Genomic DNA, 115,343 nt, shown 5'->3' on the forward strand with positions numbered 1-115,343 from the left:
GATGCATCCGTAGCTCAGCTGGATAGAGTACTCGGCTACGAACCGAGCGGTCGGAGGTTCGAATCCTCCCGGATGCACCATCTTCTCCGAGATAACAGCGATGCTGTTGTTTCAAGGTCTGCGAATTAATCGCAAGCACCAGGGAGGATAACGTTGCTTTAGCAACGGCCCGAAGGGCGAGGCGCAGCCGAGTAATCCTCCCGGATGCACCATCTACTGTTTCTAAAAGCATTTCCCTGATGCATCCGTAGCTCAGCTGGATAGAGTACTCGGCTACGAACCGAGCGGTCGGAGGTTCGAATCCTCCCGGATGCACCATATTCTCCGAAATAATAGCGATGCTGTTGTTTCAAGGTCTGCGAGTTAATCGCAAGCACCAGGGAGGATAACGTTGCTTTAGCAACGGCCCGCAGGGCGAGGCGTAAGCCGAGTAATCCTCCCGGATGCACCATATTCTCCCCTTTTGTTTATTCCTTCGACGTTCCGTCAGCAATCACACTCTCTGTCAGCGACAAAAACCACCTTTTACGATAAAGTAATGCTTTGTTAATCGTTTAGCGAGAGCACGATGTACGCACAGTATGACGGTTTGATCTTCGACATGGATGGCACTCTCCTGGATACCGAACCCACGCATCGCCAGGCCTGGACCGATGTTCTTGGCCGTTACGGAATGCGCTTCGATTTACAGGCGATGATTGCCCTCAACGGATCTCCCACCTGGCGTATCGCACAGGCCGTGATTGAGCTAAACCAGGCCGATCTCGACCCGCACCAGCTCGCGCGTGAAAAAACCGATGCGGTAAAAGCCATACTGTTAGACACCGTGCAGCCTTTACCGCTTATTGACGTCGTTAAAGCGTGGCACGGACGTCGTCCTATGTCCGTCGGCACGGGCAGCGAGAGCGCCATTGCTGAAGCGCTGCTCAATCACCTTGGCCTGCGCCACTATTTTTCTGCCGTCGTTGCTGCCGATCATGTTAAAAATCACAAACCCGCACCGGACACCTTTCTGCTCTGCGCAGAATTAATGGGCGTCCCGCCTGCAAAATGCGTTGTGTTTGAAGATGCCGACTTTGGTATTCAGGCCGCGCGTGATGCAGGCATGGCGGCGGTGGACGTTCGCTTACTGTGAGTGACGCGCTGTCACTTGCTTCATTATTCGCCAGCAGTTTTTTAAGCTCCACCCTCTTGCCGGGGAATTCGGAAGTGGTACTGGTGGCGATGCTGTTGTCCGGCGTGAGTCAGCCCTGGTTGCTGGTCTTAATAGCAACAATGGGTAATAGCCTTGGAGGGCTGACTAACGTTATTCTTGGACGTTTCTTTCCGCTACGCGAAAAATCTCGCTGGCAGGAAAAGGCGGTGGGCTGGCTAAAACGCTATGGCGCTGCCACGCTGTTATTAAGCTGGATGCCTGTAATAGGCGATTTACTGTGTCTGCTGGCGGGATGGATGCGCATCTCCTGGGGACCGGTGCTCTTTTTTTTGTGCCTTGGCAAGGCGTTACGCTATGTTTTACTGGCATGGGTAACACTACAGGGTATGACGTGGTGGCACTAATTGGTGGAATGAATTCGCGACCTTCAATCGTCAACCATTACAATTATGCTGAGTGACAATTTTTTGACAGGCGGGAGGTCAAATTGATCCCGGACGTATCACAGGCGCTGGCCTGGCTGGAAAATCACCCACAGGCACTGAAGGGGATTCAGCGTGGGCTTGAGCGCGAAACGCTGCGCGTAAATGCGGATGGTAGCTTAGCGACAACGGGACACCCGAAGGCGTTAGGCTCGGCGCTGACACATAAATGGATCACAACCGATTTCGCCGAAGCGCTGCTGGAGTTCATTACGCCGGTAGACGGCGATATCGATCATATGCTGACGATCATGCGCGATGTGCATCGCTTCACCGCCCGCAACCTCGGCGACGAGCGCATGTGGCCGCTCAGCATGCCGTGCTATATCGAGCAGGGTCAGGACATCGAGCTGGCGCAGTACGGCACCTCGAATATTGGTCGGCTGAAAACGCTGTACCGTGAAGGCCTGAAAAATCGCTACGGCGCACTTATGCAGACCATCTCTGGCGTGCACTACAACTTCTCTCTGCCGATGGCGTTCTGGCAGGCGAAATGCGGTGAAACGGACAAAGAAGCGATCTCTGCGGGTTATTTCCGCCTGATCCGCAACTATTACCGTTTCGGCTGGGTTATTCCGTATCTGTTTGGCGCGTCTCCGGCGATCTGCTCCTCGTTCCTGCAGGGCAAACCGACCACGCTGCCGTTCGAGAAAACCGAGTGCGGAATGTATTACCTGCCGTACGCGACTTCCCTGCGCCTGAGCGATCTTGGCTATACCAATAAATCGCAAAGCAATCTCGGAATTACGTTTAACGATTTGCACGACTATGTGGCAGGCTTGAAGCGGGCCATTAAAACTCCGTCGGAAGAGTACGAAAAAATCGGCCTCGAAAAAGACGGCAAGCGCCTGCAAATCAACAGCAACGTATTGCAGATTGAAAACGAGCTGTATGCGCCAATTCGTCCGAAGCGCGTAACGCGCAGCGGGGAAACCCCATCGGATGCGCTGCAGCGCGGCGGTATTGAATACATTGAAGTGCGCTCGCTGGATATCAACCCGTTCTCACCGATTGGCGTTGACGAGCAGCAGGTTCGCTTCCTCGACCTGTTTATGGTCTGGTGCGTGCTGGCGGATGCGCCGGAAATGAGCGCCGACGAGCTGCTGTGTACCCGTACCAACTGGAATCGCGTGATTCTGGAAGGACGCAAGCCGGGCCTGACGTTAGGCATTGGCTGTGAAACGGCGCAGTTCCCGCTCGCGAAGGTAGGCAAAGATCTGTTCCAGGACCTGAAGCGCGTGGCCCAGACGCTGGACAGCGTGTACGGCGGTGAAGCTTACCAGAAGGTCTGCGACGAACTGGTCGAAAGCTTTGATAACCCGGAGCTGACGTTCTCGGCGCGTATTCTGCGTTCTATGATTGAACAGGGGATTGGTGGCACGGGGCGTTCACTCTCAGCGGAGTACCGCGAGATGCTGATGCAGGAACCGTTAGAGATCCTGAGCGAAGCAGATTTTGCGGCGGAGCGCGATGCGTCCATTGTGCGTCAGAAAGAGGTCGAAGCGGCGGATACGGAGTCGTTTGAGGCGTTTCTGGCGAAACAGGCCTGAACCAAAAGAAAAAGGCCACATCGCTGTGGCCAAAATATACATCTCTGAATTCAGGGATGATGATAACAAATGCGCGTCTTTCATATACTCAGACGCGCATTGTGTAGAAGAGTTCAGTTTATTTTAAAAAAAATCACTATCGGAGGTGACGTATGCCGTTATTAGATAGCTTTACTGTCGACCATACCCGTATGGAAGCACCTGCAGTCCGCGTGGCGAAGACCATGAACACCCCGCACGGCGACACGATCACCGTTTTCGATCTGCGCTTCTGCGTGCCAAATAAGGAAGTGATGCCGGAGAAAGGCATTCACACCCTGGAGCACCTGTTCGCCGGCTTTATGCGCGACCACCTGAACGGCAACGGCGTTGAGATCATCGATATCTCTCCGATGGGCTGCCGCACCGGTTTTTACATGAGCCTGATTGGTCAGCCAGAAGAGAAGCGCGTTGCGGATGCGTGGAAAGCGGCGATGGAAGACGTGCTGAAGGTAAAAGAGCAGAACCAGATCCCTGAGCTGAACGTGTATCAGTGCGGCACCTACCAGATGCACTCTCTGGAAGAAGCGCAGGAGATTGCCCGCCATATCATCGAACGCGACGTTCGCGTAAACAGCAACGATGAGCTGGCCCTGCCAAAAGAGAAGCTCCAGGAACTGCACATCTAGTGCACCTTTTCCCTCTCCTTCAGGGAGAGGGTAGGGTGAGGGTTGTTTAGCCCATGACCACAACCACAACCTTCTCCTTTACCCACCGCCCGCTTGTTCCGTTCGCACATGATTATGCTCACGGTGCCAGCGAGCCGTGGCATCGGCACGACTGCGCGCAGCTCCTGCATAGCCTGACGGGCGTCGTGCGCGTCGATACCGTCTCCGGCTGCTGGGTGGTGCCGCCTGGCCGCGGCGTGTGGCTACCTGCGGGTACGCAGCACGCCCTGCGCATCACCGGCAACGTTGCGGCCCGCACGCTATTTATCGATCCGCTGGCGCGCGCCGATCTCCCGGCGACCTGTCAGATCGTGCAGATCTCCCCGCTGTTGCGCGAGCTGATCCTTACCTCACTTACGCTTCCTGAATCTTACGCCCCCGGAAGCCGCGATGAACGCGTCTATGAGCTGATCCTCGACGAAATTCGCATCATGCCGATACTGCCGTTTCACCTGCCTGAACCGCAAAGCGAGGCGCTGCGCCACCTTTGCCAGCAGATTCGACAGGCCTCAGGCGAGAGCTGGAGCAGCGCACAGGCGGCGAAGCTGTTGAGCATGAGCGAACGGACGCTGAACCGCCATTTTCAGCAGCAGACCGGGTTAAGCTACAGCGAATGGGTGAGACGGGCACGGCTGCTGGAAGCACTAGTGCGGCTTGCGCAGGGCCAGCCGGTGCTGCGCGTGGCGCTGGATCTGGGGTACGGCAGCCACAGCGCGTTCACGGCAATGTTTCGCCGGGTGATGGGTATCTCACCCAGCGATTACTTTAAGAACGACTGACCGCGTTAAGCAGCGCCTGAAGCGATGCGCGCGCCACGTCGCCGTCAATGCCCACGCCCCAGCTGCTGGTACCGTCCTGGAACAGGCAGCGGATATAGGCCACCGAGCGGCTGTCGCTGCGTTCACCCAGGGTATGTTCGTGATAATCCTTAATCACAAACGGCGCGTCGACCCAGCGGCTTAAGCCGTGAGCGGCGGCGGAGAGCAGCCCGTTTCCCTGGCCCTCCAGCTGGCGCGTTCCCCCTTGCGTGGCGACGATCGCCGTCAGCCGCAGCAGGCCCTCCTTCTGGCCGTCGCTGCTGTAGGATTGCAGGGCAAACTGCGGGGCCGCTACCAGCCCGTAGCGGGTACGAAACAGCTGCCACAGCGCATTCTGCGTCATCTCTTTTCCGTGGCGATCCGTTTCCTGCTGCACGTGCTGGCTAAAATCCTGCTGCAGCGCGCGGGGCAACTTCAGGCCGTGGTTTTGCTCGATAAGCCACGCGCTGCCGCTTTTTCCTGACTGGCTGTTCACGCGGATGACTGCTTCATAGGTACAGCCGATATCCTGCGGATCGACGGGCAGGTACGGCATCTCCCAGCGCTCGCCAGGCCGGCGGGCATCGAAGCCTTTCTTGATGGCATCCTGATGCGAGCCGGAGAAGGCGGTATAGGCCAGCCGACCCGCCCACGGATGACGCGGATGGACGGGAAGCTGGTTGCAGGTTTCAACCGTTTCTACCACCCGGTGCATATCGCTGAAGTCAAGATTCGGGCTAACGCCCTGGCTGTAGAGATTCATCGCCAGCGTTACCAGGCAGACGTTGCCCGTGCGCTCGCCGTTGCCAAACAGGCATCCCTCCACGCGATCGGCTCCGGCCATCACCGCCAGCTCCGCGCTGGCGACGCCGGTCCCGCGATCGTTATGAGGATGCACGCTGATGCAGACGTCGCTGCGGCGGCTGAAGTGGCGGCAGAAATACTCGATCTGGTCGGCATAGACGTTCGGCGTACTCACTTCCACGGTGGCCGGTAAGTTGACGATCATCGGACGCGCCCCGCATGGCTGCCAGATATCCGCCACGGCTTCACAAATCTCCAGCGCAAACTCCGGCTCGGTAAAGCAGAAGGTTTCCGGCGAATACTCATACTGCCAGCGGGTGTCGGGGTTTTCTTCGCATAATTGCCGGATAAGCCGCGTGGAGCGCGTCGCCAGTTCGATTACCTGCGCCTTCTCCATGCCGAACACCAGACGGCGGAACAGCGGGGCTGTCGCATTATAGAGGTGTACGGTGGCCTGCTGAGCGCCGCGCAGGGACGCAAAGGTGCGGATGATGAGATCTTCCCGCGCCTGGGTTAACGCCTGAATGGTGACGTCATCCGGAATGCGGTTTTCTTCAATCAGCTGGCGCACAAAATTGAAGTCCGTCTGCGAGGCGGACGGAAAAGCAACCTCGATCTCCTTAAAGCCGCAGTCCAGCAGCAGCTCCCAGAACAGCAGCTTGCGCGCGCCGTCCATCGGCTCGGCCAGAGCCTGGTTACCGTCGCGCAGGTCGGTGGAGAGCCAGCGCGGCGCGCGCGTAATGCGTTGCTCCGGCCAGCGGCGGTCGGGCAGGGAAAGCGGGGGATAAGGCCGGTATTTGTCGGCGGGCGTGTTCAGCATGATGCGCTCCTGTTGTCTTTTCACTATCGTGAATCGATTTCAGGAGCGCTGCTTTATCGGAACTGACAATCGCTGTCGCGTTTTGGACAACGCGAATTAATGCGCGCCGCCGCCGCCGCTACCGGCTCCAAACGGCGGTTTGGCAAACCACACCAGCCCCAGCAGGACGATAAAGATCCCGGCCGAAATCCAGAAAATTTCGTTCGCCGAGATAATTAACCCCTGGTTGGTGATCTGCTGGGCAAGCCAGCCGGACGCCTGCTGCTCCGTCATGCCCATCCCCTCAAGCTGGCTATACATCTGCTGCGCGTTCGGGTTGAACGGGTTTACCGCTTCGGTCAGCTGGGCATGGTGCATCGATTCCCGGTTGGTCCACAGGGTAGTGGTGATCGAGGTCCCGATTGAGCCCGCCAGCGTGCGGGTAAAGTTCGACAGGCTCGATGCCGCCGCCATGCGCTCGGGCGGCAGGCCGGAAAGCGTGATGGTGGTCAGCGGCATAAAGAAGCACGCCACGGCAAAGCCCTGAATAAACTGCGGCCACGCGGAAGCGCCAAAGTCCATTCCCGGCTCGAACGTGTACGCGCGCCAGTAGAAGCACACGGCGTACATGATGAAGCTGAAGGTCACCAGCCGGCGCATATCGAGCTTATGGGCGAAGCGGCCAATAATCGGCGACAGCAGCACCGGTATTAGCCCTACCGGCGCGGACGCCAGCCCCGCCCAGGTTGCGGTATAGCCGTAAACCTCCTGCAGCAGCTGCGGCAGCAGAACGATCGCGCCGAAGTAGAGCATATAGGCGAGGCTGATACAGAGGCAGCCGATGGTGAAGTTTCGCGACTTAAACAGCGAGAGATCGACAATCGGGTTATCGTCCGTCAGCTCCCAGACAATCAGGAAGCTGATGGCAACCACGGCGACCACCGTCAGCACGATGATTTCCGTCGAGGCAAACCAGTCCAGCTCCTTACCGCGATCGAGCATGATTTGCAGGCTGCCGATGCCGACAACCAGCAGCGCCAGCCCGATGCCGTCGATCCGCCGCTGTTCGGTCCGCGTTTCGCGGCCGCGCAATGACTGAAGCGTCATCAGCACCACCAGCGCACCGATAGGCACGTTGATGAAGAAGATCCAGCCCCAGTGGTAGTTATCGCTGATATAGCCGCCGAGGATTGGCCCGCAAATTGGCGCGACAATCACCGTCATCGACCACAGCGCGAGCGCGATGGAGCGTTTGGCGGGCGGATAGTTATTCAGCAGTAAGCTTTGCGATAGCGGAATCAACGGACCGGCGACAATCCCCTGAATAACGCGGAAGAAGATCAGCATCGTCAGGCTGCTGGACATGCCGCACGCCCAGGAGGCAAGCACGAACAGGATCGTCGACCAGAGGAACAGCTTCACTTCGCCGACGCGCTTCGCCAGCCAGCCGGTAATCGGAATGGAGATGGCGTTCGCCACCCCGAACGAGGTAATAACCCAGGTCCCCTGGCTCAGGGATGAGCCAAGGTTACCGGCGATGGTTGGGATCGCCACGTTTGCGATGGTGGAGTCCAGCACCTGCATGAATGTCGCCAGCGACAGCGCAATGGTCATAATGACCAGCTGCGCCCCCTCCAGCGGTTTTTGCGGCTTTTGCTGTTGCATAACGCTCACCTTCGGATTAACCGGCGTTTGCCTTCACGATGTCATCGATCAGCTTATTGACCGGATCGAGGCTAATTTCACGGGCGTTACTTTCATAAGCCGGCGTGCTGCGCACCTGGCTTGCGAGGATCTGGCCGTCGCGGTTGGCGGTATCCACCGTCACCAGCGTGGAAAGGCCAATTCGCAGCGGATGGTCTGCCAGCTGTTTAGGATCCAGCTCGATACGCACCGGCAAGCGCTGTACCACTTTGATCCAGTTCCCGGTAGCGTTCTGCGCGGGCAGCAGGCTGAACGCGCTGCCGGTGCCCATGTCCAGACCGACCACTTTCCCGGTGTACTTCACGTCATCACCGTAGATGTCGCTGACCACGGTCGCGGTCTGGCCGATACGCATATGCGCAAGCTGGGTCTCTTTGAAGTTCGCGTCCACCCACAGATTGTTCGCCGGAACGACGGCCATCAGCGGGGTGGTGGTGCCAATCTGCGCGCCAGGCTGCACCGAGCGGCGAGAGACGTAGCCGGTCATCGGGCTGACGATTTTCGTACGCTGCAGGGCAAGCCATGCGTTGCGCACCTCGGTCGCCGCCTGTTTCACCGCTGGCTGGTTTTCCAGAGAGGTGCCCAGCACCATCGCCTGGTTGGCGTTGTACTGCTGAATCGCCACGTCCAGCTGCGCCTGAGCGCTGGCAACCGCATCGCGGGCGTGCTGCAGCTCTTCGCGGCCAATCAGGTTGGCGGTGCCGAGAGGAACGCGACGCTTAAGGTCGCTCTGCGCCTGCGCCAGTGCGGTTTTCTGCACGTCGATGTTGGCCTGAAGCTGCTTGCTGTTGATCATCAGCTGGCGGGTCTGACGAACGCTGGAGGCCAGCTGCGTCTGTGCTTTTTCAAACGCCTGCTGGGCGTCGGTCGGATCGAGCGTGACCAGCACATCGCCTTTTTTCACGAAGTCGGTGTTGTCGGCCCAGACTTTCGTCACGCTGCCCGACACCTGCGCCATGATTTGAACCTGGTTCCCTGCCACGTATGCATCGTCTGTCTCTTCAACATGACGCAATACTAAAAACCAATAGATCCCATATGCCACGGCAATAATAATAAAGAGCAAGGTCAGCAGAAGAAGGGCGCTCTTACGTTTGCCCTTCTTGTTGACCGGTTGCTGCGGGGGAGTGTTCTCCGCATTTGCGCTCATTGTTGTTCTCCACGATCTTTTTATTTTCACATCGGCTGAGCCGACCTGTTGTCAGAAAGGCCAGCAGTTTGACGTGCTGGCCTGTCAGTTTTTCTTTTCGAAATCTGGAATGTTGAGCGGATTGTCGCGTTAGCGCAGCGCCTCGAGAATGGTGCCATCTTCATCCATCTGGTCCAGACGGGTGAGCAGCTTGCGAGTAATGTGCTCAAGCTGGTCGCGCTCGGCGGTGCTGAGGGCAGACCAGAGCTGGTGCAGGCAGTTGTGCTGCGGCGGCAGCACTTCGCGCAGGAATTCGTGACCTTTTTCGGTCAGCTGCAGATGCAGGCAGCGGCGATCGTTATCGCTTTCACGGCGTTCGATCCAGCCGCGCTTTTCCAGCTCGTCAGCAATACGGGTTGCATTAGTACGGGATGAACCCAGCGCGCAGCTCAGTTCCGACGGCTGAATGCTATGATTTTCCTGAGACTCCAGCGTAATCAACGCCATAAACAACGTCTCGTTAATCCCTTGAGCTTTCAGCATTTTATTACGGTTTTCCAGCAGCTTACCCTGCATGTGCATGCACAGGCGCGTCAGCAGGATTTCCTGATACGGGAAGTCCTCATGACGACTGGCGCGGAACTTAAGCATTTGTTCAATGGGCGTAAACGAACTATCCATTTTGGGCATAACCTCATTAATTACAGCCGATATAGTAACGACGGTGACAAATAATGTAAATGAATTATTTGTGCGGTTATATCCGCCAAAAGTATGTCACCGTCAGAAAGCGCCGGGTAAATCCGTGACCCGGTGAGCACAGAAAGGGTGGGGTGGGTACCCGCGAAAGAGAGGACGTGAGGACAGGGGTCTGAGCTATTCATGCCGGTAGTAAATATGTCACCCACAGTAAAATTTCTGGGATAAATGATTACCGTTACATTAACAGATGCAGGCCCCCTTTACACCCCAGGAGGCCCAAAGCAATGTAAATCTTAGTGAATTGCGTCCTGACGGTGATACCCGCGCCACCATACCAGCAGGTTCACTGCCGCCACGATAGCGCCGATAGCGCATACGCCCGTCCAGCCCGCATGCTGCCACGCGGAGGCTGAAATCAGCGAGCCCACCGCGCCGCCGATAAAGTAGCTGGTCATGTACCCGGCGGTGAGGCGGTTACGCGCGTCCGGCTTCACGCGATAAATCACGGTCTGATTGGTGATATGCACGCCCTGCACGGTGAGGTCGAGGACCAGAATACCGACAATCAGCGCCAGCACCGAGGTATGCCCGTACCAGATCGCAGCCCAGGAGAGCAGGAGCAGCACCAGCCCTGCGGAGGTGGTCATGTGAGATTTGCCCTTGTCGGCCAGTCCTCCGGCCGGACGCGCGCCCAGTGCGCCCGCCGCGCCCGCCAGCCCGAACAGGCCAATGACCCCTTCCGAATAGTTAAACGGCGGGGCCGCGAGCAGAAACGCCATCGACGTCCACAAAATGCTGAAGTTGGCGAAGGTCAGGCACCCCAGAATAGCGCGCGTGCGCAGGAGCTTATCTCTGGTGAAGAGGCTGAAAACGGAAGCGAGGAGCTGCGCATAGTTCAGGTGATTCTCCTGCTTCACTTTCGGCAGGCCGCGCCACAGCGCCAGCGCCATGACAACCATCAGCACGCTCGCCACCCAGTAAACGGTGCGCCAGCCGCCGAGGCTCGCCAGCAGACCCGCAACGGTTCGCGCCAGCAGGATGCCCAGCAGCAGGCCGCTCATGATGGTGCCGACCACTTTGCCGCGTTTTTCCGGCGAGGCCAGCGTTGCGGCGAGGGGAACCAGAATTTGCGCCACCACGGAGAACAGCCCCGTCAGCGCGGTGCCGATAATCATCATCGTTAACGACTGGCTGCTGGCGGTGATCAGCATGCCGCCTGCCGCCAGAAGCGTCATGGAGACAATAAGCATCCGGCGCTCAAACATATCGCCAAGCGGCACCAGGAACAGCAGCCCTGCCGCATAGCCGAGCTGCGCGGCGGTGACGATAAAGCCGGCGGAGCTGGCAGAAAGATCGAAGGCGCGCGCGATGGTATCAAGCAGAGGCTGCGCGTAATAGTTGCTGGCGACAGCCAGACCCGTTGCCACGGACATTAAAAGGATAAGCGCGGGGCTAAGCCCCTGAGATGTTTTTGTCATTAGTTTCAGGAATCGTTAGTCAGGTGATTATTTTTCCGGAAACATAATAACTAATGATTGTGAATGTTGGGGGATTGTTACGTGATGGATTGTGCGGTTTAGGGGATGGTGCGGTCTGGTGCCCTCACCCTAACCCTCTCCCTTGGGAGAGGGCCGGGGTGAGGGGAAAAACTTACTTCTGCGCCTCAAGCGCCTCCTTCACCCAACCGTCAAACTGCTGCTGGTGGGCTTTGATCCAGCCATCCACGTGGTTCTTAATATCCGCTTCGGAGGATTTACCCGCGTGCATCATGGCGTTCTGAGCGTTGATGTCCGCCAGCGGCAGCTTCATCACGGAGAACAGCTTCGCCGCCGCCGGGTTTTTCTCGGCCCAGGCTTTGTTAGCCACAATATGCATGGTGTTCACCGGGAAGCCATAGTTCATGCCGTTCGGCAGTTTGGTGTCGATATCTTTCTGTTCGCCCGGCAGGGAGGAGAACGGTACCTGCAGCCACACCACGTCTTTGCCCGGCTTCAGCACGTCGCTCACCCAGTACGGGGTCCAGGTATAATAGATGACCGGTTTGCCCTCTTTAAAACGAGCGATGGTATCGGCCATCATCGCGGAGTAGTTACCGTGGCTCACGTCGACGGTCTTCGCCAGGTCAAAGGCCTTGTTCTGATGGTTGATCACCGCTTCACAGCCCCAGCCCGGTGAACAGCCCATCATGTCGGCCTTGCCGTCACCGTTGGTATCGAACAGTCTGGCGATCTTCGGATCCTTCAGCTGCTCAATGTTGGTGATGTGATACTTATCGGCGGTTTTTTTGTCGATCAGATACCCTTGCGCCGCGCCGGTCACGAAGGTGCCTTCCCGGTAGAACTTCTTGTCGCCGCCCGCGGCGGCATACATGTCGTCGTGCAGCGGCTGCCAGTTCACGGCGGTAAAGGTGGCGTCACCGGAGGCAATCGAGGTATAGCCCACGTTGTAATCCACTTCGCTGGCGGTATTTACCGTATAGCCCAGCTTCTCCAGCGCGCGGCTGACGATCTGCGTCTGGAAGCTCTCTTCCGAAATGGTGCTCTGCACCGGCTGTACGGTAATGCCTTTGCCCGGCAGCTCAGCCGCAAACGTGCTGGTGGAGACAAGGGTGGCAATCGCTGTAGCAAAAAGTACGCTCTGTCGCATCGTTGTTCCTTATTTTGTAAATGGACGGGTGAGTAACCCGACAGGGCCGGTGGTATACCAGCGACGGTTGCCGCGACTGCGTGAATCACGACCGACGGCCTGGGTCAGGCGGTCAAGAATAATGGCGAGGATCACAATCCCGACGCCGCCGACGGTTGCCAGCCCCATGTCGAGGCGGCCAATGCCGCGCAGCACCATCTGGCCCAGTCCGCCAACGGCAATCATCGAGGCGATAACCACCATAGACAGCGCCAGCATCAGCGTCTGGTTAACGCCTGCCATAATGGTCGGCATCGCCAGCGGAAGCTGAACCTTAAACAGCATCTGGCGCGGGCTGGCGCCGAAGGAGCGTGAGGCTTCGATCAGATCCGCCGGCACCTGGTTAATGCCCAGAATGGTCAGGCGAATAATCGGCGGCAGGGCGAAGATAATGGTCACCACCACGCCCGGCACGTTACCGATGCCGAAGAGCATCACGATAGGCACCAGATAAACGAACGCCGGGGTGGTCTGCATCGCATCCAGCAGCGGACGGATAATTTTCGCGGCCCGCGGGCTGCGCGCCAGCCAGATCCCCATCGGTAGCCCGATGACGATGCAGAACAGCAGGGCGGTCAGCACCAGCGCGAGGGTGATCATCGCCTGCGACCACGCGCCAATCGCGCCGATAGCGATCAGGGAAATCAGCGTGGCGACCCCCATCCCCGCGCTGCCAAACTGCCACGCGATAAGCGAGAACAGGATAATGGCCACCGGTGCAGGCATGCCCAGCATCAGCTGCTGGAAGCCGTTCAGGATGTAATCCACCGGGATGCGGATCCCCTGGAATACCGGGCGGAAGTGGGTTACCACCCAGTCGATCCCCTGCGTGACCCAGCTGTCCAGCGGGATCAGCGTTTTGTGGAACGGATCCATAATGTTGAAGTGTTCTGGCGCAGGCGCGGGTGCGCTGTTCAGCCAGTCTGCCGCGCCGCCGCCATCGGCCGGCGCTGGCGTGGAGCCCCACGCATCGGCAGATTGCGCAGCGCTGTCCGCCGCTTCAGTGGTGCCCCACGGGTTAGATTGATCGGTCATTGTTTGCCCCCTCGCGATCTAAAGCCTGCAGCAACATGCGTTTTGAGATGATGCCGACGTACTGTTGTTCCTCACCCACGACCGGCACGGCGCACGGCGCCTGGCCGACGTGAGAGAGCAGCTCGCTGAGCGGCGTTTCGGCGTCCACGGCAAGCGGAGCGTCAATTAACGCCGCATCGATTCCCTGGTTTTCGCCGAGTGCGGTTTTCAGAGAGTCGATGGAAACAACGCCGACAAATTTATTGCCGCGTTCAACCAGATAGCCGTATTCACGGTCTTCGTCCTGCAGCAGCTTAAGCGCGGAGCGCGGGCCAAAACCCGGCGTTTTACGGATAATGCCGTTCGGGGTTCGGCGGGCAATATCTTTGGCGCTGAATACCTGGCTAATATCCACGCCGCGGAAGAAGGTGCGCACATAATCATTTGCCGGGTTATTGAGAATTTCATCCGGCGTGCCGACCTGCACCACTTCACCATTTTGCATAATGGCGATACGGTCGCCAATACGCATGGCTTCATCCAGATCGTGAGAAATAAAAACAATTGTGCGCTGATGTTTGGCCTGTAATTTTACCAGCTCATCCTGCATCTCGGTACGAATTAACGGATCGAGTGCCGAGAAGGCTTCATCCATTAATAATATATCCGGATTAATGGCTAATGCGCGGGCTAATCCTACGCGCTGGCGCATACCGCCGGAAAGTTCATCCGGATACGCGTGCGCATAATTCTCCAGCCCCACCTGACGCAGCGCATCAAGGGCTTTTTCCTGACGTTCCTGAGCGGGCGTGCCGGCTAATTCCATGCCAAAGGCGGTATTATCCAGCACCGTCATATGCGGCATTAGGGCGAATGACTGAAACACCATCGCAATCTTCTTTCTGCGCACCTCGCGAAGCTCGGCGTCTGATATTCTGGCGATATCCACGCCGTCAATCAGCACCTGTCCGCGGGTGGGTTCAATCAGGCGATTGAGAAGGCGAACCATAGTGGATTTACCCGAACCGGATAATCCCATGATGACGAATATCTCGCCTTCTTCAATGGCCAGACTGGCGTCTTTAACGCCAAGCGATAGCCCGGTTTTTTCCAGAATTTGCTCTTTCGAAAGGCCTTTCTCAATATATTTGAATGCGCGCTGCGGATGCTCGCCAAATATTTTATAAAGATTTTTCACTTCTAATTTAATTGCCATGCAATAGAGAGTGTCCTGTTATTTGTTTATGTCGATATGATTACCATGGTAAATAGTTAACTGGCATTACCCTAACATACTCAGATTCTGAGACAACCCTGCACCGGCCTGAGGCCGAAATTTTGCCACAAGCGAAACGGCTGAATTTCCCATGAATAAAGGGCTGAGGGAGGTTTGAATTTTTCTGAATTTTTTGCTGCTGCATCGGGAAATTTCGCCTGAATCGGTGTGATTCAGGCGAATATGACGGGTAAATTACAGTGTAGTGCCTGGTGAAATAATGGTGTGGAAATAATGGGATTTATATTTAATTAATGAACGTTAATGCATTCATTAAAAATCCCAGTCCTCGTCTTCCGTCTCCACCGCTTTGCCCATCACGTACGACGACCCGGACCCGGAGAAGAAGTCATGGTTTTCGTCGGCGTTCGGCGACAGCGCCGCCAGGATCGCCGGGTTCACCTCCGCCATTTCCGGCGGGAACAGCGCCTCGTAGCCGAGGTTCATCAGCGCTTTATTGGCGTTGTAACAGAGGAACGCCTTCACGTCCTCTTCCCAGCCGGTTCCGGCGTAGAGTTCGTCGGTATAGCGCAGTTCGTTGTCGTACAGATCCATCAGCAAATCAAGGGCAAAACCCTTCAGCTCCTCGCGCTTCGCGTCGCTGACTTTCTCCAGCCCTTTCTGGTACTTATAGCCGATATAGTATCCGTGTACCGCTTCATCCCGAATGATGAGGCGAATCAAATCGGCGGTGTTGGTGAGCTTGCCCCGGCTCGACCAGTACATTGGCAGCCAGAAGCCAGAATAGAAAAGAAACGATTCCAGGAACACGCTGGCGATCTTCTTCTTCAGCGGCTCGTCGGCCCGATAATATTCCAGCACCAGCTCCGCCTTGCGCTGCAACGACGCGCTCTCCTCGCTCCAGGCGTAGGCTGCATCAACATCTCTGGTCTGGCACAGCGTCGAGAAAATCGAGCTGTAGGATCGGGCGTGCACTGCCTCCATGAAGCTGATATTCGACATCACCGCCTCTTCGTGCGGCGTCAGCGCATCGCTCATCAGCGCGGGCGCGCCCACGGTGTTCTGAATGGTGTCCAGCAGGGTCAGGCCGGTAAAGACGCGGATCGTCAGCTGCTGCTCGGCGGGGCTGAGGGTCTGCCACGCCGGAATATCGTTGGAAAGCGGCACCTTTTCCGGCAGCCAAAAGTTGCTGGTGAGGCGGTTCCACACCTCCAGATCTTTGTCGTCCTGAATCTTGTTCCAGTTAACGGCGCTCACGCGTGACAGTTTCATCCTTTCTCCTTACAGCGCGCAGGACACGCAGCCTTCAATTTCGGTGCCTTCCAGCGCAAGCTGGCGCAGGCGAATGTAGTACAGCGTTTTGATGCCTTTCTTCCAGGCGTAAATCTGCGCCCTGTTGATATCCCGCGTGGTGGCGGTATCCGGGAAGAACAGCGTCAGCGACAGCCCCTGATCCACGTGCTTCGTCGCCTCGGCGTAGGTATCGATGATTTTTTCCGGGCCGATTTCATACGCGTCCTGATACAGCGCAAGGTTCTCATTGGTCATAAACGGGGCGGGGTAGTAGACGCGCCCGGTTTTGCCTTCCTTACGAATTTCAATTTTCGACACGATCGGGTGAATGCTCGACGTGGCGTGGTTGATGTAAGAGATCGAGCCGGTGGGCGGCACCGCCTGCAGGTTCTGGTTGTAGATGCCGTAGCGCATCACGTCGTCACGCAGCTGCAGCCACATGTCGCGCGTCGGCAGAACGATCCCCGCACGGGCGAACAGCTCGCGCACCTTTTCGGTTTTCGGCTGCCAGTCGCCTTCCAGATACTGGCTGAAATACGCCCCGCTGGCGTAGCGCGACCGCTCAAAGCCGGCGAAACGCTGGTTGCGCTCGCGCGCCAGCATCATGGAGGTGTGCAGCGCGTGCCAGGTGACGGCGTAGAAATAGAAGTTGGTGAAATCGAGCCCTTCCGGGCTGCCGTAGGCGATGCCCTCCCGCGCCAGATAGCCGTGCAGGTTCATCTGCCCAAGGCCGATGGCGTGCGACGCGGCGTTGCCTGCCTCAATGGACGGCACGCTGCGGATGTGGCTCATGTCCGAGACCGCCGTCAGCCCGCGAACGGCGGTCTCCACCGTGCGGCCAAAATCGGGAGAATCCATGGTGTGGGCAATATTCAGCGACCCGAGGTTACAGGAGATATCTTTGCCGATGTCGGCGTAGTCCAGATTCTCGTCATAGGTGGAGGCGCTGTTGACCTGCAAAATCTCCGAACACAGGTTGCTCATGTTGATGCGCCCGGCAATCGGATTCGCGCGATTCACCGTGTCCTCGTACATGATGTACGGATAGCCGGATTCAAACTGAATTTCAGCCAGCGTCTGGAAGAAATCCCGGGCGTTGATGTATTTTTTGCGAATGCGATCGTCGGCAACCAGCTCGTCGTACAGCTCGCTTATCGCCACGTCGCCAAACGCTTTGCCGTAAATTCGCTCAACGTCATACGGCGAGAACAGCGCCATGTCGGCATTCTCTTTGGCGAGCGTAAAGGTGATATCTGGGATTACTACGCCAAGCGACAGGGTTTTGATGCGGATTTTTTCGTCGGCGTTTTCGCGTTTGGTATCCAGAAACCGCAGGATGTCCGGGTGGTGGGCGTGAAGATAAACGGCGCCAGCGCCCTGGCGCGCGCCAAGCTGGTTGGCATAAGAGAAGGCGTCTTCCAGCATCTTCATCACCGGGATCACGCCCGAGGACTGGTTTTCGATGCGCTTGATCGGCGCGCCCGCTTCACGCAGGTTCGAAAGCAAAAACGCCACGCCGCCGCCGCGCTTGGAAAGCTGCAGCGCCGAGTTCACCGCGCGGCCAATCGACTCCATATTGTCTTCAATACGCAGCAGGAAGCAGGAGACCAGCTCACCGCGCTGGGCTTTACCACCGTTGAGGAAGGTGGGCGTGGCGGGCTGGAAGCGGCCGGAGAGCATCTCTTCCGTCAGCCTTTCGGCCAGCGCTTCATCGCCCTGCGCCAGCGTCAGCGCCACCATGACCACGCGATCTTCAAAGCTTTCCAGATAGCGCTTGCCGTCGAAGGTTTTCAGGGTGTAGCTGGTGTAATACTTCCACGCGCCGAGAAACGTCTGGAAGCGAAAGCCGCTGGCGTGAGCGCGCTCAAACAGCGCCACCACGAAGGGGCGGTCGTAGCGGGTTAACACCCGCTCCTCGTAATAACCCTCTTTAACCAGATAGTCGAGACGCTCCTGCTGGCTGCCGAAGGTCACGCTGTTCGGGCGGACGTGGGCGGCGATAAAGGCGTCTACCGCCTCACGATCTTTACCAAACTGAATGCGTCCCTCACGGTCATAGAGGTTGAGCATCGCGTTCAGCGCGTGGTAATCCGGTGTCGCCTGAATCACGCGTTCTGCGGTTGTCGTTGCCAAAATTCGTTTACTCCTTTACGCACGTTCTCTACGTCCTGCTGTGTCCCCATCAGTTCAAAACGATAGAGATACGGCACGCCGCATTTTTGAGAGATGACATCCCCGGCGCGGGCAAAGGCCTCGCCGAAGTTGCGATTGCCCGCCGCGATCACGCCGCGAATCAGCCGTCGGTTATGGGGATCGTTCAGAAAGCGGATCACCTGACGGGGAACGGCTCCCGCCGTGCCGCCGCCGCCGTAGCTGGGCACCACCAGGATGTAAGGTTCGTCTACCCGAATACGCTCCCGCTCGTTCAGCGGAATGCGCACCGCAGGCAGCCCGAGGCGCTCCATAAACCGAAGCGTGTTTTCCGAGCTGCTGGAAAAGTAGACCAGCCCGCTCATGCACGCGTGGCCTGAGCGCTCAGGCGATTGATCATGTCCGGGCGAAAGCCGGACCAGCTGGTGTCACCGGCAACCACGACCGGAAGCTGACGGAAGCCCTGCGCCCGCAGGATGTCGGCCGCATCGGGCACCTGATCGAGATTGACCATCTCAAAGGCTACGCCGCGGCTCTCCATTGCACGCTTCGTGGCGTGGCACTGAACACAATCGTTACGAGTGTAAATAATAATGCTCATGATTCGTATTTCCATTTAGAATGAGAAATCGGCGCGAGTAAACGCGTCATGTCGTGTGTGTCTTGCTTAAGGAAATACTAGATGTAGTTGAGATAAGATTCAACCATACAAGATATGGGAAAATCAGATTGATGTAGCCCCAATGATGAGCACGGCGGGGAAGGGCGTGCTGCGCGGGTTTTTCAGGCTTTCAGGCAAAGAAAAGCCCCGGCGCCTAGGGCGACCGGGGCCGAAAGCTTACGCTTACTTACGCAGGCTGAGCAGGGCGCCGACAAAAATACCCACCGCCGCGACCGTGCCCAGCGTACAGAGCGGTTTCTCACGCACAAAGGTCGTGGCGCAGCTGGCCATGTCGCAGGCGGCCTGCGTGGTGCGTGAACGGCCGTTCATCCGTGCCCGCGTTTCACGCAGCAGAGACTGAGCCTTACGTTTCGCGGCATCTGCTTCATCCTTCGCATCAGAACCCCAGGATTTGAGCACCGCTTCCAGCGTGTCCGCTAATTGGCTGACATCGTTACGAATATCCTGAGTGTCGTCGTTAATATCGTTTCGGTTCGGTCTGTTAAACATACGATCCTCCATAATTTTGTGTTCCCGTTTAGTTTAGTTCAGAAATGTAATATCTGAAGCGAGTCACGGCTTATCGGGCAGTTTATGGAATATTCTGAAAGCCCTGCTAATGCTGAATACTGTAAGGTTGCCGGGCAGGAATGATAACGAGGAAGAGATATGTATTTACGACCCGATGAAGTGGCGCGCGTTCTTGAAAAAGAAGGTTTCACCATGGATGAGGTAACATCAAAAGCGTACGGATATCGCCGTGGCGAGAATTATGTTTACGTTAACCGTGAAGCACGAATGGGGCGTACCGCTCTCATTATTCACCCGACACTGAAAGACAGAAGCCTGTCATTTGCTGAGCCTGCCTCGGATATTAAAACCTGCGATCATTATCAGCAATTTCCGCTCTATTTAGGCGGCGAGACGCATGAGCATTATGGTATTCCGCACGGTTTCAGCTCGCGTATGGCGCTGGAGCGGTTCCTGAAAGGACTGTTTGGCGACGTACAGTAATTTTGCGACTGGCATGAGCCAGTCGCCTCACCTTACGCTTTCGCCTGGCTGTAGGGGCTGACCTTAAACAGGCGGCGGCAGTAGTCAAGAAAGTAGCCGTACACCGCACCCATCAGCATTGAAACCACGATATTTGAACTCACCGCGGCGGCGATTTGATGCCAGTCTGCGCCTACCGTCAGCAAAATAACCACGTACACCGGGGACTGGAACGTTACGTAAGCCAGCACGTCGGCCAGGTTTTTTATCCAGCCAGCCGGGCTAATACGCCGGGCGAAACGCATAACCGCGTCGCGATATAAGCCGTACGGCCAGGCAATCATGATATTTACCGGGATGGCGACCAGGCGCGACGAGAGAGACTGCTCAAAGGACATTCCCGACAGGAAAATTTCAATCAGCATGTTCACGACGGAACAGTAGACTACCATCGCGAAAGTATCCGCTACCGCATGGCGCAGGCGAGACTGCGGTGAGAACATGTCTGAACTCCTCGAACAGAACAAAAAAAGTGGCATTTTACCCGCGGCGCTTAGTGCTTTAGGTTGGTTTGTTTTGAGTGTATAGCGTATCTCTCTGGCTTTTAACTAACAAGTAGTGATTTATCTTTATTTCGTGGCACTTTGTCCACAAAATTCTCTAAAGATGCCTGTTTTTTGCGCGCTTCGTTATTTTCTTTCCCTTGTGCTTGTTTGTGTTTATAAAACAGATGTTTACGTTGGTTAAGGCAGCGTAAAATCCCTATGCCACGATGGCGAACAGGCTAATTTGCAGGCGGGTTTAAACAGGGCCCGTCGGTCAGAGGGAGAACGGTATATTCCGCAATAAAACGGCAGATATTTCGGGATTATATTAACCGGATATTTAAATCCATTTACAATAATGTCAAAACGCGCGGGTGGGTAGATATCAGCGCAAAAATCAATTATTCTGTTGCCTGATTTATGTTATACACACGAAGAAAGGTTTCTCATTATTATGGCTTTAACGTTACAGAATCTTAATAATATCCGCACCCTCCGGGCGCTGGCGCGTGAATTATCCCTGGATGTTCTGGAAGAAGTGCTGGAAAAATTCCGGATTGTCACTGAAGAAAAACGCAGCGAGCAGGCTGAATTAGAGCGTCAACGCGCTGAACAGCAGGATAAAATTAATGCTCTGCTGGAACTGATGAAAGCTGACGGTATTTCTCCGAGCGATCTGCTGGGCGGTGAGCTGGCTCACGCGGGTCAACCGGCTAAAAAACGTAAAGCGCGTGCGGCGAAATATCGTTTTATTGACGCTAACGGTGAAGAGAAAACGTGGACCGGTCAGGGGCGTACGCCGAAGCCAATTGCAAACGCGCTGGCAAACGGAAAAACGCTGGACGATTTCCTGATCTGAGTATCATCCGGGCGGTATATTCCGCCCGGCTATCGACCTAGCAGACGCCAAAATCACCCTCTTCGGTGTACAGAACAACGTCTGCCGCTTTCAGGTTATATTTCTCGCCCTGTTCGTTGCTGGCCTGCACGGCCACAATGCTTTCGCCATTTACCTCGAGCACCTTCAGTTTCGGACCACCCTGACGCGGTTGGACATAATCGCCGACAGAAAACATAGCACCTCCTCATCGTTATAACGATCTTCACCATAGCCCACGTCCGAAGCGGGGTACAGTCTAATCTGTCGGGTACTGCTTACGAGGTACCACGGTTCCACGGCATCACCTTCAGCAGCCGCGCCATGCCGCAAAAGCCCGTTACGCCGGCGAACAGCAGCCCGGCTCCCACGAAACCGCTCAGCAGGAAGAAGAGGCTGGAGACGCCATATCCCAGCACCACGCCGCAGAGGATCAGCAGCCCGGCGGCGATCTGCACCTGACGCATCAGCGGCAGCGGCTGGGTTTTGTCTTCAACGGTCAGCAGACCGGCCTGTTTCCAGCCCTGAATACCCCCCTCAACCACGAAGGCCTGAGCGGGCGACGCCGCCTGCGCAAGCCGTGCGGCATGGTTAGCCGTTCGGGCCCCGGACTGGCAGTGGAAGATTACCGTTTCACCAGGCGCGGCGTTTAGCCTGCCGGACAGGGAGTCCAGCGGTAAAGAGCGCGCAGCCGGAATATGCTCGCGGGCATATTCGTCGGCGTCGCGAATATCAATTAGCCTTGCGCCCTCAGCGATAAGCGCGTTTGCCTGCTGCGGCGAAATAAGAGGAAGAGACATATCAGCTCCTTACGGACAATAGAGGGATTTCAGGGTGCTTATCAGCTGGTGCACCGCATCGTTTTTGATGGAATACAGGATGCGCTGGGCTTCACGGGTGCTGTCGATAAGCCCCTCTTCACGCATGCGCGCCAGATGCTGAGAGGTGGCGGAGGGGCTTAGCCCCGTTGCGCGAGCCAGATCGCCCGCGCTGGTTCCGGGCGCGCCGCAGAGCGTGCACAGGATCAGCAGCCTGCGCGGGTTGCTCATGGCTTTCAGTAGCGTGGCGGCCTGTCCGGCGCTGGCCTGAAGTTGTTCGAGTTCAGTCATGGTTGTTTAGTATTTGCTTAATTAAGTAAATGCTAAACTAATGGCGTCCGTTAAGCCAGTGTCAAAAGCGTAAAAGAGGGTAAAAGGGTAATAAAGAGATGGCGATGACGGGTAAACTGGCTACGCTTAGAGAAGTGTCTTTTATAATTTTCAATTGGTTAGCTTGCACGGAGTCTTTATGGGTTTTTGGCGTGTTGTTTTTACGATTATTCTCCCGCCGCTGGGCGTTCTGCTTGGCAAGGGACTGGGCTGGGCGTTTATCCTGAACATCCTTCTGACCATTCTGGGTTACTTCCCGGGTCTTATCCACGCGTTCTGGGTTCAGACCAAAAGCTAAGTACGCCAGAGTAGATCACCGTAGATCCGGGTCAGCACGCCCTCCGGGCCAAACTGCTGTTTGATCCAGCGCGTGACCTGCCCGGTCGCCGCATGCTGCGTGGCGAGCAGCATGCGGGAATCCTGCCGCGGGTTATTAATCCGCCGCGTTACCAGCAGGCCGTCTTCCACCGCCTCACGCGTCATATACTCCGGTAAAAATCCAATCCCTTCCCCCAGGATCTGACACTGGCATTTGGTGTTGAAGTCCGGCACGAGAATTGCCTCCTGCCCGTGAAGCAGCCAGCCGACCTTCTTGTTGATGGTATGCGCGGTATCCTCAACCATGATGTTGGGATACAGGCGCAGCTGGCTTTCGGAAATCGGCTCCGGGGCGAAGGCCAGCGGATGCGTCGGGGCGATGGCAAATACCCAGCGGATCGCCCCAATCTCGGTGTAATCGATGCCGCCGCCGTCAAGCAGCGTATCCGGCGCGCCAATGGCGATATTGGCCTGATTATTAATGATCGAATCCCAGACGCCGTTATACACCTCGGTCGTCACCGTGATCTGGCAGGTGGGGAACTGTTTTTTCAGCACCTGAAGCAGCCTCGCGGTATGGTGCGGCGTATACAAAAGCTGATTAATGCAGATGCGCACTCTCGCCTCAATGCCCTGTGAAATGGTATCAATCCCGCGTTTGATGGCGTGGAAGTCATTCAGCAGGTCGGTGGCCTTACGGTAAAAGTAAAAGCCGGACTCTGTCAGCTCAATGCTGCGCGTGTTGCGTACAAACAGCACCACGTCCAGCCCGGTCTCCATGCGTTTAATGGTGTAACTGATGGCGGACGTCGTCACGCCAAGCTCGGCGGCGGCTTTGCTAAAGCTGCCAAAACGAGCCGCGGTGGTAAAGGCCAGCAGATTCTCTTCGGTAAAGATGGAATTCATATTACGGCTCCCGGTTACCATCAGTTTTGAACATATTTTAACAACGCCGTTACATCACATTTGAAGCCGGTCACAGTTCTGACTATTTGCGCAGGGCCGCGCCATGTAAGGCTTTTTTAGCCATAAGGATATTGCAGCCTGCGGCGCTAAAAAGCGGCAAACCATAAGAAAAAGGTTGCACAGACGCACGTTTTGGCCGGACTGTTGAATCTACCTCAACAATGAATTGCGTGTCGATGAATCATTTTTAAGCGGATTCTTTTATGAACAGGCTGTTGCTATTCTCAGGTCATCAGAGGTTAACATTGGGAGTCAGAATATGTCTGCAAACGCACTGGTGACGGAATTTCTGCTGGCGGCAGAAGAGGGCAATATCGACGCGCTAAAAGCCTGCCTGGATAATGGCGTGGATATTAACGCCACCAGCCGCCAGAAAAGAACCGCCATTATTATTGCCAGCCTTAAAAAGCATTACGCCTGTGTGGAGTTTTTAATTGCCGCCGGCGCGGATATTGATAAACAGGACCAGACCTGTTTTAACCCCTTCCTGATTAGCTGCCTGACCAATGATTTAACCCTGCTGCGCATTGTCCTTCCGGCGAATCCGGATCTTGACCGCCTGACGCGCTTCGGCGGCGTGGGCATTACGCCTGCCAGTGAAAAAGGGCATGTTGAAATCGTGCGTGAGCTGCTGGAAAAAACCGACATCAACGTCAACCACACCAATTTTGTGGGCTGGACGCCGCTGCTGGAGGCCATTGTGCTAAACGACGGCGGCGCGAAGCAGCAGGAGATTGTGAAGCTGCTGCTGGAGCACGGCGCGAACCCGCACATGACCGATAAATACGGTAAAACCCCGCTCGAACTGGCGCGGGAAAAAGGCTTCGATGCGATAGCCGATCTGCTGCTGGCGGCGGGCGCATAACGCATTCGGCCAGCCCTTTCCGGCTGGCCATTCATCACAAACGCATTTTAACCGACGTGCATTTTGCGCGACGGCGGCCCCCTTTTATCCTCAAACAGGTGAAAATAATGCCAACCAAAATCGTTATAAAAAAGAATACGTATTTCGATTCGGTTTCCTTAATGTCGGTTTCCACCAAAGCCAATAAATTGCCGGGCGTCGAGCAGGCATTTGTAGCCATGGCGACGGAAATGAACAAAGGCGTATTAAAAAATCTCGGGCTGTTAACGCCGGAATTAGCGGACGCGAAAAACGGCGACCTGATGATCGTCATTAAGGGTGAGGCGGCGAATGACGAAACGCTGGCTGAAATAGAAGCCCTGTTTACCCGCAAAGCGTCCGGCGGCTCGCATGAGGCACGCTACGCCACGGTGGCCAGCGCCAAAACCCACCGTCCTGACGCAAACCTCGCGGTCATTTCAGTGAACGGTACCTTCGCCGCCCGCGAGGCGCGCCAGGCGCTGGAAAACGATCTTAACGTGATGCTGTTTTCCGATAACGTCTCGCTCGACGACGAGCTGGCGCTGAAGCAGCTGGCGCATGAGAAAGGGCTGCTGCTGATGGGGCCGGACTGCGGCACCGCCATTATCAACGGGGCGGGGCTTTGCTTCGCCAACGCGGTGCGCCGCGGGTCGATTGGGATTGTCGGCGCCTCGGGCACCGGCAGCCAGGAGCTGAGCGTGCGCATCCACGAGTTCGGCGGCGGCGTATCGCAGCTGATCGGCACCGGCGGGCGCGACCTCAGCGAGAAGATCGGCGGCCTGATGATGCTCGACGCCATCGATATGCTGGAGGCGGACGAGGGCACGCGAGTGATTGCTCTGATCTCTAAGCCGCCAGCGCCCGCCGTGGCCGAAAAAGTGCTGGCCCGCGCGCGCGCCTGCCGCAAGCCTGTGGTTGTGTGCTTCCTCGGGCGCAGCGAACCGCGCGCCGACGAAGACGGCCTGCAGTTTGCGCGCGGCACCAAAGAGGCGGCCCTGAAGGCCGTGCTGCTCACCGGCATCAAAAAAGAGTCCCTTGACCTGCATCCGCTCAACTGGCCGCTGGTTGAAGAGGTGCGCGCCCTCCTGACGCCGCAGCAGAAGTACATTCGCGGCCTGTTCTGCGGCGGCACCCTGTGCGACGAAGCGATGTTCGCGGCGCTTGCGAAATTCGACGACGTCTGGAGCAACATCCAGCCCGATCCGGCCAGGCGCCTGAAGGACATCAGCGTCAGCCAGGCCCACACCTTCCTCGACTTTGGTGACGACGACTTCACCAACGGCAAACCGCACCCGATGATCGACCCGACCAACCGCATCAGCCGCCTGCTGCAGGAGGCGCGCGATCCGCAGGTGGGCGTCATCGTGATGGACTTCGTGCTCGGCTTTGGCGCACATGAGGATCCGGTGGGGGTGATGCTCGACGCCATCAAAGAGGCGCAGGCGATAGCGAAAGCCGATAACCGTCCGCTGGCGATCCTCGGCTACGTCCTGGGGACCGACCAGGATCCCCAGTCGCTGGCGCAGCAGTGTCAGATGCTGACCGACGCCGGCGTGATCTGGGCCAGCAGCAGCACCAATACCGGATTACTGGCTCGCGAATTTGTCTGCAAAGGGGAGAAAGCATAATGACGACCTTATTTAACCAGCCGCTGAACGTGATTAACGTGGGTATTGCAATGTTCAGCGACGATCTCAAAAAGCAGCACGTTCCCGTGACGCAGCTCGACTGGACGCCGCCGGGGCAGGGCAACATGCAGGTCGTCGGGGCGCTCGACCAGCTGGCAGAGAAACCGCTGGCGGAAAAAATTGCCGCCGCTAACAGGGTCGCGCTTGAGCGCATCATTCAGTCTCATCCGGTGCTGGTGGGCTTCGACCAGGCGATTAACGTTGTGCCTGGGATGACCCGCACCACCATCCTCCACGCCGGTCCGCCCGTCGCCTGGGAAAACATGTGCGGCGCAATGAAGGGCGCGGTCACCGGCGCGCTGGTGTTCGAAGGGCTGGCGACGGATCTGGAGGACGCCGCAAGGCTGGCGGCTTCAGGCAACATCACCTTCTCGCCGTGCCACGAGCACGACTGCGTGGGCTCCATGGCGGGCGTCACCTCCGCGTCGATGTTTATGCACATCGTTGAGAACAAAACTTACGGCAACCGGGCGTTCACCAACCTCAGCGAGCAGATGGCGAAGATCCTGCGCATGGGCGCCAACGACCAGAGCGTTATCGACCGTCTGAACTGGATGCGCGACGTGCTCGGCCCGATGCTGCGCGACGCGATGAAGATTATCGGCGAAATCGACCTGCGCCTGATGCTGGCGCAGGCGCTGCACATGGGTGACGAATGCCACAACCGCAACAACGCGGGCACCACGCTGCTGATCCAGGCGCTGACGCCGGGGCTGATCCAGGCGGGCTATCCGGTGGCGCAGCAGCGCGAGGTGTTTGAGTTTGTCGCCAGCAGCGACTACTTCTCCGGCCCGACGTGGATGGCGATGTGTAAGGCCGCGCTGGATGCCGCCCACGGCATCGAGTACAGCACCGTGGTCACCACCATGGCGCGCAACGGCTACGAGTTCGGCCTGCGCGTTTCCGGCCTGCCGGGACAGTGGTTCACCGGCCCGGCGCAGCAGGTGATTGGGCCCATGTTCGCAGGCTACAGGCCGGAAGACTCCGGTCTGGACATCGGCGACAGCGCCATCACCGAAACCTACGGCATCGGCGGCTTTGCCATGGCGACGGCGCCGGCGATCGTTGCGCTGGTGGGCGGCACGGTGGAGGAAGCCATCGACTTCTCCCGCCAGATGCGCGAAATCACCCTCGGTGAAAACCCGAACGTCACCATTCCGCTGCTGTCGTTTATGGGCATTCCGACCGCCATCGACATCACCAGAGTGGCGGGGAGCGGCATTCTGCCGGTCATCAACACCGCCATTGCCCATAAAGACGCGGGCATCGGCATGATTGGGGCGGGCATCGTTCACCCGCCGTTTAGCTGTTTTGAAAAGGCGCTGTTGACCTTCCGCGATCGCTACTTTTTATAAGGCATGCATCCATGAAAAACATGAAGCTGGAGTGGAAAAGAGGTGACTGGGCGGCATATTTCGGGTTGATGACCAACAACCTGACCAATTTGCTGACCATGATGGGGTTGCTCATTTTTGTCGTCGGCATCCCGAAGGAGATTGTTTATGGACGCATCGCGCCGGCCTTCGGGCTGGCGGTGCTGGTGGCGAGCGTGTGCTACGCGTGGTTTGGCCTGCAGATGGCGCGCGCCACCGGACGAACGGACGTCACCGCGCTGCCGTCCGGCCCGAGCGCACCCTCGATTTTTACCGTGACCTTTCTGGTTCTGATGCCCGTCTACCAGCAAACCGGCGATGCGGATTTCGCGATTCAGATTGGACTGGTGTGGTGCTTCGTGGAGGCGATGATCCTCGCGGGCGGTTCGTTCCTGGGGGAAACCATCCGCAGGATGATCCCGCGCACGGTGCTGCTGTCGTGCCTGTCCGGGCTTGGCCTGCTGCTGCTGGCGATGAACCCGATGCTTCAGGCGTTCGAGGCGCCCACCGTATCGTTCATCGTGCTGCTGCTGATCTTCATTAACTGGTTTGGTAAAAAGCCAATCTTTGCCCGCATCCCGACCGGCCTGCTGCTGCTGATTGCCGGTACGGCATTAGCGTGGATCTCCGGCCTGCAAAGCCCGGATGCCATTAAAGCGTCCATGTCATCCTTCGGCTTTAACCCGCCGGAAGTCCACGTGGACAGCTTTATGCAGGGCCTGCCGCACGCGCTGCCGTACCTGGCGTCCGCCGTACCGCTGGGGCTGGCGAACTATATCTTTGACCTGGAAAACATTGAAAGCGCCCACGCGGCGGGGGATGAGTACCCGACCCGCAAGGTGATGCTGGCAAACGGCCTGGCTTCCATGCTCGGCTGCCTGATGGGCAACCCGTTCCCGGTCACGGTCTACGTGGGTCATCCCGGCTGGAAAGCGATGGGGGCCAGCATCGGCTACACGCTGGCCTCCGGCGTGACCATGTTCATCGTGCCGCTGTTCGGGCTGGGGGCGTTTATGCTCGCCATCATCCCAATGACCGCCATCGTGCCGATTCTGGTGTTTATCGGCGTCGTCACCGCCAACCAGGTGGTGCGGGAAACGCCCAAAGTCGAGGTTCCGGTCATCTTCATCTGCCTGTTCCCGTGGATCGCCAACTGGGCGCTGACCATGATGAACAGCGTGATGGGCGCGGCGGGCACCAGCGCGGCGAAAATCGGCACCGACGTGCTGCACAGCAAAGGGATCTACTACGAGGGGCTGATGCATCTCGGCAACGGCGCGCCGCTCGCCAGCATGCTCTGGGGGTGTATCGCCATCTTCGCCATCATCAACAAACCGCTGCGCGGGGCCGTTGCTGCCGCCGGCGGGGCGCTGCTGGCGCTGTTTGGCGTGATCCACGCGCCGGTGGTGGGCTTTGCGCAGGGCAGCTCGCTGATGTTCGTCACGGCCTACCTGATGATGGGCGGCATGTTTGTGGTGAAGCATTTTCTCGACAGCCGGGAAGCGGCGAGCGCTGCGGCACCGGTTTCTGAATCCTAAAACAATGCCCCTCACCCTAACCCTCTCCCCAAAGGGGAGAGGGTGTTATCGTCCCCTCTCCCCTTTGGGGAGAGGGTTAGGGTGAGGGGAACATACCGCACCATGGTGAAGGAAAACGTATGAAAGAGCTTATGGTCGTCGCCATTGGCGGCAACAGCATCATCAAAGACAACGCCAGCCAGTCGGTTGAACATCAGGCGCAGGCGGTCAAGGCGGTGGCAGAGTCGGTGCTTGAGATGCTGGCCTCGGACTATGACATCGTGCTCACCCACGGCAACGGCCCGCAGGTGGGGCTGGATCTGCGCCGCGCCGAGATCGCCCACGAGCGGGAAGGGCTGCCGCTGACCCCGCTGGCGAACTGCGTCGCGGACACCCAGGGCGGTATTGGCTACCTGATCCAGCAGGCGCTCAACAACCGCCTGGCGGCGCGCGGGGAGCAAAAAGCGGTCACGGTCGTCACGCAGGTGGAGGTGGACAAAAACGATCCCGGCTTCACGCACCCGACAAAGCCGATCGGCGCGTTCTTCAGCGAGGCGCAGCGCGATGAACTGCAGCAGGCGCACCCGGACTGGCATTTTGTTGAGGATTCCGGCCGGGGCTATCGCCGCGTGGTGGCCTCGCCGCAGCCGCTGCGCATTGTCGAAGCCGATGCCATCAAGGCCCTCACGCAAAAAGGCTTTGTGGTGATCGGCGCGGGCGGTGGGGGCATTCCCGTGGTGCGTGGCGAACAGGGCGACTACCGGAGCGTTGACGCGGTGATTGATAAAGATCTCTCCACCGCGCTGCTGGCGCGCGAGATCCGCGCCGACGTGCTGGTGATTACTACCGGGGTTGAAAAAGTGTGCATCAACTTCGGCAAGCCGAACCAGCAGGCGCTGGACGCGGTGAGCGTGGCGCAGATGACGCGTTACAAAGAAGAGGGCCACTTCCCGGCGGGCAGCATGCTGCCCAAAATCGTCGCCTCGCTGGAATTTTTACACCACGGCGGCAGGCGCGTGATCATCACCTCGCCGGACTGCCTGCCCGCGGCGCTGCGCGGGGAAACCGGTACCCATATCGTTAACGAAGGAAGATAAGATGAGTGAAAACAAAAGCCGCCGCGAGTTTATCAGCCAGAGCGGCAAAATGGTCACCGCCTGCGCGCTGTTTGGCGCGGCCGGCTCCGTCGCGTATGCTGCCGACTCCGCAAAACCAGCCTGCGAGACCGGCAAACCGATGAACATCACCGCTAAACACTACTACCTGGACAACGTGCTGCTGGAGGCCGGGTTTAACGTCGACGGCGGCGTGGCGACGAGCACCCGCACCGAGCTGAAAACGCTGGAGATTAAGGACGGAAAAATTGTCGCCCTGCGCGATAACAACGGTCACGCGGACGCCGCGCTGCCGCACTATGACGCGGGCGGCAAGCTGATGCTCCCGGCGATGCGCGATATGCACATCCATCTGGATAAAACCTTCTACGGCGGCCCGTGGCGGTCGCTTAACCGCCCGGCGGGCACCACCATTCAGGACATGATCCGCCTTGAGCAAAAGCTGCTCCCGGAGCTACAGCCCTACACCCAGGAGCGTGCGGAGGCGCTTATCGACCTGATCCAGTCGAAAGGTTCAACCGTCGCCCGCAGCCACTGCAACATTGAGCCGGTTTCCGGCCTGAAGAACCTGGAAAATTTGCAGGCGGTGCTGGCGCGCCGCAGGCCCGGGTTTGACTGCGAGATCGTGGCGTTTCCGCAGCACGGCCTGCTGCTGTCAAACTCTGAAAAGCTGATGCGCGACGCGATGCAGGCCGGAGCGCACTACGTGGGCGGGCTCGATCCGACGAACGTCGACGGCGCGATGGAGAAATCCCTCGACCTGATGTTCCAGATTGCGCTGGACTACGACAAAGGGGTGGATATTCACCTGCACGAAACCAGCCCGGCGGGCGTGGCGGCGGTAAATTACATGGTGGAAACCGTGGAGAAAACGCCGGAACTGAAGGGCAAGCTGACCATCAGCCACGCCTTCGCGCTGGCGACGCTCAACGAGCAGCAGGTGGACGAGATCGCCACCCGCATGGCGGCGCAGCAGGTGACTATCGCCTCCACCGTGCCGATTGGCACCCTGCACATGCCGCTGAAGCAGCTGCGCGATAAGGGCGTGTTTGTCATGACCGGCACCGACAGCGTGATTGACCACTGGTCGCCGTACGGCCTGGGGGACATGCTGGAGAAAGCCAATCTGTACGCCCAGCTCTACGTTCGCCCAAATGAGCAGACGCTTTCCCGCGCGCTCGGTATCGCCACCGGCGACGTCCTGCCGCTGAACGACAAAGGCGAGCGCGTATGGCCGAAAGCGCAGGACGACGCCAGCTTTGTGCTGGTGGATGCCTCCTGTTCCGCCGAGGCCGTGGCGCGCATTTCACCGTGTACCGCGACGTTCCATAAGGGCAACCTTGTCTGGGGCGTTGTGGGTTGACGTGCATTTCTCCCTCTCCCTCTCCCTCTCCCTGTGGGAGAGGGCTGGGGTGAGGGCATCAGGCCGCACTTTGCAGGTCGGGTAAGGCGAAGCCGCCACCCGACCTACAGGTGATACCCCGACAGCCGCAGCTCCCGGTCAATCCACTCGACAAACTGCTGGATCTTCCACGCGCGTTCATGCATGTGCGGCATCACCAGATGGTGCGCGTTAATGGCGATCCCCATCTCGTCCGGCAGCACCTGCACCAGCGAACCATCCTTCAGGTGATCGGTTGCCATCATTTTGCTCTCAAGGATAAACCCCAGCCCCATGCGTGCCGCTTCAAAGCTCATATAGGAGCGGTCGAAGCTCAGGCTGAAGCTGAGCCAGGGACTGTCGATATTGTGCCAGGCAAACCATTTTTCCCAGTTAACCAGGGTGCTGGTGGACGAGATGAGCGACTGCTGCAGCAGATCGGCGGGCGTACTGAGGGGATGTTTTTCCGCGTAGTCCGGCGAGGCCAGCACCACCAGCGTGTCGTTTTTAATGGTCATCACCCGGTAAGCATCCCAGTCAGGAATGCCGTGGCGGATATCAATGTCGATATTGTCTCTGGCGAACTGCAGGTTTTCATAGGAGCAGGTGAGATTGATGGTGATATCGGGATATTCGGCGCGGAACTTGCCCAGGCGGCGCAACAGCCATGACAGCCCGAAGGTGGGCGAGGAGTGCACGCGAAGCACGGCATTATCTTTCTCTTTGACGATCCGATCGGTGGCGCGCCCGATGGCGCTCATCGCCGCCGAGACCTCCCGCAGATATTTTTCTCCCGTCGGGGTGAGCTGAACCCCTTTGCCGCTGCGGATGAACAATTTCTTGCCCATCCACGACTCCAGCGACGCGATCTGATGGCTGACCGCGGAGGGGGTGACGTTGAGCTGCTCCGCCGCCTGATGAATGCTCAATGCGTTTGCAACGGCAATGAACGCCTGCAAATTTCTGAGCGAGGGCAACGATAACGTCTGGCGATCCTGCGCGGGCATAGCCTGCTCCTGTCATGTTTAATGATAAAAAACATAACATTGAGAAGACGTGCGGGCAATTTTATGCCGATGTTATTTTTTTGAGCTGTATCGCGAATCAAATTTATCTCAGCAATAAATGAGGTTTATTGAATGGTGTTTCATTCATGAGCCGATATATTGACGTTGAACGCAAAACTAAAACGACTCACGTTGTTCGAATAATGAGGTAAGTTATGTCTCGTATAGAACAAGCTGTCCCCTACATAAATGCTAAAAAAACCAATTACCGTTTCGTTGTGCTGGCATTAATTTTTATTGTTTATGCCATTAACTATGCCGACCGAACAAATATTGGTGCGGTCCTGCCGTTTATCATTGATGAATTTCATATTAATAATTTCGAAGCCGGTGCCATCGCCAGCATGTTCTTTTTGGGATATGCCCTGAGCCAAATTCCGGCGGGCTTTTTTATCGCCAAAAAGGGTATTCGCGGCATGGTGGCGCTGTCGATATTCGGCTTCTCGGCGTTTACCTGGCTGATGGGCACGGCAACCTCGGTTCTGGGGCTGAAGTTTATTCGTCTGGGGCTGGGGTTAACGGAGGGGCCTTGCCCCGTCGGGCTGGCCTCCACCATCAATAACTGGTTTCCACCAAAGGAGAAGGCCACCGCCACCGGCGTCTACATCGCGGCCACCATGTTCGCGCCCATCCTCGTGCCGCCGCTGGCGGTGTGGATCGCCATGACCTGGGGCTGGCGCTGGGTCTTTTTCTCCTTCGCGATCCCCGGCCTGGTCATTGCCGTTGCGTGGTATCTGCTGGTGCGCACCAGGCCGTCCGAGAGCGCATTCGTGTCTAAAGCGGAGCTGGAGACCATTACCGCCGGGCAGGGGACGACGGACGCCAGACGGGAAAATATCGTGATTTCACCGAGGTTTGCGCGTCTCGATCGCCTGATTCGCGTGCGGGAATTAGCCCCGGTGAGCACGGTAAAAGGCCTGTTTACCTCGAAGAATATACTCGGCGACTGTCTGGCCTATTTCATGATGGTGAGCGTGCTGTACGGCCTGCTGACGTGGATCCCGCTCTATCTGGTGAAAGAGAAAGGCTTTACGTTTATGAGCATGGGGCTGGTCGCCAGCATGCCGTGCATCGGCGGCTTTATCGGGGCGATTTTTGGCGGTTACGTATCCGACAAACTGCTCGGCCGTCGGCGTAAGCCGACCATGATGTTTACCGCCATCAGCACCGTTTTAATGATGGTCATCATGCTGAATATTCCGCAAAGCACCGTTGCGGTTTGCGTCGGGCTATTTTTTGTGGGCCTCTGTCTGAATATCGGCTGGCCTGCTTTTACGGCCTACGGCATGGCCGTCGCGGACGGTAAAACCTATCCGATTGCCGCGTCCATTATCAATAGCGGCGGTAATCTCGGCGGATTTGTTTCCCCGATGCTGGCAGGTTATCTGCTGGATAAAACAGGCAGCTTTAATTCTGTATTTATTTATTTCGGTATTTGCGCGGCTATTGGCTTAATTATGATTATGCTGCTGGAAGAGCCGAAATAAGCCATTAAATCCCTCTTGTCAGAATGGAGTAAATATATGCTACTGAAAGATAAAGTCGCCGTCATTACCGGCGCGGCTTCCGTACGCGGTTTGGGTTTCGCCACGGCTAAAATATATGCTGAGCAGGGCGCGAAGGTGGTGATTATTGATTTAGATGCCGAAGCCAGCCGGGCAGCGGCGGCGAATCTGGGCGATGAACATCTGGGTCTTGCGGCGAACGTCAGCAATGAATTACAGGTTAACGCCGCCATTGAGCAGGTGCTGGGCAAATACGGGCGCATCGATATTCTGGTGAATAACGCCGGCATTACTCAGCCCATCAGGCTGATGGATATTAAGCGCGAAAATTACGATGCGGTGCTGGACGTGAGCCTGCGCGGCACGCTGCTGATGTCCCAGGCGGTAATCCCCACGATGCGCGCGCAGAAGTCGGGCAGCATCGTCTGCATTTCTTCGGTGTCCGCCCAGCGCGGCGGCGGCATCTTTGGCGGCCCCCACTACAGCGCCGCGAAAGCGGGGGTGCTGGGCCTGGCGAAAGCGATGGCCCGCGAGCTGGGGCCGGATAACGTGCGCGTAAACTGCATCACGCCCGGGCTTATCCAGACGGACATCACCGCAGGCAAGCTGAGCGATGAGATGAAAACGTCCATCCTGGCGGGCATTCCGCTTAACCGCCTCGGCGACGCGCAGGATATTGCCCGCGCCGCGCTCTTCCTCGGCAGCGAACTCTCGTCTTACTCCACCGGCATCACGCTCGACGTGAACGGCGGCATGCTGATCCATTAAGGAGACACGATGATGACGGATACCACAGTTCAGCAGGTTGCCGCGGCGGCCTGGCGCATTCGCCGCTACGCGCTGCGCATGGGCGAAGTGCAGGGTCAGGGCTACATCGGGCAGGCGCTGGGCTATGCCGACGTGCTGGCCACCGCGTTTGCCCACGGTATGAACCTCAGGCCGGACGAGCCGGAGTGGGAGGGTCGTGACCGCTTTCTGCTCTCCCATGGCCACTACGCCATTGCCTGTTATGCCGCGCTGATCGAAGCGGGAATTATTCCGGAAGAGGAACTCGAAACCTACGGTTCGGACGACAGCCGCCTGCCGATGTCCGGCATGGCGACCTACACGCCGGGCATGGAGATCTCCGGCGGTTCGCTGGGGCAGGGGCTAAGCATCGGCGTCGGCATGGCGCTGGGGCTGAAGCACAGGCAGAGCGCGGCATGGGTCGTTAACTCCATGTCGGACGGTGAGCTTGACGAAGGATCAACCTGGGAAGCGGCCATGTCGGCGGCGCACCATGGCCTGTCGAACCTGATCGTGCTGGTGGACATTAACCGCCAGCAGGCCGACGGCAATTCGCACGCGATCCTCGGCTTTGAGCCGCTGGAGGATAAGTGGACCTCCTTCGGCTGGTACGTGCAGCGGGTAAACGGCAACGACGTTCCTGCGCTGGTTGTGGCCTTCGATAACGCTAAGCGCTACCCGGAAAACCAGCCGCGCGTCATTTTGTGCGACACCCTGATGGGCAAGGGCGTGCCGTTCCTCGAACAGCGTGACAAGAACCATTTTATTCGCGTGGATGCTGACGAGTGGCAAAAGGCACTCGCCGTGCTGGATGCCAACAAACCTGAAGGAGTGCTGTAATGAGCCAGACTACGGAGAAAAAACCGCGTTTAACCACGTCGGCCATGATTGCCTCTATCGCGGAAGAAGGCCAGGAGACGCGCGCCGCGCCGTTTGGCCACGCGCTGGTAAAGCTGGCGGAACAGCGCCCGGAGGTGGTCGGCATGACGGCGGATCTGTCCAAATACACCGATCTGCATATCTTTGCCCAGGCCTACCCAAATCGATTCTTCCAGATGGGTATGGCAGAGCAGCTGCTGATGGGGGCGGCGGGCGGCATGGCGAAAGAGGGCTTTATTCCCTTCGCCACGACCTACGCCGTCTTCGCCACCCGCCGCGCCTACGACTTTATCCATCAGGTGATTGCCGAAGAGCACCTCAACGTGAAGATCTGCGCGGCGCTGCCGGGGCTGACCACCGGCTACGGCCCGAGCCATCAGGCAACGGAAGATATTGCGATTATGCGCGGTATTCCGGGGATGACGATTCTCGATCCCTGTGACGCGATAGACACCGAGCAGGCGGTGCCGGCGATGGCGGCGCACGATGGCCCGGTCTATATGCGCCTGCTGCGCGGTAAGGTGCCGGTGGTGCTGGATCGGTACGACTACCAGTTTAAAATAGGCAAAGCCACGCTGCTGGAAGAGGGGAGCGATGTCCTGATCATCGCCTCAGGGCTGATGACCATGCGCGCGCTGGATGCGGCGAAGCAGCTGCGTAAGGATAACGTCAGCGTGGCGGTACTGCACTCGCCCACGATTAAGCCGCTGGATGAGGAGACCATTCTGGCGCAGGCCGCGAAGCCGGGACGGCTGGTTATTGTGGCGGAAAACCACAGCAGCGTTGGCGGGCTGTGTGAGGCGGTCGCGTCGCTGTTAATGCGCAACCGCGTGAACGTGGATTTCGATACCGTCGCACTGCCGGACGCGTTCCTTGATGCGGGGGCGCTGCCAACCCTGCACGACCGCTACGGGATCTCAACCACCGCTATGGTGGAGAAAATCCGACGCAGGCTTTGATTTATCAGACGGATACGTTGTCAACGGGCGAGGGGTGTTTTACCCTCGCCCCAGTTGCGATAAAGGAGTCCGTCATGGCACAGAACATTTACGACAATCCGGCATTTTTCGAAGGCTACGCTCAGCTGCCGCGCTCGGTGCAGGGTCTGGACGGCGCGCCGGAGTGGCCCGCTCTGAAAAGTATGCTGCCGGATTTACACGGCAAATCGGTCATCGATCTCGGCTGTGGCTACGGCTGGTTCTGCCGCGCGGCGCGTGAGCTGGGTGCTTCTGCGGTAACCGGCGTTGATATCTCCGAAAAGATGCTCGCCCGCGCTGCCGGGCTGACCCACGATGGCGGGATTGTTTATCAGCGTAGCGATCTGGAATCGCTGACGCTCAACGAAAACAGCTTCGATCTGGTCTATAGCTCTCTGGCGCTGCACTATCTGCCGGAGCTGGACACCCTCTTTGCTAAGGTTCAGGGCGCGCTCAAGCCCGGCGGCAGTCTGGTCTTCTCCATGGAGCACCCGATTTATACCTGCGCCACCCGTCAGGGCTGGCTGACCGACGACAGCGGCGAGCGCTTCTGGGGCGTGAACCACTATCAGGACGAGGGCCGGCGCGTCAGCAACTGGCTTGCAGACGGGGTTATCAAGTATCACCGCACGCTGGGCACCACGCTTAACGCGCTGATTAAGGCGGGATTAACGATAGGCGAAGTCAACGAGTGGGGGCCAACGCAGGCGCAAATTGAGGCCTGGCCCGCGCTGGCTGAAGAGGCTGAACGTCCGATGCTGGTGCTGATCTCCGCCCGTAAGGCTCAGTAACCCACCTTATACACCCGCCCGGTCTGCACCCCTTCCACGCTGCGGCGGTAGGCCTGCGCCACGCTCGCGGCGGGGACGCTTTCAAAGCCCGGGAAGAATCCGTCATACGCTTCGGCGGATTCGGTCAGCACCGTCGGGCTTATCAGGTTGATGCGGATCCCGCGCGGCAGTTCGCAGGCGGCGGCGCGCACAAACCCTTCCAGGGCAGCGTTTACCGTGGCGGCATTGACCCCCTGGGCAATCGGCTCGTCCGCCACAATCCCGCTAATCAGCGTGATCGAGCCGCCCTCGTTCAGATAATGCTGGCCGGTCAGCGCCAGGCGAACCTGCCCCAGCAGCTTATCCTGCAATCCCTGACTGAAATCGCTGTCCTTCATGGTCGCGAGCGGGCCGAAGTGCACCCCTCCGCTGGCGGAGACGATGGCGTCCACCGGGCCGATACTGTCGAACAGCGCCTGCACGCTCTCCTGAGAGGTGATATCCACCTGATGCTCGCCCTGCGTGCGGCCCACGCGGATCGTCTCGTGGCGAAGGCTTAACGCTTCCGTTACGGCACGACCGACGGTACCGCTGGCTCCAATAATGACAATTTTCATAGCAGACTCCTTTTAGGTGTGAGCCTTCATTCTTTACTAAAGAAAAAGTCAGATAAACTGGGCTAAAGTTAGATGATTGCTAACCAGAGGTTCGGAATATGGATAAGCTTCGCGGCATGGAGACGTTTATCGCGGTGGTGGAAAGCGGCAGCTTCACCGGCGCGGCGGCACGGCTGGAGGTGTCGGCGGTGATGGTCGGGAAGTACATTGCGCAGCTGGAAGCGCAGCTCGGCACGCGGCTGCTGGAGCGAAATACCCGCCGCCAGAGCCTGACGGATGCCGGGCGCGTCTATTTTGAAGAGGCAAGGCGGGTGCTGGAGCAGGTCTCGGCTGCCGAAAGCGCCGTGGAGCGGCTGCGCGCCACGCCTGCCGGAACCCTGCGCGTTACGGCACCCACGTCGTTTGGCGGCTGCGTTATCGCGCCCCTGACCGCCTCGTTTCTGCAGCGTTACCCGGCGGTGCGCATCGAGCTGGATCTCACCAACCGGATGGTGGATCTGGTGGAGGAGGGGGTCGATCTGGCCATTCGCATTGGGGACATTCGCAATGACGATCTGGTGGCGAAATACCTGTGCCCCTACAGCATGGTGATTTGCGCGTCGCCGGACTATCTGGCGCGTCACGGTACGCCGCAAACGCCTGCCGATCTGGTGGATCATCTCTGCCTTTCCCACACGGTATGGACCGCGCGCAATGAATGGCGGCTGCCGGGCGTGGAAGGGGAGGTGCGCTGGAAGCGCGATGCCGTCTTAAGGTGCAACGACGGCTACGGCTTACGCATGGCGGCGCGCGCCGGGGCGGGGCTGCTGCTGCAACCGGAGGTGCTGGTGGCGGAGGAGCTGGCAAGCGGCAGGCTGGTTCGGGTGATGGAGCCGTTTACGCCCGCGCCGAGGCCGGTGCATTTACTGTGGCGTCAGGATTTGCGTCCCCTTCCGAAGCTAACGGAATTTATTGCTCATATTCTGCTAAGATTGGGCACAATATAAAAAAAGAAGGTAATCAAAGCATGTCTGCAAACAAACTCGCCAGCAGCGCGCAGGGCCTGCAATCCTCTGCCATCCGTGAATTATTAAAGCATAGCAAAATGGCGGGCGTGATTTCGCTCGGTGGCGGTATTCCCAATCCCGATCTGTTCGATCGCGAAGGGCTGAAAATCGCCGCGGATGCTGTGTTATCCCAGCATTTTGGCGAGGCGTTCCAGTATGGCCTGACGGAAGGCGTACCGGGGCTGCGCGAAGAAATTCAGCGCATCTGCGAGGGGCGCGGCATTGCCTGTAAAGCCGATGACGTGGTCATTACGTCCGGCTCACAGCAGTCCCTTGACGTGCTGGCGCGTGCGTTAATTAACCCTGGCGATACCGTTGTCGTCGAGCGTCCAACCTATCTCGCCGCGCTGCAGGTCTTTGGCCTGGCGCAGGCGAATTTTGAATCCGTTGGTACCGACGGCGACGGCATGAAGGTGGACGAGCTCGAAGCGCTGGTGGCGGCCAAAACCATCAAAGCGGTTTATATCGTGCCCACCTTCGGTAACCCTGGCGGGGTGACGCTCTCCGAAGCGCGGCGCAAGCAGCTGGTTGAATTATCGAAGCGCTATGATTTTGTGATTATCGAAGACGATCCCTACAGCGAAATTAATTACACCGACGACGTGTTCCGCCCGCTGATTGCCCATGCGAAAGATATCGGCAATGAAGATAACGTGGTGTACACCTCGACCTTCTCGAAAATTCTTGCCCCGGGTACCCGCGTGGGCTGGGTGCTGGTGCCGGAGTGGCTGAAGCGCGCGGTGGTGAACCTCAAGCAAACCACCGATCTGCACACCAGCACGCTGTCGCAGCTGATGACGTACGAGTACCTGAAAACCGGTCGTCTGGCGGGACAGATTCAGACGATCCGCGAGGCCTATCGCCAGAAGTACCAGACCTTTGCCGGCGAACTGGAGGCGGAGCTGGGCGATGTGATGACGTTCCACAAGCCGAAGGGCGGCATGTTCCTGTGGGCGAAAATGAACAACGGTATGAATACGACGAAATGGCTGGAAACAACCCTGAGCAACGGGGTGGTGTTCGTGCCGGGTGAGTTCTTCTACTGCAACGAGCCGGATCGCGCGACGCTGCGTATGTCGTTTGTCACGCCAACGGATGAACAGCTGAAAGAAGCGGTTCGACGTTTGAAAAAATCGCTGTAACAGAATGCGCATAGCGGCATCTGCCGCTATGCGCTGTTCGCCTGCTGGATGAACTTATTGCGTTGCGTGGGCAAGCGCGCGGTCAGAGGGATCGCCGCCAGTCGCCCGCGTGGCTTCATGAATGCTACAAATTTTTCCCTCGCGCAGTGCGGCAAACATATACACCTCTAGCTCCGCCTGGCGACCTTCTGGCTCGTCAGAAGACGTTACGTTTGGCCTGGCTGGCGCATCAATGCTACTGCCTCGATGACGCCAACGTTCGGTATGCTGGCAAGCCCTCTGACATACGGCCATACAGGATGGACAGGTACACTGACAGCTATAGATCCGGTTAACAATATGGCTATCGTTATACTCGGTAACAGGCCACATTCACCAGTAGCGAATCCTGCTGTGTATCTTAATGTATTTGTCAGTGGTTTATTGCCAGCGGCAACATATGGATGGATTGTTGTTCAGGTATATGGGGCGCTGAAATAATCCCGAAAAACAATTAAAAGGGACTCTATTGAGTCCCTTTTTTTAATTATAAATTGCATGTAAAGTAAAACCTACTATCATTGCTGGTATGGAAATAATCCATAATACTGCTTCTATTTTAAAACCAATAGTCAATTTTTTTGGCAAACTATTAATGTAATCATATTGCTCTTTTGTCATATCATGATTAGAAATTTTATTATATGGTAACATTAATGTTTCCATAATAAATCCGATCTTTGCAAAATATGCACCTGGCGTTGCTATTAAACTTGCCTCTTTTGCTAATGCTGCTGTTATTGGCAATCGTGAATATTTGTCAGTATAAAGCGAAACGATTTTCCTGTAGGCTATCTTATTAATAAATGAAATTATCATGATTAATAACATGCCAAACATAGAAAATGCCACTAGAAAAACAATAAAATGTGGATTGTTATTTAAAAAGTTTTTCATAAAGAATTTCCCCTCCAAAAGATTTACCTAAATCTTCAGCTCCTCCTTCAACTAGTTTAGCTGCTCCCATCGAAGCTCCAACCCCTGTAATTAAACATAGGCCAGCGCCTACTGCACCTACCTCAGAAGTTGCTATCCCCAAGATCCACATACAAGCTCCGCGGGCAGCCCATCCACTTGCACCACCAACAGCAGCACTTCCAATTTGCTTAAACCCAAATTTACTATATTCAGTAATAGCTGCTTTACGACATTCACTCTCACGCCCCTTAGAACATGCATCATAGACATTTGAAGTGTAACTTGCAAAATCTAAACCTATTCCTACATAGCCAACAGTTTTCATTATCTTCATAAGTTTGGCTGATTTTTCAATATATGACGCATATCCTTCTATGTTATCAACGCCTGTTCTATCCCAGCGGTGAATTATAGAGCTAGTTGATAAGCCTAATGCTCTTTTAATACTCTGATATTCACCTAAATTTAACTGTGCTTTGGAAAATTTAGTTAAAACCAGATCTAGTTGTTTGAACAATCTTGCTCGTTGACCAAAAAACTCTTGACCTGAAATAACACCGTTATTGCGGTTGTAAGTATTTTTATATAAATCCTCAATTTCTACTAAAATTCTTTTGATTTCTTCGTAATAACTTTTTCCTATTTCACTGATATAGCCTAATCCATCGCCAGCTTTACCTAAATTATCGGCAAAAAGCTGATATGAAAATGCATCTACAGCCCCTCTATTATCATGCAATAACTTTGCTTCCTGAACAGTCAAAGGTTCTAATGCAGCATCAATTCTGTCTCTTGCTCGCTGTAGCGTCTCAACCTGTTCTGGTTCCTGCTTTTCAGGATCGACCACGATTAATATTGAGCCAGGCTTTTTCTTCATTTCTGGATTCAGTTGAGAATAGAGTTCTCGTGCTCCCGCTGGCGGCGTAGTGAAAAGATACGGTTCATAAGATGAGGGAGTCGCGCCATAGGGCAGTACGCAAAACCCTGCGTCTGCGGGTTCACGCTCCTCCTGCCGTACTGTAGGCGCTTCAGCAGGTTCTGTAACTGGGGCAACAGGTTTTGGTGCTGGTGATGATTTTGAGTGTACCGGGGAAGTGAGCCGGGTAGCACTCACAGAACTTTTAATAGCTTCAGATTCAAATCCGTAAATGCAATCACTAAAAGAGTTTATAAAATAGCATTTGCAGGGACACGTTCCCTTGCTATGTGCAGTTCCGGCTGCCTGAACACCATATATAAAATAATTGGGGATACCTCCTGCGATATGATAAACTTTTTTATCCGCACCACAAATATACTTATCACCCTTCCGTGCCACCATGATCCCTTCCAATCCTTCATGGTATTTCCTCCAGAGAGGCTCTAACATTTGTTCTTGTTTATTTGTATTTCTGTTATATAAATCAACAACACGTCCAAGGACCCATAATTTATGTTGGCATATATATTGATGGATGGTTTTATCTTCCTGAAAAAAATACATGCGTGATTCATCTCCTTTCATTAAAAGCTGAGCGTCACACATTTCCATTATTTAATAATGTGGTAACGATCACACTAACAATAAAAAAAGCTTGGATTTTTTCATTAAAATTCAGGCCATAAATTGGTGTTCCATTAATAATCATCACGCAAATGATTCAGAGAGATTTTTGGTTCTCGACTATCTTTTCAATTTCTCTAAGCCCGTCAACTGATAATAATAAACTTATAGCCCTTACCCATTTTTCAGTTGTTTCGCGTTTCTCAATGAGATAATCATATTAATAATAATGTTCTTTACTGATTTTTTTTGTTTACATACTGGTTTACAATGTCACGTTCATTTTCAGTAAAATGCAGCATGCCAGACAGAGTTTTAAATGTACGGCGTAAATCTCGCATCGTGAATGGTTTGTCAAAATGCCTTCTGGTAAAATCCTTCATATGCTTCTTCCATGCATTACTATTAAGGACAACTGTTGGCTTTTCAATACTGATAACGGAACTTCCCTTAATTTTTGTTGTATATCTTCAGTTGTTCTTCATAGTTAACATTAGGAAACAAGTAATCACTTTCTGGATATCGCGACGCTTGTTCGTCCAGAATTTGTTTCGCTTTGTCACATACAAATATAATTGTTCCGAACCCTGTTTTTGAGAGTTCTTTAGCCAGAACAATTTTATTTTGTTCCAGGTTAAACCTGCTTTTTTGTAAGTGACATAACTCAGATGGACGCTGCCCACATGTATAGATACCCAGCTCAATTAAAGCATGCACATCCGTTGGTAGTACGTATTTTTCATTTGCAAGTAGGGTTAACAAATTTTGCAATTCTTTAAAATCGAGATAACGCTCTCCGGGTGTTCCCGCTTTGAAATTATGAACATTCCGGACAGGATTTTGAGAAATCTGAAACTGCATCCCGTTAGAAACTGAATCGTTCATGGGATCGTTATCAGCTACAACACCCTACTCATACAGCGCATGAAATTTATTTCTTACTTCCTTTGCTCTGAACATAAAATCTTGCTTTGTCCAGTGCTGTATGCAGCGTGTGATCTGCACAGATGTAATTTCATTTGCTATTTCGTCGCCAGTAAACAGCTTTAGTTTGATTAACTGTTCTAAGGGTGCGCCATACCTGCCAGTTCAGCATAACGTTGTGTCGCCTGTTCGAGCATGAAATGAGGCCAGTCTCCCAGGGTTTTAAACTTACGTTTGCCGCCAGCCTGAAAACGATAAACGAAAGATTTACGTCCTGAAGGGAAAATTTTGATACCTAACCGTCCGGCTCCCCTTGTACCGTCGTCACGGAAAACATAGTAAGCTGAATTTTTTGCGCGTAGTCCGCCGATCGCACTATCATTTAACCGTATCGTTGCTTTCTCCTTTTGCATAAGTGGTGCATACAATTTGCATAACAGCGGGTGTTGTTGTGGGTACTGTTACGTTGAAATCGTATGCATTCACTTGGAATTGCACAACTGTTAAATTAACTTGTTAATCATTAACTTATAATGATTTTGCGATTAAATTATGGTCGGTGATTTTGAATATTCCTCTCCCACAGGGAGAGGGAGCGTAGCCGCCACCCGGTGTTTGACTACCGCTCTCTCAGCGCCTCCTTCGCCCTGTTAAACGGCTTAATCAGATAGTCCAGCACCGTTTTCTCCCCGGTCTTGATATCTACCGTCGCGATCATCCCCGGCACAATTGAGAAGTGCCTGCCGGCTTTGTTCACCAGATAATCCTGGCTGGTACGAATAAACACCCGATAATAGAACACCTCCGGCTTGGCTTCGTCCTGAATGGTGTCCGGCGAAATGGTCTCCACCACCCCGTGCAGCCCGCCGTAAATGGCGTAATCGTAGGCGGTGATCTTCACCAGCGCCTCCTGATTTGGATGGATAAAGGCGATATCGCGCGGCGAAAGGCGGGTTTCAATCAGCAGGTGATCGTCCACCGGCACAATCTCCATCAGCTCGCCGTTGGGCGGGATCACGCCGCCGATGGTGGTGACCTTGATGTTTTTCACGATCCCGCGCACCGGGGATTTCACCGTCAGGCGGGTGACGGAATCCTCGCGGCCTTTCAGGATCGCCGACACCATATCCACCTCGGCGTTGGCCTTCGACAGCGCTTCCCGGGCCTGCACGTAATACTGGGAACGCACGTCGGTGAGCTTCAGCTCCAGGTCGCTTTTCTGGCGCTGCAGGCGCAGCACTTCCACGTGGCTGGCGGCCCCGGTTTTCACCAGCCGCTGGGTGATTGCCAGTTCCTTATTGGCGAGCGCCAGGGCGGAGCGCAGCTCACGCTGCGTGTCCTCCAGCTGCGCGCGCCGCGAGTTGTAGAGCCGCGTTTCGGCGGCGGTCAGGTCGGTCCATTTCTCCAGCGAAGGCGGGAACTTCAGCGGCAGATCGTTCACCTCAGCGTACAGACGGGCGCTGGAGGCCAGCGACGCGCGGTAGCGCGCCGCGCTTTCGCCAACGTTAGATTCCGAGCGGGTTGGATCAAGCCGCGCCAGCACCTGTCCGGCCTGCACCTGATCGCCTTCGTGCACGTTCAGCTCGGTGAGGATCCCCCCGTCCAGGGACTGCAGCACCTGCTCGCGCGAGCTGGGGATCACTTTACCGGTCCCGGTTGAGACTTCGTCCAGCACCCCAAACCACGCCCAGACGCCCAGCACCACAAACATCAGCAGGGAGAAAAAAACAATGCGCCGGGCGCCGGTATAACCGCTTTCGGAGTCGAGCGCGTTATCCAGATCGTCCACCGCGGCAACGTCACGCTGACTGATTTTCATTTTTCCACTCCCGTCCGGTTGCCTGCTGCTGTTGCTGCATTCGGCTGTTGTTCAGCGCCTGCGCTTTTGGCGCATCCATTACCAGCATCCCGTCTTTGAGCACCACCACGCGCTCTACCAGATCCAGCACCGGCACGCGGTGGGTTGCAACCACCAGCGTGCGGTTGCCGAGCCAGGCTCCGAGACGCTGAATAAACTCCCGCTCGGTGTGTTCATCCAGGGAGGCGGTCGGTTCATCCATCAGCACGATATTCGGATCGCGCAGCAGCATTCGCGCCAGCAGAATGGACTGCCGCTGCCCGCCGGACAGCCCCACGCCGTTCTCCATAATCGGGTAATCCAGCCCCTTCGGCAGCTTCTGCACAAAGCTGGCCGCGCCGCACATCTCCAGCACCTCGAAGATCTCTTCATCGGTGGCGCGGGGCATCCCGAGCGTGATGTTCTCGCGCAGGGTGCCGTAAAACAGCCGCGCGTTCTGGGTCATAAAGCCGACGTTTCGCCGCACGTCCGCCACGTCCAGATGCGGCAGGCTGAGGTTATCCAGCCGCAGCTCGCCGCCGGCAAGATCCATGCCGCCCGCCATCGCCTGGAGCAGGGTGGATTTGCCCGCGCCGTTACGCCCGAGGATCGCCACTTTCTCGCCCGGCCTGATCTCCAGACGGTTAATGCGCAGCGCCATGCGCGGATCTTCCGGGTGATAGCGGAACTGCGCCTGCTCGAAAAGATAGTGGCCGCGCAGCACGTCCTGACGGATCGGCGTCTCTTCGCGCTGGTTCTCCGTCGGCAGCTGCATAATGCTGTCCAGCCCCTCTTTGGCGGCCTTGACCTGCTGCCAGCGGGCCAGCACGCCGCACAGCGTCGCCATCGGGGCGATCATTCGCGAGGCCAGCATTGAGGCGGCCACCACCGAACCGGTGGTTAAGGTCCCGTCGATGACCATCGGGGCACCTACCACGATCACCCCGGCGTAGACCAGGCTCTGAATCGTCATCCCCCAGCTGATCAGGTTCTGCGTCAGCTCGCGGGTGCGCAGGCCGGATTCCGCGGTGATCTGGATATAGCTGTTCCACTGCTGCAAAAAGCGGTTTTCCGCCTGCATCAGCTTGATGTCCTCCAGCCCCTGCACGCTCTCCACCAGCACCGCGTTGCGCAGGGTCGATTCATGCGCCGACTGCTTCGCCAGCTCCGCCAGCTTCTTCTGTAGCAGCAGGCCGGGCAGGACCATGATCACCGCCGCCACCGGGGCGATCCACGCCAGCTGCGGCGCGATGATCGCAAGCACTATCACAAACAGGATAAAGAACGGCAGATCGACGATGGTGGAAATTGTGGAGGAGGTGACCATCTCGCGGATCTGCTCCAGCTCGCGCAGCTGGGAGATAAAGCTGCCGGTGGATCGCGGAATGGCGCTGTGGCGCAGCCGTAGCGCATGGCCGAACACGCGATCCGACACGCGCAGATCCGAGCGTTTGCCCAGCAGATCCATAATGTGCCCGCGCGCGACGCGCAGCACAAAGCCGAACAGCGTGGCGATCAGCACCCCGATGGTCAGCACGTAGAGCGTCGGGTAGGACTGGGCGGGGATCACCCGGTCATACACCTGCATGGAAAACACAATCCCCGACAGGGAAAGCACGTTGATAAACAGCGCCGCCAGCATTACCCAGCTGTAGGGACGCAGGTCGCGCATTACCAGCCGGTAGAGCCAGTCCGGGCGGTATTTTGAGATATAGGCATCCACGCGGCTGTCCTTCAGCGCCGCCAGCGGCCGCAGGGCAATAACGTGGCGGATGGCGGGCAACATCGCGCTCATCGACAGGCGGTTGGTGTGCATTTTGTCGTCGAAGAAGCTGACCTCAAGCGTGTCTTCGCCGTCGAAATTGTCGATCACGCCGATCTTTCCGTCGCTCAGCTCCACCACCACCGGCAGCCGCCAGCTGTTAATAGACTGCTGATCGGCCGTCAGCAGCTGAAACGTCAGTCCGGCTTCGCGGGCGAGCTGGGTCAGCGCGGGGACCATCGGCTTGCCCTTCAGCCACGGCGCGCCCGCGATCAGCGAGCCCGGCGAGCAGGCAACGCGATAGCGTGTCGCCACGTAGCCAAACGCCTGCGCCCACTGCTCCAGCGCCTCATCCGTCATGTTTTCACCCTGCGGGATATCGCGTTGCTTCATGGCTGGATCTCCACGGTCTGGATGGTGCGGTTTTCAAGATCGAACGCGTGACGCAGACGCCCGGTCTGGTAGAGGCAGTTCAGCTGAAGCTGATGCAGCTGTCCGGCGGTTTGCTGCTGGGTGAAGCGTGCCTGATAAACCTCCTGCTCGGCGTTGAGCACGTCGAGCAGCGGACGGGAGCCGAGGTCGAGATACTGCTGCTGATACAGCTCGCGGGTGCGGGCGCTGAGCGCTTCCTGACGTCCCTGGATCTGTAGCGTGCTCATCAGGCTCATCACCTGGCTGCGCGCCTCAAGCAGCTTTTGCCGCACGTCGAGACGCGTGCGCTGGATGGCGGACTGGGCCGATTCAACCGCGTGTCCGGCAGCGTTGCGCCGGGCGGTGAGGCCGCCGCCCTGATAGAGCGGCATCTGCACTTTTACCCACGCGGAGTACTGGGTGCGGTCCCGCGTTTCGTTGCCGGAGTAGCGGTCGTTAAGATAGTGGCGGACTTCCGGCTCCAGCGAGACGGTAGGGGTCATCTGCGCGTTGGCATAGTCGAGATTGGCCTGCGCGACGTTGGCCTGCGCCCAGGCCGCTAAAACCGAGGGCACCAGGCGATCGTCCGGCTCGGCGATATCGCAGCTGCGGGCCAGACTTTGCGGAAATTCATTGCTGACCGCGTTCAGGCTGTCCCAGCCCAGCATGCTCATCAGCGTGGCGCGAGAGCTGTCGAGGCTGGCCTGATACTGCATCAGCTGCGCGCGCGCGCCTTCGATACGGGCATCGGTCTGCACGACGTCAGAGAGCGACGTGGCCCCTTCGTCATTGCGCAGCTTCGTCAGCGAGCCGATGGAGGTCAGGGCATCCAGCTGCTCTTTGGCGGTACCCACCATCTGCTGCCAGGTCTGAACCTGCACCATGGCGATGGCGGTATCGTGGGCGATGGTGTCGATGCTCACCAGCACGTTGGCCTGCTGCTGGGCGACGCCCGCGTTTTCGGCGCGCACCTGGCTTGCGACTTTGCCGAAGTCGTAGAGCATTTGCGAAAGGGAAAGCACCAGCGACGGGGTAAAACCGTTGTCGTCACCGTCGTGGGTATAGCCGTTATCCATGCCGGCGTTAATCTGCGGATAGTATTTCGATTTAGCGAGGTCCACGTTTTCGCTCTGTTGATAGAGTTTGCCGACGGCTTCACTGATGGCAGGATGCCAGCTCACGGCGCGGTTAACGGCGTCGTCCAGCCGTAGCGTGCCGGGGGCGGCTTTGCTGGCAACGGGCGCCACGCGGCCATTTAACGAGGGGAGTTCCTGCGTTTCGCTTAATTGTCCGGTATTAATCATCGCCGCAGGATTTGCCGCGATAGCGGGCACAGATATCAGGCAGCACGAGAGCCACCAGTAAGGCATCTTCTTTCCCATGTCTTGTCCCTAATAAAAGAGTACTGCTTTATTGTTTATGCCCGGGCGCTGCGCGCCCGGGTCATTTACTGCACGTGCTATCAGGTAATGATGTGTTGTTGGTTAACAAGCTCGTCGTAGGTGGTCTGAACGTTATCAAGCGTAACGAGCGTAGATTTAGTGTAGGCGGCTCCCGTGCCGTCACGGTCGATGGAGATCACAGTATTGCCACCGCTTTGTGAAACAGAGACATAGTTCCCAAGCGTCGACGCGCTACCGTTCCAGCCCACCAGCAGATCGCCAATGTCGATCTTGTCTCCCTGCGCCAGGGAGAAGTTCGTCCAGTGGTCGCCTCCGGCGCTGGTGATGTTGCCCCCCGTCGCGTTACCCGCCGTATTGTTCAACACCTGATAAATCAGGGTGTCGCCGTAGGCCGTGCCGCTAATCAGATCGTTATGCTCCGAACTGACAAATTTCGGCGCCATGTTGATGGTTAGCGACGCGGTATCTTTGGTGCCATTGGCGTCGGTCAGGGTGTAGTTAAAGACCTCCTTGCTGGTGATGGACGAGAACGATATCCCCGGGTTGAGCGTGTAGGTGTAACTGCCGTCGGCGGCAATCGCCAGCGTGCCGTAGTGGCCCGTGATGTTGACCTGCGTGCTGCCGCTGTACGGATCGAGCGTTGTGGTCACGCCGTCGTAGCCGGTAATGCTCACGCGGGTATCCACCGAGTGCAGCTGGTCCATCGCGCCCGCGGAGCCGGTGCCGTCAAAGATATTGCCGTCAACGGTGTGGGTGCCCGTGGCGTCGAACTGCGACAGCGAATAGCTGGTGCCGGTCACGCTTGGGGTGATGGTGATATTTCCTGCCGCCAGCGGCCCCATTTTGCCGGTGTAGTTCAGGGTATAGGTCCCCGCTTCCAGGTCGAGACCCGTCAGGTTGATGGTGGCCCTGCCACCCAGCAGCAGCCCGCCGTTGAACGAGCCGTTTCGGATGGTGGTGGTGCCGTTGGTCAGCGTCCAGTCAACCGTTAATCCGCCAAGCGACAGCAGCGAGGCGACGTTAAACGTCAGGACCACGTTGTGCAGCGCGGTATTGGCATCCACCACGAAGGTACCGGTGCCGCTGCCCTGCGTTGAGGAGAGCAGCGCGGCGTTCCAGCTCGCCGACCCGACCGTGGTATCCGAGTACGCGGCGGTGCGGTGTACCGAGTTCACGTCCATCACCGAGCTGACATCGTTCACCGCGTCCATTGGGCGCGCGGTTGGGGTGATGTTCAGCGATGCCGTGTCTTTCGAACCGTCAGGCGCGGTGATGGTGTAGACGAAGGTATCCGGCGTGCTGATTTGGTCAGCGCCGACGCCGCTCTTCAGGGTATAGGTGTACTCCCCGGCGGCGTTGATGCTCAGCGTACCGTACTCGCCGGTGATCTGCGTCAGGCCGCTGCCGTTCACCGCCACGCCGTTAACCTGCGTGACCAGGGTGCCTGCTGGCGCAACATCATCCGACAGCACGTCCCCGGTGGTGGTCTCGCTCACGCTTGCCACGCTGTAGACATGATCCTGCAGCACGTTGAGCGTGTAGGCCGTCAGCGCGGTGATCCCCGCCGCCGTATTCAGCAGGAACAGGTACTCGCCCGCCGGCAGATTCAGCGTCAGCTGCGGTGAGGTCCCGCCCAGCAGCGGCGCGCGCAGCCAGCCCGGTTCAACGCGCATCTGCTCGAAGGTCTGCGTCGCATTGTTGAACTTATAGATGTAGAGGTCGAACACCGAGGCCAGCGCCACGCCGCCAACGGACGCCTGAACGGTCATGGTGCGGGTGGTGCCTTCCTCGACGGTGTAGATGATCGGGTTAGCCAGATCGTCCAGCAGGTTCAGCCCGAGCGTATTGCCAAGGTTGATGCCCACCAGGGTAAAGCCGCCCTGCGAAGACGCGCCGTTGTTGATGGCCTCGACGGTGGTATCGAAGGTCAGCGAGGCGGTATCGTCCACGGCCACGATGCTGCTGCTGGTGGTTCCGTCGCCCAGGGAGAGCACCAGATTTGCCGAGGCGCTGGTGCCGTTATGGGTGATGGTGTAGGTGAAGTTCTCCGTGCGGCCAATGACCGCGGCGCTGGTGTTGGTCAGGTTGTAGGTATAGCTGCCGTCCAGGTTGATGGTCAGCGTACCGTACAGCCCCTGAATCACCGTGCCGTCAGCCGTGACGCTGGTGGTGGTGCCCTGGGCGTTGGTGACCGCGGTGACGGTGGTGCCCGCCGGGGCATTGTCGCTGCCTGCGGTCGGATCCACGTCGGTGATCACGTTACCGGCAAGGCTGGTATCGCCGGACACGGTGCCCGCGCTGGTCTCCTTCACCGCCACGTCGAGGCTGGTGTAGGAGCCGGTTGCCAGCAGGTTGGTGTTATAGCTCAGAACGCGATACTGGCCGTTCGCCAGCCCGGCCAGGTTCAGCGATACGCCAGTGGCGCCGAGTGTCAGCAGGTCAGCGAACTGCGGCTGCCCGGTATCGACCACGGTGGTCCAGGTATTGTTGGCGGCGTCGAAGCGCTGCACCACCAGCTCAAGGGTATTGAGCAGGGAGAGCACGGCACCCGTGGCGTTGGCGTTCACGGCAATATCCGCGCTGCCGCCGCTGCCAACGGTGAAACCAACCTGCGCGGTGTCGTTGCCGAGCAGCGTCAGCACGTTACCCACCGCACCCACCAGCAGGAAACCGTAGTCGCTGTACTGCGAATTGGTCACCGTGGCGGTGGTGGTGAGCGCCAGCTCTTCGACGTTGGTGCTGGCCGACAGCGGCACGATCGGCGCCAGGGCTGAGCCCGGCAGCGAGACGTTGCCTGCCGGATCGGTAGCGGTGATCTGCAGCGTCTGACCTTCCGTCTGTTTATTGAGGAAGGTGTAGCTCCAGGTACCGTTGCTGTCCGCCGTGGCGGTGACCGTTGAATTGTCCGCCAGGCGGATGGTGACGGTGCTGCCCGCTTCGGCGCTGCCGGTCAGGACGCTGCCGTCCGCGTTGAAGGTCCCGGTCGGGGCCGCTGGCGCAGTGAGATCGACAATGACGGTGGTCGGGGTTGAGATCGGGCTGGTGCCTGAACCGTTGCCCGCCGTGGCGGTGAAGGCATGCGGGCCTTCACTCAGCGCTGGCGTGGTGAAGCTCCAGCTGCCGTTGACGTCCGCGGTGACCGTACCCATCACTACCCCGTTGTTGTACAGGGTGATGGTCGCGTTCGGCTGCGCCGTGCCGCTCAGGGTTGGCGTAGTGTCGTCGGTGGTTTTGCCGTTGGTCAGGTTGCCGGTAACCGTGCCGACGTTATCGTTGATGGTGGCGATAACCGGGGCGTCAGGAATGGTCGTGATCGGCGCAATCACCGAGGTCGTCACGCCCGCGTTCCCGGCCTTATCCGTCGCATAGACAATCAGCGATTCCCCGCCGTTTTGCGGCGGATTGATGGTGGCGCTGAAGCTTCCGCTACCGTCCGCGACGGCCGTACCGAGCACCGTTCCGGTGCTGGTGGTGATGGTGACGGTACTGCCAGCTTCCGCCGTACCGGTAACCAGCGTACCGTTGGCGATCACCGCCAGACCGGCTGGCGCAGGTGGTGGCGTCAGGTCGACGTTCAGCGTAATAACCGGCGACGGCGCGCTGGTATTGCCCGCGGCGTCGGTGGCGGTCACGGTGAGGTTATGCGGTCCTTGGGCCAGTACCGTGGTCTGCGGCAGCGTCCAGCTGCCGTTGGCGTCGGCGGTCACCGTTCCAATCAGCGTCGTGCCGTCGTAAATGCGCACGGTGGAATTGGCTTCCGCCGTACCGTTTAGCGTCGGACGCGCGTCGTTGGTTGGGTTGGTGCCGGTTACCGGGCCGGTGATGCTGCCCACATCATCCACAATCGAGGTGATGGCCGGTGCGACAGGGGCCGTGGCGTCCACGTTGATGGTGTACCCCCCGGTCTGCGCGCTGGCGTTGCCCACCGCGTCGGTGGCGGAGAAGGTCAGGTTATGCGGGCCGTCAGCCAGCGGCGTCGACGGCGTGAACGTCCACGCGCCGCCGGTGGCGACAGCGGTGCCAATCTGTACGCCATTGTCAAAGATGGTTACCGTCGCCCCGGCTTCCGCCGTGCCGGTCAGCGTTGGTCGGGCATCGTTGGTTAACCCGCCGCTGGCGATCGGCGTTGCGGCATTACCGACGTCATCGGTAATGCTGGTCAGCACCGGCAGCGCAGGCGGCGCGGTATCAACGGTCAGGCTGAAGCTGGCGGACGGATCGCTGGTGTTGCCCGCCTGGTCCGTTACTTCTGCGGTAAAGGTGTGTGGCCCGTCGCCCAGCGGCGCGGTGATATCGACGGTCCAGTTGCCGTTGGCATCGGCCGTACCGGTGCCTACCAGCGTGGTGCCCTCATAGATATTCACCGTTGCCAGCGGTTCGCTGGTTCCCACCAGTCGAGGCTGGGTATCGTTCGTGGCCTGCCCGGCACCGATCGCTCCCGTGACGGTACCGACATCGTCAATTGCCTGGGTGATAACAGGCGCGACGGGCGCGGCGGTATCAACAACCAGCGTGAAGCCCGGTGAGGCAGGGCTGACGTTGCCCGCGGCGTCGGTTGCCGTGGCGGTCCAGGTGTGGCTGCCGTTTGCCAGCGTGCCGGGGGTAAAGCTCCAGACGCCGTTTGCGTCCGCCACGGCGGTACCCACTTCACGACCGCTTTCATAAATGGTGATGGTCGCGTTGGCCGCCGCGGTGCCGTTCAGCGTTGGCGTGGTGTCGTCCGTGCTCTGCCCGGAGGCGACCGGGCCCAGCACGGTACCGACATCGTCGGTGGCCGGGGTAAAGGCCGGCGCCTCGGGCACTGACGTATCCACCGTCAGGTTGAACGCTGGCGACGTTGGTCCGGTATTGCCTGCGGCATCGGTGGCGTTAAAGGTAATGGCGTGCGGCCCTTCGCCCAGTTCGGTGGTCGGCGTAAAGGTCCAGGTGCCCTGGGCGTTGACCACCGCCGTGCCGATTTCCACATCATCGACAATCACGTGTACCGTTGAGCCCACTTCGCCGGTGCCGGTGAAGGTAGGACGGGTATCGTTCGTGGAGCCGTCGGTGACGATGGTTCCGGTACCCGGCGCGGCATCGTCAATCACCGAGGTCACGACCGGTGCCGCCGGGCCGGTGGTATCGACCGTAAAGGCGAACACCGGAGAGTTGGCAGACACGTTTCCAACGTCATCGCTGGCGTTGACGCGCAGGCTGTAAGTCCCGTCCGGGAGGATCGGATCCGGCGTAAAGGTCCAGTTGCCGCTGCCGTCAACCGTGGCGGTACCAATCTCCACGCCGTTGTTCAGCACGTGAATGGTGGTACCCGCCTGGCCGGTACCGCTGAGGGTTGGCGTGGCGTCATTGGTGACCTGTCCGGCGGTAAGCGGGCCGGTTACGCCACCCGGGGCGTTGTCGCTGACCGTAGCGATCGTCGGCACTTGTGGCGCGGTAAGATCGATTTCGACGCTCCAGGCGTTGGACGGCTGGCTGACGTTGCCCTGCGGATCGGTCGCTCTGACGGTAAAGCTATGCGTTCCTTCGCCGAGTGCGGTTTCTGGGGTAAATGTCCAGGCCCCGGTTCCGTCCGCTGCCACGGTGCCAATCTGCGTGGTGCCGTCAAAAATGGCGACGACGCTGTTCGGCTCTGCGGTACCGGTCAGGGTTGGCGTGGCGTCGTTGGTCGGATCGCCGCTTGGGACAGGCGTTGCCGCATTCCCTGCGTTATCCGTCACGCTGGTAATTACCGGCGTGGTGGAAACGGTGTCGACAACGATGGTGATCCCGGCCGACTGGGCGCTCTCATTGCCTGCCGGGTCGGTGGCCGTCACGGTGAGCGTGTGGCTGCCGTCGTCCAGCGCTGGCGGCGTATAGCTCCAGGTGCCGGTCGGACCGACAACAACGGTGCCCAGCGGGTCGCCGTCATCGTACACCGTAATGGTGTCCCCGGCCGTGCCTGTCCCGGTCAGGGTAGGACGGTTGTCGTTGGTGCTCTGCCCGTCAGCGATTGGGCCGGTGACCGGGCCTACGTCATCGGTCACCGCACCGATGGCTGGTGCGGTCGGATCGGTGAGGTCGACGGTGACGGAGGCGACCGGCGAGCGGCCGCTGGTGGCGCCGGTGGTGATATTCGTGGCGGTCACTTCAAAGGTGTGTGAGCCTTCCGCGAGCGGCAGCAGCGGCGTGTAGCTCCAGTTGCCGTCTGCATCCGCAACAACGCTGGTCAGCGGAACCAGCACCCCATCCTGATAAATGGCGATGACGCTGCCCGGATCGGCGGTGCCGGTAAGGGTTGGCTGGGTATCGTTGGTGGTTTTGTCCTTCACATTCCCAGTGACCGGATCGACGTCGTCGTTGATCGCCGTAATCACCGGTACCGCTGGCAGAATGAGCGGGGAGTCCGGCACGTCAAAGGTGGTTGTCGGGCCTTTATTGCCTGCCGCGTCCGTGACGGTGATCTCAAGTGTGGTCGTATCCAGCTGGGCCGGGGAGAGGGCAATGGAGAAGTTACCTCCCGTCGCGACCCCGGTCCCGATGATATTGCCGTTAGCGTCAAGTACCGTCACCGTCACGCCATCTTCCGCCTCACCGGTCAGCGGCGTGCCCTGCGCGGCAATGGCGATGTTCTCTGGCGCTGCCGGGGCCTGGGTATCTACCGTCACGCTGAGATCGCCGGAGCTGGCGGAGGTATTCCCCGCCGCGTCGCTCGCGGCAACCGAGAAGGTGTGCGGCCCGTCCGCCAGCGCGGGGTCTGCGGTCCAGGACCATGTCCCGTCCGGCTGAACCTCCACGACCACCGGCGACGGAGTGCCGTCAACGGAAACCGTTACGGTTGAGCCAGGCTCGCCAATCCCGGTGAGGGTAGGCGTGCCGTCGCGGGTATAGAGAACGTTATCCGTCAGCTGGCTGTCGGACAACGCGTCAATTTGCGGCACGGTTGGCGCCTGGGTATCAACCGTCACCGTAAAGAGCGGGCTGGTTGGGCTGAGGTTGCCCGCACCGTCTACCGCCGCCACGGTGATGTTCAGCGGGCCGTCGGTCTGCGTCGGCAGGGTGTATGACCATGCACCATCAACGATCGGAACGCGCGCCACCTCCACGCCGTTGTTGTAGACGATTACCGTCTCACCGCTGGTGCCGGTGCCGCTCATGGTCGGCGTGGTGTCGCTGGTGGAGCCGCCGTTCTGCGCGCCGCCGATGGCGCTGATGGTCGGGGTATCCGCCGCGACGGTATCTACCGTAATCGAAATGCCTGCCGATGGAGCCGATTCGTTACCCGCCTCATCGGTAGCGGTGGCCGTGTATTCGTGCGTCCCTTCACCAACGTTGGCGTCAGGACGCCAGGTCCAGTTGCCGTTACCGTCTACAGTAACGCTGCCTACGGCCTGCGGCTCGCCGGTGCCCACCTGGTCATAGATGGTGATCACGTCGTTCGGCGTGCCGGTGCCGCTAAGGACCGGACGCGGATCGTTGGTGGAGCCGCCATCGGCCACCGGGCCGGTGATCTGGCTTACGCTGTCCGTCACCACCGGAACGCCCGGCGCGGCAGGCGCGTCGCTGTCAATGGTGATGGTTACCGGCGTGGACGGGGCGCTTTCGTTACCCGCGCTGTCCTGATTGGTCACCGTCAGGGAGAGATCGTAGGTGCCGTCAGGGAGCGGATCGTCCGGCGTCCAGCTCCAGTTCCCGTCGGCATCGATCTCTGTTTCACCAATTTTGGTGCCGCCATCGTAAATGTTCACCGTATCCCCCGGCGTACCCGAGCCGCTCAGGGTCGGCGTGGTGTCGCGGGTGGTTTCACCCGGGTTCAGGGCCGTGCCCGGGTTGCTGCCGTCCGGGTTAACGGTGATGTCAGGAATGCCCGGCGTCGCGGGCGCGGTGGTGTCAATCGCCAGCTCAAACGGTGGAGATATGGTGGTGTTACCCGCCGCATCGGTGGCGTGGACCGTCAGCGAGTGCGGGCCGTCCGTCAGCGGCGTGGTGGGCGTAAAGCTCCAGCCGCCGCTGCCGTCAAGCACGGCCGTGCCGAGCAGGGTTGTACCGTCGTAGACAGTGATGGTGGTACCTTCCGGCGCGGTGCCCTGCAGCTGCGGCAGGGTGTCATCGGTGGTGTCTCCGCTGTTGAGCGGAAGCTGCACGGGACCGACGTTGTCGGAGACGGCACCAATCGTGGCTGCCGGCGGCGGGGTGGTGTCAACGGTAAGGGTAAAGCCGCCGGACGATGCGCTGGAGTTGCCTGCCGCATCGCTCGCGATGACGGTGAAGGTGTGCTGACCGTCTTCTAATGGCTCGTCTGGGGTGAAGGTCCATGCCCCGGCGCTGTTAACGGAAGCGGTACCGATATCCTGTCCGTCAAGGCGGATCGTCACGGTGGTGCCCGGCTCGCCGGTTCCGCTCAGGGTTGGGAGCGTGTCGTTGGTGGTGCCATTGGTGTCCAGCGGCCCGGTGCGGTCCGGCACGTCATCAATGACCTGGGTAATCGCCGGGGCGGCCGGAGCGGAGGTATCCACCGTGATGCTCCAGGTGTTTGACGTCCCGCTGAGGTTATTGTTGGCGTCAACCGCCGTCGCCGTCAGAACGTGCCCGCCGTCGGGAAGATCCGCTTCCAGCGTGATGGACCACTTGCCGTCAGGCCCAACCACCGCGGTGCCGATTTCAGCGGTGCCGCTGTAGAGGGTGATCGTGGTGCCGGGCTCGCCCGTTCCGTTGATGGTCGGGGTTTTGTCGTTGGTGAGACCGTTCTGGCTGACGGAGCCGGTGACGCCGGGCGCATCATCCACCACGCCGGTGATAACCGGGGTTTGTGCCGCGGTGATATCCGGCGCGTCAAACGGCGCGGTCGGGCCGGTGTTGCCTGCGGCGTCAGTGGCATCCGCGGTCAGCGCTTCGCCGTTGGCTTTCGGCGGGATCAGCTCAACGCTGAAATTACCCTCATCGTCCGCGACTGCTTCACCAACCTTCACGCCGTTTTCACGAATGGTGACGGTGCTGCCCGGCTCGGCGGTACCGGTTACCGTCGTGCCGTCGGGAGAAATCACCACGTTTTCCGGGGCCAGCGGATCGGTGGTATCCGGCGCGTCGGCATAGCCAGACGGGCTGGTGTTGCCGCTGCCGTCGGTAGCCGTCACCTCAAGGGCTTCGCCGTTGGTCTGCGGTGGGGAAATCGGGATGGTGAAGGCGCCGTCCGGCCCCGCGGTGGCTTCGCCGATGATGGTACCGTCCGGCGCCCTGATCGTAATGGTGCTGTTTGGCTCGGCGGTGCCGCTGACGCTTCCACCGTTTTCTGCCACCACAAGGTTGCCCGGCGCGGCAGGCGCGGTGATATCCGCCGCGTTAACCACGGCCGGCTGGCTCTGGTTGCCTGCGGCATCGGACGCGACCACGGAAATAATCTCGCCGTTGGTTTGCGCAGGGTTCAGGTTGGCGACGTAGTTGCCGTTGCTGTCGGCGGTAGCTTCGCCGATTTTCAGCCCACTGTTGTTGGTGATAACGATTTTACTGCCCGGCTCGGCGGTACCGGTGATTTGCGTGCCTGCGGAATTGATCGTCGCTGCGGGCAGCGGAGGCGGCGTGAGATCGACGGTGAAGCTGATCGGCTGAGACATGCCGCTCTGGTTTCCTGCCGCATCGGTTTCGCGCAGGGTGATCGAGTGTGGCCCCTCCGCCAGCGGAGCGGCTGGCGTGATGCTCCACGTGCCGTCAGGCAGAACGGTGGTGCTGCCGATGGCAACGCCGTTATCGTAAATCGTGATGGTGCTGCCGGGTTCTCCTCTGCCCGTCAGCCGGGGCTGCGACTCGTCGGTAAACTGCCCGGCGGTAATCGCGCCTTTCAGCCCCCCGGTATCGTCGTTAACGATAAATCCTGTCGGCGCTGCCGGGGTGGTGACGTCCACCGTCACGGTAAAGGCCGGCGAAGCCGGACCGGTGTTTCCGGCCACGTCGGTGGCGCGTACGGTCAGCTGGTGGCTGCCTTCGCTCAGGTTCACCGACGGCGTAAAGCTCCAGCTTCCGTTGCTGCCGACGACAGCCGTACCAATGGCAACGCCGTTGTCATAGATGGTGATCGTAGAGCCGGCTTCTGCCGTACCGGTAAGCTGTGGGCGCGGGTCGTTGGTGGTGCTTCCGCTCCCGAGCGTGCCGGTATTGGGCGCAACATCATCGGTAATGCCGGTGATAGCCGGGGCGCCCGGCGCGACCGTATCAACCACTAAGGTCACCGCCGTGGACGGCGGGCTGATATTGCCTGCGGCATCGGTTGCGGTGGTGGTAATCGAGTGGCTGCCTTCAGACAGGTTGGTTGCTGGGGTAAAGCTCCATTTCCCGCTGGCGTCGGCCGTGACGGTGCCGATCGGTTTGCCGTTGTCGTAGAAGGTAATGACGGTACCGGCTTCACTGATGCCGCTGAACGTCGGGCGTGCATCGTCGGTACGCTGTCCGTTGCTCAGCGGGCCCGCTTCGGTACCCACGCTGTCGGTAACGGTGACGATCTCCGGCGCATCCGGTGCGGTCAGATCCGGCGCGGTCACCTGGCCGCCCTGGCTGGCGTTTCCGGACGGATCGGTGGCGATGGCGGTAATTTTTTCGCCGTTAGTGAGCGGCGTACCGAGCTCAATGGTAAATTTCCCGTCGCTGCCCGCCTTGCCTGTCCCGACCGTGTTGCCATCGGCATCCTTCAGCGTGATGGTACTGCCAGGCTCGGCGCTGCCGGTAACGGTTTTGCCGTCCGGGGAGAATTGCAGGTTGGTTGGCGCGTCCGGTGGCGTGGTGTCAGGTTCGGTAGGGTTGCCCGGACCCGGATTGCCGGGGTTCGGGTTATCGTCATCGTCGTCCCCGCCGCCTCCGCCGCCGGAGCCTGCCGCAATGGCGATCCCGCCTGCGGCGGCCAGGCCGCCCAGCACCCATGGCCATACGGCTGCGCCGCCCGCGTCGCTCCCGGATGCCGCCAGCAACGCGTCCGTGGAGGCGATGGATTCATAGGTAGCGGCACCGGTTGGATCGTCAATCCACCACAGCGCACCGTCGCTTTCCTGGAGCACCAGTTGGCTCACGCCCTGCGCATCCGTGACGAAAAAATTCTTCAGGGTGATCACTTCGCCCGATTGCAGGGTAATCACCAGATCGTTTCCGCTGCGGGAGTAATCTGCGATGTCGGCTCGATCCACATTAAGCTTAACGATTGAGGAATTATCGAGTGTTATCTGTGTCCCTTCCGTGGTCGTTTCCACGCCAGTTAATTTAGATATAACAGATATTTGGCTCATACAGTTATTACTCCAGCAGAGTTATTGGTTACGGCGTGTCAATCAAGGCCATCGTTTCTGAAGGGATGAGCGCGCTCCCGGCGAAAATACTGTTAAATAAACAGGATTTACCGTTACTTTCTTTAGCGCGAACGATGCCCGCCAGTATTAAAAGTGGCAACATCAGGGCGAAGCTAATTATTTACTTAAGAAACTGTTGTTTATTTATATATTTGCGATGTGTAAGCCTTATTATTTGTGCAGGTATGGGTTTATTTCGGTATGAAAATGATATAGCTATAAATGTCTGAATAAGCAAATTAAGTAACCGTAAACCCTGCGCTGCGATTGCAGGGGGAATTAATCAATAGCATGAATATATTTCGTTAGCTAAAAGGGCGCGGCGTAAAAGGGGTTTTGCGTAAGAGGTGCAACCTTTAAAACGGTGCGAGCGTGGCAAAAATATTATGAAAAATGTGCGGTAAATATATAATTCAGGTTAGGGTTAATGAATGCTTAATAGCGATTTAAGTTAGGGTAAAATATCTACTGTATGATATATTATAAACGTTCTCATTTATAAAATATATTTTTATACGCAGGTAAAATTCTGCTACTCAAAAAATAAATTATTTCTTTATCACATTTAACAAATAAAAGGCCGCAGGCGTGGCCTTTATGAAGTATCAGGCCTTAACCGAAAGGGATGATGCCGATTTCAATGAGGGCGGCTAATGTCAAAAGAATAAAGAGGATAACGACTATGGGTCTGTACATTTTTTAAGGTTCCATCCTTGAGTGAAGTCCTGGCCATCGCGTCCGTTTTCATTTTCCACGGTAACGACGTGCTGTCGTTGATGCTCATCAAAGGGAGGCGGTAGATTAAGGAAAATCTGTATGCCGGGGTGCGATCCGTCCTACCGCAGAGCAGGGGGCGCGGCAGGGGCCTGTCGCCACTGGCGGATGTGCTCGATCAGCGCCCTGAGCTTGGGGGCCATATTGTGACGCTGGGGGAAATAGAGATAAAAGCCGGGAAAAGAGGGAAGGTACGCATCCAGCAGGGAAACCAGCTGTCCTGATTCGAGATACGGCGTGAAGGTGTCCTCCGTGGCAAAGGTTATGCCGCCGCCGGCCAGCGCGAGGCTGAGCATAAGGCGCAGATCGTTAGTGGCGATCTGCGGCTCAATCGCCACATCGAACGGCACGCCAGCCTCCTCAAACTCCCAGCGATAGGGGGCAACGTCCGGGGAAGGGCGCCACCCGATGCACCGGTGCGCAACCAGCTCGCGGGGATGTTCAGGCGCGCCGCGCGTCGCCAGATAGGAGGGTGAGGCCACCACCCGTTCACGCTGCTGCCCCGTAAGGGGAACGGCAATCATGTCTTTTTCAATCACCTCGCCCAGCCTCACCCCGGCGTCGTATCCCGCCGCCACGATATCGAACTCCTCGTCCGACACGAAGATATCAAGCGAGACCTCAGGATGCGCTGCCGCAAACGATGCGAGCAGCGGGCCGGAAAGAAACGCTTCCGCAATTGAGGTGACCGCGATCCTGAGCTGACCGCGCGGCGTGCTGTCCGACACAGCATCGTCAAAGGCCGCCTCAATATTGGCGATGGGCCCCTGCAGCGCGTTACGCAGCCGTTCGCCCGCTTCGGTGAGGCTTACCGAGCGCGTGGTGCGCATCACCAGCAGGGTTTGAAGCCCGTCTTCAAGACGTCTGATTCCCTGGCTGACGGCGGAGCGGGTGATGCCCAGCCGCCCGGCGGCAGCGCTGAAGCTGCGCTCCTCGGCGACCGCCAGAAAAAGCGGTAATAAATTCAGATCGATTTTCATTGTTTAATATCGCTAACCAGTGAGTCCAGTAAAGGCAGGATACAAGAAACAATGGTGCGTATCTATTATCACTCTGAACTCAACTGAAGGAGCACACCATGAACAAAGTCATCTTAATTACCGGTGCATCAAGCGGCATCGGAGAAGGTATTGCCAGAGAGCTGGGCAAGGCAGGCGCGAAGGTTTTTCTGGGAGCGCGCAGGCTGGATCGCATTCACGCCCTGGCCGATGAAATCCGCAGCGCAGGAGGGGAGGCAGAGGCTCAGGTATTGGACGTGACCAGCCGCCAGTCGATGGCCGCCTTCGTTCAGGCAGCACGGGAAAAGTGGGGCCGCATTGACGTGCTTATTAACAACGCGGGCATTATGCCTCTTTCGCCGCTCGCGGCGGGCAAGCAGGATGAGTGGGAGCGCACCATTGACGTAAATATCAAGGGCGTGCTGTGGGGAATTGGCGCGGTTCTGCCGATTATGGAAGCCCAGAACGCGGGGCAGATTATCAATATCGGCTCGATTGGCGCCTTGTCCGTCGTGCCCACGGCCGCCGTTTACTGCGCGACCAAATTTGCGGTGCGGGCCATTTCCGATGGTTTACGCCAGGAAAGCTCGAACATCCGCGTGACCTGCGTCAACCCTGGGGTGGTGGAAAGCGAACTGGCCTCAACCATTACGCACGCGGAAACCATGGCGGCGATGGATGCGTACCGCGCGATTGCCCTTAAGCCGGCTGATATCGCCCGCGCCGTGCGCCACATCATCGAGGCGCCTGAGAGCGTTGATACAACCGAAATCACCATCAGACCTACGGCATCTGCGAACTAGCGCAGCGGGTCAGGCGCCAGCCTGACCCGCTTTACCCTCTTACCACGGCTGTTCGGTTGGCATAATAAACAGCTCCGCCACGTCCACATGTTCCGGTGCCTGCAGCACGTAAAGAATCGAGTCGGCGATATCGTCGGCCTTCAGGAACGTCATCTTCTCCTTCAGCTGTTCCATCTGCGCGCGATAGTTTTCATCGCTGATATGCTCGAACAGTTCACTTTCCACGGCACCCGGCTGGAGCGAGGTGACGCGAATGTTGAACTGGGGCGCCAGCTCCATTCGCAAAATATCCGAGAAGGCGGCAACCGCGTGCTTCGTCGCGCAGTATACGCCAAGCCCGGGGAAGGTTTTGCGCCCGGCGATCGACGAGGTATTGATGATATGCCCAGACCGCTGCGACTGCATTACCGGCAGCACGGCCGCCACGGTGTTAAACAGCCCTTTTACGTTTACGTCGACCATACGGTGCCACTCGTCAACCCGGAGGCTGGCGATATCCGAAATCGGCATCAGCCCGGCGTTATTAAAGGCGATATCAATATGGCCATAGCGCTTGTGCAGTGCCGCCACCCCTTCATTAACCGAGGCCGGGTCAGTGACGTCCATGACCAGCGCCATGGCTTCGCCGCCGGCAGCCTCAATTTCAGACGCCAGCGCCTGAAGGCGATCCAGACGGCGGGCGGCGAGACCAACCCTGACGCCCTGTTCCGCTAATTTTTTGGCCGTGGAGGCCCCGATTCCGCTTGATGCACCGGTGATGAGCGCGACTTTACCTTTGAGTTCCATAACCGATCCTCTTGAGAGTTAATTTCAACGCTTCAGAAAGAACGTCTGAAGCACGGGTCAATAATGGATCTTTCGGGCGGTCGCTTCGCGCGGGCTTTTGCTCAAACTGTCGGGCTTTTGCTGCGAACGGCATCGCGGCGATAGTGGGAGGGCGTCACGCCGTTATGCCTGAGGAACACGGCAGCAAAGTGGCTGGGGCTGGTGTAACCGACGTTCAGCGCAATATTGATAATGGAATCATCGCTTTCCGACAGCATGCGACGCGCCTCCTCCATGCGTAGCCGGATAAAATAGTGGGAAGGTGAAAGCCCGGTAGACTGTTTGAAGGCGCGGCTGAAGTGGTATTCGCTAAGCTCGGTCAGCGTCGCCAGCCGTGCCAGGTCAAACGGCTGGGCCAGCCCTTCGCGCATTGCCGAGAAGACCCTGTGCAGCTTAAACGCCTGCAGGCCCCCGCGGTGTCGTTTCGTACGCGTGCCGTAGGTGCGGATCAGGTGTACCGCCAGTGCCTGCGCGATGCCCTGGATAAACGGGCCGCTGGGGGGATTTTGCAGATACAGCTCCTGGCGTATCTGCTCCAGCAGGGCGGATAGCGTTTCGTCGCGCGCGCCGGAGACTTCCCGCAGCTCGTATTCCTGCATCATGGCCACTCCCATATAAACATGCATAACGACGAACGGCGCGTCTGGCCCGGCGCGCCACCGCATTTCAGTGGGAGAGGCCGCCGTCGTGAGAAAGAAATCCCCTGCGCTAACGCAGTTAGATAGCCACGGTTCACCGGGGGAACGCTCCTCCACGACGGCCTGGCCGGAGAGGATCCAGACGATAAAAGGCTCCGGCACCGCCGGAATAATGACGTTTTCCTGCTCGTGCCTGCGCGCCAGAATTTGCACGAATACGTCCCGGGAGGATTGCGCCCGATGCTCCCTGAGCAGCCTGCCGGGAAGGTATTCTTCAAACGTCTCTGCGGAAGTACGCTGCGTCATCTTTATCGTTACCCTTTGCTATGCCAGTTGTACCAGGTTTACCGCCGGAAGAGGCCCTCCGGGGAACTGTTGAAGCGTACCGCCAACCTCCAGGCTGCCTAAATCGATAGTTGCGAAACCCAGCTGCCCGGCCAGCGCGATGACCTCCGCCTTCGCATCAGCATGGTCTCCGGAGATAAAGACAACGCGACGGCCGCCCGCCTGCGCCGGATCCTGAGCCAGTACTCCGGCAAGCAGGGTGTTGAAGGCTTTGACCACGCGCGCCCCCGGAGCCCAGCGGGTGACGACCTGACTTGAGTTTTTCCCGCCCAGCTCAGCCAGCCTGTAGCCAGGCAAAAGCACCGGGTTAGTGGCGTCAATCAGGATACGACCCTCCCAGCTGATGCCGCTTAGCGCGGCTTCGGTTTTGTCCCAGTTGGTGCTGACAAAAACGATATCGGCTTCGGCGGCCTGCCGTACGGTGCCGGCGCGTGCCCCGCGGCCCAGTCTCTCAACCACGTCGGCCAGGCTTTCCGGCCCGCGGCTGTTGCTAAGAATAACGTTTATCCCCGCGTTAACCAGCTGCCCCGCAAAAGCTTGCCCGATAGCGCCAGCGCCGATAATACCCACAGTTGTTGTTTTCATGCTGAATTTCCTTCAATGAAGAGTAGTGAACGTGCAGAGAGAGTAGTAATCTTTGACCTATCTGAATAGCCTATATAATTAGATGGAATCCATCTGCCGGAGCGATACATGCTGGACGGTATGTCTGTTGATCAGCTGCGCACCTTTATTGCCGCGGCTGATGAGGGGAGTTTTTCCGCCGCCGGGCGCAGGCTGCGGCGCGCGCAGTCGGTCGTCAGCGCGACGCTGGCAAACCTTGAGGCGCAGGTCGGGTTTCCGTTATTCGATCGCTCCGGGCGTTATCCGAAGCTGACGGAGGCGGGCGTCGCCATGCTGGAAGCGGCACGCCTGGCCGCGGCCGGGATGGACGCGTTTAAGGCGAAGGCGCGTACCCTGGCAGAGGGGCTGGAGCCTGAGCTGGCGGTATCCGTCGATGTGATGTTTCCCGTTGCCCGGCTCACCGCTGCGGTGCAGGCGTTTCATCAGGCATTTCCCGACACGCCGCTGCGTTTGTACGTGGAGGCGCTGGGGGCGGTGCTCCAGCCTTTGCTGGACGGCCACTGCCGGGTGGCGATTACCGGCTCGCTGCCGCATCTTCCGGCGGGTTGCACCGCCGAATTCCTTCTCAGCGTGCCTGCGGTGGCCGTTGTCTCCCCCGGGCACCCGCTGGCTGACGCGTCTGGCCCGATCCTGCGCTCGCTTTTACAGGAGCACGTCCAGCTGGTGCTGGCCGATCGCTCCTCTCTCACCGCGGGCCGGAGCTTTGGCGTCATGTCGTCAAGGACATGGCATTTGGCGGATATGGGGGCAAAGCACGCCTTCCTGCGCGCCGGGCTTGGCTGGGGCTATATGCCGCTGCCGATGGTTGAGGAGGATCTCGCGGCGGGAAAACTGGTCACGCTGAACGTGCAGATGCAGCCCGACGTCGGGCCCGGTTTTTCCATGCAGGCGGTGCACCTGGAAGAACGTCCGCCGGGCCCGGCCGGACGCTGGTTCGTTAACGCGCTGAAAATGCAGGCCGGCATGCCGGGGGTAAACAGCAGCGACGGTTAGCCAGCGCAGGCAAGCGGAGCCCTTCTGGTGCAGCGCGTGTTCAGCTTATTGCGCTGAAGGGCCTTCTACCTTCTCCAGGCGCAGGTTGCTCCCCACGGTTTTACCGGCGCGATCCGCAATGTCATACTCAATGGTAACGTTATGCCTGCTGCCCGGCGTGACGGTGATCTCCTTTACCCTGCTGCCCGAATCCGGGGGAAGCGTAAGGGTCGTTGTGCCTTTAACCAGCACCCGACCATTTTGCTTCACCTGCCACTTCAGACGACACGCCTCGCAGGCGGACCAGGTGTCATTGATTGCCCACAGGCGAACCGTGGCTTCGCTTCCCTCACGCCATACCGCCGTCACGGGTTCAATCGACGGCAGGATGGGCTGATAGGCTTTTTGCAGCGCGTAGTAACCCGGTTTAGGCTTACGCAGATAATCCACGACGCCCCAGTTGATGGAGGGCCAGGTTTCAACAAACATAAAGTGGAAGAGGGCGGTAACCGGCTGATAGCGCTGCCGACGATAGCTCTCCGCCGCCATTGCCACCAGCTCCGCCTGGTAACGCTGGGTGTTGGCAATCATCTCCTGAATGGTATTGCCCCGCGGAATATTGGCAAATTTGAAGGTCTGGAAGGGCTGGAAGTTATGGTATTTCCAGTGCGTCCAGCCGGGATCGTCGGCGGCGGTGCTTTTCGGCCACATCAGGCGGGCAGGGATGATGGTTTTCAGCGTTGAGAGTCGCGGTAGCGCCTGAGCGCCAAATTCCGTGATGATCGCGGTTTTGGCGGGGCCAAGGAGATCGCGCATCGTGCCAAAGTACCATCCGGCCCAGTAGTGTTCTTCCACCGCGGAAAAACGATGCACAATGCGCGAGGTGTCTTGCGCAAGCGCGTCTGCCACGCGTTTCGTCAGCGTCTGGTTCAGGGTTTTGTTCCAGTCGGGGAAGCGTTTTTCCATCCACGGTGAATTCCACGGCGGCTCGTTATGACCCCCCCAGACGATAATGGCCGGAGAGTTGCCAAACTGTTCGACCATCTCGCGGGTCTGCCGCGCGGCATTGTCCGCAAAGGCGTCGCTGTTATCGTAACCCCATTGCAGGGGGACATCCTGCCAGATCATCAGCCCCATTTCGTCAGCCACATCGTAAAGCGCCCGGCCTGCCACGTGCGCGTGAACGCGTATCGCGTTGGCGTTCATCGCCTGCACCAGCCTGAAGTCGCGGCGATATTTCTTGCGCGTCATGGTGCTGAGCCAGGGGGAGCCGATGTAATTACTTCCCTTGATAAACAGGCGCCGGTCATTGATCAGCCAGCCCCTATTGTCTGGCTGCGCCTCCATCTTGCGCAGGCCGGTACGGGTCACCGCGGTATCCATCACCCCCTGCTCATCCACCAGGGTTGCACGCACCCGGTAGAGATTTGGCCTGCCATAGCCCACAGGCCACCAGAGCTTCGCGTCTTTCACTGGCAGCGTGACGCTGAGGGAGCGCGGCTTACCGTCCGTTTTCGCAATCTGTACCGGAAACGCCCGTTCCGTGCGCGTGCCGGAGAAATTATCAGGCGTCGCTGACAGGCGCAGGGTGACGGGACCGGCAGATAACGCCCGATAGCGGATCTCGGCGTGCAGAGCGGGCTTGCCCAGCCCCTCGCGCCAGTCCGGACGCAGGATCACCTCATCGATAGTCACGCCGCGACTCAGGTGTAGCTTCACCGGTGCCCAGATCCCACCGGAGTTGGCGTCCTGGCCATTCTCTGCCCAGGCCCCGCCCGGTCGAGTGTCGTGCTGGTTAAGCACGCCTTTGAACAGCGTTTTATGCAGCGGCCAGATTTTTTTCGGATCTTCCCAGGGGCTGTCCACCCGCACGGCGAGCCTGTTGTATCGCTGTAAAGCATCGCTTATGTCTACGGAGAAGCGCTGGAAATATCCCTCGTGACGGGCAAGATGCCTGCCGTTGAGCGTGACGTCGGCAAAATAGTCCACGCCATCAAAGACCAGGGTAGCCATGGTATCGGGCGCGCGCCGGGGCAGGGTAAATTCGTGCCGGTACCAGAGGGCACCCTGATGATCGTACCCGGCGCTGTACCAGTTGGCCGGGACCCGAATTTCTCGCCAGCCGCGGTCAGGCGCACTGGCGCCGTCAAAGGTGCTGAGGCTGGCGTCATGCACGCGCCACGTTCCGGCCAGTGACCAGGTAATCGGCTGGCTGGCCTGGGCCAGCAGGGGGCTCAACGCCAGCAGCAGAAGAAGCCTAGGGATCATGTTTAACCTCCTGCGCTCTGCGGCGCAGCCAGGCCGCAGAGCGTCTGGCCTCCTCGATAAGATCGCCATGTAAAGCGCGCAGCCCGGTCTGGATCTGCGAGAGCGCCTTACCCTCAATCTGCTGAAGCACGTCGGACAGAGCGCTGAAGCCGAGGGTGACTGCTTCGCCGCGAAGCTTGTGAGCGGCCCGCCGCACGGCCTCGCGGTCATCATGCTCAATGTTCAACGCTATGGCCGCCACCGCCTCGTCAAGGCCGCTGCCGAACAGCGCCAGCAGCTCATTGACCAGCCCGGGATCGTCCGCGCACTGTTTTAACAGGTGCGTCTCGTCCGGTAGCCCCTTTTCTTCGCCGGGGATAACGCGGGCTATCTCCTCCGTAAGCGCCTCCTGACTTACCGGCTTGGCAATATAGCCGTCGAATCCCATTGCCAGACAGCGCTCCTTGTCGCCCTGCATGGCGTGGGCGGTCATCGCAATGGCGGGCTGATGGTCGCGCCCCTGCGCGCGCGCGGCTTCCCGAATCAGGCGAATGGCGGTTTCCCCGTCCATTTCCGGCATTTGCAGATCGATAAGCAGCAGGTCCCAGGGCTGTTCGCGCCAGCGTTCAAGGGCCTCGCGGCCATTGTTTACCACCTCGCACCGGTGACCGAGCCGTTCAAGCAGGCGTCTGGCGACCTTCTGATTCACCAGGTTATCCTCGGCCAGCAGGATATGCAGACCGGCCTGCGCCGTAACGGGCGCAGGAGCGGGCGCAGCGGCGGGGGACGCAGGCGGGGCAGGCGCAAGGACGCTGGCGATGGTCTGACAGAGCTCACGCTGGGCGACCGGCTTATGCAGATAGCGGGCGATACCGATGCGCTTCAGCATGCTGGCGTCGAAATGGCGGCTCATGGAGCTGAGCATAATGATGTGGCTTTGCTCGGCCTGTGGCATAACGGAAAGTTCAAGGGCCAGCGACACGCCGTCCATGTCCGGCATCTGGGCATCAAGCAGGATCAGCGGCCAGCTCCCCCCTTTTGCGGCCAGGCTTAAGGCCTCCCCGGCGTTGTCAACGCAGGTCGGCGTCAGGCCCATCTGACGAAGCATGGTGTCAAGGAGGCGCAGGTTCGTGCTGTTGTCGTCCACGACCAGGACCGGTTCGCCGTTGAAGCGTACTAAGGGCGCGCCCGCGGCTGGCGGGGCCTGCTGGCTCTCCAGGGGCAGGGTAAAGGCAAACTCGCTGCCTGCGCCCGGCTCGCTCTGCACCGTCAGCTCACCGCCCATCAGTTTCACCAGGCGCGCGGAGATGGTCAGCCCCAGGCCGGTGCCGCCGTAGCGGCGGGTGGTAGAGCTGTCGGCCTGGCTGAAAGCCTCGAAGATGGCCTGTTGTTTCCCGGCAGGGATGCCAATGCCGCTGTCGCGAATGCGAAACCGCCACTCTTTTTCGCTTTCCGCAGGCTCTATCGCCAGCAAAACCTCGCCCTGATGGGTGAACTTAAGGGCGTTGCCCAGCAGGTTGGTGAGGATTTGACGCAGCCGGGGGCCGTCGGCTATCAGCACGTCCGGCACCGCCGGAGCGATATCGACCAGCAGCTCGATGCCCTTTTCGCTGGCGGCGGGCATGTGCGGGCGGATCAGCGACTGCACGAAGGGGCGGATCTCCAGCGGCTCGGTATCGACGGTCATCTTGCCCGACTCAATGCGGGAAAAATCGAGTATGTCGTTGATGATGTGCAGCAGCGACTGGGCTGAACTCATTACCAGCGTCAGGTATTCCCGCTGCTCGGGATTGAGCTGCGTGTCCAGACAGAGCTGAGTCATGCCGAGAATGCCGTTCATCGGAGTGCGAATTTCGTGGCTCATGTTGGCGAGAAAGGCACTTTTCGCCTCGTTGGCCTCCCGGGCCACTTTTGCCGCTTCAATGGCCAGCAGCTCGGCCTCCTTGCGGCGGGTGATGTCCTGCAGGGTGCCGATCACCCGTTCGGCCTGCTGCTGCATACTGAGCGTAACCACCTGCCCCGAGATCAGCATCCAGCGCCAGCCCTGGGTCGCGTGCTGCACGCGAATTTCACATTCGAATACCGGCATATGCTCCTGCTTAGAGGCAATCATCGCGTTGCGCAGGACGGCGCGATCCTCTTCATGGACCAGGTTAAGTAAAAAGCGCAGCGGGTAGTGCAGTTGCGTGCGCGACTGACCCACCATCGCCAGCAGCGTATCGTTAACCTCCAGGCTGTCGTGAGAGACTTGCCAGTTCCAGATACCGATCTGAATAGACTCTGCGGTCAGTAAAAAATCGTCGTGCAGCTGGTGGCGCGAGCGCTGGGCGTCGTCAAGCTCGGTAATATCGGTATGCAGGCTGAGGATGCCGCCATCGGCAAGACGCTGATGCTGCACGTAGAGCCGCTGGTTTCCCGACTGGCGCACCTCGCGATGGCTTAACTGACGGCAGTTGCGAACGATCGCTTCCCGCAGGGTCCGGCGGCGGGTGGGGTCAATGTTGTAGCCAGCATCAATAAATTTCTCCGCCAGGCTCTCAAGGGTGGCGCCGGCGCTCAGCCAGGGGGCGATCACCGGGTAAAAGCGCGTTATCTGGTCGTTCCAGGCCAGCAGACGCTCGGCGGGATCGTAAATCATCACCCCCACGGGCAGCGCGTTGAGATCGAAACGGGATGTGGCTCGCATGGTTACTCACCTCTGGCCTGATAGTGCAGCTCCGCCTGGCGGCGAAGATACTCCAGCCCGGGCGCAATCGCCATCGCCCAGGCCGTGAGGATCTCCTCATCGCAAAGGGGATCGCAGGCGCGCACGGTCCTGAGCATTGCCTCCCGCCAGAGGCCGAAAAATCGCGGCGGCAGGCGCAGCCCTTCATCGCTCTGCTCCCGCGCAAGGCGTTCCAGAAAATCTGGCACAAAGAGCGCACCGTCAACGGCAAGCATGGCGAAAAAGCTCTTGAAGATCATCTGCTGGCCATCCCGGCCCTGGCCCCCGGCAAAGTGCTGCTCCGTTTCGGGGGACATATGGATAAAAGTCTCCCAGAACGCCTCAAAAAAGTGCCGTTTATCATTCTCCGGCAGGACGCGGTTCAGGCTGGCGTCAAAGAGATCGCGATAAAATTTCATGGTGCGGCCCTCGCGCCACGTTCACCCGGCAGGCAGAGGCCGGGCGGGTTGAAGGGATCCGACGTGCGGCGGGCAAAATAGCCGTCGTTTTCCACAAGGCCGTTTTCAAACAGCGGCCCGGCGTTGTGTTTGTACAGCAGCGCTTCCAGCACCATGGCGTTGGTCGAGAGGGTGAGCGTCGGGTTGATGTCGCCGGTTGCCTCAACGCGGCCCTCAAACCAGCCCTGATTCGGGTTATTAAGGTGTCGGGTTACGGCCATCAGGGCGTCGGTGTATTCGGTCTCCCACAGCGTCCAGAGCACAAAGACCGCTTTCGTCGTCACCTGCGCCAGCCGGGGATAGCTTTTACCGTCATCGCCCAACGTATTCCAGGCGTAGCCATTCCCCCAGACGGCGTCCTCGACGCGCCAGGGCGCCCGGGAGAGGTAAAAATCGGCGCGGGCGGTGAGCACGCCGTCGCGCTCCCAGCGCGTTTTCTGGCTGAGCCATACCCCTTCGGCCCGGGCGCGCAGCGTTTTTTGAATATCGGAGGCTACCCCGGGCGGCTGCCAGCCGAACTCCAGGCCCGGGAGCATGGCGGGGAGGGTAGAGAGCAGCGACGGCTGCCAGGTCGTTCTTGGATCGCGCGCGTCAACGGCGAGGCTGCGCTGGTAGAGGATGACGTTCTGAGAAGGCGGGGAAAATGCCTTACCCGATGGAAATCCCCACAGCCGAAACGCGCTGGCAGCATATTCGCTTTCACCCAGCCGCAGTTCATCGCGCACCACCGGCTGCCCGTTCTGCACCGACGCAGACCACAGCTCCCCGTCCTTATCCATCACCGGACAGAAGTTCCAGCGCAGGATGATTTTATCCAGATATTCGCGATACTCGGGCGCCCGCTCGGCAGCGAGCCGCAGGGCCAGCATCAGCCTCGCCATATCTTTCGCCGACCATCCGCGCTGCGCCGGTTTTCCCGTGAAGTCGATGGGCGAGGCCGTTCGGCTGGAATAGAGCCTGCCGGGGGTACGGGTTTCGGTCAGCGTCAGGCGATTAAGGGTTCCGAGCAGCCGCGTCAGCCGCGCATCAAACTCGTCCGCCCGGATCAGATCCAGCTCGCGGGCAGCCAGCAGGGCGATTAGCGTATCGCCCATTTGCCACAGCGTAACGCGCGGCTGCTTATCGCTGCCGTTAACCAGCCCCGTCTGAGGCTGGGTGTTATTCTCGAAATAGCGCCAGGCGATACGCGCCCACTCCCGCTCCTGCGGGGTCAGGCTACTGATGCGCGCGGTGGTGTGCCAGCCACCTTTGGTCAGCCAGCGCCACCCTGCGCCCTCCCGGCCGAACAGGGCGAAGGCGATAATAAGCATGAGGACGGCGGCAGCCAGCCAGCGGGCTAAGGTCTTAAGCATTGTGCGGTCACCGGCGGCAGTTTCACAGGCTCGTCCGTATTACAGGTGGCGCATTGACAGGCCTGACAGGCGGGTTTGGCGCGCAGGGTAGTCCCGGTCTGTTCACACCAGGTCTTCACCGCTGGCGTACCGTTCAGGAATGGACGATTGCGCGAGGCATTATTTGGCTCAAAGAGATCCACCAGCTTTTTTTCCCACAGGGAGGGGGCAAAGTTGCGGTCTTTGGGGTTATCGCTGTTGAACTGCAGCAGCTTGCCCTCTTTTTTGAACAGCAAGGCTTCCAGCATGATGCCGTTGTTATTGGCGGTGAACTCTTTGATGGGGCCGTCGCCGTTTTCGTACAGCCCTTCATAGTACCCTTTGTCCGCCTCGTTGGCGTTTTCAATGGCGTCCAGCAGGCGGTCGGTATAGGGCGAGTTCCAGAGCACCCACATCCCGAGCGCCGCCTTCAGCGAGACGGCGGCCGTGTTGGGAACGTATAGCCCCTTGTCGGTGATGGTGTTCCAGTTGAAGCCGTCGCTGAATACGGTGTCGTAGACGAAGTAGGGGGACTTATCGAGTTGATGCTCAGAGCGAGCGGATAAGATACCGGTGATGGCGTAGCGATTCTCCTGAGCCTGATAAACCCTGTCGGCGAAGTTTTTCATCCACGGATGGGAGTAGTCGCGCGGACTGTTTTCCCTGTCCGTCGGCTTGTCGAAACCAAATTCCAGGCCGTAAAGCACATAGGATTCGGTTACGACGTAATTATGCTGGTTGGTAAGGCGCGGATCGCGCGAGTCGTAGGGCACCATTACGCAGTAGATCTCCGCCAGCTCGTAGGGCTGAGGCTGGCTGGACTGACAGGTTCCAAAGCCCCACAGCGCAAAGCCCGCGGCACCATACTCTTCGTAGCCCAGCCGCCCCTCCTGTACGTACTTCGGCTGGCCGTTTTCCAGGTAGGCCCCGTACATCATTCCGCAGGGGTTAATAACGTTGGTGAAATTCCACCCCAGCATCACGTTATCAATGCTGTTGCCGTATTCCGGATAGCGCTCCTTAATGACCTTCAGCCAGATCAGCATCCTGCCGATGTCCAGCGCCGAGAAGCCAATCTCGCCAGGCTTGTTCTGGTAGTTAACCTTCTGGGCGGTGATGGTGTTATAGGCTTTATTGGGCAGCTCGTTGCGGAACAAATCCAGTTTGTTCAGGGTGGCGAGTAATTTCAGCATTCTGCGATCGAATTCAGCTTTATCAATAATCCCCAGCTCCCTTGCGGCCGTCATCGCGGCCATATAGGAGGCGCTGTCCCACATGGTGGTTGAGGGAAATTTATTGACCGCATTCACCAGGCCGGTAGTGGGCTGGTAGTTAGCCACGAAATATTGCCAGGCGTTTTTGGCAATGGTCATCTCCCGGGGCGTGAGCTCGCCGCTGCGCGGAGGGTAGTCCGAGGCGGGAAGCCCGGTCGCCGCCTGTGCCGCAGCGAGTGAGAGCCAGCACGCCACAAGCCCGGCCAGAAGAGGAAAAAAGAGTATTGATTTCAGCTTCATGGCTTCGCTCCTGCTGAAGAGGTTGGGGGAGTGGCGGTGGCGGGGCCAGGGCAGGCCAGACAAAGCATCTGACCGTGGGCAATGTACGCCAGGCTTTCGAGGACGACGGCATTGGTATCGGCGTCAACGATATCGTTGACGCTGCTGTTAAGGTTAAGCCCGCGCTGCCAGCCCTTGCCCGGTACCTGTAGCTTCTGCACCTGCTGGCGCAGCGCTTCGCTCCAGCCGTTGCGGAACAGGGCGTACCAGGCAAAGGCGGTGCGGGTCGAGGTAATCGCCGTTTGCTCCGGCGTGGCGTCAAGCAGGGCGCTGTTTTGCAGCGGCTGGCGATCCGGCAGATCGTTGACGTAATCCGGCGCGGGCTCGGCGTAATCGGTGCTGATCGGGGGCTTGCGGACCCGCAGGCTATGACGGCGCTGCTGGATCTGCATAATGCGCCACGTGATTTCTGCGCTCTGCGCATCAAAGCCCAGCTCGAGGCCCGTTAATAAATAGGGAAGGCTGATAAGCGAAGGCTGACGACCCCACGGCGTGCGCAGCCCTTCGTCGGGCACCATTATTCCGTCGATGTCGATCATCTGCTGCCCTTCTGGCGGGTTCGTTACCGCCAGTCCCGCCGCGCTGTCGATCAGCCGAAGCGTATGGCTTGCATAAAGACGGTAGCCGAAGCTGTTTCGCGGCTCGTCCGTCGCCAGCGCCCAGTGGTGTAGCGGGACCGCGGCCTGGCTGGTGGTGCTGTTGGCAATCAGGGCGCCCGTCTTCCAGCGATCGAGCAGACTGCGCACGGCGCCAGCATGCTGAGGATAGCGCCACAGCAGCGTTTGCAGGGCGTTTAGCAGGCGGCCCATGCCGATCGCCGAGGCGTCCGGTTTGCCCAGGGCTTCCAGCGTGTCGGCATGATAATAGGCGGCGGGCAGACCCTGGGGATTGAGTGGAAGGCTGGCGAGGGCGGCCAGCGCGGCCGCGATGCGTTCATCGAATTCGGCGGGAGTAAGAATGTTGAGCTGCCTTGCGGCCGCAACGGCAAAAAGATAGCTGCCGGTGCTCCACAGGCTGAGCCAGGGTTCCCCGTCGTGCGCGTTGGCCAGGCCATTCGGCTGCGTGTTGTTCACATAATACTGCCAGGCCACCCGCGCCCAGATCGCTTCTTCGAATGTCAGTTCACGCGGAGCGGGCAAGGGCGGGAAATCGTTACTCAGCGACATCCCCGCGCTGCTCTCAACGCGTGTCGGCATCTGTTTTTCAACCCAGACGACAATAGCGAATCCCAGCAGAAAGCCGAGCAGGATAGTGAGGTAGCTGCGGGCTGACAAAAGCGCGTCGCGTTTTCTCATTCGCTCACCTCCTCTTCCGCCGGGGTCCACATGGCGGCGAAGATCAGCGGCAGCATGGCGGCAATATTAACTGCGCCCCAGAAGATGTTGATGACGTAGCCGGAAGGATCGTCAACCTGCCCGCGTGCGACCTGAAAACCGCCCCAAATCAGCCCGGCCAGGGTGAGCACGACGATGGCGATCTGCGGTTTTACCAGATAAAGAAAGCGCCCCGTCTGCCGCTCTTTGGGGGTGACGTGGAATTTGATCTGTTCTCCGCGCAAGACCGTGTCGAGGGCGCGCAGGTTCATGGAGAAGAAAGAGAGATACGATGCTCTGCCATCCCAGGCTGATATTCCCCAGGTGCCGAACATAAACGCCAGCTCCGACACAATAAAAAAGGGCAAAAAATGCAGGTAGAAGGGTTCAGACCACGCTGATACAGGCGGAATACCGGTAAACAGGTAAATAATGGGCGATATCAGGAAGATAGTGTTCCACACGCAGGCCAGATAGGACCAGAAGGTGGTAGCGTACATCAGGGTTTGCGGCAAAGAGAGCTTGAAACGGCGGCGGCTGAAAATATTGTCGTGGAACAGAATATCCAGTGAACCCGCAGCGTATTTGAAGCGCTGGATCATCCACGTCAGCATGTCCTGCGGAGAGAGCATTTTCGATTCGATCCGCGGGTGCATTACCGAGCGCCAGCGGCGGGCCGCATCGCCGTGGAGCAGGATGGAGGTATAAATATCTTCCGATACGTGAAACTTATAGGGCGTAAGTTCTGTGTCGAAGGCCACGTGAGGGCGCATGGCGTCCTGAAGGGTTTCGCGCATGACGGGATCGCGTATATCCCGCGTGTGGCGATCGATCTCTTCTTCAACCGTCCAGACGTAGCTGCGCAGCGCCGCCTGCATTACCGCTTCGCGCCTGTGGACAGAGGCCGCACCGCAGCAGAAGGCGGCGTTGGCCCAGTTTCGCCGGCGCAGGATCACGTCATAAAACATGCGCGGATCGTTAAAAAAGGGATCGCGACCAACGGTTACTGGCCCGATAAGCTTCTGGGCGAGCCATCCCAGCCCGTATCCCGTTTTGCCCGCTTTTCGCCCAAGCCAGCGCGCGAGGTTTTCCCCCTCCGGCAGGTCGAAGAACCACTGCGGCGTCTGGACCCAGGCCACGTCAGGGTCGCGAAAGTAGCCCAGCGTATGGCTGAGCAGGGTAGGGAAAACCCGGGTATCGGCATCGCAAATGATCAGGAAATCGCCGTCGGTTTGCTCAAGCCCGTTTCGCAAATTGCCGGCCTTGAAGCCAATATTGGTCTGCCGGGAGATGTAGTTGGCGCCTTCCCGATCGCAGACGGCTTTCATTTCCGGGCGTCGGCCGTCATCGAGCACGTGCACCCTGTAGTCCAGCGGGAAGGGGTAATCCATCTTCATGGCGTCCCGAATAGACAGCCTGACCAGCTCCACATCTTCCGAATAGGTTGCGATAAAGAGATCGACCTTTATCGGTCTCGCTGCTTCCGCGTCTTCGGGGCGCAGGCAATCATTGATCTCAGCGGGGGGCGGGGTTTGCGGCGGATCCTCTTCTTTCCACAGGTTAATTGTGAAAAGCACGGTGCCGATCCAGGCCAGGGTTTCAGCCAGCACCAGCGGAATGGCATACCACAGCGCGTCGGTATTTAAGGAGGCTGTCCAGCGCCAGTAAAGATAATTAGCGCCTAAAATCAGCGCGGCAACCGCCAGTACCTGCCATGTGAGCATTACCCAGCGCGGTGTCTTAAGCGGTTCAGGCGGCTGGCGATGTTCAAAACGGGAAAAATAAAAATCCATAGAGAAGGATATCCTGATTCCACGATAGCGATTAATAAGAGACCCGTTGCCGACAGGGAGCGAAAAACAAAAAATAACGTCCGCTAAAACAAAAAGTAAAGTAAGTGTAGATGGTGGAAAAAATAATTCCAGAGGTGTGAAAAAAGCGATCTTTTACGCATGCTTAAATAAACGTTAACTACGCTTAATAATATCGTAAGCGTTTTCAAAAATTGCCAGATGCATTTCTTTACGCTATCTAAATAAAATACAAGAAACTTTTTAGCATGGAGAACGCGACGCCCCATGAGCCAGATTGCGCCTGTGCTTATAAAGAAAGATATCGAAAAAACAACGACCTGGCGTTACGTTCTGTCGGATAAACGTGATTTACGTATTGATTTTATGCGCGGTATCGCGTTAGTGATGATGGTGGTAGCGCACACGGAGGTAATGTCGATATTTAATATATTTACCTGGGAAAGGTTTGGCCTGACAACCGGTGCCGAAGGTTTTGTCATTCTTTCCGGATTTATGCTGGGAATGTTAAACCGCGCCAGACTGCAAAAAGCGGTATTGTTGACTATATCCTGGGGGCTTTATCTGCGTGCGTGGAAAATATATCGCGTAAATATCATCATTATTCTTTCATTTTTGCTGTTAGGGTATCTGCCGTTTATTAACGTCTATGAGGTTACCCATTTTACCGATCGTTACTCGGGTACAGCCTGGTCACTGTATCCGGTGACGCCGCAAATTAAGGAAACCTGGTTTAACATTGTCCTCTACCTGCAAATTGGCCCTCATCAAACGCAAATCCTGGGTCTCTATATTTTTCTTCTGCTGTTAAGCCCGCTGTTTTTGGGAATGCTTCAGAGAGGGTACGTCTACTGGCTGCTGGGCCTGTCGTTGCTCGTCTACGTCTGCTGGCAGGTGTGGCCGGTGCGGGTGACGCCGTCTCAGTTTGAATTCGCATTTCCGCTGCTCGCCTGGCAGTTTATTTTTGTGCTGGGAATGTGCAGCGGCTGGTACAAAGAGGAGTTGATCTCCTTTGCCCGCACGCCCGCCGGTAAGGTGGTGCTCGTGGCGCTGGTGATGATTGCGCTGGTTCTTGGCTTTATTGCCCAGAACCATACCAACCCGTTTATGCCGCCCGCGCTGCTAATGCACAGCCTTTCGCCGGAGGACTTTAACGCGTTTTACCATACCTGGGCGGCAAAAAATGGCCTGGGACCCGTCAGGGTACTTAACGATATCTGCCTGATGGTGACGGTCTATCTGCTGCTGACCTGGTGCTGGCAGCCCCTTTATCGCCTCGCGGGCTGGTTTCTTATCCCGCTGGGCCAGCATTCGCTTTATACCTTTATTTTGCACGTCTACGTCGTGTTCCTGGTAAGCCAGTTCGTCACGTTCGATCTGTGGCGCCAGGCCTGGGTTGTGAACACCTTCATTCACGCGGCGACGCTGGGCGTGCTGTGGCTGATGGCGAAATATAACGTCGCCGCGCGCTGGATACCTAACTAAGGAAGGGCTGATGCGGGATAAATTATTGCTGACCTGCGCGCTGTTGTGCGTTGCCGCTGGCGCAGAGTCGGCGCCGAAGGACGATGCGCAAGCGCTACGCGATAAAAACGACGAGCCGGTGCAGATGGGCGTGTTTACCAGCCGGTGGGGGCGCCTGTTCTCCGGGAATGAGGACGTCTTCTCTGGCGCGCTGAGCTTTAGTTCCGGCCTGAAAGAGCAGTGGATGACCATCCCTAACAGTTCCGACAGCGCAGAGCAGAAACGAAAATACAATCAGACGCTCAATCTCAGCCTGCAGTACTCACCCTACAGTTACTGGTTTGCGAACGTGACGTCGCGGTTGCCGGTGACGGACACCAGCCGCTATACGGCCGATTTTCGCTACAGCTTTGGCTATGACGACTGGCATGCCAACACGGTGAGCCTGGTTTACAGCAATTACGGGGATAACCGCTTCTGGACGTCAGGTACCCGTCGTCACACCTATTTTGAGCAAGGGGCCGTGACCCTGGCGTATAAATTTTCCCTGCCGAAGCCCGTGGAGAATACCCTCCTGATCAACAAGGGCGACTCCATCATTTGCCAGGTGGGCTACAGCTGGGTTCCGCGCTATTACGATCTGGACAGCAACGATATCCGCAAAAACAAGAACGTGGTGCTGAGCGGGTGTGGCTATACCTTTAAGCAGCACTTCTTCGTGCGCGCCACGGCGTTCTGGTTCCCGGACAGCAGCCAGCAACAGCCCTGGAACGGCGACTACAGCTATAGTTTTGGCTACGCGGGCTATACGCCAGGTTCATTCTCAGTTCAGTATGCAAACTACTCCGGCACCCGTTACCCCGGCCACCAGAGCGGCAGCGGCAAATTCCGGGAAGGCACCATCAGCGTCATCTGGTTCTTACCGCTTTAGGAGGGCGTATGGTGTCGCAGCACGTCCTGATTGTAGAAGATTCACTGGTGTATCGTCGCCTGCTTAGCCGAATGCTGACGCAGTGGGGGTATACCGTCAGCGAGGCGGAGAATGGCGTCGCCGCGCTTGAGATCCTTGAAAGCCAGCCCGTCAGCCTGGTGATTAGCGACTGGGAGATGCCGGAGATGGATGGTCTGACGCTGTGTCGGGAGATCCGTCGCCGCCAGTTCGGGCATTATGTGTACTTAATTTTGCTTACGGCCCGCGAGGAGCCGGGGGATCTGACGGTGGGGTTTGATGCCGGTGCGGATGATTTCCTCAGCAAGCCGGTTGAGCAGAGTGAGCTGCGGGCGAGACTGCACGCGGGAGCCCGCGTGCTGTCCCTTGAAGCCACTCTCGCTGCGCGCAACGCCCGACTCAGCGAGGCCTTAAGGCAGATAGAGCAGGACCTCGAGGTGGCGGCGCGCATCCAGCAGTCGGTTCTGCCTGCGCATCAGCTGCGCTACCGGGACTACTTTGCCGACTGGATTTTTTTGCCGTCAGCCTGGGTATCGGGCGATATTTTCAATGTGTTCCCGCTGGACAACCATCTGGGATTCTACTGTGTTGATGTCTCAGGGCACGGCGTGGGGGCGGCGATGATGTCTCTTGCCGTAGCCCGACAGTTTCTGCACGGCAGGGCGGTGGAGCGTTTCCTTTTTGCGGGCGAGAGCGATGTTGCGTCTCCCGCGGAAGTGGTTCGCATCCTGAACGGTCGCTTTTGCAGCGAAGAGGCCGAGATAGTGAGCTATTTCACCATGATCTACGGCGTTATCGACCTGGCGACGGGTGAAGGTAAGCTCTGTCAGGCCGGACATCCTACCCCCTTCATTGTGAGCCCCGGCGGCGAGGTCAGGACGGTCGGTGAAGGCGGTGCGCCGGTAGGATTGATGCCGGATCTCAGCTGGACGGACGTGAGCTTCTCGCTGGCGGCGGGAGAGCGCCTCTGCCTGTTTAGCGATGGCATAACCGAGTGTGAAAATCCTGACAACGAACAGTTCGGTCAGGCTCGTTTGCAGCGTTGGCTCCAGAATGACGCCACGCTCGCGCTGGATCGGCTCTTACCGCAGTTTGCGCAGCATCTTATCCGCTGGCGCAGCGGAGAATGCCGTGAACAACAGGCCATGGCCGACGATGTTTCCTTATTAGTGATTGAGCGTACAGGAGTAAACGATGAACATTGATACAGACCGGCTGAGCGACGTAAACATTATGACGCCGTCGGTGCGCCGGCTGGACGCCTCGGTGGCGGCAGGGTTTAAGGAAGCCATTGCCAGGGAGATTGGGGAAGATCGTAAAGCCCTGATTGTCGATTTCAGCAAAATCGATTTTATCGACAGCAGCGGCCTTGGCGCGCTGGTTTCCCTGCTGAAGATGATGAACGGTAAAGGTGAAATGATGCTGTGCGCCCTGAACCCCGGCATACGCAACATGTTTACCCTGACCCGGATGGATAGAATATTTCGCATTTGCCCCGATCGTGCGGCGGCACTCGCGCAGCTGGGTCGGTGAGCTGACCGTGGCTAACGACATCTCGCTTCCGGCCACGTTAACGTCGGTCTCGCCGCTTGCGGTGTGGCTTGCGCATCAGATGGCGCCGCTGCCCGTCAGCGACGAATGGCGCTTTGCGTTCGATCTCGCCGCCTGTGAAACGGCAACCAACATTATTCGCCATGCGCTACGCGAGGATCCGAAACGTTGCTTCACCGTGGAGTTCATCGCTACCGCCACGGGCGCGACGCTGCGTTTTACCGACGACGGCGATGCCTTTCCCGCTGAACGCCTTGAGGCGGCACGTAACGACGCGTCGTTCGACGCCTGCCTTCTGGCTGAAAGCGGCAGAGGGCTGAAACTCATTTTGTTGTATGTGGATAATTTCACGGTGGAAAACGTTGCGGGAAGAAATATCACCGTTCTGGAGAAGGGGATGGCCGGATAATTTTTGACGTATGGGAAGAGGCGATAACCACGGTGGCGCAGCCAGGCCTGCGCCACTATCGTGATTGCGGGCATAGGCCCGGTCAGGCATCCGCCTGCCATTTTTCCAGTATCGCACCGGCCCGACGGGCCGTGGCCGGCAGGATGTCGGCATCGGCTACGTAGCCATCAGGATCGAGACAGCGGTTATACTTTCTGGCCTGGTGCAGGATCTCCTCACCCCAGTAAAGGCGCTTCCGCTGGTCGCCGCGGGTGGTGAGAATAAATTCGGCGTCGCAGCCCGTCGCGCGATAGCGACGCCAGCTGTTTGCCGGAACAGAGATCACCGAGCACTCCGGAGCGATGACGCTCACCTCTTCGCCCGCCTCGTTCCAGGTCACCTCCAGCTGGCCTTTAAAGACCATGATCACCTGAATATCCGGGCACAGGTGTCGGCCCACAACGTGATTATCGGCAAGGCGCAGCCATTCGACGGAAAAGCCGTGCGGGCTGGTGATGGCGGGAGCGGCATTCCGATCCTGTGAAATGCCGAAACCGATGACCGGCGCGATTTCGCCGCCGTGCCCGGGCAGCGCGGAGTCCAGCAGCCCGCGCGCTGACCAGCAGCGGTCATCACCGGTTACCGCCCGCTGGCGCATCTCCTCAACGCTGTAATCGCGAAGCCCGGCGACGTAGTCTGCTGACAGCGGCGTCAGCAGCGTGGCGGGTTCGGGCGGCGGGTCGCCTGCCTCCTGCGCAATCAGCATGTTATCTTTGCTCAAATACATACCGTACTCGCTGGCGGCCGCGAGCACTGAAGGGTGCCATATGATGCCGCCCGTGTTGTCCCCGCCGAGCACGGTAAACACCATTCCGCTGGTGTCTTCTTTACTGACGTTGGTGAAGCCGCGGAAGATCCAGGTCGGGATGGAGAGGATGGCAGGCGCGCTAAATTCCGCTTCATGTTCACCGCTGGCGCCCCAGCGAAAGCGCCACGTCCCTTCGTGGATCAAAAATACTTCCGCCGTAAAATGCAGATGCAGGTTATTGGTCACCCCTTTCGGCATTGCCGCCGCGCCGATGTTAAATCCGTGCGGCTCGGGAATATTCACCACCTGCTCGCTGGACTGCGTGACGCCGGGGCCGATGAACGAATAGTTCTGCTTGAGGTGCGAACCGGGCAGCCTGCAATCAATAAACGCAAGGTTGCAGGAAACCATATCCTCGGGGGCAATTAACCGGCTTCTCGCCTGGCTCTGGGTAAGCGTAATGGTTTTCATCTTTTCTCCTGTTAATAACCGGACGCGCCGGTGGCGGGGATAGCGTTGCCGCGCGCGAGGGCAATGGCCTCACGCGAGGCGCGGCCCAGCTGCATGACGTCGTTTGCGGGCGTGACAAACCGGAACCCCTGCGCAATACGCGCCGCGGCGGCGGTGCCGGAGGTACAGAAAATCCCGGCAATTTTTTGCTGCCGGCGGCAGCGGTCAACCACCCGCTCAACGGCGGCAACCATTTCAGGGTGCCGGGATTCAGCGCTGGCGCTGCCCGTCAGCGTCAGGGAGAGATCGTTGGGGCCAATAAACACGCCGTCCAGCCCGTCGGTGTCGAGGATCGCGTCAAGGTTTGCCAGCCCCTCGCGGGTTTCGATCATCGCCAGGGTCAGGATCTCGTCGTTGGCGTGCCGGGGATAATCGCTTCCGCCGTAGAGCAGCCCTCGCGCCGGGCCAAAAGAGCGAACGCCCAGCGGCGGATAGCGGCACGCGGCGACGAAGCGACGGGCCTCCTCCGCGCTGGAGATCATCGGGCAGATCACGCCGTAGGCGCCTGCGTCCAGCACGCGCATGATTTGCGCCGGATCGTTATCCGCTACGCGCACCAGCGGCACGGCTGGGGTGGCTGAAAGCGCCTGAAGCATCGTCAGCGCGCTGGCAAAATCGATCATGCCGTGCTGCAAATCGACGGTGACGGCGTCGTAGCCCTGGTGGCCGATGATTTCTGCGCTATAGCCGGAGGGGATCGCCAGCCAGCCGTTAACGATCGGGATATTTTCCCGTACTGCGGTCTTTAGTCTGTTGTTGCGCACTGTATGCACTCCGTTATCCACTGACGCAGCGGCGGGGCGACCTCGTCCGGGGTTTCCAGCGGTATAAAATGCCCGCCGGTCTCCACCGTGTACCACGTCGCGTCCGCGTTGCCTGCCGCCAGTAACTGGTGATGTTGGGGCGTGCAGATCGCGTCCTGCGCCCCGTTGATAAGTAGGGTGGGGCAGGAGAGGGCGTTAAACGCTGCCCTGTTATCCTGCCGGTGAATGGCTATTTCCGTCTGCTGTGCGAAGGTGGCGATGCCGCACTCCTCCGCCATCCGGCAGATAACCTCCCGCAGAGCGCGGTCGTGCAGGCGTGACGGGGCGACGTAGCTTCGCCACAGGGACGACGCCAGCCAGTCAGCCACGCCCTGCGACCGGGCGGCGCGTACCGCTTCCCGCCGCGGCGCGGCATTTTCCGGCGGATCGGCAAGGGGATTGGCGGACATCAATGCCAGCCCCTTTAGCCTTTCTGGCGCGTCGGCGGCAATTTGCAGCGCGACAATCGCGCCGAGAGAAAACCCGGCCAGCAGGAAGCGCGGCGGCAGCACGGTTAACAGCCGCCGTGACGCCTGCCGCGCGGACTCTGCTCCCGTCAGCGTGACGCACAGCACCGCCGGAACGTTCAGCCGCTCAATGACGGGCTGCCAGAGGCGGGCGTTACAGAGCGTGCCGCCGAGCAGCACCAGCGGCAGGTCGGTGTTATCGAGAAGCGGAAGTGCCATCGTATCCCTCACGTAGCCGTCCAGCCGCCGTCAACCATCAGCGCGCTGCCGGTGATCAGCGCGGCGGCATCAGAGGCGAGAAAGACCACCGGGCCCATAATGTCCTCAAGCCTGCCCAGCCGGCGCAGCTTGATGTTCTCCAGCACGTAGTGGCGAAACGCCGGATCGGCCAGCGACGAACGGGAAAGGTCGGTTTCAATAAAGGTCGGGCAGAGCGTATTTACCCGGATCCCCGCCTCACCCAGCTCCAGCGCCATGGTTCGGGTTAGCCCTTCAAGGGCGAACTTGGAGGCGCAATACACGCTGCGCCCGGGGCCGCCCACGTGCCCCATTTGCGAAGAGACGTGAACGATCGACCCGCCTTTATTGCCCGCCCGCATTCGCCCGGCGACGCGCTGGCTGATAAAAAAGGTAGCGCGCAGATTGAGCGCCATCACCGCATCAAAATTTTCCTCGCTGACCTCAAGAAATGGCTGGTGACGCGCCAGCCCGGCGCTGTTCACCAGAATGTCGAGATCCGGCAGGTTTGCCAGCGCGCGCTCCACGTCATGGGGTTGGGTGATATCCAGCGCTACCGTCTGAAGCGTGAGCCGGTGTCCGGCGGCCAGGCCGGCGGCGCTCGCCAGCGCGTCACGATCCCGGGCGGCAATCCATACCTCTGCGCCCGCCTGCGCGAGCGCAACGGCGGCGGCAAAGCCAATCCCTCTGGAGCCGCCGGTGACCAGCGCGCGTTTGCCGTGCAGGTAAAAAGAAGGCGTTTGCGGTAGCGTCATGAATTACACCTTTTCCCGCACCGGGGCAGGCGTGGCGTAGGGCACCTCGGTCTGGCCGTAACGGCGCACGCGAATGTTGGCCTGCTCGGCATGACCGGCGAACCCTTCCAGCAGCGACAGGCGTGAGCAATAGCTGCCGATTTCGGCGGTCGCTTCGTCGCTAAGGACTTTCTGGAAGGTGCAGGTTTTCATGAATTTGCCGACCCACAGCCCCCCGGTGTAGCGCGCGGCTTTTTGCGTCGGCAGCGTGTGGTTGGTGCCGATCACCTTATCGCCATAGGCAACGTTGGTGCGCGGGCCGAGGAACAGCGCGCCGTAGTTGGTCAGGCTGGCAAGGAACCAGTCGTCCCGGTCGGTCATGACCTGAACGTGTTCGGAAGCAATACGATCCGCCTCCAGCAGCATCTCGTCGTAGCTCTCGCACACGATAATTTCGCCATAGTCCCGCCACGACTGGCGGGCGATGTCGGCGGTAGGGAGTTTTTCCAGCAGCCGTTCCACTTCGCTGAGCGTCTCTTTCGCAAGCTGAAGCGAGTTCGTCAGCAGGATGGCGGGCGTGGTGACCCCGTGTTCCGCCTGGCCCAGCAGGTCCGTGGCGCACATTTCCGCATCAACGGTTTCATCGGCGATCACCAGCGTTTCCGTCGGACCGGCAAACAGATCGATACCTACCCGGCCAAACAGCTGGCGCTTGGCCTCCGCGACGAAGGCGTTGCCGGGGCCCACCAGCATATCGACCGGTGCCAGCGACCCGGTGCCCAGCGCCATTGCGCCAATCGCCTGAATGCCCCCCAGGGCATAAATTTCCGTTGCTCCGGCCATTTTTTGTGCCGCGACGATGGCGGGAGCAGGCTCGCCGTTAAACGGCGGAGCACAGCTGACGATCCGTGTGCATCCCGCCACGCTGGCGGTGATGATCGACATGTGGGCGGAGGCGAGCAGAGGATATTTTCCGCCGGGCACATAGCACCCTACGGCGTTAATCGGAATATTTTTATGCCCGAGAATAACGCCGGGGCGCGTTTCAATTTCCAGATCCCGCAAACACGCTTTCTGCGCGCGGGCAAAATTCGCCACCTGCTGCTGGGCAAATTCAATATCCTGAATATCCTGGCGGCTTAGCTGCTTAATGCAGCGGTCAATCTCCGCTGGCGTCAGGCGATAATCCTGACGGTCATAGCGATCGAATTTAATTGATAATTCGCGGATGGCTTTATTCCCGCGCTTTTCTATATCTGCAAGTATGTGTTCAACCGTTTCTCTTATTTGCTGGCTGGCCTGCTGGCGTTCTTCGGTAGATTTACCGCTTTTTAATTTCCACGACACGCGTAACTCCTTACCTTTTTCAGATGACAGATGCCCTCCCGGCGAGCCGGGATAGGTTATTTATATTCAGAATGCGTTATCGATCCGGTGCGGCTGCGTACGCGCCGTTTTTTAATAACCGGGACGATCTCTGTGCCTTGCGGGTATATACCCAGCGGGCGGACAGCGGGGTGGCAATGGCGGCAATAACGGAAAGGGCGGCAATTAATATATAACCGGACGACAGGTTAATATGCTGCATCATGACGCCCATCATCACCGGCCCGACAAACATGCCGCAGGAATAGATGGTCTGGAATAACCCCATCCGCGTGGATTGCTCGTCGGAGGTCGTATTCACCACGCTAAGCGACATAAAGGCGGCGAAGGCCATGCCGAACGAAAAGCCTGCCAGCGCCTGCCACAGGTAAATGACGTACATATTGCTGGTGAAGGGGATGCCGAAGGTGGAGACCACCTGTAAGACGATGCCGAGGACGGCGGTTTTAACCAGACCAAGGCGCTGATAAAAGACCGAGCTGCACAGGGCGATAGCCAGCCCGTAAAACAGAAGGTGGATGTTTCCGAGCACCGCGAGGATCCCCGCCCGGGCGCCGAGCTGTTCGGCGTAGACCGGCGTCAGCGTGTCGCGGGTGGCGAAGGGAACCAGAATCACTACGGTTGCCAGAATGCCGAGCAGCCAGACGGAACGGTCGGCCAGCTGCTGGCGCGCGCCGGTGATGCAGGCCTTAAGCGTGGGGGCCTGCACCGGGTCGTGCACGTCCTGGATGCGGGTCGTCAGGATCAGCGCGACCAGGGCAGAAATGCAGGAGACGAAGAAGGCGATATTGTTCGCAAAGTAGTGAATCAGCACCGCGCCAATGCAGTTGCCGAGAAATACGCCGACGGGGCCGGCCAGCGCCAGCAGCGCGACGGCGGCAGGGGCTTCGTCGCGTTCGAAGTAGCGCATAAACAGGATGTTGTACAGCACCCAGGTCGCCGCGGTGACGCCGTCGGCCGCTTTCGCTATATACAGCGTGATGGCGTTGGGCTCAAGCCAGGCAATTGGCCAGGCGATAATCGGCAGCACCAGACCAATCTGGATAAATATCCTGCGGCTCTTTACCACGTCGGAAATAATGCCGAGCGGGAAGCGAATAAGCAGGGTTGCCAGCCCGGAGGCGCCCATGACGATCCCCATGATCTGTGGCTCTATACCCTGGTTGATCATCATGGGTGCCAGAAAGGCATCAATGCTGTGAATACAGATGAAGAACAGAATGCTGATAATGAAAAAGAGCCGGGCTTCCCGACGGCGTAACAGTGCTCGCAACATGGTTCTGAACCTCTTAAAAAGTAATGGGTTATCACCAGCCAAGTACGACGTTTACCGGTTCAGTCCTTTGGGCGACTCCTGTTCTCTCCGGTACCATGACGGTATGAAAACGCTTTGCATACGTATTCAAGAATTGAAGTTACGAGAAGGTTTCATTTTTGTAAAGTGATCTCGATCTTGTTGTGAGAATTTTAATTTTTTGTGTTGCATACGCATGCAAAGGTGGTGTAAGTATAAAAAACACCCACTCGCTGAGGCGTTTGAACAGGCCGGAAAGGGTGGGGCGTTGATAAGGAATCAGGGGTAATGAAACGTAAGACTTTTGCAGCAGTCACATCCCAGCAGGTCGCGCAGCTGGCGGGCGTATCGCAATCCGCAGTGTCGCGAACGTTTACGCCGGGAGCCAGTATTTCGCCAGCGACGCGTGAAAAAGTGCTGAAGGCGGCGCGGGAGCTAGGCTATCGCCCGAATGCGATAGCCCGTTCGCTCAACACGGCGCGTTCGCGCATTATCGGCGTGGTGATCTCCTACTTTGACAACCCCTTTTACTCGCAGGTGCTGGAGGCGCTGGCGCAAAAACTGGACACGCTGAACTATCACCTGCTGCTGTTTGTCGGCGACCGTGAAGGCAACGTCGACCGTATTTTTGACCAGATCATGCAGTACCGGGTGGATGGCATTGTGCTGGCCTCGGTGACGCTGTCGCTGGAGCTGTCCGAAGAGTGTCTGGCTGCCGGAATACCGGTGGTGCTGTTTAACCGCAGCGAAGAGAGCGGAATGGCCTCCAGCGTAAACAGCAATAACGAAGCGGCGGCGCGGCAGATTGCCGAGTTTTTACTGGCGGGGGAGCATCAGCGTTTTGCCTATGTGGGCGGCGTGGCGGATTCCCCGGTCAATATTGCCCGCCAGCGCGGGTTTATCACCACGCTGGAAGAACACGGCATTACCGACGTGCGGGTGGTGCACGGCAATTACGATGTTCAACAAACGACCCGCGCAGCCTACGCCCTGTTTTCGGCGTCGCCTGCGCCCGATGCGGTCTTTGTTGCTAACGACCATATGGCCGTCACGGTGATGGACGTGGCGCGCTATGAGTTTGGGCTGCGCGTTCCGGAGGAGGTCTCCGTTGTCGGGTATGACGACATCGGCCCTTCCGGCTGGCCCTCCTATGCGCTCACCTCGGCATCACAGCCGGTAGGCGCGATGGTGGACGCCACGGTGGACCTGTTGATGAAGCAAATTGACAGCGGAACCATCGAGCCTGAACAGATTACGGTGCCCGGCACGCTGGTGATACGCCACTCGGCGCGCCGTCCGCGCAGCGGCGTTATCGAAACCAATGGGGTTACGCTTTACCAGTCAAAGGAGCGCAAATGACCAGATTGCGGGGCTTCAGCCCACAGTTCGACACTCTCCAGCAGTTCATTTTGACGCTCACGCATGTGGTGTGGGAGCAGAAGGATATCGGACAGCTGGCGGATTTTTACGCCACCCCGGTGGTCTTTACCACCCCTGAAAAACAGCTGCACGAGCTTTCCCAGTTTATGCGCCTTACGCTTGAGGCGATGCACAGCTTCCCGCAGCGCACGGTGCTGACCGAGGATATCCTGTGCAGCCAGAATCCGGGCGAGGAGCACTACGCCGCGCAGCGTACCGTTGCCCGGATCCAGCACCAGGGCGAGGGGTTTTTTGGCCCCCCGACCGGTAAAAACGTCTGGGTACGCACGTGGGCCGATCGCCTTTGCGTCGACGGGGCGGTGCGCCAGGAGTGGTTGCTCCAGGATCGCGCGGCAATCGTGGCGCAGCTGGGGCTGGATATCCGCGAGTTTGCCTTTAACCTCGCGAGCATGCGTCAGCAGCTTGGGGTGGAGTCGGTGTCTGCCGAGACGCTGGACGCCCGCTGGGCGGGCGGGCCTGACGGCGATGATGTGGAAGGGGCGCTGGCAGGCGTGGTGGAGCGCTATCTGACGATGTGGGCGGGCGGCAACAGCGGCGTGGTGCCCGGTTTATATCATCCTGCGGCGACGCTGTACGCGCCCGGCCACTGCATCTGTACCGGGGAACAGGACATTGGCGCACAGCTTTCCGGCTACCGCGCCTCATTTGCCGACAGCGAGACGCAGCTTCATCACCTGATCGTGCGTAAGGATCCCAACGAGCCTGTCCGGCTTTCCTTGCGCTGGTCGTTATTAACCTGGCATGACGGTTACGGCAAATTTGGCGCACCAACCCGTAAACCCGTTTCCGTAACCGGCATCAGCCAGCTTGAATTACGCGATGGATTAATTTTCCGGGAATATCTGGGTATTGATGAATTAGCGATTTGGTCGCAACTCTTTAATTAACAGGGGCGGCAGCGCCCTTATTCTGGCTGCCACTACTTTTCGCGTTTAATTCACCCTCACTTACGGGTGCGGGTTTTTATTGTCTGAAAACAGAGCAGGAGTTTATATGTCTTCAACTGAAGCAACAAATAAAGCACCAGCCGTACCCGAAAAAAACAGTGTGAAAGCGTTAAAAGACGAGCCGGTATTACAGGTTGAACGTCGAGATTTTGTCGACCTGGTACCGGAAAAACGCCCGCGCGTACAGTCGTTACGCGGCTTTGATGACTGCTACACCGATATTGTCGATTATATCGTTCGCTGCACCCATAAAATATGGGACGAGCGCGACGTCGGCTTAATTTATTCCCACTATACCCATAACTGCGTGCTGTATAACGCGCTGGGCACATTATATAACCGCGAGCAGGTCGTTCAGGATACGCTGCAACGCTTAATTGCCTTCCCGGAGCGGCGCGGCATGGCCACCCAGGTTATCTGGAACGGGAATGATGTGGACGGTTTTTATACCTCTCACCTGGTGACGGGAAGCGGGCGGCATACCCAGCACAGCCATTTAGGCAAGCCGACAAACCGCACCTTCGTAACCCGTACCGTGGCGGATTGTATGATCCACGAAAATAAAATTTACCGGGAGTGGGTGGTCAGCGACAACATGTCGTTGATGAAGCAGCTCGGCCTGGATACCGATCGCATCGCGTTTGATATGGCGAAAGAGCAGTTCGATAAAGGCTTCCGCGTTATGGACATCGGCGAAAACGGCCGCATGCTGGGGCAGTATCCGCCGGAGATGGAATGTGATGTTTCGCTTGCGCATACCGATACGGAAGAGCAGTGCCTGCGCTGGCTGCACGAAATTTATAATCGCCGCATGTTCGGCAAGATCAAAGAGGTTTACGCGCCGAACGTGCAGTGGCACGGGCCGCTGATGAAGGAGCTGTACGGTACGGCGGCGGTGACGCACCAGACGCTGGCGCTGGTGGGGATGATCCCTGACGGCGCGTGGCTGCCGCAGCATATCTGCTCTAACCCCTGCGACGAAGGCGGCGTGAAGGTGGCGGTTCGCTGGATTATCGAGGGCCATCATCTGGGCTACGGGGAGCTGGGCAAGCCTACCGGGGAACGCCTGTTCGTGATGGGCATGTCGCACTACCACATCGTTAACGGAAAAATTGTCGACGAGTGGATCGTTTATGACCACCTTGCGCTGCTGGCGCAAATCAAACTCGGCCAGATGGAGGATGCGTAAATGAGCAATCAGGTGAGCTGGATTAAGCGCCCGCAGGGGCAGGATGCACAGGCCGACCGTTCGCTGACCGATAAGGTCAGCGCCATTATCGAACGCGTCAAAACCGAGGGCGACGCGGCGCTGAGAGACTTCTCGCAGCAGTTTGATAACGTCGTGCCGGCGCAGTTTGAGGTGAGCGAGCGGGAGATCGCCGAAGCGCTGGAAGGGATGGATGACCGGACGCGTCGCGACAGCGAGTTCGCCATTAGTCAGGTGCGTCGTTTTGCACAGGCGCAGCTGGCGACCATGCAGCCGCTGGAGGTAGAGACGCTGCCCGGCGTGCATCTTGGTCATCGGATCATCCCGGTGCAGACGGTGGGCTGCTACGTGCCGGGGGGGCGTTATCCGATTCTCTCCGCGCCCGTGATGTCGATTGTTCCTGCCACGGTTGCGGGCTGCGAGCAGATTATCGCCTGCCTGCCGCCGGGCGCGCATCCGGCGATGATCGCGGTCTGCCACCTGGCGGGGGCGCATCGCATTTTTAAAGTTGGCGGCGCGCAGGCTATTGCGGCGATGGCCTGGGGAACGGACAGTATTCCGTCGGTGGACAAAATTGTTGGGCCCGGCAACGCCTTCGTTAACGAAGCGAAGCGCCAGGTGTTTGGTAAAGTCGGCATTGACGCGCTCGCCGGGCCGAGCGAGATTTTCACCATCGCTGACGACAGCGCCGACCCGCGTATTCTTGCCGCCGATATGCTGGCGCAGGCGGAGCACGATATTCACACCCGCGTTGGGCTGGCGACGACCAGCAGGGATATTGCAACGCGCACCCTGGCGGAAGTTGAGCGTCAGCTCGCCAGCCTGCCAACGGCGGCAACGGCTGGCGAAGCGTGGCGCCGGCAGGGGGAGATTGTGCTTTGCGAAGATGAAGCGCAGCTGATTGCCTTTGCCGACCGGATGGCGACGGAGCATTTACAGGTTCATACCCGCGATCCGCACGCCACGGCTGCGAAGATCCGCAACTATGGCTCGTTGTTCATTGGCCAGAACGCCAGCGTGGTGTTCTCCGATAAATGTTGCGGCACTAACCATACGCTACCGACGATGGCGGCGGCACGTTATACCGGCGGGCTGTGGGTGGGGGCGTACGTCAAAATCTGTACCCATCAGTGGATTGACGAGCAGGGCATCCCGGCGATTGCGGAGCCGGCGATCCGCCAGAGCCGTACGGAAGGCATGCAGGGGCACCGACGGGCGGCAGAAATCCGCCTGCGTCCGCAGGACATCGACGCCATTACCAGCGGCATGCGGGACTAAACGATACGCCGGGCAGCTTTCTGCCCGGTTTTAGCTGGGAGAACCTGAGGCTATGAAGCGCCTGCTACCGCCAGACGACGTTCCGGAAGAGATCGCCCGCCGTCTTGAAATCATCCAGCGACACCGTGCGCTCAACGCGATCCTCGGCGTTAACCCTGACGCCATCTCTCAGGCGCAACGGTATCAGCAGCTGCGTCGGTGCGGCGTGCAGGTTGGCCCTTTGCACGGCGTTCCGCTGATCGTTAAAGATAATATCGCCTGCGCGCCGATGCCGGTCACCCTTGGCTGCCGCGCGCTGGCCACGCTGGGTGCGACATCGGATGCGCTTGTCGTACAGCGGCTGCGCCGGGCCGGGGCGATTATCCTCGCCAGGGCCAATATGTCCGAGTTTGCCTTTGACGTGCGATCGCGAAGCTCGCTGGGTGGCGACGTAGCGAATCCGCTTTGCCCGTCGGTGACGGCCGGAGGCTCCAGCGGAGGCTGCGCCGCCGCGGTTGCGGCCGGAATGGCCGATGGCGCGCTGGGCACCGATACTGGCGGCTCCATCCGCATTCCCTGTAGCTATACCGGGCTGGTAGGGCTTCGGCCCGCATTTCGCCGGGCGCAGCTAGACGGCGTTGCGCCGCTGTCGCCGAGCAAGGACACCGTCGGGCCAATGGTACATAGCGTTGAAGATGCCGCGCTGCTGCATGCGGTAATCCACGGATTTTCTCCTGTAACCCTTCCGGCGCGCCCGCTGAACGGCGCCCGGTTCGGTGTGGTTACCGCGCTACAGGGAGAGGATGAAGCACAGCTGGCGGTGTGGCAGGCGGCGCTACACGCGCTGAGCCGCGCCGGGGCGACGCTGGTGGAGGTATCACTACCTTTGCTGGACGACGTAAGGCAGGCGACGTGCCTGAGCCTGTATGAATTTCGCGTTGCGTTTGACCGCTGGCTCGCTAAACAGCCTGGTGCGCCATCAGGGCTCGCGGAAATTGTGGCCTCCGGCGCTTTCCTGCCCGAGCTCGCGCCGTTTCTGAAGCAGATGCTGGCCTGCGATACGCTGAAAACCCCGCTCTGGCTGGCGGAACGGCGCCTTCAGCGCCTGTTGCGCCAGAGCCTGTGCCAGGTAGCGGCGGAGCAGCGCATCGATGGCTTTTTGTATCCCACCGTACAGCGCTTACCGGACAGCATGGCGAAGATGCCGCCCGGGTGCGCGCCGGAGCTTGCCGCCATCAGTGGCCTGCCCGCAATAACGTTGCCGTGTGGCGTGAACGGTAATGGGCTGCCGGTGGGGATGGAGATTTTATCGCCGCAGGAGGACGAGACGGCGCTGATGGTGCTGGCGATGGCGTGCGAGCGGGCGTTTGGCAGAAAGGAGCTGATATAAAAAAACCCGCAGGGCCTGTGCCTGGCGGGCTTTCATGAGATCCCCTCATGGCTCAGGCATAATCAATCGCTCGCTGGTACAGGAGTGGCCGAGATCGTTATGTATTTTTTTAGTCCTGCCTCTCGCTTTACACCTTTGGGATCTGATCCAAAAGGAAGCCTCAGGCGCGGTGTATCCGAGATTTTAATCTCCCACGCATAATCACCAATGAATCTGAATTTGATGCTGTCCGCCGTAACGGATAATCCCTCAAAGCTTCCCGTCGAGTACTCATTACCCAGACGAACGATCTCCTTAACGCCATCGTTAACATCGATAAGCGCAATAGTCAGTGATTCCTCAAAAATAACGTCATCCGTCAAAAAAAGGATATAGCGCCGGTCATTAACCTGAACTGCTGCTTCCAGTATTTGCCCTGGTACAATAATGCCTGTTCTGCTACCACCGAGCACAACCTCAGACTGGGCCTGGGATAAGCTGGTAGCATCCTGAACTTTTACCAGCGATAGTGAATTAACCTGTTGCATAATCAATTCCACAAACGTCCCATTTCCCATGCGGCAAGAGCACCGCCAACAAAACCTCCGATGAGTACGCAAACAGGTGCTCCGGGCCCACACATCAACCCCGCCATCGCGCCACCTGCGGCAGCACCGGCAATACCAGCGCTATTTATCGCTATTTGCCGCCCAGATTCTGAGACCTTATCGTCTGCGGTATAAATTTCGTAGACAGAAATCGCAATCGAGAGAACGACGAGCCCTTTTCCTAAACGGGAGAGCTGCATCATCTTCATGTTCACTTGCGGATTAGATTTACCCGCGGATTCCACAATACCTGCATAAATTTGGTTTTTTTGTACTTCAGAGAGGCTATTAAAATTTGCCTGAGAGCCAAACAAGGATTTCGCTTTTTTAGCTACTAGCTCATTGAGCGTTTTCCCTTCTGATTTCAATTGTTCGGCCATTGCGCGGCCAAGCGGTGTACTGCGCGCTCTCACCATTTCCATTATCAAATTACGGGTTTGCTGAGCCTCCTGGGCAGCTTTTTCCCATGAAATCACACCAGCCGTCGCTTTTGCTCTTAAGTCTGCTGACATTTCTTTGATGCGCCGTGAGTATTCCAGGCGCAGGCGGGGATCGATAGTTAACCTTGCCGCTACCGCTGAAACATCGCCTTGCAGGGCATTTATTGCGCTATCAAATTTATCGCGTTTGCTGGCGTCTAACGCATTGAGTAACGTCGTATCCATATCCGCATTAGTCCTTTTGTTATGAGTGGAAAGCGCTGCACAAATATTTAGCACATTATCCTTAAAAGATCTCATTTACGGTTGGTGGGTATAGCGTTCACTGATTGCTGTTCACCCAGATGAAACAGGCATGCGGAAAAGTTGGCTGAGAAGGGCGGTACAAAGGTGGCGGTATAAGCATGTTTCATTGTTCGTTCTGCAAAAACAGGGCGCATTCAGCATGCTTCAATCCATAGGCGAGAGTAAGCGTTCACCGGTGTCTGAGCCGTTATCATTGTCTACCCTTAACCGTGCTCAGGCAGCCACCAGGAGACTTACGTGACGATATTGTGTCGACAGAAAAACTTTTGGGCCTGTAAGGTAAATCAATCAACCTGGCTATTATGCAGCAATAAAGGGTCATCACGCGTAATATTGGGACGACAATGATAAACCGTTTCGCTAATGTTAAGACTCCGGTAGGCGTGGGGGAACTTGAGTCCGAATGTCGTTATCGGATGAGTGAACAGCTCACGCTAAAAAGCTGGTTTTAAAGGTTTTTTATCAATAACGCCTTTCAGCGCCCGATTTTCCAGCTCAGGTCGGCAAACAACTGTTTTAGACGGCAGTTCTCGTCTTCAATATCCATGTCCTTTTTAAAATCAGAAGCTTCCATGCCGTCGTATCTGGACTTCATGTTGTAGCAGGTGGCTTCAGAGACACAGGCTTCCCGGCAGACGTCTTTTACGGTTCGTCCGATTTAAACAGATTTAATCCCGGCGATAATTTGATGCTTAGGAAAATGAGTTTTACACATAGCGATCTCCTTCATTGGTAGATTGATTATGCCGGACGATCTCTAAATGTTAATGGCACGATTATGCGGGATACTTACACTATTGGCAGATTCATACCTAATGGGTAAAGGAGGGTACTGCCGTTTGTTAACATGTCTGATGTACTTTTATAACAGTCACTAGTTCACTACATCTTGAATAACTTACTGGTAAAATATTTAACTAGCTGTTTTAAAAATTAAAACAGCTAGCAAGCTTTGGCTATGTTTTGGTTTTAGCCCTCGCAATATAGTTGTATTATTTTCAGATCAATCCCCTTCACTGTTTCCCATTGCCATCCTTTGGCGTGTGCGAAAAGTCATGTTTAAGGTTACTACCCATGGAGTTATGGATATTTTTAGCGGTGATTTATGTTGTTTATCTATTGTTTTTCAGAAAGAAAAAACATAGACCTCCAGTAATTTATTCACCAAAACCAGCTAAAGCTCCCCCCAAAGAATGGCTTGCTGACATCAGAAAACAAGAGGCTATTGTGCAAGATGATGAACGTGAAGATGACAATCTGGCCACTTTTACACTCAGCAGTGGCCAGGGGATCGAGGTCAGCATAACGCCTGCTGTATATCCGCAAACTTCAAAAAAGAACAGAACCGCAGCGCGATGGGTGCAGATGGGGGAGAAGATTGCTGTAGGAGGTGTAGATATTTTCGGTGGTCAATTCTACTTTGGTCAGCGTATGAAGCCCGCAGGCAATAATTTAAATGGCTATTATGACGATGGAAGTGAGGCATCATTAATTGATGACACATGTAAGATACAACCCACTTCGTATCTTTACGAAGACAGTTCATTAGGATACTGGCCCAGTTTTTCCTCTCTTTCCCCAGAAGCACGCGGTGCGTATGTCAGTTGGCTCGCCAGCGATAGGTCTGATCCATCGTGTCCTATCGGCTATGTTTTTATCTATCTCTACGGCCTGGAAAGAAAAGCGCTCGTAGATTCCACTGACCCAAAATTCCCTGATGCTGAGTTCCGTAATCTATTTAATGAAGTCGCTCGGTTGAGATCGGTATTCATCGAGAACCGCTCATTCCGTGGATATTCGACCCAATTACTCGAAGCCATGTCTATTCTGCGCCCGAACATGGGCTTAGCCACTGAGCTCGATAGCAATTCAGGTTTCAGCAACAGCATGCAATTTAAGCTGGCTCTGGCAAAAACTGTACATGAAGGAGTTCCTGTATCAGCTGAACTGGCGTTGAACTGGGTAATAAACCACACCGAGTATTCGCTGCGTACCCCGGCTCGCCGCTGTGCTAAAGAGTTTGCTGCGCTTTTCAAACGGCGTTACACCCTCAAATATGGTGAAGGGATGGTCGTTAAGGCGAATAAAACGCGCCTAAGGTTAGATTACACACCAGCAAGTCCTAGCTTGCGAGGTGTCCGACTTCCTGTTCCCGACCTGCCTGATCCAAGTGCATTGAAGGGGCCTGTCCAAAAAATTATGGCCCTTGCCGACATATGTACAGATGAACTTGATGCTTACAGTCGCTACCTTGGCCGGAAAGGTACGTCAGTCAATGATACGGCTGCAATTATGTTGCTCCCTTCAGAGATCGTTAATGAAAGCGCAGAAAAAATATTAAGCTCATTCAAACGCTGGGCTGATGAGGCGATCCTCGTCAAGGAGGGGTTAGTCTCAGTTGCTGACTTTTGGGCACATATGAATGCCAGTTGCCCCAATAAGATCAATAAAAAAGAGGCCGATTTGATGCAGGCCTTTGCTCTGAAGATGGGTTACGGTCTGGCTCCTGACCCGTATTATCACCATGTGAAGGCGGATGTTGATGGGACACTTGTTCTATTCCCTGCCGCCGAAGGTGGACGCTTTTCACCTTCTCCTGAATTTATCTCAGCAGTAATGACGCTCAGATTAGGGGCGATGGTCGCCTTGATTGACGATTCTCTTGATCAAGCTGAACAGAAAGTGCTTGAGAATGCCATCAACAACAATACTGGCTTCACCGATGATGAAAAGCGCTCTCTACACGCGTATTTAACGTGGCAGCTTCATACCCCAGCCAATATGACGGGAATGAAAAGCAGGATTGAAATGATGGGGGCTACGGAAAAAGCAGCAGTGGGTAAAGTTATCGTTAGCGTTGCCTGCTCGGATGGAATAATAGCGCCTGCCGAAATCAAACAGCTTGAGAAGATTTATTCAAGTTTGGGTCTGGATCCCTCCTCTGTCTCGAGCGATATCCATCAGCATTCCTCAACTGAACATGATCTCGTCTCGTCTGTACCAACTGATCAGCCAACGGCAGGGTTCACACTGGATGCTAATGTACTTGCACGGCACGAATCTGCCACGGATGATGTTCGTAAATTACTGAACACAATATTCACCGAAGAAGAACCGGAAGAACCAGAAAGCGCTCCAGCCGCATTAACGGAGGCGGGGGGCCTTGACTCCGCACATAGCCAGCTTTATCGCAGTTTGCTGGAGAAAGAACAGTGGTCCCGGAAAGAGGCGACAGAATTGTGCGGAAATTTGAATTTGATGCTCGGCGGTGCGATTGAGGTGATTAATGACTGGTCCTATGCGGTGGTTGATGCTCCAGTACTGGACGATGCCGATGATGATATTTGGGTTGACCTGGAAATTGCCAAAGAATTAGAGGGATAGTGAATGTCTGTAACACGTATAAGAGTTAAAGAACGCGACGCTATTATTCAGTCACTTAAGTCAGGTGTAACACCAAGGATAGGCATTCAGCATATCCAGGTTGGCCGCGTGAATGAGATCACCGCTCTCCACCAGGATATTGAGAGGATTGCTGACGGTGGTGCAAGCTTCAGACTTATCATCGGTGAATATGGTTCTGGTAAAACGTTCTTTCTGAGTGTTGTGCGCTCTATTGCGCTAGAGAAGAAGCTGGTGTCAGTCAGTGCAGACCTTTCTCCTGACAGACGCATTCACTCATCGGGAGGTCAGGCTCGTAATCTCTATTCTGAGCTTATGAAAAACATGTCCACCAGAAACAAGCCGGATGGTAATGCGTTACTTAGCGTTGTTGAAAGGTTCGTTACGGAGGCAAGAAAGGAAGCGAACACGGACGGCTCCGAGGTTTCATCAGTTATTCATAAACGCCTGGCAGCTCTGTCTGATATGGTGGGTGGATATGACTTTGCAAAGGTCATTGATGCATTCTGGCGCGGGCATGAGCAGGATAACGAAACGCTAAAATCCAATGCTATTCGCTGGTTGCGGGGAGAGTACACCACTAAAACTGATGCCCGTAACGATCTCGACGTTCGGACTATTATCTCAGACGCTTCATTCTATGATTCTCTGAAGCTGATGAGCCTTTTTGTCCGCCAGGCAGGCTATGCCGGTCTTTTGGTCAGCCTCGACGAAATGGTGAACCTCTTTAAGCTGAATAATACGCAAGCAAGAACAGCGAACTACGAACAGATTTTGCGGATCCTCAATGACTGCCTGCAAGGCTCAGCCGAGAACATCGGTTTTATCCTTGGGGGTACGCCAGAGTTTCTTTTCGATCCGCGTAAAGGTCTTTACAGCTATGAGGCGCTCCAGTCGCGTCTGGCGGAAAATCGGTTCGCGCAAAAAGCAGGAGTGATTGACTACTCATCCCCCACTATGCATCTTGCCAGCCTCACCCCTGAGGAACTGTATATTTTGCTGAGAAATCTTCGTCATGTTTATGCAGGTGGAGATCCAGAGAATTATCTGGTACCAGATGAGGCACTGACTGGATTCCTGCATCACTGCAGTAAAACCATTGGAGACGCTTACTTCCGTACCCCCCGTAATACCATAAAAGGTTTCCTGGACATGCTGGCCGTGCTGGAACAAAACAGAACGATGAACTGGCAAACACTAATCGAGGGTGTGGCGATTGAAGTGGACAGACCTAGCGATATGGATGACGCCATTATGGAGGAAAACGATGACGACGACGGACTGGCGAACTTCAAACTATGAGCAGTGCCTACGATAGCCTCGATCCCCGCGTCCGTAAGTGGGTTTACAAGCAGGGGTGGTCTACATTAAGGCCCTTGCAGGAGAGCTCTATCCCGGCAATTTTAGCCCGTGATCGAGACGTGCTAATCAGTGCAGGTACAGCAGCGGGTAAAACAGAGGCTTTCTTTCTTCCTGCCTGTTCGGCAGTTGCAGATCTCACGAATGGATTTGGCATCGTCTATATCAGTCCGTTGAAGGCATTGATTAACGATCAGTACCGTCGTCTTGGGAGCCTTGGAGATGCATTGGAAATGCCAGTGACTCCCTGGCACGGGGATGTACCACAAAGCAAAAAGAAGAAGGCTCGGACGAACCCTGCTGGCATTTTACTGATTACACCTGAGTCACTTGAGTCTTTGCTCATAAATTCAATGGGCTGGCTCAAACAGGCGTTTTCTTCAGTCGCATACATCGTTATTGATGAGTTTCACGCTTTTATTGGCTCAGAGCGTGGTGTACAGCTGCTTTCTCTGCTTAATAGAATTGACCATGTGCTAGGACGCCAGGTAAATCCAATCCCCCGCGTTGCGTTGAGTGCCACGCTGGGGGAACTGGAGAAAGTGCCAGAACTGTTGCGCCCGGACAAACGACTCCCCTGCGTAACTGTTACAGATAGTAATAGCAAGGCCACTCTTCAGGTACAGGTCAAAGGGTACCTGGAGCGAGTGATCCAAAAAGGGGAAGAACTTCGGAGTTCAGCTGAACATGATGTTTGCGCTGACATTTTTAGACTTTGCCGTGGCGATTCTCATTTGGTCTTTGCAAACAGCCGAAAGCGCACTGAAAGCATTGCGGCAACGCTGAGCGACATGTGTGAGGAACAAATTGTTCCGAATGAATTTTTCCCCCACCATGGTTCCCTTGCCAAGGAATTACGTGAGGCGCTTGAATCTCGTCTTCAGAAAGGAAATTTGCCCACAACAGCTGTTTGTACAATGACGCTCGAGTTGGGCATTGATATCGGTAAGGTTAAGTCGGTTATACAAGTTACGCCTCCGCATTCTGTTTCCAGTCTACGTCAGCGTATGGGACGTTCTGGGCGACGCGATTCCCCATCAGTTCTAAGAATGCTAATTACAGAAAATGAGCTTACTGTAACAAGCAGTATCGTTGACCACCTACGGCTGCAGTTGGTGCAGTCGATGGCAATGCTCAGGTTGATGATCTCTAAACAATGGTTTGAACCGGCTGATGCTCGACAGATGCATTACTCCACGCTCCTACACCAAATTCTTGCTATTACCGCACAATGGGGAGGAGTTCGTGCCGATCAGCTCTGGTCACAACTATGCCACACAGGGCCGTTCAGAAATGTTGATTTAAACGATTTCAAAATTCTGCTTAAACATATGGGAACGTGTGGCCTGCTCACTCAACTTGCTAGCGGCGAAATGGTTGTTGGGGCAGAAGGGGAGAAACTGACCAACCATTACACTTTTTATGCCGTGTTCAATACACCAGAAGAGTTCCGCATTGTCACCGGAAACAGAACCCTTGGAACAGTGCCTGTGGACTCCCCACTGCTACCAGACCAACACATCATCTTCGGTGGGCGGCGCTGGAAAGTGACAGAGATCGAGACAGAGAAAAAAGTTATCTATGTAGAGGCAACCAAAGGCGGTCAGCCACCACAATTTAGTGGGGGAGGAATGTCTGTTCATGATGCCGTTCGTCAGGAAATGCTCGCTATCTATAGGGAAGGTGATTACCGCATACCAATAGGTAACAAGAAAGTAGATTACGCCGATACTGCCGCCAGAAACCTATTTTCGGAAGGTTGTAGTAACTTTCAGCGTTATAACCTGCAAAGTGAGTATTTTATTTCGAGTGGGCAACACTGTTACGTAATTCCCTGGATGGGAGATAAAGTTGTGAATACGATTACAGCTTTGCTCATACGCTGTGGTTTTAAAGCTAATTCATTCGTAGGTGTTATAGAGATTGATGATGCAAGTGTCACAATGGTTCAACAGGCGCTTAAAAAAATGCTGTTGTCAGGCTTACCATCTGCATTTGATCTTGCCGAAGATGTTCCAGAAAAGTTCTTGGATAAATACGACGAGTATTTACCAGAGTCCCTCCTTGCGAAAGGATTTGGGGAAAAAGCGTATGACATTGAAGGCACGAGTATTTGGTTGAAGCAGCACCTTCAGTAAACTGGTTACATAATAAGGGGGAGATGCTCCCCCTAAGATTGAGGCCGATTGATGTTATCCATGTCCACTCTTGGGATCTGGCAGAAATCGAGGTCATAAGGTCTGCTTTGAGCGAGAAGCGGACACATGAGATTATAAAATCTCAATCGCCATCTGGCACATTAAACGCTCATAAGTTTAATTTCGGCTACCTTGATACTCGACAACATTAGCAAGTAAATGCGGATGCGCATCCTTCAATTCAAGCAGTTTTCCATAGAATTGATCTTCCTTTATATTTGGGAACATATAACTAGGTTCTCTTTTACCCTCATAGTCAAAATCTTTATCGAGATGTATTATAAAATCTAAATCAGTGATTGCAATATTACGTTCATAATCACTAAATAATGGTAAGGCACAATTTTGCCTTAGAATCCTCTCAGGTCTGTATGTTTTAAATAAATCAAATTTTTCAATTAGAAATTCAGTTTTTTTTACTGGAGGGTCTCTAAAACGAAATCCATAAATAACACCCTCATGTTCACCTTTTTTAATCTTGCTATGATATGCATTACCATGCGAATTAAAAAGAAGTTTATAGGTGGCAAAAAATATAGCTGTTTCAATATCAAATGATATGTCTAAACCAGCTGTTTGAGCGGCATAATGCTGTTCTACCCGCATAATATCCTGTGAATAAGAACTATCAAAGAACACGTTCGGATTGTTGGGCTCGAGCTCTTGAAGGAAACGGAGGGAACTCCTTTGTTCATCTTGAATAAGATTGAAAGAGTACAGTTCCTCACTTTGTCTATATAAACTAGGAAATATAGATAGTTCTCTTCCGTTTTGATCAGCCCTTACTGGGTTCGGGATTTTTCGCTTATAAGTATATTGAGATACTTGACCACGAAATGAAAGTGTGCCTTCATTAATATAGTGCTGCCTTCTTGGTTCAGATAAAATTTCCTCTATATCCTTATAGTTTTTCGCTGTGACTTCAGTGAAGTTAGGTAATTTTTCGAAAACATTATCTCCTTGGATGTATTTAACAAAATCATCAATGTCAAATAAACTGGAATGCTGTTTGTTGCCATACATCTTATCACTAACACTCAACCATTTATAACCTGAGAATGGGTCATGAAATTTTCTGAGTATATAGCCTGAATCTATTACATCATTTATCAATTTTTCCGGGATTTTTTTATCTCGTAGTATTTCAATAAGTCCATCGCTTAGCATTTACTTCCCCCTTTTTATTGAAAATAGAATTCCACGCCTTAGTAAATAGATTTTATGGTCATTATTTACTCATAATATTAGTTTTTGTAAAAAACATTTCTTCTATACATTTTTATTGGTCTTGAACCAAAACGACCTCTGCCATGACCAAATATCATCGAAAAAACAACGAGTAATGACATGATTGTGCTTGTAACAACAAACCAGTTTACAGATTTAGTCTCTCCAAGAGAACGAATTAGGTTTTGGTCAAATAAATATTTTACGCCAAGAAGAAGCCAAATAAAAACAAAAACAAAACTTACAATTTCATTTATTTTAGAAACAGAGTATGTTATTTGGGAATGAACGGTTTTATACAATGGGCCTGTAAAGGCATCTTCAAGTAAATCAACATGAACCTCCCAATGCCTCTGCCACGACTTACTGCCTATATTAGTAAAATGCCAGGCTAACGAAAGCACAAAGCCAATACATATCAAAAAATACACTTCAACATGATTAAACCTATCATACTTGACGTAATTTTCTGATGAAATTAAAGCAAAGTAACCTACAAATATACTTGCAATGAATGCCCAAAAGTATGTTGCTCTTTTCCAATACATTTCAATTTCAAAATTTCTTGTTGCCCATGCCTTCTCGAAGGCTTTTTCTGCCTTATCGGGACATATATTCACTAACATGTCCATGTACTCTTTCTCGGTAAGTTCAGTCAGTCCAGATGTCTTACTGGAATAAATGTATTTAATAAAACTCATTTAAACACCTCATGCAGGTTGTAGATTATCCGCGATGCGCCCTCAGCAATGAGGGCCACCGCGGAGATTGTCAGGCTGAATGTGCCAATTGCCGCTGCAAGACCTGCAGACTAGTTCCCGCTCCTGCCCATGCAGCAGCCGAGCCGACTACATACAGGTTTTGCTTGGCGCGTGAGACGGCTACATTGATTATGTTTGGCGGGCTTGCCGCCCACTGACGCGCCCTTTGCTGACTCGCTTTCGGCGCACCCAGCAACAGGATTACCGTGTCCGCCTCTCGGCCCTGGAACGTGTGGATTGTGCCTACACGATCACGGCACCATTCATCCAACTTTACGCCGAACGTTCGCAGCAGGTCGGTTTCTCTGTCGAGACGCCGACGCATGTTCTGCTCTACGATCTTGAATGGTGTGATGATAAATACGTCCGGATTTGTAATGCCCGATGCTGCCAGCTCTTTGAGCATTCGCACAACCGCTTCGCCCTCGTCGGGACACCACTTCGTCTCAGTATCGCCATTGATATCCACCCAGTGAGATCTCCCCAAAGCCGAGCCGATAGATCCGGGTTTTTTAGGCCCGACAGCATGGACCATCTGCCCGGCATAGGCGATGGAGTTAGAAACATCAAACATTGGGTTCTGGCAACGCCTGTGAACGAGCAATGGCAGCCCGACTTCTCGATCACCTACGTCCATGACGAAGGTGGATTTGAAGCGCGATGCCTGATCAGCAAGGGTCTGCGTAGATGCTGCGGGGGCAGACCATTCGACTTGGTCAATGTCAAAGAACTTGCAGATTTCGGCGTTCAGCTTTTCAGGAAGTGAAACTACAGGTGGGATTTGCAACGGGTCACCTACCACGATGGAGCGCTTTGCCCGCATGATAGCTCCAACGGCTGCCTGAGGAACGGCTTGGCCCGCTTCATCTACCAGAAGCCAGCCAATGCTCTCTGGTGGCAGATCCCCGAACATCGTCCGAACAGAGGCGAATGTCGTGGACACGGTCGGCACAACCATGAAAAGGCTCGACCAAAGGTCGGGGAGAAGTTCACGGTGAGCGGAAGACTGGAAGGCACCAGCCACCATGCCCGACATCAATAGCCCAAGATTGTGTTGCAAGCGGCTGGCCGAAGCATCGATGAACGTTTTATGCACAGTCAGGGCAGCGGCGAAAAGATCCTCCCGCAGGCGATGAACCTCATCGGGAAGCCATGGCGCAGTCAGGTGGATAGCCTCGTGCTCGCGCTCGAAGAATCTCTCATCAACGACCCTGTCTCCCATGCGGTTTCGTGCCTCTGCCTCGGTTGCCTTCAACTTCGAGACAGCCTGACGTTTGCTGGAAATTTCCTGGTCGAGGTGCTGTAACTGGGACTCAGTATTTCTCCACTCTGTCCTTGCAAGCTCCAGGGCGCCGTCTGTCTCCTGCGCCCGTAAGACTGATTGCTGCAGGGTTGCCGAGAGCTTCTGCAGTGTCGATCTCCATGACTTCCAGGCCGCAGTCGTGAACAAACGGGAGAAGAAACCTGGACGGCAAGCAAGATGGCTGTCGAGCATGATCTTGTCCTGCTCGATCTGCGATTTTGCCTTCTCATGCTCCCGTTGGCAGGATTCAGCAGTCTGGAGTGCCTCTTCGACGGCTTCATTCAGACTCGGACGACGCTGTTCCACCCTTTGAAGTTCGGTGGTCGCTCCCTTGAGCGCCTTGATATCCCGTCGCATTTCTTCGATGCTGGCGATTTCGGCGTCTACCATCTCCTTGAGTTTAAGGAAAACGGTTCGTGCTTTCTGCCAGGCCGCTAAAGCGTCCGCTTCGTTGGTGCTGGGCCGCTCATTGACGACCACGCTGGGCATCACGCGATCGATGATTTCGCCAGTTTGTTCGTCCTTGATCTCACGCAAGACGTTTAAGCCGCGAGCTGCTTTCAGGTAGGTAAGGAAACCACCGTCTTCATTCCACCAGAAACTTTGCTGGAAAGCGCCTCGGTTGCTGCTCTTGCCGAGAGCCGCAGCGATCAATCCCCAGGTTTCGACAGGATCGGAGGGGATGCCCCCCTCGGCCTCGGCTTCGAAATAACCCGCGCGTTTGGGATTCGCAATCAGGTCGCTGATGGACCGGAAGTAGGCGATCTGTTCATGGCGACCATTGGCTTCCTTGAGAGGAAGCTCTTTACTGACGTTTTCGACCGCTTTGTTATTGGAGGAGGCTACGACGATCTCATGGCCCCTCAAGGATGCATGTAACTTGTAGAAGTGCAGGAATGCATTGGAACCGAATGCCAGCTTCTCGCCTGTTGTGGAAAAGGCATCCTGCGGTTTATTGAAGCCGCACATCGCCGTGGCCCGATCAAGAATGCACCCAGCGACAATATCTCGCAGAAGAGTGGTCTTTCCAGTACCCGGTGGCCCATTGACACCTATGATACCTGGAGCATCATTCAGCTCAGCACGCGCCGCATTCACGGCAGCCTGTTGAAGCAGTACCAATGGATGGCCGCCTTTCGAAGGCCAACGAGCCTGCGGTATGAGCGACGGTGCGACGAAAGGCTCAACTGCGGAAATGGGCGATAGCACGTCGATTTTTTGGTCAGGCCTGCCAATTCCCATATAGCGGCGCAAACCGGTTCCGGCTTTGCCCGTCTCGAGCAATTTGGTCGCTTCTCCGAGATCTTCGAGATAGAAGGAATTCAGTAACGAAGGTTCAGGCGGCGCCTTAGCCTTGAAATGATGAAACACCTTAATCGCAAATGTGGGTGGCTCAACCAAATGCTCGGGTACATCGAACTGAGACACAAGCCATTTATAAGTGTTGAGAACGACATCCAAATCGATCGGTATGGGTTCTCCATCCTCGTTGTGGCGGCGAACCATTCGATCCAGATGCTCGATAATGCGCGGCTCAACATTCGGCCAATTCCCTAAGCTTCCAAGCTTCAGCTCGAGAGCCGGTTTGAGTGCCCAGGCAAAACTGGAAACGGCGACGCCTTTATCCTCGAGCACATAACCTTCCTTGTCGATCAGGATAGAGCCGATGGCTGCTTTCTTACCGTCCGGGCGTGAACGCTCCTCATCCTCGCCAAAAATCTTGACCAGCTCGTCCGTCGCCTTATCGAGAGCGATGGCGCCAAGGATGACCTCGAAATAAAGCTTATAACTGGGCTTGCTGCGGGCATTTGGACCCCATGGAACACCTCGCTCCAATAGAGCAACACGGGAGCGATCGCCGGTTGCCATATCCTCTGGGCGTTTATAACCTTGAGGCGACAGTGCTTCGAGGGCTGTCCATGCTGCCAGTATTGCTCGCGCATCATTTGCCTTATTTGGCGGAGAAAAAGACGGGTGCGGACCTGGATCGATTTGGTCTTTATCGAATTGCTCTCGCATGGCAGAGTCTGGGATGGCCTTCGGTTGCAGTTTCTCTTCCGCTGCAGGCGAATTGTGGGACGACACCAAATCGGGATGGCCTGTTGATGGGCTGGAAGCCGACATGGCGACCACGCTGTTGCCGCTAAGTGCAAATAGAGATTGCTCGATTTTAGCCGTCAGCGTCCGAGCCCTGGCAGTGTTGCGAAAGGTCAGCTCGCTCAACAACTGTTCAAGTTCACTAACATTGTTGTTGGACTGCTCGAAGATTGCTTCCAGATCGAAGATTGATTTTTGCGCATACTGCCGTGTCTTCATTTATTTCTGCGGCTCCATATCCCTTCAATTGAGAGATATTATGCTAATTAGCTTGATTTCTAAAACTATTAACTTCCGCTTGAAATATAAAATCTCATTCGGCCCACTCCTAAAGTTGGAGCCGTCATTAATTATCCGTCACCCCGCTAACCGCATTCCTTTCATGCCACTCTCAATGGTACTTCCGCGATCCGCTGCAATGACAAAATCAGCCCACCATTGCATCATAGGTCGTCGCTGTTCAAGATAATCACTGCGATTATAAGCGCGACGTGCCTCATTTTTGTCTACATGTTCAATGACATCAGGAGGAAATCCTTCCTCATTGAGTGTTGTACTAGCTATAGAACGTAAACCGTGTGATACGAGAACGACTCCTAAGCTAGCACGCCTAAGGTCTGCATTCACTGTACGGCTGTTCATAGGCTGGGCAGGCTTAATTCGGCTGGGAAAGATAAATTCTCGGCCACCACTGAGTGACTTCATCATTTCCATAATAGAAAAAGCCTCATCGGAGAGTGGAATCGTATGGTCCCGGTTCATCTTCATTCGGGCAGCAGGGATGTTCCATTCGCTAGCATCAAAATCGATCTCATTCCATCGAGCTTCAGCGGCTTCGGCAGGGCGGGTGATGGTGAGAAGCTTCCACATGGACAGACACCGCGTGGACACACTGATGCTTGCCGTACGCATTGTTTGCATTAGCTGCGGAAGTTGATCCGGCCGGATGCTTGGCATGTTTTTCTTCTGCGGTTTCTCGAAAGCTTTTCCGATGTTTACACTAGGAGCAGCATCAATCAGGCCTTAGTTAATACGCTGACAAAGGCGGCGAACTGTCTCTAATGCATCTCTGGCCTGAACCGGCTGAACGGCTTTAACTAATGTATGAGCCTTAATCTCAGTGACGCTTATATCACCGATTGCTGGGAAAACATCTCTCTTAAGCGAGCGCCAGATATCGTCGGCATAGTCCTCTGTTACGCTGGCTTTCTTCATATTCCACCAACGCTCGGCAACTAACAGGAAAGTGTTGGTTTTAGGCACTTGAGAATTTCTCACCTGTTCTTACTGATGTTCCTAAAGATCAATGTCTTTCGCCAATAAAAATTTAGATTCGGCTCTGAGTTTATGTGCATCAGAAAGTGAGACGGCAGGGTAGGCATCGAAGCTCTTTCTGGTTCGCTGCTTGGTCCGAGGCCGATAGTAACGGAATTGCCAGAGCTTACTACCGCTGGACTTGATTAACAGAGTAAGCCCGTCGCCGTCATACTGCTGGTAATCGGCCTCTTTAGGTTTGGCGGCTTTGATTTCCGCATCGGTTAACGGCTTGGTTTTTCTTGCCATGGGGAATCTCCATGCGTTTAGCCCCAACGAAAACAATAGAGCTTTTCGTTGGGCCTATCAATGGGCCTAAAAGGTTCGGATTTAATTAGTTCAGTTAGGACTTCGCGGGACAAATTGAGGGCACAAAAAAGCCCGCAGGGCTTGCGCCGTGCGGGCTCTTAGGACTTCATCGGATGACTCTGGTAATCACCGATGGAGAATTTTGGTGGAGCTGGCGGGAGTTGAACCCGCGTCCGAAATTTCTACATCCTCGGTACTACATGCTTAGTTTGTCTTTACATTCGCACGCCAGCTGCGGACAAACACGCCACTAACGTACTAGCCTGATTAGTTTTAACGCTTCAACCCCAGGCAGGGCTTCCACGCGATCTCTTTTGGGTTTGACCTCTCTTTGATCCCCGTCTTAAGAGCGGAAGCTAGGGAGAGAGGGCTCAGAGCAGGTTATTAAGCTGCTAAAGCGTAGTTTTCGTCGTTTGCGACTATTTTTTTGCGGCTTTTAACGAGGCAAACCGCCCCTCGGCATGCACCTTGGGTTTCGCAAATCCCGTCGAATCCAGAATCAGCCCCAATAGTGTTGAACTCAGTATACCAGATTTCACATCCTCGATACCAGCCCGAAACGCTAACTTATTGAATAGTACAATAAGTGCGCAGAATCAACGTCCTGCATTCTTCATGATGCGCGCTTTATCCAGTTGCCACTCGCGCTCTTTCAGGTCTGTACGTTTATCGTGCTGTTTTTTACCTTTCGCGACGCCGATTTTCACTTTGCACCAGGCGTTTTTCCAGTACATAGAAAGCGCCACCACCGTGAAGCCTTCACGGTTTATACGCCCGTAAAGGGATTCCAGTTCGCGCTTGTTCAGCAGCAGCTTACGGGTGCGCGTAGGGTCGCACACGTAATGCGACGAGGCGACGGTCAGCGGCGTAAAGTTTGCGCCAAACAGGAAGGCCTCGCCGTCTTTCAGGATTACGTAACTGTCGCCGATGTTTGCCTTCCCGGCACGCAGCGATTTTACTTCCCAGCCCTGCAGCGCAAGGCCAGCCTCGAATTCTTCTTCGATGAAATACTCGTGGCGAGCACGCTTGTTGAGCGCAATGGTCGCCGAACCAGGTTTATGTGCTTTTTTCTTCGTCATAAGTGTCGTAAAGCCGTCGGTAATCTGATTTTAAAAAGTCACCTCATTGCGTCCCGTGAGGTCTAACGCGCTATCTTAGCACGAGATAAGGCTTAGCGTTTTTTTAACAGGTGATAAATGTTATTATTTGTCCGTTGTGTGACCATGGAAAATGCTATGCCTCAGATTAGCCGTACTGCGCTTGTTCCCTACAGCGCGGAACAAATGTATCAGTTAGTGAACGACGTCCAGTCCTATCCGCAATTTATACCGGGATGCACCGGTAGCCGGGTGCTGGAGTCCGGTCCGACGCAGATGACCGCGGCCGTGGATGTCTCCAAAGCGGGGATCAGCAAAACGTTCACCACGCGCAATACCCTGACGAGCAATCAGAGTATCTTGATGCATCTGGTGGATGGTCCGTTTAAAAAACTGATGGGAGGGTGGAAGTTTACGCCGCTCAGCGCGGACGCCTGCCGCATTGAGTTCCATCTGGATTTTGAATTTACCAATAAGCTGATCGAACTGGCGTTTGGCCGCATTTTTAAAGAGCTGGCCTCGAATATGGTTCAGGCGTTCACCACGCGCGCCAAAGAGGTTTACAGTGTCGCATAAGATTGCTGTTGAGGTGGTGTACGCGCTGCCGCAGAAGCAGTACTTGCAGCGCGTGACCTTGGAAGAAGGGGCCACCGTTGAGGAGGCCATCCGCGCGTCTGGTATCCTTGAGCTTCGCAGCGACATTGACCTGGCGAAGAACAAAGTCGGCATCTACAGCCGTCCGGTTAAGCTTGGTGATGTGCTGAAAGAGGGCGACAGGGTTGAGATTTATCGTCCACTGATTGCCGACCCGAAAGAGTTGCGTCGCCAGCGAGCGGAGAAATCGGGTAAGTAGCCTGTTCCAGGGGGCTCAAGGAAAACAAAAAAGGTGCTCAATGAGCACCTTTTTGTATTTCTGAGTCCTGATTATTTCGTCAGGGCAGGCTTGTTATCGATGTTGGTCAACACGCCAGCGCTGCTGAAGGTCAGCGTCAGGGTTTGCTGAGTCACATTCTCATGGCCAGGCTGCTGGCGGAATACATAGAACCAGGTATTTGTACCGAACGGATCGGACATCATCGGGGTTCCCAGTGCATAAGCGACCTGCTGTTGTGTCATTCCCACACGGATTTTGGACACATCGTTAGGGGTAAGGTAGTTCCCCTGGTTGATGTCAGGACGGTAAACCACTTTCTCCAGAGTGGAACAGCCTGCGGTCAACATCAGAAGAACCGCTGCGGCAGCGGTCAGCGTTTTACAGCGCATAGTGATTTGATTCCTTTTCGGGCCCGAGCAGTACGCGGCTCATATGTAATATGCCGATGATAATAGACCTTGTCCCACTTTGAAACCGGTCTTGCGGCGTTTTTATTGTTCTGTATGACCCTGAGATCCCGAAAAAGTTTATGCCGCCAGCAGTTCTTTCGCATTCGCAAGCGTATTACGGGTGACTTCACTGCCACCCAGCAGGCGTGCGAGCTCCTGCAGCCGCGAGCGTTTATCCAGCGGCTTCATGTGCGTTTCCGTCATTTCGCCATCGGTTTCTTTGCTGACGATAAAGTGATGATGGCCACATCCCGCTACCTGCGGCAGGTGGGTAACGCACATAACCTGGGTTGATTCACCCAGCTGACGCAGCAGCTTACCAACAACGGCAGCGGTCGGGCCGCTGATACCAACATCCACCTCATCGAAAATCAGCGCCGGGGTTTCCATTTTACGGGCGGTAATCACCTGAATAGCCAGCGCGATACGCGACAGCTCGCCGCCGGACGCCACTTTCGAAATGGCCTGCAACGGCTGGCCTGGGTTGGTGGTGACCCGGAACTCAATGCGATCCGCGCCTTCTGCCGTCAGGTGATGTTCCTCAAAACGAACATCGATAGTGAACACGCCATGCGGCATCGCCAGCGTGTGCATGCTCTCGGTAATGTGCTGGCTGAGCTCCAGCGCGTAGTGTTGACGCACGTCGTGCAGCCGTTTCGCCGTTTCAAGCGCCTGCTGATGATGCAGATTTACCGCCAGAGACAGGGTTTCGAGGGAGTCGGCCTGATCGTCCAGCTGCTGCTGCTCTTCCAGCAGCGACTGATAGTAATTCGGCAACTCTTCCGGCGTAACGTGGTGTTTGCGCGCCAGTGAAATCTGACGGGAGATGCGTTGCTCAAGCTCGAACAGACGATTCGGGTCCAGATCCAGGCGATCGCAGTAATGGCGCAGTTCATCTCCGGCTTCGGAAATCTGAATCGCCGCTTCTTCCAGCATATCCAGCACGCCAGACAGCTTATTGTCCATGCCGGTCAGCTCGGTAACAAGCTGACGCACGTTGTACAGCTGGCTTTGCAAATTCACGTCCTCGCCATCCGCCAGCATGTTCAGGGCAGTCTGGCTGGTGGAGAGCAGCTGACCGCTGTTGGCCAGACGCTTGTACTCTTCGTCGATTTGCTCAAATTCACCCGCCTGTGGGTTAAATTCGTTCAGCTCTTTCAGCTGATATTCTAGCAGCTCGGCGCGCGCGGTGCGCTCCTGGCTTTGCTGCTGATGCAGGGCGAGTTCGCGACAGCTCTGATGCCACTGGCGATAGTGATCCGCCATCAGCTGAGTAAGCGCGTACTCACCTGCGTAGCCGTCAAGCAAGGCTTTCTGCTGTTCGGGTTTGATTAGCTGCTGGTGCGCATGCTGGCCGTGGATCTGGATAAGAAGCTGACCCAGCTCGCGAAGCTGGGAAAGAGGCACCGCCGTGCCGTTGATGAAGCCGCGGGAACGGCCGTCGCTGCTGATGACGCGGCGAAGTAAACACTCACGTCCATCTTCAAGCTGGTTCGCTTCCAGCCAGCGGAGGGCCGCAGGGGTATCTTTTAACGAGAAGCGGGCGCAGAGGTCTGCACGGGCTGCGCCTGCGCGCACCATATCACCCTCTGCACGGCCGCCGAGGCACAAGCCGAGGGCATCAATGGCAATGGATTTACCTGCACCGGTTTCCCCGGTAATTGCCGTCATGCCGCTATGGAAGTCGATCTCAAGCTCACGAACAATGGCAAAGTTGCTGATGGTCAGTTGTGCCAGCATAATTGTTTTCCTGTATGAAAAACCATAACTGTGTTTCCATACAGTATAAACTGGTTTTATATACAGTAAAGTACTGGATGCAAAATCAGAACAATTTTTTTGACCAGCCGAGCTTCGAGCTTAATGTATTGAAATAGCTGTAATCTTTGGGGTGAATCAGATTCAGGTGGTAATCGCAGCGGCGAATTAATACATCCTCACCCTCCTGAATGGGGAGCGCAATCTGGCTGTCGCAGCTGATCTCCAGGTCGCTGCGGCGATGGGAAAAACGCAGACGGATGGTGCTGTCGCCGTTGATCACCAGCGGACGCGCCGAGAGGGTGTGCGGGAACATGGGGACCAGGGTTATCGCATCCAGCGATGGCGTCAGAATGGGGCCGCCAGCTGAGAGCGAGTAGGCGGTTGAGCCTGTAGGCGTGGAGATAATCAGCCCGTCTGAGCGCTGCGAGAAGGCGAAGATTTCGTCGATATAGACTTCGAACTCAATCATGTGCGCCACTTTACCAGGGTGAAGCACCACTTCGTTAATGGCGGTGCTGATGCGCTTCTGGCAGTCCTGCTGGCACACCTGGGCTTCGAGTAAAAACCGTTTTTCACTGATATAGTGACCTTCCAGCACGTCCGCCAGCTGCTGCTGCGCATTGTCCGGGTCGAGGTCGGTCAGGAAACCGAGATTGCCGCGGTTAATACCGATAACCTTAATATCATAGCGAGCCAGCGTGCGTGCCGCGCCCAGCATATTGCCGTCGCCGCCGACCACCACGGCGAGGTCCGCCTGCTGGCCGATTTCCGCCAGCGTGCCGGTTTTAACGCTTTTAAGCTGCAACTCCTGGGCGATTTGCTGCTCGACCATCACTTCATAGCCTTTGCCACACAGCCAGCGATACAACATTTCATGTGTCGTCAATGCGGTAGGGTGACGCGGATGGCCGACGATCCCAATACACCTGAAATGATTATTCATGTTCTGGAGGTCCTTGTGCCTGATGAATGATGACAATCTGCCTTG

The 115,343-nt window shown here is 56.9% G+C and carries 92 protein-coding genes, 2 tRNA genes, 1 other RNA gene and 3 pseudogenes; 41 read left to right on the top strand and 57 right to left on the bottom strand.

Annotated elements, in window-relative coordinates; translation table 11 throughout:
• Positions 1-3: 3 nt before the first annotated feature.
• The 7 genes from IM304_RS14845 to IM304_RS14875 all read left to right on the top strand — a co-directional run bounded on the left by IM304_RS14845 (position 4) and on the right by IM304_RS14875 (position 4,674).
• A tRNA-Arg gene (locus IM304_RS14845) sits at positions 4-80 on the top strand.
• 161 nt (positions 81-241) lie between these two features.
• A tRNA-Arg gene (locus IM304_RS14850) sits at positions 242-318 on the top strand.
• Positions 319-568: 250 nt separating this feature from the next.
• On the top strand, positions 569-1,135 hold the full coding sequence (gene yqaB / locus IM304_RS14855; protein ID WP_193356689.1) for a fructose-1-phosphate/6-phosphogluconate phosphatase: 567 nt from the start codon (positions 569-571) through the stop codon (positions 1,133-1,135).
• On the top strand, positions 1,132-1,560 hold the full coding sequence (locus IM304_RS14860) for a YqaA family protein (RefSeq protein ID WP_017692791.1): 429 nt from the start codon (positions 1,132-1,134) through the stop codon (positions 1,558-1,560). The genes yqaB and IM304_RS14860 overlap by 4 nt, the downstream gene beginning before the upstream one ends.
• Positions 1,561-1,643: 83 nt before the next feature.
• A complete protein-coding gene (gene gshA / locus IM304_RS14865; RefSeq protein WP_193356688.1) occupies positions 1,644-3,188 on the top strand; it encodes a glutamate--cysteine ligase in 1,545 nt (514 codons plus the stop codon).
• Between the two features lie 152 nt (positions 3,189-3,340).
• Positions 3,341-3,856, top strand: coding sequence for an S-ribosylhomocysteine lyase (gene luxS / locus IM304_RS14870; protein ID WP_003862180.1), 516 nt, complete (start codon positions 3,341-3,343; stop codon positions 3,854-3,856).
• A 53-nt stretch (positions 3,857-3,909) separates the two neighbouring features.
• Entirely contained in the window at positions 3,910-4,674 is a 765-nt protein-coding gene (locus IM304_RS14875) for a helix-turn-helix transcriptional regulator (protein ID WP_148421357.1), read from the top strand.
• On the opposite strand, the gene leuA is transcribed toward IM304_RS14875, so the two are convergent.
• The 13 genes from leuA to IM304_RS14940 form a co-directional block, all read right to left on the bottom strand.
• Positions 4,661-6,316 (bottom strand): 2-isopropylmalate synthase, encoded by a 1,656-nt coding sequence (gene leuA, locus IM304_RS14880; protein ID WP_193356687.1) that lies wholly within the window; start codon positions 6,314-6,316, stop codon positions 4,661-4,663. The genes IM304_RS14875 and leuA overlap by 14 nt on opposite strands.
• A 96-nt stretch (positions 6,317-6,412) precedes the next feature.
• Positions 6,413-7,960: a multidrug efflux MFS transporter permease subunit EmrB gene (emrB, locus tag IM304_RS14885; RefSeq protein WP_006811709.1), complete on the bottom strand. Its 1,548-nt coding sequence runs from the start codon at positions 7,958-7,960 to the stop codon at positions 6,413-6,415.
• Between the two features lie 16 nt (positions 7,961-7,976).
• The gene (gene emrA / locus IM304_RS14890; protein WP_193356686.1) at positions 7,977-9,149 is read right to left on the bottom strand and encodes a multidrug efflux MFS transporter periplasmic adaptor subunit EmrA; all 1,173 of its coding nucleotides are present in this window, start codon (positions 9,147-9,149) and stop codon (positions 7,977-7,979) included.
• Positions 9,150-9,278: 129 nt separating this feature from the next.
• Entirely contained in the window at positions 9,279-9,809 is a 531-nt protein-coding gene (gene emrR / locus IM304_RS14895; RefSeq protein WP_176609651.1) for a multidrug efflux transporter EmrAB transcriptional repressor EmrR, read from the bottom strand.
• 314 nt (positions 9,810-10,123) lie between these two features.
• Entirely contained in the window at positions 10,124-11,308 is a 1,185-nt protein-coding gene (locus tag IM304_RS14900) for an MFS transporter (protein WP_193356685.1), read from the bottom strand.
• A 172-nt stretch (positions 11,309-11,480) separates the two neighbouring features.
• Positions 11,481-12,476: a glycine betaine/L-proline ABC transporter substrate-binding protein ProX gene (gene proX, locus IM304_RS14905; protein ID WP_148421365.1), complete on the bottom strand. Its 996-nt coding sequence runs from the start codon at positions 12,474-12,476 to the stop codon at positions 11,481-11,483.
• A 9-nt stretch (positions 12,477-12,485) separates the two neighbouring features.
• Positions 12,486-13,550 carry a glycine betaine/L-proline ABC transporter permease ProW gene (gene proW, locus IM304_RS14910; protein ID WP_148421367.1) on the bottom strand — a complete coding sequence of 355 codons (1,065 nt, stop codon included), beginning with the start codon at positions 13,548-13,550 and terminating at the stop codon, positions 12,486-12,488.
• Entirely contained in the window at positions 13,534-14,745 is a 1,212-nt protein-coding gene (gene proV / locus IM304_RS14915) for a glycine betaine/L-proline ABC transporter ATP-binding protein ProV (protein WP_148421369.1), read from the bottom strand. Before proV ends, proW begins: the two co-directional genes overlap by 17 nt.
• Positions 14,746-15,078: 333 nt before the next feature.
• Positions 15,079-16,038 (bottom strand): class 1b ribonucleoside-diphosphate reductase subunit beta, encoded by a 960-nt coding sequence (nrdF, locus tag IM304_RS14920; RefSeq protein ID WP_148421371.1) that lies wholly within the window; start codon positions 16,036-16,038, stop codon positions 15,079-15,081.
• Positions 16,039-16,047: 9 nt separating this feature from the next.
• The gene (gene nrdE / locus IM304_RS14925; protein ID WP_193356684.1) at positions 16,048-18,192 is read right to left on the bottom strand and encodes a class 1b ribonucleoside-diphosphate reductase subunit alpha; all 2,145 of its coding nucleotides are present in this window, start codon (positions 18,190-18,192) and stop codon (positions 16,048-16,050) included.
• Positions 18,165-18,575 carry a class Ib ribonucleoside-diphosphate reductase assembly flavoprotein NrdI gene (gene nrdI / locus IM304_RS14930; protein ID WP_148421376.1) on the bottom strand — a complete coding sequence of 137 codons (411 nt, stop codon included), beginning with the start codon at positions 18,573-18,575 and terminating at the stop codon, positions 18,165-18,167. Before nrdI ends, nrdE begins: the two co-directional genes overlap by 28 nt.
• Entirely contained in the window at positions 18,572-18,811 is a 240-nt protein-coding gene (gene nrdH, locus IM304_RS14935; RefSeq protein WP_227009797.1) for a glutaredoxin-like protein NrdH, read from the bottom strand. Before nrdH ends, nrdI begins: the two co-directional genes overlap by 4 nt.
• Before the next feature lie 243 nt (positions 18,812-19,054).
• A complete protein-coding gene (locus IM304_RS14940; protein WP_017382769.1) occupies positions 19,055-19,381 on the bottom strand; it encodes a DUF883 domain-containing protein in 327 nt (108 codons plus the stop codon).
• Between the two features lie 159 nt (positions 19,382-19,540).
• Here IM304_RS14940 and IM304_RS14945 point away from each other — a divergent pair, with 159 nt between their 5' ends.
• Positions 19,541-19,885 (top strand): DUF2002 family protein, encoded by a 345-nt coding sequence (locus tag IM304_RS14945; protein ID WP_006811693.1) that lies wholly within the window; start codon positions 19,541-19,543, stop codon positions 19,883-19,885.
• Positions 19,886-19,917: 32 nt separating this feature from the next.
• On the opposite strand, the gene alaE is transcribed toward IM304_RS14945, so the two are convergent.
• On the bottom strand, positions 19,918-20,367 hold the full coding sequence (gene alaE / locus IM304_RS14950; protein ID WP_148421379.1) for an L-alanine exporter AlaE: 450 nt from the start codon (positions 20,365-20,367) through the stop codon (positions 19,918-19,920).
• Positions 20,368-20,863: 496 nt separating this feature from the next.
• On the opposite strand from alaE, the gene stpA reads away from it, so the two are divergent.
• Positions 20,864-21,268 (top strand): DNA-binding protein StpA, encoded by a 405-nt coding sequence (gene stpA / locus IM304_RS14955; RefSeq protein ID WP_193356683.1) that lies wholly within the window; start codon positions 20,864-20,866, stop codon positions 21,266-21,268.
• A gap of 37 nt (positions 21,269-21,305) precedes the next feature.
• Here the strand turns inward: stpA and IM304_RS14960 are convergent, their stop codons facing one another.
• The 3 genes from IM304_RS14960 to IM304_RS14970 all read right to left on the bottom strand — a co-directional run bounded on the left by IM304_RS14960 (position 21,306) and on the right by IM304_RS14970 (position 22,395).
• Positions 21,306-21,485 (bottom strand): hypothetical protein, encoded by a 180-nt coding sequence (locus tag IM304_RS14960; RefSeq protein WP_148421383.1) that lies wholly within the window; start codon positions 21,483-21,485, stop codon positions 21,306-21,308.
• Between the two features lie 79 nt (positions 21,486-21,564).
• A complete protein-coding gene (locus IM304_RS14965) occupies positions 21,565-22,086 on the bottom strand; it encodes a rhodanese family protein (RefSeq protein WP_176609657.1) in 522 nt (173 codons plus the stop codon).
• A gap of 9 nt (positions 22,087-22,095) precedes the next feature.
• A complete protein-coding gene (locus IM304_RS14970) occupies positions 22,096-22,395 on the bottom strand; it encodes a helix-turn-helix transcriptional regulator (RefSeq protein WP_148421387.1) in 300 nt (99 codons plus the stop codon).
• Positions 22,396-22,573: 178 nt separating this feature from the next.
• On the opposite strand from IM304_RS14970, the gene IM304_RS14975 reads away from it, so the two are divergent.
• On the top strand, positions 22,574-22,732 hold the full coding sequence (locus IM304_RS14975) for a YqaE/Pmp3 family membrane protein (RefSeq protein WP_003862203.1): 159 nt from the start codon (positions 22,574-22,576) through the stop codon (positions 22,730-22,732).
• On the opposite strand, the gene IM304_RS14980 is transcribed toward IM304_RS14975, so the two are convergent.
• Positions 22,729-23,658 carry a LysR substrate-binding domain-containing protein gene (locus tag IM304_RS14980; RefSeq protein WP_193356682.1) on the bottom strand — a complete coding sequence of 310 codons (930 nt, stop codon included), beginning with the start codon at positions 23,656-23,658 and terminating at the stop codon, positions 22,729-22,731. The genes IM304_RS14975 and IM304_RS14980 overlap by 4 nt on opposite strands.
• Positions 23,659-23,977: 319 nt before the next feature.
• On the opposite strand from IM304_RS14980, the gene IM304_RS14985 reads away from it, so the two are divergent.
• From IM304_RS14985 to IM304_RS15010, 6 genes are all read left to right on the top strand, one after another.
• Positions 23,978-24,583, top strand: coding sequence for an ankyrin repeat domain-containing protein (locus IM304_RS14985; protein ID WP_193356681.1), 606 nt, complete (start codon positions 23,978-23,980; stop codon positions 24,581-24,583).
• A 107-nt stretch (positions 24,584-24,690) separates the two neighbouring features.
• Entirely contained in the window at positions 24,691-26,232 is a 1,542-nt protein-coding gene (gene fdrA / locus IM304_RS14990) for an acyl-CoA synthetase FdrA (RefSeq protein ID WP_193356680.1), read from the top strand.
• Positions 26,232-27,647, top strand: coding sequence for a DUF1116 domain-containing protein (locus IM304_RS14995; protein ID WP_193356679.1), 1,416 nt, complete (start codon positions 26,232-26,234; stop codon positions 27,645-27,647). The genes fdrA and IM304_RS14995 overlap by 1 nt, the downstream gene beginning before the upstream one ends.
• An 11-nt stretch (positions 27,648-27,658) precedes the next feature.
• The gene (locus tag IM304_RS15000; RefSeq protein WP_193356678.1) at positions 27,659-29,203 is read left to right on the top strand and encodes a xanthine permease; all 1,545 of its coding nucleotides are present in this window, start codon (positions 27,659-27,661) and stop codon (positions 29,201-29,203) included.
• Positions 29,204-29,322: 119 nt separating this feature from the next.
• On the top strand, positions 29,323-30,279 hold the full coding sequence (locus IM304_RS15005; protein WP_193356677.1) for a carbamate kinase family protein: 957 nt from the start codon (positions 29,323-29,325) through the stop codon (positions 30,277-30,279).
• A 1-nt stretch (position 30,280) separates the two neighbouring features.
• Complete coding sequence (locus IM304_RS15010) at positions 30,281-31,660, top strand: amidohydrolase family protein (RefSeq protein ID WP_193356676.1); 1,380 nt, start codon at positions 30,281-30,283, stop codon at positions 31,658-31,660.
• 104 nt (positions 31,661-31,764) lie between these two features.
• Here IM304_RS15010 and IM304_RS15015 read toward each other — a convergent pair whose 3' ends face one another.
• Positions 31,765-32,685 carry a LysR substrate-binding domain-containing protein gene (locus tag IM304_RS15015; RefSeq protein ID WP_148421401.1) on the bottom strand — a complete coding sequence of 307 codons (921 nt, stop codon included), beginning with the start codon at positions 32,683-32,685 and terminating at the stop codon, positions 31,765-31,767.
• A gap of 215 nt (positions 32,686-32,900) precedes the next feature.
• Between IM304_RS15015 and IM304_RS15020 the strand changes: the two genes are divergently transcribed.
• The 5 genes from IM304_RS15020 to IM304_RS15040 all read left to right on the top strand — a co-directional run bounded on the left by IM304_RS15020 (position 32,901) and on the right by IM304_RS15040 (position 37,683).
• Complete coding sequence (locus IM304_RS15020) at positions 32,901-34,232, top strand: MFS transporter (RefSeq protein WP_148421403.1); 1,332 nt, start codon at positions 32,901-32,903, stop codon at positions 34,230-34,232.
• A 36-nt stretch (positions 34,233-34,268) separates the two neighbouring features.
• Complete coding sequence (locus tag IM304_RS15025; RefSeq protein ID WP_176609666.1) at positions 34,269-35,018, top strand: SDR family NAD(P)-dependent oxidoreductase; 750 nt, start codon at positions 34,269-34,271, stop codon at positions 35,016-35,018.
• 12 nt (positions 35,019-35,030) lie between these two features.
• Positions 35,031-35,876, top strand: a complete 846-nt coding sequence (locus tag IM304_RS15030) for a transketolase (protein WP_193356693.1) — start codon at positions 35,031-35,033, stop codon at positions 35,874-35,876.
• On the top strand, positions 35,876-36,874 hold the full coding sequence (locus IM304_RS15035; RefSeq protein ID WP_193356675.1) for a transketolase family protein: 999 nt from the start codon (positions 35,876-35,878) through the stop codon (positions 36,872-36,874). The genes IM304_RS15030 and IM304_RS15035 overlap by 1 nt, the downstream gene beginning before the upstream one ends.
• Positions 36,875-36,948: 74 nt before the next feature.
• A complete protein-coding gene (locus tag IM304_RS15040; RefSeq protein ID WP_193356674.1) occupies positions 36,949-37,683 on the top strand; it encodes a bifunctional 2-polyprenyl-6-hydroxyphenol methylase/3-demethylubiquinol 3-O-methyltransferase UbiG in 735 nt (244 codons plus the stop codon).
• On the opposite strand, the gene IM304_RS15045 is transcribed toward IM304_RS15040, so the two are convergent.
• On the bottom strand, positions 37,677-38,279 hold the full coding sequence (locus tag IM304_RS15045) for a short chain dehydrogenase (protein ID WP_193356673.1): 603 nt from the start codon (positions 38,277-38,279) through the stop codon (positions 37,677-37,679). The two genes, IM304_RS15040 and IM304_RS15045, sit on opposite strands and share 7 nt — an antisense overlap.
• A gap of 98 nt (positions 38,280-38,377) precedes the next feature.
• Between IM304_RS15045 and IM304_RS15050 the strand changes: the two genes are divergently transcribed.
• The 3 genes and pseudogenes from IM304_RS15050 to IM304_RS15060 form a co-directional block, all read left to right on the top strand.
• Positions 38,378-39,265, top strand: a complete 888-nt coding sequence (locus IM304_RS15050) for a LysR family transcriptional regulator (RefSeq protein WP_176609670.1) — start codon at positions 38,378-38,380, stop codon at positions 39,263-39,265.
• Positions 39,266-39,285: 20 nt separating this feature from the next.
• On the top strand, positions 39,286-40,467 hold the full coding sequence (locus IM304_RS15055) for a PLP-dependent aminotransferase family protein (RefSeq protein WP_148421415.1): 1,182 nt from the start codon (positions 39,286-39,288) through the stop codon (positions 40,465-40,467).
• Positions 40,468-40,660: 193 nt separating this feature from the next.
• A pseudogene (locus IM304_RS15060) lies at positions 40,661-40,947 on the top strand (serine hydrolase); the annotation flags it as partial.
• 42 nt (positions 40,948-40,989) lie between these two features.
• On the opposite strand, the gene IM304_RS15065 reads toward IM304_RS15060, so the two are convergent.
• The 9 genes from IM304_RS15065 to IM304_RS15105 all read right to left on the bottom strand — a co-directional run bounded on the left by IM304_RS15065 (position 40,990) and on the right by IM304_RS15105 (position 62,358).
• A complete protein-coding gene (locus tag IM304_RS15065) occupies positions 40,990-41,403 on the bottom strand; it encodes a hypothetical protein (protein WP_193356672.1) in 414 nt (137 codons plus the stop codon).
• Positions 41,384-42,907, bottom strand: coding sequence for a hypothetical protein (locus tag IM304_RS22300; protein WP_227009796.1), 1,524 nt, complete (start codon positions 42,905-42,907; stop codon positions 41,384-41,386). Before IM304_RS22300 ends, IM304_RS15065 begins: the two co-directional genes overlap by 20 nt.
• A gap of 510 nt (positions 42,908-43,417) precedes the next feature.
• The gene (locus IM304_RS15075) at positions 43,418-43,852 is read right to left on the bottom strand and encodes a tyrosine-type recombinase/integrase (protein ID WP_193356671.1); all 435 of its coding nucleotides are present in this window, start codon (positions 43,850-43,852) and stop codon (positions 43,418-43,420) included.
• 179 nt (positions 43,853-44,031) lie between these two features.
• Positions 44,032-44,304 (bottom strand): Arm DNA-binding domain-containing protein, encoded by a 273-nt coding sequence (locus IM304_RS15080; protein ID WP_193356670.1) that lies wholly within the window; start codon positions 44,302-44,304, stop codon positions 44,032-44,034.
• A 206-nt stretch (positions 44,305-44,510) separates the two neighbouring features.
• The gene (locus IM304_RS15085) at positions 44,511-45,710 is read right to left on the bottom strand and encodes an HlyD family efflux transporter periplasmic adaptor subunit (RefSeq protein WP_227009795.1); all 1,200 of its coding nucleotides are present in this window, start codon (positions 45,708-45,710) and stop codon (positions 44,511-44,513) included.
• Entirely contained in the window at positions 45,691-47,883 is a 2,193-nt protein-coding gene (locus IM304_RS15090) for a type I secretion system permease/ATPase (protein WP_148421425.1), read from the bottom strand. Before IM304_RS15090 ends, IM304_RS15085 begins: the two co-directional genes overlap by 20 nt.
• Entirely contained in the window at positions 47,880-49,283 is a 1,404-nt protein-coding gene (locus tag IM304_RS15095; protein WP_193356669.1) for a TolC family outer membrane protein, read from the bottom strand. Before IM304_RS15095 ends, IM304_RS15090 begins: the two co-directional genes overlap by 4 nt.
• Positions 49,284-49,363: 80 nt before the next feature.
• The gene (locus IM304_RS15100; RefSeq protein ID WP_193356668.1) at positions 49,364-60,544 is read right to left on the bottom strand and encodes a BapA/Bap/LapF family large adhesin; all 11,181 of its coding nucleotides are present in this window, start codon (positions 60,542-60,544) and stop codon (positions 49,364-49,366) included.
• A gap of 896 nt (positions 60,545-61,440) precedes the next feature.
• Positions 61,441-62,358, bottom strand: a complete 918-nt coding sequence (locus IM304_RS15105) for a LysR family transcriptional regulator (protein WP_176609678.1) — start codon at positions 62,356-62,358, stop codon at positions 61,441-61,443.
• 98 nt (positions 62,359-62,456) lie between these two features.
• Between IM304_RS15105 and IM304_RS15110 the strand changes: the two genes are divergently transcribed.
• Complete coding sequence (locus IM304_RS15110; RefSeq protein WP_176678689.1) at positions 62,457-63,179, top strand: SDR family oxidoreductase; 723 nt, start codon at positions 62,457-62,459, stop codon at positions 63,177-63,179.
• A gap of 39 nt (positions 63,180-63,218) precedes the next feature.
• Here the strand turns inward: IM304_RS15110 and IM304_RS15115 are convergent, their stop codons facing one another.
• From IM304_RS15115 to IM304_RS15125, 3 genes are all read right to left on the bottom strand, one after another.
• Complete coding sequence (locus IM304_RS15115) at positions 63,219-63,965, bottom strand: SDR family oxidoreductase (protein WP_176678690.1); 747 nt, start codon at positions 63,963-63,965, stop codon at positions 63,219-63,221.
• A 101-nt stretch (positions 63,966-64,066) separates the two neighbouring features.
• Positions 64,067-64,948, bottom strand: a complete 882-nt coding sequence (locus tag IM304_RS15120; protein ID WP_193356667.1) for a helix-turn-helix domain-containing protein — start codon at positions 64,946-64,948, stop codon at positions 64,067-64,069.
• An 18-nt stretch (positions 64,949-64,966) separates the two neighbouring features.
• Positions 64,967-65,572 (bottom strand): NADPH-dependent F420 reductase, encoded by a 606-nt coding sequence (locus IM304_RS15125; RefSeq protein WP_193356666.1) that lies wholly within the window; start codon positions 65,570-65,572, stop codon positions 64,967-64,969.
• A gap of 108 nt (positions 65,573-65,680) precedes the next feature.
• On the opposite strand from IM304_RS15125, the gene IM304_RS15130 reads away from it, so the two are divergent.
• Entirely contained in the window at positions 65,681-66,604 is a 924-nt protein-coding gene (locus tag IM304_RS15130; protein ID WP_193356665.1) for a LysR family transcriptional regulator, read from the top strand.
• Positions 66,605-66,649: 45 nt separating this feature from the next.
• Here IM304_RS15130 and IM304_RS15135 read toward each other — a convergent pair whose 3' ends face one another.
• The 7 genes from IM304_RS15135 to IM304_RS15165 are packed head-to-tail and all read right to left on the bottom strand — an operon-like array spanning position 66,650 to position 78,021.
• A complete protein-coding gene (locus IM304_RS15135) occupies positions 66,650-68,851 on the bottom strand; it encodes a sugar-binding domain-containing protein (protein ID WP_193356664.1) in 2,202 nt (733 codons plus the stop codon).
• Complete coding sequence (locus IM304_RS15140) at positions 68,841-71,516, bottom strand: response regulator (RefSeq protein ID WP_193356663.1); 2,676 nt, start codon at positions 71,514-71,516, stop codon at positions 68,841-68,843. Before IM304_RS15140 ends, IM304_RS15135 begins: the two co-directional genes overlap by 11 nt.
• A gap of 2 nt (positions 71,517-71,518) precedes the next feature.
• Positions 71,519-71,953 carry a globin gene (locus IM304_RS15145; RefSeq protein WP_176609685.1) on the bottom strand — a complete coding sequence of 145 codons (435 nt, stop codon included), beginning with the start codon at positions 71,951-71,953 and terminating at the stop codon, positions 71,519-71,521.
• The gene (locus tag IM304_RS15150) at positions 71,950-73,344 is read right to left on the bottom strand and encodes a DUF3131 domain-containing protein (protein ID WP_148421443.1); all 1,395 of its coding nucleotides are present in this window, start codon (positions 73,342-73,344) and stop codon (positions 71,950-71,952) included. The genes IM304_RS15145 and IM304_RS15150 overlap by 4 nt, the downstream gene beginning before the upstream one ends.
• Entirely contained in the window at positions 73,329-74,876 is a 1,548-nt protein-coding gene (locus IM304_RS15155; protein WP_193356662.1) for a DUF3131 domain-containing protein, read from the bottom strand. Before IM304_RS15155 ends, IM304_RS15150 begins: the two co-directional genes overlap by 16 nt.
• On the bottom strand, positions 74,873-76,210 hold the full coding sequence (locus tag IM304_RS15160) for a DUF3131 domain-containing protein (RefSeq protein ID WP_193356661.1): 1,338 nt from the start codon (positions 76,208-76,210) through the stop codon (positions 74,873-74,875). The genes IM304_RS15155 and IM304_RS15160 overlap by 4 nt, the downstream gene beginning before the upstream one ends.
• A complete protein-coding gene (locus IM304_RS15165; protein ID WP_148421449.1) occupies positions 76,207-78,021 on the bottom strand; it encodes a glycosyltransferase in 1,815 nt (604 codons plus the stop codon). The genes IM304_RS15160 and IM304_RS15165 overlap by 4 nt, the downstream gene beginning before the upstream one ends.
• A 285-nt stretch (positions 78,022-78,306) precedes the next feature.
• On the opposite strand from IM304_RS15165, the gene opgC reads away from it, so the two are divergent.
• The 5 genes from opgC to IM304_RS15190 are packed head-to-tail and all read left to right on the top strand — an operon-like array spanning position 78,307 to position 82,412.
• Entirely contained in the window at positions 78,307-79,524 is a 1,218-nt protein-coding gene (opgC, locus tag IM304_RS15170; RefSeq protein ID WP_193356660.1) for an OpgC domain-containing protein, read from the top strand.
• A 10-nt stretch (positions 79,525-79,534) separates the two neighbouring features.
• Positions 79,535-80,434: a hypothetical protein gene (locus IM304_RS15175; protein WP_148421454.1), complete on the top strand. Its 900-nt coding sequence runs from the start codon at positions 79,535-79,537 to the stop codon at positions 80,432-80,434.
• 8 nt (positions 80,435-80,442) lie between these two features.
• Complete coding sequence (locus IM304_RS15180; protein ID WP_193356659.1) at positions 80,443-81,657, top strand: PP2C family protein-serine/threonine phosphatase; 1,215 nt, start codon at positions 80,443-80,445, stop codon at positions 81,655-81,657.
• Positions 81,647-81,985: an STAS domain-containing protein gene (locus tag IM304_RS15185; protein WP_148421458.1), complete on the top strand. Its 339-nt coding sequence runs from the start codon at positions 81,647-81,649 to the stop codon at positions 81,983-81,985. The genes IM304_RS15180 and IM304_RS15185 overlap by 11 nt, the downstream gene beginning before the upstream one ends.
• Before the next feature lie 7 nt (positions 81,986-81,992).
• Complete coding sequence (locus IM304_RS15190) at positions 81,993-82,412, top strand: ATP-binding protein (protein WP_322091061.1); 420 nt, start codon at positions 81,993-81,995, stop codon at positions 82,410-82,412.
• An 82-nt stretch (positions 82,413-82,494) separates the two neighbouring features.
• Here IM304_RS15190 and IM304_RS15195 read toward each other — a convergent pair whose 3' ends face one another.
• The 6 genes from IM304_RS15195 to IM304_RS15220 all read right to left on the bottom strand — a co-directional run bounded on the left by IM304_RS15195 (position 82,495) and on the right by IM304_RS15220 (position 88,612).
• Positions 82,495-83,670, bottom strand: coding sequence for a cupin (locus IM304_RS15195; RefSeq protein WP_193356658.1), 1,176 nt, complete (start codon positions 83,668-83,670; stop codon positions 82,495-82,497).
• 11 nt (positions 83,671-83,681) lie between these two features.
• Positions 83,682-84,473, bottom strand: a complete 792-nt coding sequence (locus IM304_RS15200; RefSeq protein ID WP_193356657.1) for an HpcH/HpaI aldolase/citrate lyase family protein — start codon at positions 84,471-84,473, stop codon at positions 83,682-83,684.
• Positions 84,455-85,198 (bottom strand): alpha/beta fold hydrolase, encoded by a 744-nt coding sequence (locus IM304_RS15205; protein ID WP_193356656.1) that lies wholly within the window; start codon positions 85,196-85,198, stop codon positions 84,455-84,457. The genes IM304_RS15200 and IM304_RS15205 overlap by 19 nt, the downstream gene beginning before the upstream one ends.
• A gap of 8 nt (positions 85,199-85,206) precedes the next feature.
• Positions 85,207-85,971, bottom strand: a complete 765-nt coding sequence (locus IM304_RS15210; protein ID WP_148421466.1) for an SDR family NAD(P)-dependent oxidoreductase — start codon at positions 85,969-85,971, stop codon at positions 85,207-85,209.
• A 3-nt stretch (positions 85,972-85,974) separates the two neighbouring features.
• Entirely contained in the window at positions 85,975-87,297 is a 1,323-nt protein-coding gene (hisD, locus tag IM304_RS15215) for a histidinol dehydrogenase (protein ID WP_193356655.1), read from the bottom strand.
• 76 nt (positions 87,298-87,373) lie between these two features.
• Positions 87,374-88,612 (bottom strand): MFS transporter, encoded by a 1,239-nt coding sequence (locus IM304_RS15220; protein ID WP_193356654.1) that lies wholly within the window; start codon positions 88,610-88,612, stop codon positions 87,374-87,376.
• A gap of 306 nt (positions 88,613-88,918) precedes the next feature.
• Here IM304_RS15220 and IM304_RS15225 point away from each other — a divergent pair, with 306 nt between their 5' ends.
• The 5 genes from IM304_RS15225 (at position 88,919) to IM304_RS15245 (ending at position 94,871) form a co-directional block, all read left to right on the top strand.
• On the top strand, positions 88,919-89,989 hold the full coding sequence (locus IM304_RS15225; RefSeq protein ID WP_148421472.1) for a LacI family DNA-binding transcriptional regulator: 1,071 nt from the start codon (positions 88,919-88,921) through the stop codon (positions 89,987-89,989).
• Entirely contained in the window at positions 89,986-90,957 is a 972-nt protein-coding gene (locus IM304_RS15230; RefSeq protein ID WP_148421474.1) for a nuclear transport factor 2 family protein, read from the top strand. The genes IM304_RS15225 and IM304_RS15230 overlap by 4 nt, the downstream gene beginning before the upstream one ends.
• Positions 90,958-91,063: 106 nt before the next feature.
• Positions 91,064-92,206 (top strand): ester cyclase, encoded by a 1,143-nt coding sequence (locus IM304_RS15235; protein WP_148421476.1) that lies wholly within the window; start codon positions 91,064-91,066, stop codon positions 92,204-92,206.
• Positions 92,207-93,502, top strand: a complete 1,296-nt coding sequence (gene hisD, locus IM304_RS15240) for a histidinol dehydrogenase (protein WP_193356653.1) — start codon at positions 92,207-92,209, stop codon at positions 93,500-93,502.
• Positions 93,503-93,554: 52 nt separating this feature from the next.
• Positions 93,555-94,871 carry an amidase family protein gene (locus IM304_RS15245; RefSeq protein WP_193356652.1) on the top strand — a complete coding sequence of 439 codons (1,317 nt, stop codon included), beginning with the start codon at positions 93,555-93,557 and terminating at the stop codon, positions 94,869-94,871.
• Between the two features lie 62 nt (positions 94,872-94,933).
• Here the strand turns inward: IM304_RS15245 and IM304_RS15250 are convergent, their stop codons facing one another.
• From IM304_RS15250 to IM304_RS22305, 3 genes and pseudogenes are all read right to left on the bottom strand, one after another.
• Positions 94,934-95,398, bottom strand: a complete 465-nt coding sequence (locus IM304_RS15250; protein ID WP_193356651.1) for a hypothetical protein — start codon at positions 95,396-95,398, stop codon at positions 94,934-94,936.
• Between the two features lie 2 nt (positions 95,399-95,400).
• Positions 95,401-96,123, bottom strand: coding sequence for a hypothetical protein (locus tag IM304_RS15255; RefSeq protein ID WP_193356650.1), 723 nt, complete (start codon positions 96,121-96,123; stop codon positions 95,401-95,403).
• Between the two features lie 389 nt (positions 96,124-96,512).
• Positions 96,513-96,862 (bottom strand): annotated as a pseudogene (locus IM304_RS22305) (transposase); the annotation flags it as partial.
• A gap of 416 nt (positions 96,863-97,278) precedes the next feature.
• Here IM304_RS22305 and IM304_RS15265 point away from each other — a divergent pair.
• Genes IM304_RS15265 through IM304_RS15275 form a run of 3 tightly spaced genes read left to right on the top strand, consistent with a single transcriptional unit; the run spans position 97,279 to position 103,103 of the window.
• A complete protein-coding gene (locus IM304_RS15265) occupies positions 97,279-99,588 on the top strand; it encodes a TerB N-terminal domain-containing protein (RefSeq protein ID WP_193356649.1) in 2,310 nt (769 codons plus the stop codon).
• A gap of 3 nt (positions 99,589-99,591) precedes the next feature.
• The gene (locus IM304_RS15270; protein ID WP_193356648.1) at positions 99,592-100,908 is read left to right on the top strand and encodes an ATP-binding protein; all 1,317 of its coding nucleotides are present in this window, start codon (positions 99,592-99,594) and stop codon (positions 100,906-100,908) included.
• On the top strand, positions 100,905-103,103 hold the full coding sequence (locus tag IM304_RS15275; RefSeq protein ID WP_193356647.1) for a DEAD/DEAH box helicase: 2,199 nt from the start codon (positions 100,905-100,907) through the stop codon (positions 103,101-103,103). The genes IM304_RS15270 and IM304_RS15275 overlap by 4 nt, the downstream gene beginning before the upstream one ends.
• 177 nt (positions 103,104-103,280) lie before the next feature.
• On the opposite strand, the gene IM304_RS15280 is transcribed toward IM304_RS15275, so the two are convergent.
• The 6 genes and pseudogenes from IM304_RS15280 to smpB form a co-directional block, all read right to left on the bottom strand.
• Positions 103,281-104,330 carry an FRG domain-containing protein gene (locus IM304_RS15280; RefSeq protein WP_193356646.1) on the bottom strand — a complete coding sequence of 350 codons (1,050 nt, stop codon included), beginning with the start codon at positions 104,328-104,330 and terminating at the stop codon, positions 103,281-103,283.
• A gap of 77 nt (positions 104,331-104,407) precedes the next feature.
• Positions 104,408-105,091 (bottom strand): hypothetical protein, encoded by a 684-nt coding sequence (locus tag IM304_RS15285; protein WP_193356645.1) that lies wholly within the window; start codon positions 105,089-105,091, stop codon positions 104,408-104,410.
• Between the two features lie 70 nt (positions 105,092-105,161).
• Complete coding sequence (locus tag IM304_RS15290; RefSeq protein ID WP_193356644.1) at positions 105,162-108,770, bottom strand: ATP-binding protein; 3,609 nt, start codon at positions 108,768-108,770, stop codon at positions 105,162-105,164.
• Between the two features lie 138 nt (positions 108,771-108,908).
• Positions 108,909-110,114: pseudogene (locus tag IM304_RS15295) on the bottom strand (integrase domain-containing protein).
• A 203-nt stretch (positions 110,115-110,317) separates the two neighbouring features.
• Positions 110,318-110,681: a transfer-messenger RNA gene (ssrA, locus tag IM304_RS15300) on the bottom strand.
• Positions 110,682-110,770: 89 nt separating this feature from the next.
• A complete protein-coding gene (gene smpB / locus IM304_RS15305; protein ID WP_063956759.1) occupies positions 110,771-111,253 on the bottom strand; it encodes an SsrA-binding protein SmpB in 483 nt (160 codons plus the stop codon).
• Positions 111,254-111,409: 156 nt separating this feature from the next.
• On the opposite strand from smpB, the gene IM304_RS15310 reads away from it, so the two are divergent.
• Positions 111,410-111,847 carry a type II toxin-antitoxin system RatA family toxin gene (locus IM304_RS15310; protein WP_209007155.1) on the top strand — a complete coding sequence of 146 codons (438 nt, stop codon included), beginning with the start codon at positions 111,410-111,412 and terminating at the stop codon, positions 111,845-111,847.
• Positions 111,837-112,124: an RnfH family protein gene (locus IM304_RS15315; protein ID WP_148421484.1), complete on the top strand. Its 288-nt coding sequence runs from the start codon at positions 111,837-111,839 to the stop codon at positions 112,122-112,124. The genes IM304_RS15310 and IM304_RS15315 overlap by 11 nt, the downstream gene beginning before the upstream one ends.
• 71 nt (positions 112,125-112,195) lie before the next feature.
• On the opposite strand, the gene bamE is transcribed toward IM304_RS15315, so the two are convergent.
• From bamE to nadK, 3 genes are all read right to left on the bottom strand, one after another.
• On the bottom strand, positions 112,196-112,534 hold the full coding sequence (bamE, locus tag IM304_RS15320; protein WP_006178060.1) for an outer membrane protein assembly factor BamE: 339 nt from the start codon (positions 112,532-112,534) through the stop codon (positions 112,196-112,198).
• A 138-nt stretch (positions 112,535-112,672) separates the two neighbouring features.
• Entirely contained in the window at positions 112,673-114,334 is a 1,662-nt protein-coding gene (recN, locus tag IM304_RS15325) for a DNA repair protein RecN (RefSeq protein WP_193356643.1), read from the bottom strand.
• An 85-nt stretch (positions 114,335-114,419) separates the two neighbouring features.
• Positions 114,420-115,298 (bottom strand): NAD(+) kinase, encoded by an 879-nt coding sequence (gene nadK, locus IM304_RS15330; protein WP_063841620.1) that lies wholly within the window; start codon positions 115,296-115,298, stop codon positions 114,420-114,422.
• Positions 115,299-115,343: the final 45 nt, after the last annotated feature.

It is taken from the genome of Enterobacter cloacae complex sp. P40C2 (genome assembly GCF_014930695.1).
GTDB lineage: Bacteria > Pseudomonadota > Gammaproteobacteria > Enterobacterales > Enterobacteriaceae > Enterobacter > Enterobacter pasteurii.

What these genes read in the sequence shown, in the direction of transcription:
- IM304_RS14980 (WP_193356682.1), bottom strand. Translation starts at nt 23,658, where the DNA reads ATGAATTCCATCTTTACCGAAGAGAATCTGCTGGCCTTTACCACCGCG.
- IM304_RS15045 (WP_193356673.1), bottom strand. Translation starts at nt 38,279, where the DNA reads ATGAAAATTGTCATTATTGGAGCCAGCGGTACCGTCGGTCGTGCCGTA.
- IM304_RS15285 (WP_193356645.1), bottom strand. Translation starts at nt 105,091, where the DNA reads ATGAGTTTTATTAAATACATTTATTCCAGTAAGACATCTGGACTGACT.
- opgC (WP_193356660.1), top strand. Translation starts at nt 78,307, where the DNA reads ATGAGCCAGATTGCGCCTGTGCTTATAAAGAAAGATATCGAAAAAACA.
- IM304_RS15040 (WP_193356674.1), top strand. Translation starts at nt 36,949, where the DNA reads ATGGCACAGAACATTTACGACAATCCGGCATTTTTCGAAGGCTACGCT.
- IM304_RS15155 (WP_193356662.1), bottom strand. Translation starts at nt 74,876, where the DNA reads ATGAAGCTGAAATCAATACTCTTTTTTCCTCTTCTGGCCGGGCTTGTG.
- IM304_RS15235 (WP_148421476.1), top strand. Translation starts at nt 91,064, where the DNA reads ATGTCTTCAACTGAAGCAACAAATAAAGCACCAGCCGTACCCGAAAAA.
- smpB (WP_063956759.1), bottom strand. Translation starts at nt 111,253, where the DNA reads ATGACGAAGAAAAAAGCACATAAACCTGGTTCGGCGACCATTGCGCTC.
- IM304_RS14940 (WP_017382769.1), bottom strand. Translation starts at nt 19,381, where the DNA reads ATGTTTAACAGACCGAACCGAAACGATATTAACGACGACACTCAGGAT.
- stpA (WP_193356683.1), top strand. Translation starts at nt 20,864, where the DNA reads ATGGCTTTAACGTTACAGAATCTTAATAATATCCGCACCCTCCGGGCG.
- IM304_RS15230 (WP_148421474.1), top strand. Translation starts at nt 89,986, where the DNA reads ATGACCAGATTGCGGGGCTTCAGCCCACAGTTCGACACTCTCCAGCAG.
- IM304_RS15035 (WP_193356675.1), top strand. Translation starts at nt 35,876, where the DNA reads ATGAGCCAGACTACGGAGAAAAAACCGCGTTTAACCACGTCGGCCATG.
- IM304_RS15150 (WP_148421443.1), bottom strand. Translation starts at nt 73,344, where the DNA reads ATGCTTAAGACCTTAGCCCGCTGGCTGGCTGCCGCCGTCCTCATGCTT.
- IM304_RS15265 (WP_193356649.1), top strand. Translation starts at nt 97,279, where the DNA reads ATGGAGTTATGGATATTTTTAGCGGTGATTTATGTTGTTTATCTATTG.
- IM304_RS15050 (WP_176609670.1), top strand. Translation starts at nt 38,378, where the DNA reads ATGGATAAGCTTCGCGGCATGGAGACGTTTATCGCGGTGGTGGAAAGC.
- IM304_RS14875 (WP_148421357.1), top strand. Translation starts at nt 3,910, where the DNA reads ATGACCACAACCACAACCTTCTCCTTTACCCACCGCCCGCTTGTTCCG.
- IM304_RS15195 (WP_193356658.1), bottom strand. Translation starts at nt 83,670, where the DNA reads ATGAAAACCATTACGCTTACCCAGAGCCAGGCGAGAAGCCGGTTAATT.
- nrdH (WP_227009797.1), bottom strand. Translation starts at nt 18,811, where the DNA reads ATGAGCATTATTATTTACACTCGTAACGATTGTGTTCAGTGCCACGCC.
- IM304_RS15080 (WP_193356670.1), bottom strand. Translation starts at nt 44,304, where the DNA reads ATGCAAAAGGAGAAAGCAACGATACGGTTAAATGATAGTGCGATCGGC.
- IM304_RS22300 (WP_227009796.1), bottom strand. Translation starts at nt 42,907, where the DNA reads ATGTATTTTTTTCAGGAAGATAAAACCATCCATCAATATATATGCCAA.
- IM304_RS15085 (WP_227009795.1), bottom strand. Translation starts at nt 45,710, where the DNA reads ATGAAAATCAGTCAGCGTGACGTTGCCGCGGTGGACGATCTGGATAAC.
- IM304_RS15095 (WP_193356669.1), bottom strand. Translation starts at nt 49,283, where the DNA reads ATGGGAAAGAAGATGCCTTACTGGTGGCTCTCGTGCTGCCTGATATCT.
- emrR (WP_176609651.1), bottom strand. Translation starts at nt 9,809, where the DNA reads ATGGATAGTTCGTTTACGCCCATTGAACAAATGCTTAAGTTCCGCGCC.
- IM304_RS15090 (WP_148421425.1), bottom strand. Translation starts at nt 47,883, where the DNA reads ATGAAGCAACGCGATATCCCGCAGGGTGAAAACATGACGGATGAGGCG.
- IM304_RS15250 (WP_193356651.1), bottom strand. Translation starts at nt 95,398, where the DNA reads ATGCAACAGGTTAATTCACTATCGCTGGTAAAAGTTCAGGATGCTACC.
- fdrA (WP_193356680.1), top strand. Translation starts at nt 24,691, where the DNA reads ATGCCAACCAAAATCGTTATAAAAAAGAATACGTATTTCGATTCGGTT.
- proX (WP_148421365.1), bottom strand. Translation starts at nt 12,476, where the DNA reads ATGCGACAGAGCGTACTTTTTGCTACAGCGATTGCCACCCTTGTCTCC.
- IM304_RS15175 (WP_148421454.1), top strand. Translation starts at nt 79,535, where the DNA reads ATGCGGGATAAATTATTGCTGACCTGCGCGCTGTTGTGCGTTGCCGCT.
- IM304_RS14995 (WP_193356679.1), top strand. Translation starts at nt 26,232, where the DNA reads ATGACGACCTTATTTAACCAGCCGCTGAACGTGATTAACGTGGGTATT.
- IM304_RS15065 (WP_193356672.1), bottom strand. Translation starts at nt 41,403, where the DNA reads ATGAAAAACTTTTTAAATAACAATCCACATTTTATTGTTTTTCTAGTG.
- IM304_RS15255 (WP_193356650.1), bottom strand. Translation starts at nt 96,123, where the DNA reads ATGGATACGACGTTACTCAATGCGTTAGACGCCAGCAAACGCGATAAA.
- IM304_RS15180 (WP_193356659.1), top strand. Translation starts at nt 80,443, where the DNA reads ATGGTGTCGCAGCACGTCCTGATTGTAGAAGATTCACTGGTGTATCGT.
- IM304_RS14970 (WP_148421387.1), bottom strand. Translation starts at nt 22,395, where the DNA reads ATGACTGAACTCGAACAACTTCAGGCCAGCGCCGGACAGGCCGCCACG.
- IM304_RS15225 (WP_148421472.1), top strand. Translation starts at nt 88,919, where the DNA reads ATGAAACGTAAGACTTTTGCAGCAGTCACATCCCAGCAGGTCGCGCAG.
- IM304_RS15120 (WP_193356667.1), bottom strand. Translation starts at nt 64,948, where the DNA reads ATGACGCAGCGTACTTCCGCAGAGACGTTTGAAGAATACCTTCCCGGC.
- IM304_RS15100 (WP_193356668.1), bottom strand. Translation starts at nt 60,544, where the DNA reads ATGAGCCAAATATCTGTTATATCTAAATTAACTGGCGTGGAAACGACC.
- IM304_RS15245 (WP_193356652.1), top strand. Translation starts at nt 93,555, where the DNA reads ATGAAGCGCCTGCTACCGCCAGACGACGTTCCGGAAGAGATCGCCCGC.
- IM304_RS15145 (WP_176609685.1), bottom strand. Translation starts at nt 71,953, where the DNA reads ATGAAATTTTATCGCGATCTCTTTGACGCCAGCCTGAACCGCGTCCTG.
- nadK (WP_063841620.1), bottom strand. Translation starts at nt 115,298, where the DNA reads ATGAATAATCATTTCAGGTGTATTGGGATCGTCGGCCATCCGCGTCAC.
- IM304_RS15125 (WP_193356666.1), bottom strand. Translation starts at nt 65,572, where the DNA reads ATGAAAACAACAACTGTGGGTATTATCGGCGCTGGCGCTATCGGGCAA.
- IM304_RS15220 (WP_193356654.1), bottom strand. Translation starts at nt 88,612, where the DNA reads ATGTTGCGAGCACTGTTACGCCGTCGGGAAGCCCGGCTCTTTTTCATT.
- IM304_RS14945 (WP_006811693.1), top strand. Translation starts at nt 19,541, where the DNA reads ATGTATTTACGACCCGATGAAGTGGCGCGCGTTCTTGAAAAAGAAGGT.
- IM304_RS15135 (WP_193356664.1), bottom strand. Translation starts at nt 68,851, where the DNA reads ATGATCCCTAGGCTTCTTCTGCTGCTGGCGTTGAGCCCCCTGCTGGCC.
- IM304_RS15160 (WP_193356661.1), bottom strand. Translation starts at nt 76,210, where the DNA reads ATGAGAAAACGCGACGCGCTTTTGTCAGCCCGCAGCTACCTCACTATC.
- nrdF (WP_148421371.1), bottom strand. Translation starts at nt 16,038, where the DNA reads ATGAAACTGTCACGCGTGAGCGCCGTTAACTGGAACAAGATTCAGGAC.
- IM304_RS15205 (WP_193356656.1), bottom strand. Translation starts at nt 85,198, where the DNA reads ATGGCACTTCCGCTTCTCGATAACACCGACCTGCCGCTGGTGCTGCTC.
- IM304_RS15165 (WP_148421449.1), bottom strand. Translation starts at nt 78,021, where the DNA reads ATGGATTTTTATTTTTCCCGTTTTGAACATCGCCAGCCGCCTGAACCG.
- IM304_RS15130 (WP_193356665.1), top strand. Translation starts at nt 65,681, where the DNA reads ATGCTGGACGGTATGTCTGTTGATCAGCTGCGCACCTTTATTGCCGCG.
- IM304_RS15000 (WP_193356678.1), top strand. Translation starts at nt 27,659, where the DNA reads ATGAAAAACATGAAGCTGGAGTGGAAAAGAGGTGACTGGGCGGCATAT.
- IM304_RS15210 (WP_148421466.1), bottom strand. Translation starts at nt 85,971, where the DNA reads ATGACGCTACCGCAAACGCCTTCTTTTTACCTGCACGGCAAACGCGCG.
- proV (WP_148421369.1), bottom strand. Translation starts at nt 14,745, where the DNA reads ATGGCAATTAAATTAGAAGTGAAAAATCTTTATAAAATATTTGGCGAG.
- luxS (WP_003862180.1), top strand. Translation starts at nt 3,341, where the DNA reads ATGCCGTTATTAGATAGCTTTACTGTCGACCATACCCGTATGGAAGCA.
- IM304_RS15110 (WP_176678689.1), top strand. Translation starts at nt 62,457, where the DNA reads ATGAACAAAGTCATCTTAATTACCGGTGCATCAAGCGGCATCGGAGAA.
- IM304_RS15290 (WP_193356644.1), bottom strand. Translation starts at nt 108,770, where the DNA reads ATGAAGACACGGCAGTATGCGCAAAAATCAATCTTCGATCTGGAAGCA.
- yqaB (WP_193356689.1), top strand. Translation starts at nt 569, where the DNA reads ATGTACGCACAGTATGACGGTTTGATCTTCGACATGGATGGCACTCTC.
- IM304_RS15005 (WP_193356677.1), top strand. Translation starts at nt 29,323, where the DNA reads ATGAAAGAGCTTATGGTCGTCGCCATTGGCGGCAACAGCATCATCAAA.
- IM304_RS15270 (WP_193356648.1), top strand. Translation starts at nt 99,592, where the DNA reads ATGTCTGTAACACGTATAAGAGTTAAAGAACGCGACGCTATTATTCAG.
- IM304_RS14975 (WP_003862203.1), top strand. Translation starts at nt 22,574, where the DNA reads ATGGGTTTTTGGCGTGTTGTTTTTACGATTATTCTCCCGCCGCTGGGC.
- IM304_RS15275 (WP_193356647.1), top strand. Translation starts at nt 100,905, where the DNA reads ATGAGCAGTGCCTACGATAGCCTCGATCCCCGCGTCCGTAAGTGGGTT.
- emrB (WP_006811709.1), bottom strand. Translation starts at nt 7,960, where the DNA reads ATGCAACAGCAAAAGCCGCAAAAACCGCTGGAGGGGGCGCAGCTGGTC.
- IM304_RS14960 (WP_148421383.1), bottom strand. Translation starts at nt 21,485, where the DNA reads ATGTTTTCTGTCGGCGATTATGTCCAACCGCGTCAGGGTGGTCCGAAA.
- recN (WP_193356643.1), bottom strand. Translation starts at nt 114,334, where the DNA reads ATGCTGGCACAACTGACCATCAGCAACTTTGCCATTGTTCGTGAGCTT.
- IM304_RS14985 (WP_193356681.1), top strand. Translation starts at nt 23,978, where the DNA reads ATGTCTGCAAACGCACTGGTGACGGAATTTCTGCTGGCGGCAGAAGAG.
- IM304_RS15075 (WP_193356671.1), bottom strand. Translation starts at nt 43,852, where the DNA reads ATGAACGATTCAGTTTCTAACGGGATGCAGTTTCAGATTTCTCAAAAT.
- IM304_RS15020 (WP_148421403.1), top strand. Translation starts at nt 32,901, where the DNA reads ATGTCTCGTATAGAACAAGCTGTCCCCTACATAAATGCTAAAAAAACC.
- IM304_RS15025 (WP_176609666.1), top strand. Translation starts at nt 34,269, where the DNA reads ATGCTACTGAAAGATAAAGTCGCCGTCATTACCGGCGCGGCTTCCGTA.
- nrdI (WP_148421376.1), bottom strand. Translation starts at nt 18,575, where the DNA reads ATGAGCGGGCTGGTCTACTTTTCCAGCAGCTCGGAAAACACGCTTCGG.
- IM304_RS15185 (WP_148421458.1), top strand. Translation starts at nt 81,647, where the DNA reads ATGAACATTGATACAGACCGGCTGAGCGACGTAAACATTATGACGCCG.
- IM304_RS15055 (WP_148421415.1), top strand. Translation starts at nt 39,286, where the DNA reads ATGTCTGCAAACAAACTCGCCAGCAGCGCGCAGGGCCTGCAATCCTCT.
- IM304_RS15310 (WP_209007155.1), top strand. Translation starts at nt 111,410, where the DNA reads ATGCCTCAGATTAGCCGTACTGCGCTTGTTCCCTACAGCGCGGAACAA.
- IM304_RS15030 (WP_193356693.1), top strand. Translation starts at nt 35,031, where the DNA reads ATGACGGATACCACAGTTCAGCAGGTTGCCGCGGCGGCCTGGCGCATT.
- IM304_RS15140 (WP_193356663.1), bottom strand. Translation starts at nt 71,516, where the DNA reads ATGCGAGCCACATCCCGTTTCGATCTCAACGCGCTGCCCGTGGGGGTG.
- alaE (WP_148421379.1), bottom strand. Translation starts at nt 20,367, where the DNA reads ATGTTCTCACCGCAGTCTCGCCTGCGCCATGCGGTAGCGGATACTTTC.
- IM304_RS14965 (WP_176609657.1), bottom strand. Translation starts at nt 22,086, where the DNA reads ATGTCTCTTCCTCTTATTTCGCCGCAGCAGGCAAACGCGCTTATCGCT.
- IM304_RS15115 (WP_176678690.1), bottom strand. Translation starts at nt 63,965, where the DNA reads ATGGAACTCAAAGGTAAAGTCGCGCTCATCACCGGTGCATCAAGCGGA.
- bamE (WP_006178060.1), bottom strand. Translation starts at nt 112,534, where the DNA reads ATGCGCTGTAAAACGCTGACCGCTGCCGCAGCGGTTCTTCTGATGTTG.
- emrA (WP_193356686.1), bottom strand. Translation starts at nt 9,149, where the DNA reads ATGAGCGCAAATGCGGAGAACACTCCCCCGCAGCAACCGGTCAACAAG.
- leuA (WP_193356687.1), bottom strand. Translation starts at nt 6,316, where the DNA reads ATGCTGAACACGCCCGCCGACAAATACCGGCCTTATCCCCCGCTTTCC.
- hisD (WP_193356653.1), top strand. Translation starts at nt 92,207, where the DNA reads ATGAGCAATCAGGTGAGCTGGATTAAGCGCCCGCAGGGGCAGGATGCA.
- IM304_RS15010 (WP_193356676.1), top strand. Translation starts at nt 30,281, where the DNA reads ATGAGTGAAAACAAAAGCCGCCGCGAGTTTATCAGCCAGAGCGGCAAA.
- IM304_RS15105 (WP_176609678.1), bottom strand. Translation starts at nt 62,358, where the DNA reads ATGAAAATCGATCTGAATTTATTACCGCTTTTTCTGGCGGTCGCCGAG.
- IM304_RS15015 (WP_148421401.1), bottom strand. Translation starts at nt 32,685, where the DNA reads ATGCCCGCGCAGGATCGCCAGACGTTATCGTTGCCCTCGCTCAGAAAT.
- IM304_RS15280 (WP_193356646.1), bottom strand. Translation starts at nt 104,330, where the DNA reads ATGCTAAGCGATGGACTTATTGAAATACTACGAGATAAAAAAATCCCG.
- proW (WP_148421367.1), bottom strand. Translation starts at nt 13,550, where the DNA reads ATGACCGATCAATCTAACCCGTGGGGCACCACTGAAGCGGCGGACAGC.
- IM304_RS14900 (WP_193356685.1), bottom strand. Translation starts at nt 11,308, where the DNA reads ATGACAAAAACATCTCAGGGGCTTAGCCCCGCGCTTATCCTTTTAATG.